Origin of the sequence: Pseudomonas fluorescens (assembly GCF_900636825.1) — a bacterium.
GTDB classification, from domain to species: Bacteria; Pseudomonadota; Gammaproteobacteria; order Pseudomonadales; family Pseudomonadaceae; genus Aquipseudomonas; species Aquipseudomonas fluorescens_BG.
In genome coordinates, this window is the sequence record NZ_LR134318.1 from 5639793 (window position 1) to 5754013 (window position 114221).

A 114221-nucleotide genomic window follows, 5' to 3' on the forward strand; every position below is an offset into this window, starting at 1 on the left:
TGACGACCTCACACTCGAAGCCGACGTGGCCATCATTGGCAGCGGCGCCGGTGGCGGGACCACGGCAGAGATCCTCAGCGCCGCCGGCTATAACGTGTTGCTGATCGAAGAAGGTCCGCTGAAAACCAGTTCCGATTTCAAAATGCTCGAAGCCCAGGCGTATAGCAGCCTCTATCAGGAAGGCATCGGGCGGATGAGCAAGGACGGCGCGATCACCATCCTCCAGGGCCGTGCGGTCGGTGGCACCACGTTGATCAACTGGACATCCAGCTTCCGCACGCCGGAACCGACGCTCGAACATTGGGCCAGAGAACACAACGTCAAGGGCCACAGCCCGGCAGACATGGCGCCGTGGTTCGAAAAAATGGAGCAGCGCCTTGGCGTCGCTCCATGGCTGGTACCGCCCAATGCCAATAACGACGTGATTCGCAAAGGCTGCGAACAACTCGGCTACAGCTGGCACGTGATCCCACGCAACGTGCGCGGTTGCTGGAACCTCGGCTACTGCGGCATGGGTTGCCCGACCAACGCCAAGCAATCGATGCTGGTCACCACCATTCCCGCGACCCTGGAGAAAGGCGGCGCGCTGCTGTATCTGGCCCGTGCGCAAAAGCTGCTGATCAACGGTGACAAGGTCACAGGCGTGCAATGCGTGGCGATGGACGAACGCTGCGTCGCGCCGACCGGGCGCACCATCACCGTCCAGGCACGGCATTACGTGCTGGCCGGCGGCGGGATCAACAGCCCGGCGCTGTTGCTGCGCTCTGACGCACCCGACCCGCATGAACGGCTGGGCAAACGGACTTTTCTACACCCGGTGAACATGTCCGCCGCGCGCTTCGATGATGTGGTCAATCCGTTTTACGGCGCGCCGCAATCCATCTATTCCGACCATTTCCAGTGGAAGGACGGCGTCACCGGGCCGATGGCGTTCAAACTCGAGGTGCCGCCGCTGCATCCGGCGTTGGCAGCCACCTTACTCGGCGGCTTTGGCCAGGAAAGCGCACAGCACATGAACGATCTGCCGCACACCCATGCGATGCTCGCGCTGCTGCGTGACGGTTTTCATCCGGACAGTGTCGGCGGCTCGGTCGAATTGCGCGGCGACGGCTCAGCCGTTCTCGATTACCAGGTTTCGCCCTACGCTTGGGAAGGCCTGCGCCGGGCGTTTCAGGTAATGGCCGAGATTCAGTTCGCCGGCGGCGCCAAATCCGTGATGCCGATGCATGCCGACGCTCACTACGTAAAAACCCTGGCTGAAGCACGCACGCTCATCGATGGCCTGAGCCTTGAGTTGTATCGCACGCGGCTCGGCAGCGCTCACGTCATGGGCGGCTGCACCATGGGCGAAGACGCGCAATACGCCGTCACCGATAGCCTCGGCCGTCATCATCAGCTGCGCAATCTGTCGATTCACGACGGCTCGCTGTTCCCCACCAGCATCGGCGCCAACCCGCAGTTATCGGTGTACGGCCTGACCGCGCAACTGGCGACCGCGCTCGCCGACCGGCTGAAAAACCCATGAAAAAACAGAATATTCCTATCGTCTATAGTGCTCTCTTACCCAACAGCCGACTTGGCCGACCGGGGCGGCTGCGATACCATCCGATTCCCCAACGGACTCCCGCCAGGACGACGCGATGAACCGAGTGTTGTACCCAGGTACCTTCGACCCTATTACCAAGGGCCATGGCGATCTGGTCGAACGCGCCTCGCGCCTGTTCGATCACGTGATCATTGCAGTCGCCGCCAGCCCGAAAAAGAACCCGCTGTTCCCGCTGGAACAACGGGTCGAACTGGCTCGCGAGGTCACCCGTCATCTGCCGAACGTGGAAGTGGTCGGCTTTTCGACGCTGCTCGCACATTTCGCCAAAGAGCAGAACGCCAATGTGTTCCTGCGTGGTTTGCGCGCGGTGTCGGACTTCGAATATGAATTCCAGCTGGCCAACATGAACCGTCAGTTGGCACCGGATGTCGAGAGCCTGTTTCTCACGCCATCGGAGCGTTATTCGTTCATTTCTTCGACGCTGGTGCGGGAAATTGCCGCGCTGGGGGGTGACATCAGCAAGTTCGTCCACCCCGCCGTGGCCGAAGCACTGACCCAGCGCTTCAAAAAGTAGGAGCTGCCCAAGGCTCGGCTGCGATCAGACGATCTGTTCGTTTCGATCGCGGTTGTCAGTGCCCTTGATCGCCGCCGCGTGCACTGCGCTCGCCAATACGGCACAATTGCGCGCATTGATTTATAGCGCCCGGGCCTGCCGCCCCGGCTGGAGTTAGCATGTCCCTGATCATCACCGACGATTGCATCAACTGCGACGTCTGCGAACCCGAGTGCCCGAACGCCGCCATCTCGCAAGGCGAAGAGATTTACGTAATCGACCCGAACCTGTGCACTCAGTGTGTCGGCCATTACGACGAACCGCAGTGCCAGCAGGTCTGCCCGGTGGATTGCATTCCGCTGGACGAAGCGCACCCGGAAACTGAAGAACAGTTGATGGAAAAGTACCGCAAGATCACTGGCAAGGCCTGAGTTCTTCAGCGTCTGTTCCGACGTCATCGCGGGCAAGCCCGCTCCCACAGGGTTCTGATTTGTGTGAACAACAAAATCCTTGTGGGAGCGGGCTTGCCCGCGATGACGATATCAGCCAGATCGCTGATGCCTGATCAGCTCACTCGCGCTGCTCGAACCCCTCCCCGATACAGCCCAGACACCGCACAAACGCGGCCCTCGCCGGATCAACCACCAGCGCCTGCCCCGCATCGCCTACCCCACCACCCAGTGCGGTGAATGGCAGCGAAACCACGAACGCCCCCGCACCGATCACTGTCGCCACGACCAGCAAGGGGCGGGCAATCAGCAAGTCGCCGAGCATGGCGTACGCTGGAGGGTTCTGGATGGTGTAACGCGGATCGCCGCTGCCGCTTTCCGAGGCCTGCACGGCCAGACTGGAACACAGCAGCAGCGTGACGAAGATGACTCGCAGGACTTGCATGGCACGATCCTTTGGGCTGAACAGTGAGACAACTCACTATAGACCGTAGGACTTTTTCAGCTTTGCCCCCTTATTTCTGGCAGCGTGGACAGAAGACGCTGGCCCGCTGACCGAGCTTCACTTCCCGCAACCCGGTGCCACACACCTTGCAGTGCTGGCCGCCACGCCCGTAGACAAACAGTTCCTGCTGAAAATACCCAGGCTGCCCATCACCGCCGATGAAGTCACGCAACGTGGTGCCGCCGCGCTCGATGGCAGCAGCCAGGATGCGCTTGATCTCGATCGCCAGCTTCAGATAACGCCCTCTGGAAATGCCGCCAGCCTCGCGACGCGGGTCAATCCCGGCGGCGAACAGCGCTTCCGTCGCGTAGATATTGCCGACACCCACCACTACGGCGTTGTCCATGATGAACGGTTTGACCGCCATCGAACGCCCGCGTGACAGCTTGAACAATCTTTCGCCATCGAACAGATCGGTCAAAGGCTCGGGCCCGAGGCGAATCAGCAGCTCATGATTGAGTGGGTCGCTGCTCCACAACATCGCACCGAAACGTCGCGGGTCGGTGTAGCGCAGGGCCAGGCCCGATTCCAGTTCGATGTCGACATGCTCATGTTTCAACGCTGGCAAACCCGCCTCAACCAGACGCAAGTTGCCTGACATGCCCAAATGGCTGATCAATGTGCCCGCTTCGGCGTTGATCAACAGGTATTTGGCACGGCGCTCGACCAGCACGATGCGCTGCCCGGAAAGGCGCACATCGAGGTCATCGGGAATCGGCCAGCGCAACCGCCGGTCACGCACAATGACCCGGCTGACGCGCTGGCCCTCCAGATGCGGCGCAATACCGCGGCGAGTGGTTTCGACTTCCGGCAATTCAGGCATGGCGTCCTCGGATCAATGCGCGCCGAGGTCGCGGATCGTTTGTTTAAGGGTTTCGAAATCGTAATCCGACAAACCGACATAATCGAGGATCAGCGGACCGATGCTGTTCCACTCGTAGTCTTCGGTCTGGTTGCCCAGCACGCGATAGGAGGCGCAGATGTGCTCGGCCATCTTCAGAATGGCGAGGAGGTTTTTCAACTGACTGTTTTTCGACGATTCGTCGCTGAAAATTGCCAGCGCGTTGTGGTGATTGGCAATCGCCGCGCTGACGTGTTCCGGCAAACGCCACGACTTGGCCGTGTAATAACCGACCACCGCATGATTGGTGTTGAACTCACGGTTCTCGGTGTCTACCACACGGCATTCCGGGCTGGCGTTGGCGTACGCCTGCTCCAGCACCGTCATGTAATTGGGGAAACGTTGCAGCATCAACGGCACGCCGCAATCGTGGAACAAGCCCAAGGCATACGCCTCGTCACCCGCTTGCGTGCCCACGCGCTTGGCCAGAGTCAGACACGTCATCGCTACATCCTGAGCGGTATCCCAGAAGCGGTTGAGCGTGACGATCGTGTCGTCGTTCATCTCGCCCTTGATCGACTGTGCGTTGATCAGGTTGATGATCGAACGACTGCCCAGCAGGTTCACCGCACGCTGAATCGAGGTGATCTTGTTGCTCAAACCGTAATAAGGCGAGTTGACGATTTTCAGCAGCGAACCGGAAAGGCCGGGATCCTGGGCGATCAATTTGGCGATCACCTCCAGGTCCGGGTCGGGCATGTACTGCTCCATTTGCAGATCCACCATGATCTGCGGTTGCGCCGGCACGCTGATGCCTTGCAGCGATTGTTGAATCTGTTCGGTGGTCAGCTCTTGGGACATAAGTACACACTCTGGGACAGGCGGCGATTCTAACCGCTGAAGCGGGACGACGACACACCGACGGGCACATCGCCGGAACTTTCATCCGCGCGCAGGCTTCGGACTCTGTAGGGCGCACTGGACCGTCACGGTCTGGTGCGAAGGCAAAATCTCCACAGACTCAGGAGCTTACCAATGGCAACTTCCCTCAATGGCAAACGCGTCGCTATTTTGGTTACAGATGGTTTCGAGCAGGTCGAACTGACCGGCCCGAAGGATGCCCTGGAACAAGCCGGGGTGCAGGTCGATATTCTTTCCGCCGAGGCCGGCACGGTCAAAGGCTGGAACCATGACAAACCGGCGGACGATTTTCCCGTCGCCAATACCTTTCAGGGCGTCAGCGTCGATCAATACGATGCCGTGGTGCTGCCGGGCGGCGTGCAGAATTCGGACACCATTCGCATTGATCAGGACGCTCAGCATCTGGTCAAAACCGCTGCCTCGGCGGGCAAGCCGATCGCCGTGATCTGCCATGGCAGCTGGTTGCTGATTTCTGCCGGACTGGTCAATGGCAAGACCATGACCAGCTATAAAACGCTCAAGGACGATCTGGTCAACGCCGGTGTGAACTGGGTCGATCAGGAAGTGGTCAAGGATGGCAACCTGATCAGCAGTCGCCAACCGGATGATGTGCCGGCGTTCAGTCAGGCCCTGATTGATGCACTGGCTGCGTAGGATCTGAAATCGCTTTCGCGAGCAGGCTCGCTCCCACATTGAAAGGCATTCCGAATGTGGGAGCGAGCCTGCTCGCGAAGGGCCATCCGCTTTTCATCGCACGCCAGACCGGAGCATGCCTCAACACGGTATACTCCCGCTCTTTTTTCCGGAGCGACGTCATGTCCCTGCCTAGCTTGCGCCTCAAAGTCAACGCCGACCGTCGCCTGCGCGCCGGCCACCTGTGGGTCTATAGCAACGAAATCGATGTCGCCACCACACCTTTGCACGGTTTCAAGGCTGGTGATCAAGCGGTTCTCGAAGCTGCCGGCGGCAAGCCGCTGGGCATCGTCGCGATGAGCCCGAACAATCTGATCTGCGCCCGTCTGGTGTCGCGCGACATCAAGCTGCCGCTGGACAAATCCCTGCTGGTGCATCGTCTGAATGTCGCGTTGTCGCTGCGCGAGCGCCTGTTCGACAAGCCGTTCTATCGTCTGGTCTACGGTGATTCCGATTTGCTGCCGGGCCTGGTGGTTGACCGTTTCGGTGACATTCTCGTAGTGCAAATCGCCTCGGCGACCATGGAAGCGCACAAAGACGACGTGATCGCCGCGCTGACCCAAGTGCTCAAGCCAAGCGGCATTCTGTTCAAGAATGACTCGGCCGCGCGCGACGCCGAAGGCCTCAATCGTTACGTCGAAACCGTATTCGGCCTGGTGCCGGAGTGGGTTGCGCTGGAAGAGAACGGCGTGAAGTTTGAAGCCCCGGTCATCCAGGGCCAGAAAACCGGCTGGTTCTACGATCACCGCATGAACCGCGCGCGCTTGGCGCCATACGCCAAGGGCAAGCGCGTGCTCGACCTCTATAGCTACATCGGTGGCTGGGGCGTGCAGGCTGCCGCATTTGGCGCCAGCGAAGTGTTCTGCGTCGATGCCTCGGCATTCGCCCTCGACGGTGTCGAGCGCAACGCCGCCCTGAACGGCTTTGCCGACAAAATGACCTGCATTGAAGGCGATGTCTTTGAAGCCCTGAAGGAATTGAAGGCCAGCGAAGAGCGTTTCGACGTAATCGTTGCCGATCCGCCAGCGTTCATCAAACGCAAGAAAGACATGAAAAACGGCGAAGGTGCCTACCGTCGTCTGAATGAGCAAGCCATGCGCCTGCTTAACAAGGACGGCATTCTGGTCAGCGCTTCGTGCTCGATGCACCTGCCGGAAGATGATCTGCAGAACATTCTGCTGACCAGCGCCCGTCACCTGGATCGCAACATCCAGCTGCTGGAGCGCGGCGGTCAGGGCCCGGATCACCCGGTGCACCCTGCGATTGCCGAGACCCGCTACATCAAGAGCATTACCTGCCGTCTGCTGCCTAACAGCTGATTGCCAATTGACGGGGAGCCCAATGGCTCCCCGTTTGTTGGGCTCACATCCAAATCGCCGCACCGCTCAACCGTTTCGCGTTTCACTTCCCACGTCTGTCTTCCTCTTGAAGTGCAGGAAAATTCCTTACGCCATTTAATTATAAAACTTCTTCCCACAAGTTAATGATCGGCTAAAGATACGTCCGACAAAATTACTGGAATATTCCTACTTAATATCCGCTTGCCAATAACTCATTACAAACTATGATTGAGTTGTCACCACGAGGTGGCACTAAATCAATGAACAAGGAGTTCACGTCATGAAAGTTATTAAAATGGAAGGCAACACCCTCGCAAACCTGGCATTCCTGGTAGCACCTAAAGCCCGCTAAGCAAGGTTAGACGCCGGATAGTGCCGGCAATCCGGCGTCTTTATGGTCTTTCAACCAGAGCGAGTGTCAAACATGCACATCAATCCTTATCTATTCATATTGCCGCGCTCGCCTGCACAAATAGTGTGGAATTACAAAGATCATGTTCAGCATGAACTTGATTCCGTGTACGCACTGCGCCTTGGCCAACTTATCACCAACCCCGAACTGTTCGACAGCGAAAATACGATAGACATTCAACTATTGAATGCGGGAATAGTAACTGCTTCAACACCAAAAGATATTCCGTGGGGCTGGGACGAACTTTCAAAGATCTATCATATCGGCACCCAGAACATTCCTTGCAAACATATTCCGCAAAACATCAACGAGTGGACCCGTGAATATCTGCATCACTGTAACGATGTTTTGACTGGCCCCTTGCCCGACGCCGGGCGCGCGCTCGACGCCTCAGTCACGCGTATTGTCCTGCCCACTCCGACAACGCCCGTTCATGACAACCTCACCTACTCCCTGACCCAGCGCAAGACCTGCCGCTCCTTTACCGGCGCAGCAATTACGCTTAACGATGTGAGTTCATTGCTGTATCTGTCATTCGGTTATCTGCGCGAGCGCGACAGTTCCTGCGACAGCATTGCCGAAGGCTTTGAGGCCCGCCGCAGCAGCCCCTCCGGAGGCGGTCTGAATGCCTGCGAATGTTTTTTGCTGGCGCAAAACATTGAAAATCTCGAAGCCGGCATCTATGCCTACCACCCCGCCGAACATGTTCTGAGCCAGGTAAATCCGCTACCGCAAACGCCGCTCGGGCAATTGCTGGGCGGGCAGCACTTCATCAACAACCTGCCGCTGGGCCTGTTCATCACTGCACGCTTCGACAAATTGTGGTGGAAGTATCAACACTCCCGCGCCTATCGCATGGCTTTCATCGAGGCGGGCCACCTGTCGCAGACCTTCCAGCTGGTTGCTACAGCGCTGGGTCTCAATACCTGGCTGACCGGTGCTTTTGCTGACGATCAGGTCGAATCGCTACTGAAGATTGACGGCAGTGCCGAACAACCATTGTTTTTCGTCGGCTGCGGCGAAAGCGACGGCCACGCGATGTGTCAGGAAATGCTTGAGTTGCTGCGTGAGGCGCAGCCATGACCGCCTCCCCTGTTGAACGGGACGAAGCTGCGGTTTCCTGGGCTCAGCGTTTCACCCTTGGCGACTGGAACCGCCGCGCCGCCGTGCGCATCAGCGCGCACGATTACCAGCTGCCCGACGACCTCCAGCAGCAACTGCTGACCCGTCACTGGTTTCCGCCCGCGTTTCTGCCGTATCTGCAACACCCGGCCATTGTCGCTGCGAGTCGTGAGACGGTCCATCGTCTGACCGCTAATCATCTGGTGCACTTTCTCGACTACACGACGCTGCTGGAACACCGCGTCGTCAATCGTGCCGTGGAAGTGATCGTCCATGGTGAGCTGCCCGCCTTCGTTCCTCCACGCATGAAAACCGCTGCGCTGCAGCTCTACACGGATGAGGGTTATCACGCGCTGTTCTCCAATCGCCTTGCCGAGCAGATCGCCGATCTTTATGGCTTTGCCAATCGGCCGGTGATGCCGCAGCGGATCAGCCGTCTCCACGCGCTGATCAACCGGACCCGTGACAGCGACCGCGCGCTGGCATGGTTTCTAGTTGGATTTGTCTCCGAAACGATCATTGCCCGTGAGCTGCTCGATGTCTGCCGCGACAGTCTGGTGTCGAGCGTCAACGACATGCTGCGCGACCATCTCACCGACGAAGCCCGGCACAGCCGCTACTTCGCCGAGGTGTTCCATTACCTGTGGCTGACCCTGAACAGCCGTCAGCGCAACTTCGCCGCCAAAACCCTGCTGAACGTCATCGAGATTTTCTTCGAGGTCGATGAGCACTGGTTGCGACAAAGCCTTCTCAGCAATGGCATCGCCGAGGCAGCCGTAGACGAAATTTTCGCCGGCCTGACCGATGTGCAAGCCAAACGCCTGCGCACTCGAAGTGGCGCCACGGCCACCCTCGCCGCGCTGAAAGCCGCCGGTTTTTTCGCATTGGCCAACAACCGCAAACTCTTTTCCAGAGCAGGACTGTTCGATGAATGAAGCAAAACCTGTGATCACGACCCAGCAGCGACGCGGGGCGGTCGGGCTGTTACTGGCGATGATCCTGCTGGGCGTGTTTCCGCTGGATGTTTTGCTTCCCTCATTTCCAGCCCTGGCCGAACACTTTCGCCGCAGCCCGGCGGATATCGCGCTATCGGTCAGCGTATTCGCCGTCGGCATCGCATTCTCTCAACTGCTGATCGGTCCGCTTTCCGATGTGATCGGCCGCAAAGGCTTGGTCCTCGCTGGAATGAGCGTGGCGATACTCGGCGCAATCGGTTGCACGATATCCAGCGATTATTCGCTGTTCCTCGCCTTTCGAGTGATGCAGGCATTGGGCTGCGGCTGCTTTGTCCTGTCTCAGGCATTGGTACAGGATCTGTTCGAAGGCGAGGAACGTGATCGCCTGCGCATCCTGATGGTCACGGCGACGGGGATCTTCATTTCGATATCGCCATTGGCCGGCACCTTCCTGCAGGCCAGCCTCGGCTGGCGCGGCAGCTTCTGGGTGTTTGCCGCACTGGCTGCGGCGGTGCTGATCAAAGCGTGGCTGTTCCTCGACAACGGACGGCCTGTCGCCGGTGACAAGCGTCTCTCATTTTTCAAGGCTTACCGATGGGTGCTGGGGGATTTCGACTTCGTTGGCCTTTGGCTGATATCAGCATTCGCGTTTGCCTGCCACTTTTCCTTCATCGTTATTTCGCCGTTGATTTTCATGGACCAATTGCAGCTGTCGGCTTACGAGTTTTCCCTGATCCTGTTGATTTATGGCGCTGCCTACATCGTCGGAGGTCTTGTCGCCTCGACGTTGAGTCGGCGCATTTTGCCCGGTCAGCAGATCGTCGCCGGACTCAGCCTGATCCTGCTGTCGGGTCTGGTCATGCTGCTCCTTTGCGCGAACTTCGAACTGTCAGCCGCCACCGTGCTGATCCCGATGTTGATCTGCACCGCCGGCACCACCATCGCGCGTCCCGCCGCCACATCCCGCGCCATGGGCCTTTTTCCTGATAACGCTGGCACCTCGGCCTCGGCGGGCAGCACGATCATCTTCATCTGCGGCGGATTGATCAGCGCATTGATCAGCCTGAGCCCGGCCAACCTTCAGACCACGCTGGGCTACTGCTTCGTCGCGCTCAGCGGCGTGGCGCTGCTGATCAACAAGTGCATCAGTCGCCGTGTCGGTACGTTTGAAGCTGCGAACACATTGCGCCACGAAGCCGATTGAAGCTGCCGGTCGTCATCCCACGCACACCGTCGGGCCTGGAACAACGCGTTGCGCCATTCCCTCCAGACGCCAGCGGTGTAGAATCGCTTCATTCATCGCCATTCATCCCCGGCGGGTTTACGAGCTCAAGCTGAGACCAGCGGCGATCCCGCAACGTCATCGGCAACTTCCGGACACACGGCCATTGCTGAGTGTTCCAGACGTCAATAGAAGCTCTCTCCCCTTTAGCACCTGATTAGTAAGTGATTAGCCGCCCGGAGTGTTCCATGCCAGATTACCGCTCGAAAACATCCACCCATGGCCGCAATATGGCCGGCGCCCGCGCACTGTGGCGCGCCACCGGGATGAAGGATGACGACTTCAAAAAGCCGATCATCGCCATTGCCAACTCGTTCACTCAGTTCGTACCGGGCCATGTACACCTGAAAGATCTGGGCCAACTGGTCGCCCGCGAAATCGAACGCGCCGGCGGTGTAGCGAAAGAATTCAACACCATCGCCGTGGATGACGGCATCGCCATGGGTCACGACGGCATGCTGTATTCGCTGCCGAGCCGCGAGATCATCGCCGACTCCGTCGAATACATGGTCAACGCCCATTGCGCCGACGCCATTGTCTGCATTTCCAACTGCGACAAGATCACCCCCGGCATGCTCATGGCCGCCCTGCGCCTGAACATTCCAGTGATCTTCGTTTCCGGCGGCCCGATGGAAGCCGGCAAGACCAAACTTGCTTCCCACGGCCTCGACCTGGTCGATGCCATGGTGATCGCCGCCGACTCCAGCGCTTCTGACGAGAAAGTCGCCGAGTACGAGCGTAGCGCCTGCCCGACGTGCGGTTCGTGCTCCGGCATGTTCACCGCCAACTCGATGAACTGCCTGACCGAAGCGCTGGGCCTGGCCTTGCCGGGCAACGGTTCGACCCTCGCCACTCATAGCGATCGCGAACAGCTGTTTCTGCAGGCCGGTCGCACCATCGTTGAACTGTGCAAGCGCTACTACACCGAGAACGACGACTCGGTGCTGCCGCGCAATATCGCCAACTTCAAGGCGTTCGAGAACGCGATGATGCTCGACATCGCCATGGGCGGGTCGACCAACACCATCCTGCACTTGCTCGCTGCCGCTCAGGAAGCCGAGATCGATTTCGACCTGCGCGACATCGACCGCCTATCGCGCAGCGTGCCGCAGCTGTGCAAAGTCGCGCCGAACATCCAGAAATACCACATGGAAGACGTGCACCGCGCCGGGGGTATTTTCAGCATCCTCGGTTCGCTGGCGCGTGGCGGTCTGCTGCACACCGACCTGCCGACCGTGCACAGTCGCAGCATGGAAGAAGCCATCGCCAAGTGGGACATCACCCAGACCACTGATGAAGCGGTGCATCACTTCTTCAAGGCGGGTCCTGCCGGTATTCCAACGCAGACCGCGTTCAGCCAATCGACACGCTGGGAAACCCTGGATGACGACCGTGAAAACGGCTGCATCCGCAGTTTCGAACATGCCTATTCGCAAGAAGGCGGCCTGGCGGTGCTGTACGGCAACATCGCGCTGGACGGCTGCGTGGTGAAAACCGCCGGTGTCGATGAGTCGATCCATGTGTTTGAAGGCAACGCGAAGATCTTCGAAAGCCAGGACAGCGCCGTACGCGGCATCCTCGCTGACGAAGTGCAGGCCGGCGACATCGTGATCATTCGTTACGAAGGCCCGAAAGGCGGCCCGGGCATGCAGGAAATGCTCTATCCGACCTCGTACCTGAAATCCAAAGGCCTGGGCAAAGCCTGCGCCTTGCTCACCGACGGCCGTTTCTCCGGCGGTACTTCGGGCCTGTCCATCGGCCACGCTTCGCCAGAGGCCGCGGCCGGTGGCGCGATCGGTCTGGTGCAGGATGGCGACAAAGTGCTGATCGACATTCCGAACCGCTCGATCAACCTGTTGGTCAGCGACGAAGAACTGGCGGCACGCCGTGCCGAGCAGGACAAGAAAGGCTGGAAACCGGTGGAGATCCGTCCACGCAAAGTCACCACCGCACTCAAGGCCTATGCCCTGCTGGCGACCAGCGCCGATAAAGGTGCCGTGCGTAACAAGGCGATGCTTGACGGTCTGTAAGCCTGAAGCATCGAACAAAAAATGCCCCGCCAAGTGCGGGGCATTTTCTATCTGAAGAATCAACACTGATCCCTGTAGGAGCTGCCGGAGGCTGCGATCTTTTGACCTTGCGCTTGAAACAAGATCAAAAGATCGCAGCCTTCGCCAGCTCCTACAGGGAATTGTGGGGTTACTGGATTTCTTCTGGCTTGACGATCACCCAGTTTTTATCCGCCGTCACCGGCAAACCTTCCTTCGCCTGCGCCGCTGCGTGCTTGGCCATCATCCCGTTGATCTGGGTCATATACTTGTCCTTGCGGTTGATCCACAGGTGGATACCGCCCTTGGCCACGTCGACATCATGGAACAGCATGTAGCCGTCGCTGGTTGGCGTATCGCCACCGACCAGCACCGGTTTTTTCCACTCGTCGATGTACGTGAGGATCGCCGCGTGCTTGCCGGCCATCCACGTCGCTGGCGTCCACAGGTACGGCGTCAATTCGAGGCCGAGGTTGGCTTTCTCGTCATATTTGCCAGCGGTGATCTGTTTGCGCGCGGTGGTCAGCTCGCCGGTCTTTTGATCCTTGAGCAACAGCGAAACGCCGATAACGTTCTGCGGTTTGACGTTGTAGCCGTACTTCGGATCCGCCGCGACCATGCGCACCAGTTCTTCCGAGGCAGCGGTCATCACGTAAACCTCGATGCCGTTCTCCATCAATTTGTTGTACAGCTCCTGCTGACCGGTGAAGATTTTCGGCGGGTTAACGTCAAGCTTCTTCACCACATCGCCTTCGTAATACGTGGCCGGCACCGGTTTGCCCGAGGCCATCATCTCATCGACGTAGCCCTTGAGTTCCTTGAGGGTGAAGCCGGAGAACACCTGCGCCACCCACGGATAGCAGACCATGTCGTCGACTTCGCAGAGGCGATAGTAGTAACTGAACAGGCTTTCCTGGTGGTCGGCGGTGTCTTTGAACGGCATCAGCTTGAGCGAAGGATCGAGTTTGTCGCGGGTGATCAGGCCCTTGTTTTCCATGAATGGCAGCAAGGATTCTTCGAGGTCGTAGCGGTAACTGGTGTTGTCCATGTCGAACACCGCGTAGTTACCCTTGTTGGCGTTGGCGGCGATCATCGCATTCAGCGCCTTGGCCTGATCGGCCGGCCAGTGCTTGAGGTCCGTGGCAAAGGCCTGACCAACGAGGCCCGCCGCCAGTGCAACAGCCAACAACGTGCGTGCAATTTTCATAGCGCTACTCCCCGATGCAAAGAGTTCGACGCTAACAAATAAGTGTGACAACCCTCGCCTGTCAGCGACCGCGTACGTCCCCTGCGCGCCAGATGCATTGCCGACAGCGACACGCGCTTATTCCAAAAGCGACGGACACCCTGCGATTTCGGTATTAATTCATTGCAAATCAAGCTGTTAGGCTTGCCGGTTCGCAGTTGCCCAAGAATGCGACTGGCACAAGTCTTATGGAGTTTTCATGAATCTGCCGCTGATCCTCAATCTGCTGGTGTTCCTCGCCCTGCTGTTCGGTCTGGCGCAAACCCGTCACACCTCATGGAGCCTGGCGAAAAAAGTCCTGCTCGCGCTGGCCTTCGGCGTGGCGTTCGGCGTCGCGTTGCATACGATTTACGGTGCCGGCAACCCGGTCCTGAAAGCCTCGATCGGCTGGTTCGATCTGGTCGGCAACGGCTATGTGCAGTTGCTGCAAATGATCGTCATCCCGCTGGTATTCGCTTCGATCCTCAGTGCGGTGGCGCGTCTGCATAACGCCTCGTCGCTGGGCAAGATCAGTTTCCTGACCATCGGCACGCTGCTGTTCACCACCGCAATCGCGGCGCTGATCGGCATCGGCCTGACCAACCTGTTCGGCCTCACCGCTGAAGGCCTGGTCGCCGGCACTCAGGAAATGGCCCGCCTGCAAACCATTCAGAACGACTACGCCGGCAAGGTCGCCGACCTGAATGTGCCGCAATTGCTGCTGTCGTTCATTCCGCAGAACCCGTTTGCCGACCTGGCCCGGGCCAAGCCGACTTCGATCATCAGCGTAGTGATTTTCGCCGCGTTCCTTGGCGTCGCTGCGCTGCAACTGCTCAAGGATGACGTGGAAAAAGGTCAGAAAGTGATCAACGCCATCGACATCCTGCAAGCCTGGGTGATGCGTCTGGTACGGCTGGTGATGAAACTGACCCCGTACGGCGTGCTGGCGCTGATGACCAAAGTGGTCGCCGGCTCTAATCTGCAGGACATCATCAAACTCGGCAGTTTCGTCGTAGTGTCATACCTGGGCCTGGGCCTGATGTTCGTCGTGCACGGCGTGCTGGTGTCGGCCGCCGGAATCAACCCGCTGCGCTTCTTCCGCAAGATCTGGCCGGTGCTGACCTTCGCGTTCACCAGCCGCTCCAGCGCGGCGACGATTCCGCTGAGCATCGAAGCGCAGACCCGTCGTTTGGGCATCCCGTCGTCGGTCGCCAGTTTCGCCGCCTCGTTCGGTGCGACCATCGGCCAGAACGGATGCGCCGGTCTGTACCCGGCGATGCTGGCGGTGATGGTCGCGCCAACGGTCGGCATCAACCCGCTCGATCCGCTGTGGATCGCGACTTTGGTGGCGATTGTCACGTTGAGTTCGGCCGGTGTGGCCGGGGTCGGCGGCGGTGCAACGTTTGCCGCGCTGATCGTGCTGCCGGCGATGGGTCTGCCGGTATCTTTGGTGGCGTTGCTGATTTCGGTCGAGCCGCTGATTGATATGGGCCGTACGGCGTTGAACGTGAGTGGTTCGATCACGGCCGGCGCGATTACCAGCCAGGTCATGCAGCAGACCGATAAAGCACTGCTGGATGCGGATGAGCATGCGCAGCTAGTCAGCTGAAGCTGCAAGCTGCAAGCCAAGAGCCAATCAGCTTTTACTTGCAGCTTGTAGCTTGAGGCTTACAGCTGCTTTTTCTCCCAGACTTCGAAGCTGTACGCCGGCTTATCTTCAACCGCCGGGTTTTCAACGTTGGAAACCAGCGTCCACTCGCTCAAATCAAACTCCGGAAACCACGCATCGCCTTCCGGGCTCAGCGCAACGCGGGTCAGGTACAAGCGATCAGCCTGCGCCAGTCCCTGCGCGTATAACTGCGCGCCGCCAATCAGCATCAGCTCATCAACGCCCTGCGCCTTCGCCCATTCCTCGGCCCGCAGCACGGCGGCTTCCAGCGAAGGATAGACCTCGGCGCCTTCGAGCTGCAGATCAGGCTGACGGCTGACCACGATGTTCAAGCGTCCCGGCAGCGGCCGACCAAGCGAATCCCAGGTTTTGCGACCCATGATGATCGGTTTGCCGAGGGTGGTCGCCTTGAAGTATTTGAAATCCGCCGGCAGGTGCCAGGGCATGCTGTTGTCGACGCCGATCACGCGGTTTTCACCGAGGGCTGCGATCAGGCTGAGGGGGAGTGATTTAGTCATGCCGGCGAGGATACCAGAGCCGTACGTACCCCGATAAGCGCCACAGCGGTTATGCTCAGCGCTCGATTAAAGCGACGGGATGGCGCGTGACAGACCTGACTCCATTGCAAAACCTCTGGCTGACCGAGACCGTGCGCCTGCGCGAAGAACATGCCGGCCCTCTGGATGATCTGGAAGCCAATCGCCTGGCCCGCACGGGCGGCGGCGATCTGCCCGGCCGGATTCAGCGCCGGGCGCTGTGGCTGGCCGAGCGTGACGGGCTGACCGCCGCACTCAGGCACTGGCTGCAGGGCGCGCGCCTGGCGCTGGCGCTGTTGATGATCTTCGCCGTGTTCAGCGGTGCCGGCCTGGCCTTCGCCGCACTCGGGCAAACACCGGTGAATGTGTTCTGGGCGCTGGGCAGTCTGCTCGGGATCAATCTGATTCTGCTGCTGAGCTGGGCGCTGGGCTTGATTTTTGCCGGCGAACACGGCGCCACGCTTGGCCGTTTGTGGCTATGGCTCAGCGAGAAACTCGCCCGCGATGCCAAAGCCGCGCAACTGGCACCGGCGCTTTTGCTGATGTTGCAACGCGACAAACTCAATCGCTGGGCGCTCGGTACGCTGGTCAATGGCTTGTGGTTAATCGCGATGCTCAGCGCATTGATCTTGCTACTGACGCTGATGGCGACGCGGCGCTACGGTTTCGTCTGGGAAACCACCCTGCTCGGCGCCGACACTTTTATTCACCTCACCCAAGCCCTCGGTTATCTGCCGTTGCTGCTCGGCTTCAACGTGCCAACCGAGGCGATGATTCGTGCCAGCGGCGATGGCGCACTCAACATCGAAAGCGCCCGTCAGGCTTGGGCGACTTGGCTGGTCGGTGTGCTGGTGGTGTATGGCGTGCTGCCGCGTTTGCTGCTGGCGCTGTTTTGCTTCTGGCGCTGGAATCGCGGCAAAGCCGCGCTGCGTCTGGACTTGAACCTGCCCGGCTACGCGCAATTGCGCGAGCGGCTGATGCCAACCAGCGAACGCCTCGGCGTCAATGACCCGGAACCGGCGCAGCTGCATCGCGTCGAGAGCGGCGTCAGCGAATTGGTCAGCGAAGGCGCGTTGCTGGTGGCGATCGAACTCGACGAGCAGCGCCCATGGCCACCCGCGTTGCCAAAAAATGTCAGCAATGCCGGCGTCCTCGACAGCCGCGAATCACGCCATAAACTTCTCGAGCAGTTAAGCCGTTTTCCCCCGGCGCGTCTGGCGATTGCCTGCGATCCGCGGCGCTCACCGGATCGCGGCAGCCTCGCCTTGATCGCCGAACTGGCGCGCAGCGCGGGCGAGACGCGGGTCTGGCTGCTGCAAGCACCGCCCGGTGAAGCACTGGACGGCGACCGCCTCAGCGACTGGCACGTCGCGTTGCAACAGTTGCAACTGCCGTTCGCCGCCTGCGCACCGATGAACTGGCTGGAGAATGGCCATGACTGATGCCCGCAAAGCGCCGCTGAAACTGGCAGTCGTCGGCCACACCAACGTCGGCAAGACCTCGCTGCTGCGTACGCTGACCCGCGATGTCGGCTTCGGCGAAGTCTCCCATCGTCCGAGCACCACACGGCATGTCGAAGGCGCGCGGCTGTCGGTAGACGGCGAGCCGTTGCTGGATTTGTACGACACACCTGGACTGGAAGACGCCATCGCCCTGCTGGATTTTCTCGAGCGCCTGGAACGCCCCGGCGAACGCCTCGACGGCCCCGCCAGACTGGCGCGGTTCCTCGATGGCAGCGAGGCGCGCCAGCGCTTTGAACAGGAAGCCAAGGTGCTGCGGCAACTGCTCGCCTCCGACGCCGGTCTGTATGTGATCGACGCCCGAGAACCGGTTCTTGCCAAGTACCGCGACGAACTGGAAGTGCTCGCCAGTTGCGGCAAACCGCTGTTACCGGTGCTGAACTTTGTCAGCAGCGCCAACCATCGCGAACCCGACTGGCGTGAAGCGCTGGCGCGGCTGGGGCTGCATGCGCTGGTGCGTTTCGACAGCGTTGCGCCGCCCGAAGATGGCGAGCGGCGCTTGTACGAAAGCCTCGCCCTGCTATTGGAAAACGCCCGCCCGCAACTGGAGCGGTTGATTGCCGATCAACAGGCGCAGCGCTTGGCGCGTCAGCAAAGTGCAGCACGGTTGATCGCCGAATTGCTGATCGATTGCGCCGCCTGCCGACGCAGCGTGGTCAGCGAGGCGGAGCAGGAACAGCAGGCGATCAGCGATTTACGCAAGGCGGTTCGTCAGCGCGAACAGAAATGCGTCGAAGCGTTGCTCAAGCTCTACGCGTTCCGCCCGCAGGATGCAGCGGCGAGTGATTTGCCGCTGCTGGACGGGCGTTGGGGCGATGACCTGTTCAACCCGGAAACCCTTAAGCAGTTGGGCGTGCGGGTTGGCGGCGGCATCGCTGCCGGCGCAGCGGCCGGGGCCGGCGTGGATTTGCTGGTCGGCGGGATTACTCTTGGTGCAGCGGCGCTGGCGGGGGCGATTGCCGGCGGCGCGCTGCAAACGGCGCGCAGTTATGGCAGTCGGTTGCTCGGCAAGATCAAAGGGCAGCGGGAACTGACGGTGGATGACGGCGTGTTGCGCTTGTTGGCGTTACGCCAGCGCCAGTTGTTGCTGGCGCTCGATCAGCGCGGGCATGCGGCGATGGACGCCGTTCAAGTGGCGACGCCTGTGGATAAAACCTGGCGCGAGGGCAAGTTGCCCGAAGCGCTGAACAAGGCGCGGGCGCATCCGCAGTGGTCGTCGCTGAATCCGCAGGCGAAATTGAATCAGGCGGAAAGGCAGGAGCAGGTTGAGGCGTTGGTTGATCGGGTGCTTGAGCTCTAGATTGCTACCCCCTCACCCCAGCCCTCTCCCCCAAGGGGGCGAGGGGGAAAGGGAGCCGATCTGCGTGGTTTTCAAACCTGAGTTCGACTGGATATCTCAGGTCGGCGCATGACCAGAGAACGACTCGGTCGGCTCCCTCTCCCTCCGGGAGAGGGCTGGGGTGAGGGCTGCAATCACTCAGCCGACAACAATTTCTCAGCCTTGCGCGTTAACACACTCAGATCCATCAGCGGCACTGCAACCTCCTTCGCCAACTCATCCCAGCGCCGCATGCGCAAACTCAGCGCACACAACGGATCAGCCTCGAACGCATCCGCCTCAGCCTCGCTCATCACCCCGCCTTGATATTCCAGCGTTCGCCGGCTCGCCTCACTCAATCGCTCGAAATACCCCGGCTCGCGCAACGTCAGATACCGCTTGGCCTGCACGTGATATTCCACCAGCCGCGCCAAGCGCTCGCTGAAACCCGCCTCACGCAAATAGTCCGCGCCGAGTCGCTCATGGCTGACCACACCGTAACCGCCCATGTTCTCTGCGCCCTCGGCACACAGGTGGCCGATGTCATGGAAGAACGCCGCCAGCACCACTTCGTCATCACAGCCTTCGGCCATCGCCAGCTCGGCGGCCTGGGACATGTGTTCGATCTGCGAAACAGGCTCGCCGATGTAATCGCAGCTGCCGAAGCGTTCGTACAAGCCAAACACCCGCGCCACAACCTGTTCGTGATTCATGCTTCCTCCCACAGCTGCGCGATGTTGCGCTCGGCCAGCGCCGGGCCGACGCTCATGCCGACGCCGCTGTGCATCAGCGCCGCACTCAAGCCCGGTGCCGGGCGCAGGAACGAAAATGGCCCCGGCCCCCGAGCACCATAGACGCCCTGCCAGCGCTCGACCACGTGCACCCGGCAACCCAGCGTCTGCTCCGCCAGCTCGAGCATCCAGTTATCAACCTGCTCGGCGTTGAACGGCGAGGCATCGCTGCCGTAGTGGTGGGAGTCGCCGATGATCAGTTCGCCATAAGGCGTCGGACTGATCAGCAAATGGATGCCATTGGCGTGCAGGTGCGGTTGCTCACGGATGATCTGCGCCTGTACCGCCGCTGCTTCCGGTAAATCGGCGAAGGCGCCGTAGTGCACACAGCTCAACCCGGTGAGCACGGCGTGTTGCAGATTCAGCTCCGATTGCGGTTTGGCGCGGAGCATTTGCAGGCGGCAGATTTGCGGCTCGAGTGCGGCAATCGGCCCGGCCAGCAAGGTCTGATAATCGTGGCCGGAGCAGACGATGATTTGCTTGGCGGTAAAACTGCCCGCGGTGCTGTGCAGATGTCCCGGCTCTACGTCGCGCACCAGCGTGGAAAAGTGGAACTCGACGCCGAGGTCGCGGTGCAAATAATCGATCAGCGCCGGAATCGCTTCACGCGAATACAGCTGTTGATCGTCAATGCCGTGGAGTGCGGCGCGGTGATGGCTGAATTGGCCGCCGTAAAGATCACGCAGCGCGGCACCGCGCAGTAGTTCGACGTTGTAGCCATGCTCGACCGCGCGACCGGTGCAGAAGGCTTCGAGCAGATGCTCTTCGGCTTCATTGCGAGCAAACAAATACGAGCCATTGCGCTTGATCTGCAGGCCGGCAAGTTGCGCCCAATCGCCCCAGATTTCCCGACTGGCCTTGGCCAGTTCGAGCATCGTGCCGGGGGGCTGGCCGGTGACCAGCGCTTGGCCAAAGTTGCGCACCGAAGCGCCCAGCGGTGTGGCGGTGCGCTCGAACACGGCGACTTTGAGACCACGTCTGGCCGCGGCATAGGCGTGGGACAGGCCGAGGATGCCGGCACCGACGATGAGCAGGTCTTTGGGTTGTGTCATGTAGAGGTGCTCTGAATGAAGGATAGCCATCGCTGGCAAGCCAGCTCCCACAGGTATCGAGGTGTCACAAAATTCGTATTCACCGCAAAACCCTGTGGGAGCTGGCTTGCCAGCGATGAGGCCCTGTCAGTCGATAAAAATCTTACTTGGCGACAACTTTCTCGGACTTGCCGTCATACCGCTTGCGCCATTCAGCCAGAATTTCGTCGCGATTCTTCGAGGCCCAGGCAAAGTCGTTCTTGATCAGGCGCTGTTCGTAATCGGCTGGCAATTCGGTCTGCGGCTTGGCGATGCCTGGTTGGGCGAGCACGGCAAAGTTCTCTTTGTACAAATCCATCGCCTCGGCGCTGGCCGAGAAATCCGCCAGTTTCTTCGCCGCTTCTTCGTGCGGCGTGCCCTTTATCACCGCTGTCGCTTCGATCTCCCAGCCCAAACCTTCCTTCGGCAAGATGATGTCCAGCGGCGCGCCCTGACGCTTCAACTGTACCGCTGGATATTCGAAGGAAATGCCGATCGGAAATTCGCCCGCCGCCGCCAGTTTGCAAGGCTTGGAACCAGAGTGGACGTACTGGCCGATATTCTGGTGCAAGCCATCCATGTATGCCCAGCCCTGCTGCTCGCCAAAGGTTTGCAGCCAGGCACTGACGTCGAGAAAACCGGTGCCGGACGACGCCGGGTTGGGCATGACGATCTTGCCTTTGTACTCAGGCTTGGTCAGATCCTGCCAGCTCACCGGCTTGCTCAGGCCCTGCTTCTCGGCCTCTACGGTGTTGAAGCAAATGGTCGCGGCCCAGACGTCCATGCCGACCCAGGCGGGCGGGTTGGCGGCGTCGCGGTAGTTCGCACCGATCTTGCCCAGATCCTTTGGCGCATAGCTTTGCAGCATGCCTTGCTGGTCGAGAATCGCCAGGCTCGACGCGGCCAAGCCCCACACCGCGTCCGCCTGCGGCCGGGCTTTTTCGGCGAGCAGTTTGGCGGTGATGATCCCGGTGGAATCGCGCACCCATTTGATCTCGACGTCCGGGTTGGCCTTTTCGAAGGCTTCCTTGTAGGATTTCAGTTGCTCGGCTTCGAGGGCGGTGTACACCGTCAACTCGGTTTTTGCCGCGAAGGCATTCAGGCTGAAAGTCGCGAGCACAGCAGCGGCCAGGGCCATAGGCTTGAACATGAGCGTTTTCCTGTAGATGAGTTGAACGGGTTGGCAATCAATGACCGGGCGCGGTTTGCCGCCAGGCCTGGGAACGGCGCAGCAAGCCGCGCGAAGCCCAGGCCAGCAGCAGCGACACGCCGGCTGAAGTGAACAGAATCAGGGTCGACATCGCTGCCGCACCGCCGACGTTGCCGGCGTCATCCATGTTCAACACCGCCACCGCCGCGAGGATGGTGTCGGGGCTGTAGAGGAAGATCGCTGCGGAAACCGTGGTCATCGCCGATACGAACAGATAGCGCACAATGTCCAGCAACGCTGGCAGGCAGATCGGTACGGTGACGCGCAGGTAGTGGCGGTACAGCGGCGCTTTGAGCGACAGCGCGGCGGCTTCGAACTCGGCGTCGAGCTGGCGCAGCGCGGTGGTCGCGGTCATTTGTGCGGTGGTCAGATAGTGCGCAATGGTGCAGACGATCAGCAGCGTCATCGTCCCGTAAAGTACGTGCAGCGGGTTGCCGGTGAGGTTGAAGAAGAAAACGTAACCCAGACCAAGCACCAGCCCCGGCACCGCCATCGGCACGAAACTGAGCATGCGTAACGCCAGGTTGAGCCCATGCTGAGTGCGGGTTTTCTCCATCAGATAAGCGCCGGTGAAAATCAGCACGCTGCCGATCAGCGCTGTCCCCAAGGCCATTTTCAAACTGTTGCTGTAAGCGAGCCAGCCACCGCCAGCGGTTTCGTTGAACTGATAATGGTTGAGCGACAGCGACAGGTTGTATGGCCAGAACTTCACCAGCGACGAGAACACCGCCATGCCGAATACCAGCAGCAACGCGGCGCAGATCAGCAAAACAATCGCTAGATAACCAGCGTCGCGCCATTTCGATGGCTGCGGCTGGAACACCTGCGCCCGTCCGCTCATCGAGTCGCCGTGGCGACGACGCAGCCAGGCATCGACGCCGAAACTGAACAGCGCCGGCAGCAACAGCACCATGCCGATCAACGCGCCGCGCCCGAATTGCTGCTGGCCGACCACAGCTTTGTAGGCCTCCAGCGCCAGCACCTGGTAGTCGCCACCGACCACCACCGGTACACCGAAATCAGTGATGGTCAAGGTGAACACCAGACAGAACGCGGCGAACACTGCCTGGCGAGTCGCCGGCCAAGTGATGCTGCGAAACGCCTTGGCCGGGCTGGCGCCCATGCTCGACGCCGCATCGAACAACCGCGCATCGGCCAGCGATAACGCCGAGAGCAGAATCATCAGCGCATGCGGAAAGGTGTAAATCACCTCACCGAGCACAATTCCCCAGAAACCGTAGATGTTGTCCGAGAGAAATCCACGCAGCATGCCTTGGTTGCCGAACAGATAGACCAGCGCAATCCCCGGCAGCATCGACGGCGCCATCAGCGGCAGCAGGGAAATCCCGCGCCAGATGCCCTTCGCCGGAATCAGCGTACGTTGCAGGGCGTAGGCAAACAGGTAAGCGAGCGGTACGACGATGGCGGCGACGCTGAGGGAAACCTTCAAACTGTTGCCGAGCAACCAGTGGAAATTAGCGCTGGTCACCAGCTCTTTCGCCGCGAGCCAGCCGCCGCCCTGCCCCGCGTCGTCGCTGAAGCCGCGCCAGAAAATCGCCAGCAATGGCAAGAACACCGCGAGGCCGAGCAACAACAGCAGAACGATTTTGCCGCCGACCACGAACAAGCGATCGCCGATCTCGGCACGGGAAGTCTGCCGTAGCTGCTTGTCCGGCAGCGGCAAGGCGATCCCGGCGCTCATCAGGCGAACACCTGCAGGCTGCGCGGCGGCAAGGCGACCATGATCTGCTGCGCGCCAAGGCGTGGCATGGCTTCCGGGGCGAGCTCGGCGAGCAGCGCATGGCCAGGCAGTTGATCGAGTTCAAAGCTCATGCGGCAGCGGTTGCCGAGAAAGGTGATTTCGCGAACCCTGGCCGGAAACAGGTTTTCTTCGTGCACCAGCGGATTGACGTTGATCGCCTCGGGACGACAGAACAGGCGACCCGACGCGCTCTGCACGCTGCCATCGGCCAGGCGCAGATTGATCCCTCCAACCTGGGCGTGGCTGTCACTGCTGCGCTGAAACGGCAGCCAGTTGCCCTGCCCGACAAACTCGGCGACAAACGGCGTCGCCGGGCGGTTGTAGATTTCCTGCGGCGTGGCGTATTGCTCGACGCGACCGTTATTCATCACCGCAATGCGATCCGCCATCAGCATGGCTTCGTCCTGATTGTGCGTAACCATCAGCGTGGTGATGCCGAGGTTGCGTTGCAGCTGACGCAGCTCGGTGCACAAATGCTCACGCACCCGAGCGTCGAGGGCTGACATCGGTTCATCCAGCAACAGCAGAGACGGGGCCGGCGCCAGAGCCCGCGCCAGTGCCACCCGCTGTTGTTGCCCGCCGGACAATTGGCCGGGGTACTTTTTCTCACTGCCAATAAGGCCGACCAGTTCCAGCATCTGACGAACACGACGGCGCACTTCGTCGCGACCACTGCCGGCGAGGCCGTAGGCAATGTTCGCTTCGACGGTCAGATTGGGGAACAGCGCGTAGGACTGGAATAAAATCCCGTAGTCGCGGGCCTGCGGCGCGAGGTGCGAGACGTCGCGATCGCCGAGGTACAACTCGCCGCTATCCTGTTTTTCCAGCCCGGCGATGCAGCGCAGCAGCGTGGTCTTGCCACAGCCCGACGGGCCGAGCAGGCAGACCAGCTCACCGGCGGCGACATCGAGGGAGACGTTATCCAGCGCAGTAAACGCACCGAAGCGTTTCTGCATGCCGCGCACTTTCATCGGCGCGCCGGGATTGGTCAGGGCAGTTGCGATGGCAGGATTCATGGAAAGACCTCATCAAACGGATGAGGCCAATCCTAGAGTTGTAATGCGTCCGTCATGTGGCAGCGAGGCAAAAACCGCTGATAGTGGTATTCGGGGATTTGGGTTCAAGATCAAAAGATCGCAGCCTTCGGCAGCTCCTACATTAGTAATGCGTTCCCACTGTAGGAGCTGCCGAAGGCTGCGATCTTTTGATCTTCAGGCGGGAGACATCTCTTGGGCCAAGCCAAGAAACGCCGCCGGCAACCGCGCGCCCTTCCTTTCCTTGAGGCAATACAGATACTCCGGAATCTGCGGTGCATTTTCGATGGTCAGTACGCGCAATTGCGGATCGTGCGGCACTTCCTGGCGCGCAATTATGCTGATGCCGATATTGCGCAGCACCGCCTCGCGAATCGACTCGCGGCTGCCGATCTCCAGCAACGGCCCGAAACTCACACCCGCGCTGGCGAGCAGTTCTTCAGTCAGCCGGCGCGTGGTCGAGCCCGACTCGCGCATCAACAAGGTGTGCCCGGCCAGCGCCGCCAACGCCACATGCTCCTGCGCTGCCAGTGGATGATTGCGATGCACCGCCAGTACCAGCGGATCCGTGCCCAGCACACGCCGAATCAAACGCGCGTCATCGAGCAACTGTGACGAAGCGGCGACATCAACGCGGTAGTCCTCCAGCGCTTCCAGCACCTGCTGCGAGTTGCCGATTTCTACTGACACTTCCACTTGCGGCAAACGCTCGCGGAAGGTCTTCACCAGATCGAGAATGTAATACGGCGCCGTCGCTGCGATGCGCAACGTGCCCTGCACCTGACCGCTGTTGCGCAGGAAAAACTCGATATCGGCTTCCTGCTGCAATAGCGTTTTGACCATCGGCAGCAACCGCGCGCCTTCATCGCTGACACTCAGACGCCGCCCGCCACGGTAGAACAACTCCACCGAATACTGGCTTTCCAGATTGCGGATCTGTGTGGTCACGGTCGGTTGGCTGAGGCCGAGTTTTTTCGCCGCCAGCGTGATGCTGCCCAAGCGGGCGACCATGTAAAACGCTTTCAGCTCGGCACTCAGCACAGCCAATCCTCAGGTTATTTGCGCAGCAGGCGCAAACCGTTGAACACCACCAGCAGGCTCACGCCCATGTCGGCAAACACCGCCATCCACATGGTGGCGAGCCCGGCGAAGGTTACCGCAAGAAAGATCGCCTTGATCACCAGCGCCAGCGCAATGTTTTGTTTCAGGATGCTCGCGGTATTGCGCGACAGACTGATGAATGCCGGGATCTTGCGCAGATCATCGTCCATCAAGGCGACATCGGCGGTTTCGATTGCCGTATCAGTGCCCGCGGCAGCCATCGCAAAGCCGATCTCGGCACGGGCCAATGCCGGCGCGTCGTTGATGCCGTCGCCGACCATACCTACCCGGTGGCCCTGCTTGTACAAATCTTCAATGGCTTGCAGCTTGTCGGTCGGCAGCAAATCGCCGCGCGCCTCGTCGATGCCGACCTGCGCCGCAATCGCCTGCGCAGTGTGAACGTTGTCGCCGGTCAGCATCAGGGTTTTCACCCCGAGTTCATGCAACTGACGAATCGCCTCGCGACTGGTCTCCTTGACCGTGTCAGCGACGGCGAACAGCGCCAGTGGGCCTGAGCTGTCGAGCAACAGCACCACGGATTTGCCCTGTTTCTCCAGGGCGAACAGCTTCTCTTCCAGTTGCGGCGAGCAAAGGCCCAATTCTTCAACCAGACGATGGTTGCCCAAGTGATAAGTCTGGCCGTTGATGTCGCCTTTGACTCCACGGCCGCTGAGCGCGGCGAAGTTATCCACACTGAACGCGGCGAAGTTTTTGTCCACAGCAGCGTTGGCGATGGCCAGCGACACCGGGTGATCAGAGCGTCCGGCCAACGCAGCGGCGATGGCCGGTGCCGTGGCATCGGCAGTCGGCTCGAGCGACAGGTAATCGGTCTGCACCGGTTTGCCGTGGGTGATCGTGCCGGTTTTATCCAGCGCCAGATAATCGAGCTTGAAACCGCCTTCCAGGTACACGCCGCCCTTGACCAGAATGCCTTTGCGCGCCGCCGCCGCGAGGCCGCTGACGATGGTCACCGGGGTGGAAATCACCAATGCACATGGGCAGGCGACCACCAGCAGCACCAGCGCGCGGTAGATCCAGTCGAACCAAGCGGCGCCCATGAACAACGGTGGAATGATCGCCACAGCCAAGGCAAAGACAAACACCACAGGCGTGTAGATTTTCGAGAATTGATCGACGAAGCGCTGGGTCGGCGCTCGTGCACCCTGGGCCTGTTCGACGGCGTGAATGATCCGCGCCAGAGTCGAGTTGTTGGCCGCTGCGGTCACCGTGTATTCCAGCGAACCAGCCTGATTGATGGTGCCGGCGAAAACCTTGTCACCAATGGTTTTTTCAATCGGCAGACTTTCGCCGGTGATCGGTGCCTGGTCGATGGTCGAGCTGCCGCTGACCACGCTGCCGTCCAGCGCAATGCGCTCGCCGGGTTTCACCCGCACGCGGGCGCCGAGTTCGACGCTTTTCACCTCTTGTTCGCGCCAGTTGCCATCGGCCTGCAACACCGTGGCCTGCTCGGGGGTCATCTGCATCAAGCCGCTGATTGCATTGCGCGCGCGATCCAGCGAGCGCGCTTCGATCAGTTCGGCGACGGTGAACAGGAACATCACCATCGCCGCTTCCGGCCACTGGCCGATGAGGACGGCACCGGTCACGGCGATGCTCATCAGCGCATTGATGTTGAGGTTGAGGTTCTTCAGGGCGATCCAGCCCTTTTTATAAGTGCTCAGGCCGCCGCTGAGGATCGACACCAGGGCAACGATTGCCACCACCCAGTCCGGCGCGGCGCTGGTGAAGTGGATGACTTCGGCGGCCAATGCAGTCAGGCCAGACAGCGCCAGCGGCCACCAGTGTTTCTTCACCGGCGGAGCATCTGGCGCTTCGGCGCCCGCCTCCAGCGGTTCGGCACGCATGCCAAGAGATTTGATCGCTGCGGTGATTGGCTCGGTGCCCGGCAGGTTATGGGTGACGCCGAGTACGCGGTTGATCAGGTTGAATTCCAGTTGCTGCACGCCGGCCATTTTGCCGAGCTTGTTCTGGATCAACGTCTGCTCGGTCGGGCAATCCATCGCCTCGATGCGGAAAGTGCTCAGTCGCGCATCGGCGCTGGTCGTTTCGCTCAACTGCACCAAGGCAGGTGCGGCGGCTTTCGACGAGCAACAGGAATCTTCGTGCGAATGAACCGGGGCCGGCGCAGCTTTCGAGGCGCAGCAGGAATCGCCGCCGTGCTCATGTTTGTGCACTGGCTGCAATTTATGACCGTGATCGTGCCCGTCGCCGGGCTTGTGGGTGTGCAGGGAATCGCTCATTGGGTGCGTCCATGAAGGTGCCTGTTGCCAAGTAAAGACCCTGTAGCCACTATAGGGTCAAGCACCCTTTTGGAGATTGCCGCGATGAAAATTGGAGAATTGGCGAAGCTCACCGACTGCGCGGTGGAAACCATCCGTTACTACGAGCGCGAAAACCTGCTACCGGAACCGGCGCGCAGCGACGGCAACTATCGCGTCTACACCCAGGCCCACGCTGAGCGCCTGACCTTCATCCGCAACTGCCGCACACTCGACATGACCCTTGAAGAAATTCGCAGCCTGCTCGCCCTGCGCGACAGTCCGCAGGATCAATGCGAGAGCGTCAATGCGCTGATCGACGAGCATATCCAGCATGTGAAGGCGCGGATTGACGGGTTGCTGGCTTTGCAGACACAACTGCTCGACCTGCGCCAACGCTGTGGCGAAGGCCCGGATGCTGAACAGTGCGGGATTTTGCAGCGGCTGGAAGTGAGTGGCGGCGTTGTTGCGACCGAAGTCGAACACTCCCATGTGGGCCGTAGCCACGGCCACTGAGCCCTGCACAAAACCAAATGTAGGAGCTGCCGAAGGCTGCGATCTTTTGATCTTGCTGTTTATAAGATCAAAAGATCGCAGCCTTCGGCAGCTCCTACAAAGGGCATTGCGTAAAGCTTTTAGACCGCCATTGGCGCGGTCATTGGCGGGTGATGCTCGTAGCCTTCCAGCGAAAAATCGCTCGGTTCGACCAGTTCCAGCCACTCCGGCTGATACACGCCAGTCTTGGCAAACTCCGGCACGCGCTCGGAGATCTTCAGTTTTGGCATGGCAAACGGCTCGCGCTTGAGCTGCTCGTTGAGCATGTCCAGGTGGTTTTCGTAGACGTGCGCATCACCGATGAAATAGGTGAACCAGCGCGGCGTGTAGCCGGTCAGGCGACCGATCAGGCTCAGCAGCGCGGCGCCTTCGGTGAGGTTGAACGGCGTGCCCAGACCCAGATCATTGGAGCGGATGTACAGGGTCAGCGAGATTTCCTTCGTCTCGACATTCGGGTGGAACTGATACAGCAGATGGCACGGCGGCAGAGCCATTTCATCGAGCTGAGCAACGTTCCAGCCGTGGAACAGGATGCGCCGGCTGCCCGGATCCTTGATGATCGTGTCGACACACTGGCGCACCTGGTCGATGGCTTTGTACAACACCACGTAGGCCTGGCCGTCTTCTTCCCCCTGCGCGATCTGCTTGTAGCCATTGCTCAAGGTCTGTTCGATGGCGGCGGTGTTGCTTAGCGGGATCTGCTTGTACGCCGGCCACTTGCGCCACTGCACGCCGTAGATCTCGCCGAGGTCATCGTCGCCCTGACGGAACGGGTTGGCCAGCCACTGCGCGTTTTCGTTGGCGTTCTGGTCCCAGACCTTGCAGCCCAGCGCGCGGAATTCAGCGGCGTTGTTCACGCCACGCAGAAAACCGCACATCTCGCCGATGGCCGATTTGAAGGCCATCTTGCGTGTGGTGATCGCCGGGAAGCCTTCCTGCAGATCGAAGCGCAGCATCGCCCCCGGAAAACTGATGGTGTTGATGCCGGTGCGGTTGGCCTGTTTGGTGCCGTTCTGAATGACGTGCGAGACCAGTTCGAGATATTGCTTCATGAGTTACCTGTGTCCTTGGAGCCCCGGCGTCGCGCGCCGGGGTTCGTAGTTTAAGCCGTCGGCGCGAGCGGCGCTGCCGGGGCGCGACGATAGGCCAGCCAGATCAGCAACAGCCCGCCGACGATCATCGGCACGCAGAGTACCTGGCCCATGGTCAGCCAGTTCCACGCCAAATAGCCGAGCTGCGCATCCGGGACGCGGACGAACTCGACGATGAAACGGAAGATGCCATAGAACAGCGCAAACATGCCGGAGACCGCCATGGTCGGGCGCGGCTTGCGCGAGAAAATCCACAGGATCAGGAACAGCGCGACGCCTTCGAGGGCGAATTGATACAGCTGCGACGGGTGACGCGGCAGTTGCGCCGGATCGCTGAACGGCGGAAACACCATCGCCCACGGCACGTCGGTGGCTTTGCCCCACAACTCGGCGTTGATGAAGTTGCCGATGCGTCCGGCGCCCAGACCGATCGGCACCATCGGCGCGACGAAGTCCATCAACTGGAAGAACGACTTGCCATTGCGCTTGCCGAACCACAAGGCCGCCAGCATGACGCCAATGAACCCGCCGTGGAACGACATGCCGCCCTTCCACACTTCGAAAATCAGCGTCGGGTTGGCCAGGTAGGCGCTCAGGTCGTAGAACAGCACGTAACCGAGCCGTCCGCCGACGATCACCCCCATCGACAGCCAGAACACCAGATCGGAGAGTTTCTCCTTGGTCCAGGTCGGGTCGAAACGGTTGAGCCGGCGCGACGCCAGCAGCCACGCACCGCCGATGCCGATCAGGTACATCAGACCGTACCAATGGATTTTCAGCGGACCGATGGCCAGGGCCACCGGGTCGATCTGCGGGTAAGGCAGCATTGCGACTCCTCGTTAGAGTTGAAACCAAAATTCCCGGGCGACGCTGCCACCTCAGGATTAAGCCAGGATTGCGACGCGGCTAAAGCAAAAAGCTCACACCCACGCACAACAGCAAAGCGGCGAACAGCCGTTTCAGCAAGCGCGGCGACAACTTGTGCGCCAGGCGCGCGCCGAGACGGGCGAACACCATGCTGGTCAGGGCGATGCCCAGCAATGCCGGCAAATAAACAAAACCGAGACTATGGGCCGGCAACAACGGATCGTGCCAGCCCAGAATCATGAAACTTGATGCGCTGGCCAGCGCAATCGGCAAGCCACACGCCGATGACGTAGCCACGGCCTGCTGCATCGGCACGCTGCGCCAGGTCAGGAACGGCACGGTCAGCGAACCGCCGCCGATGCCGAAAATCGCCGAGGCCCAGCCAATCACCGTGCCCGCAGCGGTCAGACCGAGCTTGCCCGGCACCGTTCGGCTGGCCTTGGGTTTGACGTCCAGCGCCAGTTGCACGGCGATCACCACGGCGAACACGCCGATGATTTTCTGCAGGTTCGGCCCCGAGATCGCTTCTGCGGTCAGCGCACCGAAACCGGCGCCGAGCAGAATCCCCACGGTCATCCAGCGAAAGATCGCCCAGCGCACCGCGCCGCGTTTGTGGTGCTCGCGAACAGCATTGATCGAGGTGAAAATGATCGTCGCCAGCGAGGTTCCCACCGCCAGATGCGTGAGGATCGTCTGATCGAAACCCTGCAAGGTAAAACTGAACACCAACACCGGGACGATGATAATTCCGCCGCCAACCCCGAACAGCCCGGCGAGCACGCCCGCACAGGCGCCGAGCGCCAGATAGAGCAGAAATTCCATGACTGTCTCCCAGACGCATCCCCAAACTGGAGCGGCATGGTAACGGATGCATAGCCTTCTGCTCCACTGGCGATGGATGCACGGACGCCGGATGCGTAGAGTGAGCAAAAAACACACAAGGATCACCTTATGTGCCTGATTGTTTTCGCCTGGCGCCCGGGCCATGCCCAGCCGCTGATCGTCGCGGCCAACCGTGACGAGTTCTACGCCCGGCCCAGCCTGCCGCTGGCGCCATGGCCAGAGGCGCCGCATGTACATGCCGGACGTGATCTTGAAGCCGGGGGAACCTGGCTGGGGATTGGCGCCAATGGCCGTTTCGCCGCGCTGACCAATATCCGCGACCCGCAGCAGCCGCCGGCCACCAAATCCCGCGGCGAACTGGTGGCGCGGTTTCTCACGGGCGATGTGTCGATTGATGATTATTTGAGCGATGTGGTTGGCCGTGCTGCCGAGTACGCGGGATTCAATCTGCTGCTCGGCAATACTCACGAGCTGTGGCACTTCAATGCACGGGCGTCGGAGCCGGTGATGTTGCAGCCTGGGGTCTATGGGTTATCCAACGCCGGACTCGATACGCCTTGGCCGAAACTGCTCAAGGCCAAGGCTGCATTGAACGCGGTGCTGGACGATCCGCAGCCTGAGCGGCTGATGGCGTTGTTGAGTGATGCGCAGACCGCGCCGGAAGCCGAGCTGCCGGACACCGGGGTGGGGATGGCGACTGAGGCGCTGCTGTCGAGCGTATTCATCGCCAGCATGAGTTACGGGACGCGGGCGAGTACGGCGTTGATCGTGCAGGCGGACGGAACGCGGCGAATGGTGGAGCGCAGTTTTGGGCCGTATGGCGGGCATTTGGGCGAAGTTGAGATTTGCGTTTAAAAGCCTACCCTCACCCCAGCCCTCTCCCGGAGGGAGAGGGGGCCGACCGAAGTGTCCTGAGCCATGCACCGACCTGAAAGACCGAGTTGATTATGAATTCGGACAGCACTTTCATTGCCGAGCTGATATGAAGTCGGACAACACTTCCATCGCCGAGTCGATTATGGATTCAGCAGCGCTCTTTCAGGTCGGCGTGGCTTCCGAGCAACCCCCAATCAATCCCCTCTCCCTCCGGGAGAGGGCTAGGGTGAGGGGCTTTTGATCTTTAGAGAGCCTTGGTGACCACCGGCGAATTCATCTTCGCCAGCCCGAGATTCTTCAGCGCCAATTGCAGCGAGCTGTGGATAACTTGCGGGTTATCGATCTTCATCAGTTCAGCCAGCATCTCCTGCGCCTTGCTCAGATTGACCTGACGCAACATCCATTTCACCTTCGGCAGGTTGGTGGCGTTCATCGACAGGCTGTCGAACCCCATCGCCATCAACAACACGGCTGCCGCCGGATCACCGGCCATCTCGCCGCAGATACTCACCGGTTTGCCCTCGGCATGCGCATCACGGACAACGGTTTGCAGCGCTTGCAGCACCGCCGGGTGCAGGTAATCGTAAAGGTCGGCCACACGCGGGTTGTTACGGTCGACCGCCAGTAAATACTGGGTCAAGTCGTTAGAGCCGACCGAGAGAAAGTCGACCATCCGCGCCAGTTCCTTGGTCTGGTACACCGCCGCCGGGATCTCGATCATTACCCCGATCGGCGGCATCGGCACGTCGGTGCCTTCGTCGCGCACTTCGCCCCAGGCGCGGTGAATCAGGTGCAAGGCTTCTTCGAGTTCATGGGTGCCGGAGATCATCGGCAGCAGAATCCGCAGGTTGTTCAGGCCTTCGCTGGCCTTGAGCATCGCGCGAGTCTGCACCAGGAAGATTTCCGGGTGATCGAGGGTGACGCGGATGCCGCGCCAGCCGAGGAACGGGTTGTCTTCCTTGATCGGGAAGTACGACAGCGACTTGTCGCCGCCGATGTCGAGGCTGCGCATGGTCACCGGTTGCGGGTGGAACGCGGCGAGCTGTTCGCGGTAGATCGCCAGTTGTTCCTTCTCGCTCGGGAAGCGCTGGTTGATCATGAACGGCACTTCGGTGCGGTACAGGCCAACCCCTTCGGCACCGCGCTTCTGCGCCCGCGCCACATCGGCCAGCAGGCCGGTGTTGACCCACAGCGGCATGCGGTGGCCATCGAGGGTTACGCAGGGCAGATCGCGCAGGGTGTCGAGGCCCAGCGCCAGTTGTTTCTCTTCCTCGACGATTTCAGCGAATTGCTTGCGCAGCACTTCGCTCGGGTTGGTGTAGACCTCGCCGCGTGTACCGTCGACGATCATTTCGATACCGTCGACTTTGGCGTACGGCAGGTCCACCAGGCCCATCACCGTCGGAATGCCCATGGCACGAGCAAGGATCGCGACGTGCGAGTTACCCGAGCCGAGCACCGAAACCAGACCGACCAGCGTACCTTCCGGGACCTCGCCGAGCATCGCCGGCGTCAGTTCCTCGCTGACCAGAATGGTTTTTTCCGGGTAGACCAGGTTCTGCTGACGCTCTTCCTGCAGGTAGGCGAGCAGACGACGGCCCAGATCCTTGACGTCCGACGCGCGCTCACGCAGGTAGGCGTCGTCCATCAATTCGAAGCGGTTGACGTGATCGGTGACCACCTGACGCAGCGCGCCCTGGGCCCACTGGCCGGTCTTGATCACGGTGGTGATTTCACTGCCCAGCGAGGCGTCGTCGAGCATCATCAGGTAGACGTCGAACAGCGCGCGCTCTTCCGGGCGCAACTGGGTCGCGAGCTTGGCGGACAATGCGCGCATATCGGCGCGCACGCCTTCGATGGCAGTCTTGAACAGCGCCAACTCGGCGTTGATGTCGGTGATGGTCTTGTCCGGCACCACGTCGAGATCGGCCGGCGGCAGCATGACCACGGCGGTACCGACGGCAGCACCTGGCGAACCCGGCACGCCGACGAATTTGGCTTCCTGGATGCCCTTGCCCTGACGACCCAGACCGCGGATCGATCCGGTGGCCTCGGCGTGGGCGATAACGCCGGCGAGCTGCGCGCTCATGGTCACGAGGAAGGCTTCTTCACCTTCGTCGAACTGGCGGCGTTCTTTCTGCTGGATGACCAACACGCCGACGACGCGGCGGTGGTGAATGATCGGGGCACCGAGAAACGAGGCATAACGCTCTTCACCGGTTTCGGCAAAATAGCGGTAGCGCGGGTGAACCGAGGCGTTTTCCAGGTTCAGGGGTTCTTCACGCGTGCCGACCAGACCGACCAGACCTTCGTTGGGTGCCATGCTGACCTTGCCGATCGAGCGCTTGTTCAAGCCCTCGGTGGCCATCAGGACGAAGCGGTTGGTCTCGGGATCAAGCAGGTAGACCGAGCAGACCTGGCTGCCCATGGCCTCTTTGACGCGCAACACAATAATCCCCAACGCCGCCTTGAGATCCTTGGCGGAGTTAACTTCCTGGACGATCTTGCGCAGCGTATTGAGCATGGCTCGGGGTCGAACTCCGTCGTCAGTCGCGCGCTAAAAGGCGCGGGGCAAGCTCTTTGAGAGCGCGTCGATACACCTCGCGCTTGAATGTCACCACCTGGCCCAACGGATACCAATAGCTGACCCAGCGCCAGCCATCGAACTCCGGTTTACCGGTCAAATCCATCCGCACCCGCTGCTCGTTGGAGATCAGGCGCAGGAGAAACCATTTCTGTTTCTGGCCGATGCACAGCGGTTGGCTGTGGGTGCGCACCAGACGTTGCGGCAAACGATAGCGCAACCAGCCTCGAGTGCAGGCCAGTATTTCAACATCTTCACGTTCCAGGCCAACTTCTTCGTTCAGCTCGCGGTACAAGGCGTCTTCCGGCGTCTCCTCAGGGTTGATTCCCCCTTGCGGAAACTGCCAGGCATCCTGATTGATACGGCGAGCCCATAGCACCTGGCCGGCGTCATTCGTCAGAATGATCCCGACATTGGGACGGAAACCATCGGGGTCGATCACGGCAACAACCTCGCAAACGCATGTCGCCGCATTGTTCCACAAAGCTTGATAAGGCGGCAACGAAGGTTCCTACCTTATGTGCACTCTTGTGAAAAGACCGTATTCTTGTCGCCTTTTTACTGACTTTTCAGCGGGTAACTGCAATGCGCCTGGCTCTATTCGATTTGGACAACACCCTTCTGGGCGGCGACAGCGATCACGCTTGGGGCGACTACCTGTGCGAGCGCGGCTTCCTCGACCCGATCGCCTACAAGACGCGCAACGACGAGTTCTATCAGGATTACCTGGCCGGCAAACTGGATAACGCCGCCTACCTGAATTTCTGTCTGGAAATTCTGGGTCGCACTGAAATGGCCGTGCTAGACGCCTGGCACAGCGATTACATGCGCGATTGCATCGAGCCGATCGTTCTGCCGCAAGCGCTGGAACTGCTGAAAAAACATCGCGACGCCGGCGACAAACTGGTGATCATCACTGCGACCAACCGCTTCGTGACGGCGCCGATTGCTGCGCGCCTGGGCGTGGAAACGCTGATTGCCACCGAGTGCGAAATGGTCGATGGCCGTTACAGCGGCCGCAGCACTGACATTCCGTGCTTTCGTGAAGGCAAGGTGACGCGTTTGAATCGTTGGCTGGAAGAGACCGGGTATTCGTTGGATGACAGCTATTTCTATAGCGACTCGATGAATGACTTGCCGTTGCTGGAGCAAGTGGCGAATCCGGTGGCGGTTGATCCGGATCCGAATCTGCGTGCTGAGGCCGAGAAGCGCGGCTGGCCGGTGATTTCGTTGCGCGGCTGAAGATCAAAAGATCGCAGCCTTCGGCAGCTCCTACAGGTTCGGTGTCAGACCACACTTGTAGGAGCTGCCGCAGGCTGCGATCTTTTCGCTTCACACCGGTTTGGCGCCCATCAACCCGGCAATCGCGACAAAACACACGAAACTGAACAACGCCAAGGCAAAACTGAACTTGCCGACCCCGCCCGGCGCCTTGCGCAACCGATTCAAACGCACCAGCAACCAGAACCACGCCAACGCCGCCACGGTATACAGCACGCTCGACGCCAGAATCCAAGTCTGCCCCAGCGGCCAGCCGACGAGATGAACCATCCACCAGCCGGTAAACGGCATGCTCAACAGCGCCAGGCCCATCAGCAGCCACACGAACACTCGTGGCTGCTGCAACGTGCGGCTGCCCGCCGTCGCATCACCCTTGCGTTTTGCCAGAAAAACCCAAACGCCCAGCCCCAGCGCGCTGGCCAGCAAGACCACGGTTGCGATCACATGCGCCATTTTCAGGGCCGTTAACGTTTCCATTGTCAAAATTCCTTATGGCTTGCCCATTAGCGTAGCCCCTCAGCCCAGAAACAGCTGATACGCCGGGTTCTCGCTTTCATCCCAGTATGGATAGCCGATTTCCTCGAGCGCCGCCGGGACCAGATGACGTTCGTCGTGCGGCACCTGCAGGCCCGCGACCACGCGACCATCGGCAGCGCCGTGGTTGCGGTAGTGGAACATCGAGATATTCCAGCGCCCACCGAGCTTGGTCAGGAAGTTGAACAACGCGCCCGGGCGCTCGGGGAATTCGAAGCGAAACACCACTTCATCAATGACGTGCGCCGCATGGCCGCCGACCATGTGGCGGATGTGCAGCTTGGCCAGTTCGTTGTCGGTCAGGTCGATGACCGGGAAGCCCTGCTCGATCAGACTCGCCAGCAGTGCGCTGCGCGGATCGTTTTCCGGGTGGGTCTGTACGCCAACGAAGATGTGCGCTTCGCTGCCGGTGTTGTAGCGGTAGTTGAATTCGGTGATCTGGCGTTTGCCGACCGCTTCGCAGAACGCCTTGAAGCTGCCTGCCTTCTCGGGGATGGTCACGGCGATGATCGCTTCGCGGCCCTCGCCCAGCTCGGCGCGCTCGGCGACGTGACGCAAACGGTCGAAGTTGACGTTGGCGCCGGAGTCGATGGCGACAAAGGTCTGGCCGCTGACACCGCGCTGTTCTACGTATTTCTTGATCCCGGCCACGCCCAACGCGCCGGCAGGCTCGGTGATCGAGCGGGTATCGTCGTAGATGTCCTTGATCGCCGCGCAGATTTCGTCAGTGCTGACGGTGATCACTTCATCGACGTAATCCTTGCAGATGTCAAATGTGTGCTGGCCGATCTGCGCCACTGCCACGCCGTCAGCGAAGATGCCCACGGTCGGCAGGACCACGCGCTCGCCTGCTGCCATGGCCGCTTGCAGACAATTGGAGTCGTCCGGCTCGACGCCGATGACTTTGATGTCCGGACGCAGGTATTTCACATACGCCGCGATCCCGGCGATCAGACCACCGCCACCGACCGGGACGAAAATCGCGTCCAGCGGCTGCGGGTGCTGGCGCAGAATTTCCATGGCCACGGTGCCCTGCCCGGCAATGGTGTGCGGATCGTCGTACGGGTGGATATAGACGTAGCCTTTTTCATCGACCAGTTTCAGCGAGTAGGCCAAAGCCTCCGGAAACGAATCACCGTGCAGCACTACTTTGCCGCCGCGCGAACGCACACCTTCGACTTTGATCTCGGGAGTGGTCTTGGGCATGACGATGGTGGCTTTGACGCCCAACACTTTCGCCGCCAGAGCCAGACCCTGCGCATGGTTGCCCGCCGACGCGGTGACCACGCCACGGGCGCGCTCTTCTTCGCTCAGCTGAGTCAGCTTGTTGTAGGCGCCGCGAATCTTGAACGAGAACACCGGCTGCAAGTCTTCGCGCTTGAGCCAGATGTCATTGCCCAGCCGCTCGGAGAGCTGGCGAGCGTTCTGTAGCGGGGTTTCTACGGCAACGTCATAAACGCGCGAGGTGAGGATCTTTTTGACGTACTGTTCGAGCATCGGAAGCATCACTGAGCGGGTTGGGCAGGGCCAAGGAGTCTAACCCGGCTTTTGCCCGGGCGACCACACGAATACAGAGGTTTTAGCCGCGTCGTAAAAGATCGCAGCCTTCGGCAGCTCCTACAGGATGCATGCGATTCCAGTAGGAGCTGCCGCAGGCTGCGATCCTTTGATCTGCCAATAGGACAATGACCTTCACGAACGCGGGGCCTATAATGCCGGCCTTTCGTTCCCCTCTTCGGCACTTCGGAGCCCGCATGACTCAGGATCAACTCAAACAGGCAGTGGCCCAGGCCGCCGTCGACTTCATCCTGCCGAAACTCGACGACAAGAGCATCGTCGGCGTCGGCACCGGCTCCACCGCCAACTGCTTCATCGATGCCCTGGCCCAGCACAAGGGCGCCTTCGATGGCGCGGTTGCCAGCTCCGAAGCCACCGCTGCGCGCCTCAAGGGCCACGGTATTCCGGTCTATGAACTGAACACCGTGAGCGATCTGGAGTTCTACGTCGACGGCGCCGATGAAAGCGACGCGCACCTGAACCTGATCAAGGGCGGCGGCGCAGCCCTGACCCGCGAAAAGATCGTCGCCGCCGTGGCCAAGACCTTCATCTGCATCGCCGACGCCAGCAAACTGGTGCCAGTGCTCGGCGAATTCCCGCTGCCGGTCGAAGTGATCCCGATGGCCCGCAGCCACGTCGCTCGCCAACTGGTGAAACTGGGCGGCGACCCGGTTTATCGCGAAGGCGTACTGACCGACAACGGCAACATCATCCTCGATGTGTTCAACCTGCAGATCACCAACCCAGTAGAACTGGAAGCGCAGATCAATGCGATTGTCGGCGTGGTCACCAACGGCTTGTTCGCCGCGCGTCCTGCGGATCTGTTGTTGCTGGGGACCAGCGAAGGCGTGAAAACTCTCAAGGCTGAGTAGCCAGACTGCCCACAATTATGGGCAGACGAATAAACCTGTGGGAGCGAGCCTGCTCGCGAAAGCGCCCGTTCAGCCAACATCTTCACCGGCTGACACGACGCCTTCGCGAGCAGGCTCGCTCCCACAGTGTTTTGTGGTCTGAGTTAAGGCTGTGCAGGTTTTTTGAAGACGTAGAACAGATTCGGTTCGCTCACCAGATACAGCGCGCCATCATCATCCATCGCAATCCCTTCTGCCTGCGGCACGGTCTTTTTCAAGCCTTGGCGGCCGCCACTGATAGACATCGTGCTCAACGGGCGACCGTTGACATCCAGCTCCAGAATCAACCGCGACTCATCCGACAGCGCCAGCAAATGCCCACTGCGCTCGTCGTATTGCAGGCTCGACAAATCTCGCACGAACATGCCGGCATCGCGTTTGGGGTTATTGATTACGTGTACCGCGTAGGACTTCTCCGGGTTGAAGTGTGGAAAACCATGCACTTCGTAAATCAGCATCGGGTCACGTTCTTTCGCGACAAACAGACGCTTGCCGACCGAGTCATAGGCCAAGCCTTCGAAACCCTTGTTGCCGCTCATGTGCACGCCCAGCGTCATCTGCTCTGCATCGTCGGCGTCAAGAAAAGTGGTGTCGGCTTCCAGATGAATTTTTATCAGGCGCTGCTGACTCTCATCGGTGATGACGTAGGTGTCGGCGCTGATGAACTCGACGGCCTCCGGATCGCCGAAGCCGATCAGGGCAATGCGTCGCAGGATCTTGCCCTCCAGTGACAGCTCGACCAGTTCGGCATTCTTGTTGGTTACGGTGAACAGGCTTTTGCGCACCGGATCAAAGGTCAGCGCCGAGACATCGTCGTCCAGCCCTTCGATGACTCGCGCTTCGATTTGCACTTGATACCGGTCAAGCGCAATGGATTCACTGCTCTGCGGTTGCCACAGCGTATGCAGATTGAACCAGGCCCGCTCGAACAGACGCATGTATTGGCCGATCGCAAGCAATGCGATCAAAGCGATCATCGACAGCAGGATAAACAGAGGCTTGGGACGGGCAAGTCGGCGCATGCGGGCGGGCTCGGAAATCAAAACAGGCGGATGAAATATCACGCCCGTCTGAACTGAAGCTTAATGGCCACTTGCCTCAAACTACAACATCTGCTCATGTAGGAGCTGCCGAAGGCTGCGATCTTTTGATTTTGATCTTGAAAAAACAAGATCAAAAGATCGCAGCCTGCGGCAGCTCCTACATGGGGGAATTGGTGTCCGCGTTTATTGCTGTTTTTCGAAGCGATAGAACAGGTTCGGTTCGCTGACCATGTACAGCGTGCCCGCCTCGTCCATGGTCATGCCTTCGGCACGCGGAATGGTGTTTTTCAGACCGTTGAAACCGCCGAGCAAGGTCATGAAGCTGACCTGTTCGCCTTTTTCGTCCAGTTCCAGCAACAAGTGCGAGTCGGCGGACAGCACCAGCAGATGGCCGGTGCGCGGATCCACCGCCAGCGCTGACAGGTTACGAATGTCCAGTTCGTCGCTGAGCAGTTTCTGCTTGTCGCCCTTCAGGCTCTGGCTGCCGTCGCTTTTCCAGGTGAACAGTGCGGGCGGCCGCTCTTCCCCCAGCAGCAGTTGCTGATTGCGCGGGTCCCAGGTGATGGCTTCGAATGCTTTGTTCTGATCCTTGGACGGTCCGAGGTCGTATTTCGGAAAATCGGCAATATTCAGTTCACGGGTGTCGGCGGCGACCTTGACGATCGAGAGAAGGTGTTCGCGCTCGTCGACGATCGCCAGCAGGCCGTTTTCCATGACCGTCAGGCCCTCGGGGTTGCTCCAGCCCACCAGCGGCATCTTGCGCAGCACCTCCCCTTGCAAGGTCAACTCGACCAGAAACGGATTTTTGCCCATCACCGAAAACAGCGTTTTAGTCTGCGGGTTGTAGGCCAGATCCGAAGCCTCGTCCTTTTCCATGCCCGGCAGCGGCTTCGCGTCGATTACCGCGCGGTAATCCGGCAGCCAGACGCTTTCCTTCTGCTCGGCCGGGCTCTCGAATCGCTCCAGAACCCAGAGCACGCCACGGTCATCCCAATGCATGGCGAACGCCAGGCCATAGGCAGCGGCAACCGCCAGCAGCAGCCAGGCGTACCAACGCAGAGCGAAACGTGAACGGCGGGTGGGTTTGAGCTGAGTTTGAGAGGACATCAAAGGACGCGTTCCGAAAATTCAGGCTATGGGTAATAGCACAAAGGGGCCGGCTCAGACGCCAGATTTGCGGAAATTATCCAGACAGGATGTGAAAAAAACGGTAAATGGCGGGATTGTCCTGCGCGACAGGCAAGATCAAAAGATCGCAGCCTGCGGCAGCTCCTACAGGGATCGGTATCGGAGCTGCCGCAGGCTGCGATCTTTTGCGGTTAGCGCACGCTGCTGGTGAAGCTGCTTGCGCCCGGCAGTTCGAGGACGATGTCATCGCCGACGTTCAGCGGGCCGACGCCAACCGGCGTGCCGGTGAGGATCACGTCACCGGCCTGCAGCGAGAAGCACCCGGCCATGTGCTGGATCATCGGCACGATCGGATTGAGCATGGCGCTGCTGTTGCCGTCCTGGCGGACTTCGCCGTTGATGGTCAGGCGAATGCCGATGTCGGTCAGGTCAGCGAAGGTGCTGCCGACCACGAACGGCGCGATCACCGCTGCGCCGTCGAACGACTTGGCGATTTCCCACGGCAGGCCCTTGGCTTTCAGTTCGGCCTGCTTGTCGCGCAAGGTCAGGTCCAGCGCCGGGGCGAAGCCGGAGATCGCATCCAGCACTTCTTCGCGGCTTGGTTTGGTCGACAGCGGCTTGCCGATCAACACGGCGATTTCCGCTTCGTAATGCACCGAACCGCGCTCGGTCGGAATGCTGAACCCGCCTTCCAGCGGCACCACGCAACTGCCCGGCTTGATGAACAGCAGCGGCTCGGTAGGCACCGGGTTGTCCAGTTCCTTGGCGTGTTCGGCGTAATTGCGGCCAATGCACACGACTTTCCCGATCGGGAAGTGGATGCGCGTGCCGTCGACGTACTGGTGCTGATAGCTCATTTACCGACTCCTGCCTTTATTGATTCAACAGAGATTACCGATCAAACCGCGAAAATCTTGCCCGGGTTCATGATGCCGTTCGGGTCGAACACCGCTTTCACCGCTTTCATGTATTCGATTTCGACCGGCGAACGGCTGTAGGTCAAGTAATCGCGCTTGGTCATGCCCACGCCGTGCTCGGCCGAGATCGAGCCGTTGTATTTCTCGACGGTTTCAAATACCCACTTGTTCACGGTGGCGCACTTGGCGAAGAACTCGTCCTTGCTCAGGTCATCCGGCTTGAGGATGTTCAAGTGCAGATTGCCGTCGCCGATGTGGCCGAACCAGACGATTTCGAAATCCGGGTAGTGTTCACCGACGATCGCATCGATTTCTTGCAGAAACGCCGGGACTTTCGAGACGGTGACCGAGATGTCGTTCTTGTAAGGCGTCCAGTGCGAGATGGTTTCGGAGATGTACTCGCGCAACTTCCACAGATTGTGCAACTGGGTGTCGCTCTGGCTCATCACGCCGTCCAGCACCCAGCCCTGTTCGACGCAATGCTCAAAGGTTTCCAGAGCGCTGTTGGCCACTTCTTCAGTGGTCGCTTCGAACTCCAGCAACGCATAAAACGGGCAATCGGTTTCGAACGGTGCCGGAACATCGCCACGGCCCATGACTTTAGCCAAGGCTTTATCGGAGAAGAATTCGAAGGCGGTCAGGTCGAGTTTGCCCTGGAAGGCGTGCAGCACCGGCATGATCGAATCGAAATCGGCGGTACCGAGAACCATCGCTGTGAGGTTTTTCGGCGCGCGATCCAGACGCATGGTCGCTTCGACGACGAACCCGAGGGTGCCCTCGGCGCCGATGAACAACTGGCGCAGGTCGTAACCGGTGGCGTTTTTGATCAGGTCTTTGTTCAGCTCCAGCACATCGCCCTTGCCGGTGACGACTTTCATGCCGGCCACCCAGTTGCGCGTCATGCCGTAACGAATCACCTTGATCCCGCCGGCGTTGGTGCCGATGTTGCCGCCAATCTGGCTGGAACCCGCCGAGGCGAAATCGACCGGGTAGTACAAGCCGTTCTCTTCGGCGACGTTCTGCAGCTGCTCGGTGACCACACCTGGCTGGCACACGGCAGTGCGGTCGGTGAGATTCACGTCGAGAATCTGGTTCATGTAATCGAACGAGACCACCACTTCACCGTTAGCGGCTACCGCTGCGGCGGACAGCCCGGTGCGCCCGCCGGACGGCACCAGCGCAACCTTGTGCGCATTGGCCCAACGGACAACCGCTTGCACTTGCTCGATGGTCTTGGGGAAAACGATGGCGCTGGGCGCCGGGGCGAAGTGCTTGGTCCAATCCTTGCCGTAAGCATTCAGGGAGTCGGCATCGGTAAGGACTTTGCCAGGCTCAACCAGGGTCTTCAGTTCATCAATCAGCGCAGGATTGGTCATCGACGGAACTCTCGAACAATTCATGGTCATCCTGAGAACGCTTCACGTCGCAGGAATGAGTGTTTAGCGGGGTGGCTATGCTAGCATACCGACCCCGCAGGACAGTGCCCAAGGCCAGATCCGCGGTGACGGCTTTCCTGCCGTTTGGGTCAGCTCCAGGCTGCGCCCCTCCCTGCCATTTTTCTCCGGGATACAGGTTTACGCAGATGAGCAAGACTTCTCTCGATAAGAGCAAGATCAAGTTCCTTCTTCTCGAAGGCGTCCACCAATCGGCTGTCGACGTCCTCAAGGCGGCGGGCTACACCAGCATCGAATACCTGACTGGTTCCTTGCCGGAAGCCCAGCTGAAGGAAAAGATCGCTGACGCTCACTTCATCGGCATTCGCTCGCGCACGCAACTGACCGAAGAGATCTTCGATCACGCGAAGAAGCTGGTCGCGGTCGGCTGTTTCTGCATCGGCACCAACCAGGTTGACCTGAGTGCTGCCCGTGAGCGCGGTATCGCCGTGTTCAACGCGCCGTACTCCAACACCCGCTCCGTGGCGGAGCTGGTGCTGGCCGAAGCGATCCTGCTGCTGCGCGGCATCCCTGAGAAAAACGCCTCCTGCCATCGTGGCGGCTGGATCAAATCCGCAGCCAACTCGTTCGAGATCCGTGGCAAGAAGCTGGGCATCGTCGGCTACGGCTCGATCGGCACGCAGCTGTCGGTTCTGGCTGAGGGCCTGGGCATGCAGGTGTTCTTCTATGACACCGTGACCAAACTGCCGCTGGGCAACGCCACGCAGGTCAACAACCTGCACGAGCTGCTGGGCATGTCCGACATCGTCACCCTGCACGTTCCGGAAACCGCAGCGACGCAGTGGATGATCGGCGAGAAGGAAATCCGCGCCATCAAGAAGGGCGGCATCCTGATCAACGCGGCACGCGGCACCGTGGTAGAGCTGGATCACCTGGCGGCAGCGATCAAGGACAAGCACCTGATCGGCGCGGCCATCGACGTATTCCCGGTCGAGCCGCGTTCCAATGACGAAGAGTTCGAAAGCCCGCTGCGTGGCCTCGACAACGTGATCCTGACCCCGCACATCGGCGGCTCGACCGCAGAAGCGCAAGCCAATATCGGTCTGGAAGTAGCAGAGAAACTGGTCAAGTACAGCGACAACGGTACATCGGTTTCGTCGGTGAACTTCCCGGAAGTAGCCCTGCCGGCTCACCCTGGCAAGCACCGCCTGCTGCACATCCACGAGAACATTCCGGGTGTGATGAGCGAGATCAACAAGGTCTTCGCCGAGAACGGCATCAACATCTCCGGTCAGTTCCTGCAGACCAACGAGAAGGTTGGCTACGTGGTGATCGACGTCGACGCCGAATACTCGGAACTGGCGCAAGAGAAGCTGCAACACGTCAACGGCACAATCCGTAGTCGCGTACTGTTCTAACAGCAGCTGCTAGCTACAAGCTACAAGCTACAAGCGGCAAGTGAAAAGCGCGTTTGCCTTTACTTGCCGCTTGCAGCTGGCAACTTGAAGCTGAATAAAAGAAGGGAGCCCCGAAAGGCTCCCTTTTTTTATTTCACGTTGACGGTGATTTTTTCCGAAACGATCGATGGGTCGAACGGCATGTGGCCGCTGTCGCCGAGGATCAGTTGCAAGGTGTGCTTGCCAGGGGCGAGTTTGATCGTGGCTTCGGTCTGCGCCTTGCCGAAATGCATGTGGTGGGCATCCGTCGGAATCGGCGCGCCTTCGGCCGGCAGGTCGTCGACGTCGATCAGCAGATGGTGGTGGCCGGTGTTCTTGGTGACGTCCCCGGCAGGTGCCAACGCGATGTTCTTGACGCCGAATTTGACCTTGAATTCCTGGGAAACCGTAGCCCCGTCCTCAGGAGAAACGATGAACACTTCAGCATCCTTCGGCGCCGGTGTCGCCGCACTGGCCAGTACCGAAACACCCATCAGCACACCGGCCAATGCTGCACGTGACATAAAGCTTTTCATTTTCTTCTCCAGTTTTTCCGTAAAATCCGCACGGTCATGACAACTTCATGACCATTCGTTGTCGAAGGCACTCGACAACCATAGCAAAGCGAGCCTGACTCAGAGCATCGCGTTAATGATTTCAAAGGAGTGACCATGCGCTTTCTGCCTGGCCTGATCTGCCTGCTACCCCTTTTGAGCCCTTTGGCTCACGCCGAACTGATTGATGACGTCAACGACCGTGGCGAACTGCGCATAGCCCTTGAGGCTAATACACCGCCCTTCAATTACAAGGATGGCGACACACTCACGGGGTTCGAGGTCGAGCTTGGGCAGCTCCTGGCGAACGAACTGGATGTTCGCGCCGACTTCATCGTCACCGACGAGGCCGACTTGCTCCAGGGCGTCGAAAGCGGCAAATACGATGTCGCGCTCAATCACATAGCACAGACCGCTGATCTACAGGATCGTTTCGACTTCAGCGCGCCATACGGCAAGGTCGATTCGCAGTTGCTGGCGAAGAAGGATGAGCAGCCACGGCCGATGGTGCTGGTGCAGACGCTGACCAACGCTAAACCGACAGCAAGTGCACCGGTGGAATTGGCCATACCGTTTCAGAAGGGCAACCCGGCGTTTCAGGCCAGCCTGGAGAGCGCGATGCAGCGGATCAAGGCGGACGGGCGGTTGGCGGCGTTGTCGAAGAAGTGGCTCACCGAAGCCAACTGAAGTCGGTAGGAGCTGCGGCACGCTGCGATCTTTTGACGTTGATTTACAAGATCAAAAGATCGCAGCCTCGTTTCATTCGTCAGCTCCTACAGCAAGAGTCGACCGATACCGCGCCCTGTAGGAGCTGCGGCACGCTGCGATCTTTTGACGTCGATTTACTGGATCAAAAGATCGCAGCCTCGTTTCACTCGTCAGCTCCTACAGCCTGAGTTGACCGACACCGCGCCCTGCAGGAGCTGCGGCACGCTGCGATCTTTTGACGTTGATTTACAAGATCAAAAGATCGCAGCCTCGTTTCACTCGTCAGCTCCTACAGGGGATTTGTGGGGGCTATGGGTTGAGTTGGGCCAGGGCTTTCGCGGCTTGTGGGAGTTCGAGTTCGCTGAAGACTTGCACGCCATGGCGCTTGAGCAGCGCGGCCGTTACGCCTTCGCCTGGGACTTTGACGCCACTGAACGTCCCGTCATAGGTCAGCAGGTTTCCACAGGATGGGCTGTTGGCTTTCAGCACTGCCACGCGAATCCCATGCTGTTGCACCAACGCCAACGCCTGCCGCGCACCATCCAGAAACTGCGCGCTGACATCCTCGCCCTCGGTGGTAATCACCGCAGCGACACCATCCAGCACTTCACCACCCTGCCCGCCCGGGATTTCCGCCGCTGCCCGTGGTGTCGGCAAACCGCCCGCGACTTCGGGACACAGCGGCACCACCCGCCCTTGTGCGATCCATTGCTCAAGCAAATCAAACGGCCCGCTCGCCCCGCCGTCATAACGCACGCGATGGCCCAACAGGCAGCGGCTGACCAGAATCTTGTCCATGCTCAGAACGGCTCGTTGCCACGGCGGCGAAACCAACCGGTCAGCGACAAGCGTTCACGGTTCGCCGGCAATACTTCGTGCGGCACTTCACCCGAGAGAAACACCACCAGACAACCGCCAGTCGGTTGCACGTCATGCACGCGCTCATCGTTGAGGTACATGCGCAACTGACCACCATCCTCCGGCAGCCAGGCATCGTTGAGATAGACCACCACCGAAACCATGCGCCGGTCGTCATCGCGAAAGCGGTCGACGTGCTTGCGATAGAACGCACCGGGCGGATACAGGGCGAAATGGCACTCGAAATCTTCCAGGCCGAGAAACAAGCCGCGGTTGAGCGCCTCGCGCAAGCTGTCCATCAGGCTCAGATAACGGTCGCTGGCCGCAGCCTGCCCGGGATCGATCCACTGGATATGGTCGCCTCGAATGCCCTCGCGAATCTCCGAGAACGGCCCGCGCCCCACTGCCGCCGGCGCCAGTTCACCTTCGGCCTCGCGTTTGCGGCATTCGGCCGCCAGCTCGCGGGTCAAACCGGCGGGCAGGAAAATGTTCTGCTGCGACCAGCCATGCTCGGCCAGGTCGTCGACAATGCGTAACAGCAGCGGGTGTTCAGAGGATATTTGCATGGCGCGCATAGTATGCCTGCGGCAAGAAATCCGACAGAGCCACGCGGCGGCTTGATACGAATTCTCGACAAGTCCCTGCACCGCAAGGACAATAGTCCGCTGCTGACAGGAGTCCCTATGCGCCGTTTGCTTTTTTCACTGTTGATGTTCTGCGTATTGCCCGCCTGGGCGGACGGCCACGATCAGTTGTACAAGATCGCCGGTTGGCCAGAACAACGCGCGCATTTCAACGATGCCCTGAGTGCCGCCCAGCAGCGCTATCAGAACAGCCTGCCGCCCGCAGTGTTTCAAGCTCTGGTCAACAACAGCAACCAGCGCTTCGCCGCGCAGGCGATGGATCAGCGCGCCGAAGCGCAACTGCGCAAAACCCTCGCCGATCCGAAACCGGCTTTGACCTTCTTTCAGTCACCACTGGGCAAGAAAATTGTCGCCGCTGAATTACTCGCGACCCGCCGCGATCAACTGGCGAAAAACGCCAAGGGCCTGCCGAAAATGCCGGCCAGCGACAGCCGTTTGCTGATCATCGGCCACCTCGCTCAGGCCTTGCCCGCGCGTGAAGCGGGCGCCGAGGTCAGCCTGGCGATTGCCGGGGTGGCGGCGGACAGTTTGAGTTCGATGATTCCGGGGCTGCTCGGCGGCGGTCAGGCACAGGGCATGTTGAATGGTCAGCGTCAGCGGCTGATGGATCAGATCGGCGCCGACCTGAACAACACCTTGCTCTACGTCTATCGCGACCTGTCGGATGAAGAGCTGGAAGAGTTTGCGACGTTTGCCGAGTCGACCGAGGGCAAGGCTTATTATCAGGCAGCGCTGGCAGCGATTCGGGCGGGGCTTGCAGTCGGCCAACAGTAAAAGATCGCAGCCTGCGGCAGCTCCTACATCGATCCCTGTAGGAGCTGCGGCAGGCTGCGATCTTTTGATCTGTTTCTAGAGATTCCGCCCCCTGATCCGCTTGCTCAGAAACCCGAAATATTCCTCGCGCATCTCCGCCGTTTCATTGGCCAGATGATGCCGCGCCTCGGCCAGCAAGAGAATCTGCGGCCGGTCGAACTTCCATTTCAGCACCTGCAGATTGTGCTGCCAGTCGACGGTCATATCCGCCTGCCCCTGAATGATCAGCGGCCGTCGCGGACTTTTTTTCGCGTGCTCGACGCGGATAATCCACCGCGATAGCGCCCCGACCCATTGGGTCGGCAGACGTCGCGGTTGCAGCGGATCGGCCTGGAGAAAGGGCAGGAAATCCGGATCGTTGGAGTTCTCGCTGAAGCGCCGGGCCACGCCACGGACGAAAGGCCGAAGCAGGTAATAACTCAACTGCGACCATCCCCACGCCCGCGGCCGCACCAGCGGCGCCATGAGAATCACCTGGCCCTGCGCCGGACTGTTTTCGGCATGGTTGAGCAGGTGATCGACGACGATTGCGCCACCGGTACTCTGCCCGCACAAATGCCACGGCTGCGGCAGGGAAATCGAATTCGCTTCGGCGAAGAGCGCCTGCAAGACATCCTGATACTCGGAGAAATCACGAATACTCGCCCGCGGCCCGCTCGACAGACCATGCCCCGGCAAGTCGCAGGCGATCACGGCAAAATCCTGATCCAGTGCCCATTCGATCACATGCCGGTACAGCCCGATGTGATCGTAGTAACCATGCAGGAGGAACAGCGTTGCCTTGACCTTCTCCGGCCACCAGCAATGGCTGACCAGTTCGTAGCCATCGACCTCGAAACGGCCCATGCCGCGCCAGACATCACGTTCGGGAAAGTCGGTTTGATAGAAGCGCTGGTAAGCCTTCGCTGCCTCCGATAACGGCTGCCACTCGGCCAAAGGCTTGAGGCTGGCGCGGAGTTGATCGGGGTCGAAAGTATCGGGCATGCAGACATTCCAAAGCGGTAAACGGACTTTATCGGCCTGCGATATTCATCTGTCGCGGCAAGCATGGCAAGCTAGCCAACCTTTTCAGATACCGACATCATGCGTTCGCCCTACCGCACCGCACTGTTCGCCAGCCTGCTTGCGCTGATCTGCGCCGGGGTGCTGTGGGCGGCGTATGACTGGTTTCAGGGGCGTTATCTGCGGGCGTTCAGCGAACACACGGCGGTATTTTCAGGCGATCCACTGCGCCTGCCCGACGATCTCGCCGGGCCCGGAAACATTCGCCTCGTGCATTTCTGGGACCCGGCGTGCCCATGCAACGTTGGCAATCAACAGCACCTGACCGAGATGGTCGAGCAGTTCGGCGCCAGGGGCGTGGAGTTCTTCGCCGTGCAAAAGCCCGGCAGTCACGGCCAGTTGCCCGTCACCCTCTCCGCTCTGAAAACGATCATTGTCCTGCCCGGTTCCGAACAGATCCCCGCCAGCCCGGCTGTGGCGATCTGGGACCGCAGCGGCAAACTCGCCTACTTCGGCCCTTACAGCGAAGGCCTGACGTGCAACTCCAGCAACAGCTTTATCGAGCCGATCTTGCATGCCCTGACTGATGATCGACCGGTTAATGCTACTCACACTTTGGCCGTCGGTTGCTACTGCCCGTGGCCTGTGGAGGCGCACTAAGGCATTCCGGACTTTTCAAGGACAGCGCTGCATCGGCCGCATGGTGTGTGCTAATTGTTTGCAGCCGCACGGGCGGCCATCCCGCTTGCACAAGGAGTCACCATGAAGCGTGTGTTCACCGTTGTTGCCTTGCTCATTGTTGTCCTGCTCGCCGGCGCAGGCTGGTACGTCTACAGCAAACAGCCGACGCGCCAGGGTCAGGTCGAATTGCGCAATCTGCAAGGTTCGGTGACGGTGCGCTACGATGAACGCGGTGTGCCGCATATCCGCGCCGAAAACGAGACGGACCTCTACCGCGCCCTCGGTTATGTCCACGCCCAGGACCGGCTGTTCCAGATGGAAGCCATGCGCCGCCTCGCCCGCGGCGAGCTGGCCGAAGTGCTCGGGGCGAAGCTGCTCGACACCGACAAACTGTTCCGCAGCCTGCGCATCCGCGAGCGCGCCGCCAGTTACGTGGCCAGTCTCGATAAGCAGTCACCGGCGTGGAAAGGCCTGCAAGCCTATCTGGATGGCATCAACCAATATCAGGACACCCACGCCGCGCCCATCGAGTTCGACGTGCTGGGCATCCCCAAGCGACCGTTCACGGCCGAAGACAGCATCAGCGTTGCCGGTTACATGGCGTACAGCTTTGCCGCCGCGTTTCGCACCGAGCCGTTGCTGACCTACGTGCGCGATCAATTGGGCGCCGATTATCTGAATGTCTTCGACCTCGACTGGCAGTCGAAGGGCGTGCTGGTCAACGGTCATGCCAAGCCAGCGCCAGCCCTCGCAGCCGGCGACTGGAAAGACCTCAATGCCCTCGCCCGCCTGAGCGAACGCGCGCTGATCGATAACGGTCTGCCGCAGTTTGAAGGCAGCAACGCCTGGGTGATTGCCGGCAGCCGCAGTCAGAGCGGCAAGCCACTGCTGGCGGGCGACCCGCATATTCGTTTTTCGGTACCGTCGGTGTGGTACGAAGCGCAGCTGTCGGCGCCGGGCTTTGCCCTGTACGGTCACCATCAGGCACTGGTGCCGTTTGCCTTTCTCGGGCACAACCTGGATTTCGGTTGGAGCCTGACCATGTTCCAGAACGACGATCTCGATCTGATCGCCGAGAAGGTCAATCCGGACAACGCCAATCAGGTCTGGTATCGCGGCCAGTGGACCGACATAGTCATCACCGAGCAGCAGATCAACGTGAAGGGGCAGGCGCCGGTGACGATCACCTTGCGTCAGTCCCCGCACGGGCCGATCGTCAACGATGTGCTGGGTACCGCTGCCGGAAAAACACCGATTGCGATGTGGTGGGCCTTCCTCGAAACACCCAACCCGATCCTCGAAGGCTTCTACCAACTCAACCGCGCCGATACGCTGGCCAAGGCCCGCGCTGCCGCCGCGAAAGTGCAGGCCCCGGGGCTGAATCTGGTTTACGCCAACGCCAAGGGTGACATCGCCTGGTGGGCCTCGGCATTGCTGCCCAAGCGTTCGGCCGGGGTGAGGCCGGAATTCATTCTCGATGGCAGCAGCGCGCAGGCGGACAAGGACGGTTTTTACCCGTTCAGCGCCAACCCGCAAGAGGAAAACCCGGCGCGTGGCTATATCGTCTCCGCCAACTTCCAACCCGTGTCGCCGACCGGCATGGAGATCCCCGGTTACTACAACCTCGCCGATCGCGGCCAGCAACTCGATCGTCAGCTCGGCGACAAAAGTGTGAAATGGAATAACGAGGCCAACCAGAAACTGCAATTGGGCACCGCGACCGGTTACGGCCCGCGACTGTTGGCGCCGCTGTTGCCGGTGTTGCGTGAGGTGGCGAGCGATCCGGCGCAACTCAAGCTGGTCGAGCAACTGGCGCAGTGGCCCGGCGACTATCCGCTTGATTCGGTGAGTGCCACGCTCTTCAACCAGTTCCTCTACGACCTCGCCGACGCGGCGATGCGCGATGAATTGGGCAATGACTTTTTCGAAACGCTGCTGTCGACACGGGTAATCGATTCGGCGCTGCCTCGTCTGGCGGCCGCCGCCGATTCACCGTGGTGGGATAACCGCAGCACGCCGAACAAGGAGAGCCGCGCCGACATCGTGCGCACCGCGTGGGCGGCGAGCCTGCAACATCTGAAACAGACCCTCGGCGAGGACACGGCGAAGTGGAAATGGGCAGCGGCGCATACGCTGACCCACGGACATCCGCTGGGGCAGCAGAAACCCTTGGAGCGGATTTTCAATGTCGGACCGTTCGCCGCGCCGGGCAGTCACGAAGTCCCGAACAATCTATCGGCGAAAATCGGCCCGGCGCCGTGGCCGGTGACCTATGGCCCGTCAACCCGGCGGCTGGTGGACTTCGCCGATCCGACCCATGCCCTGACCATCAACCCGGTCGGCCAGAGCGGCGTGCCGTTCGACAGCCACTATGACGATCAGGCTGAGGCGTATGTGGATGGCATCTATGTGCAGGCGCATTTCAGCGACGAAGAGGTGACCGCGAATACGCGCAATACGTTGAAGTTGTTGCCGACGCGAGCACCTTAAAAGCCCCTCACTGTAGAGACCGGTACATCCTTTACAAATTAGACCGGGGACATCGTTTACACCTTTACAGGCTTGCTACGCGTTTAGCGCCGTGTTCAAGCCTGCCTAAACAGTGGCTGCAAAGGTACAGCTCCCAAGCATCATCTGCCACTTCCTTCAACGCGATGTCCTCTCCAATCAAAGCCTCTCCGAGAAAAATCAGCTGTCCTTTCCATTTGATTTCACCATTTGACCGAACCTTGCGTACTTCAACATCAGAGCCGTATTCAAGGGCAGGCAAGTGACCGGGATAAGCACGTTCCGACGGGCTATAGACCGAAGCTGGCGGTTTCATGCCCAGCGCGGTGTGGGGTCGGTGGTGGTTGAAGTCTTGGATGAAATCCTGAAAAGCCAGCTGCTGGCGCACAAGGTTTTCCGCAGGTGGCACCGCTGCCTTTAGCGTTCGATGCATCCGTTCATGTCGACCATTTTGGTCGGGACGGCCAGGCGTAATCGTTTCGACATGGATTCCAAGCCTGATGAACCAAACTGATAACTTCGAAAGTCGCGCCAGTCCTGTCGAGGCGAAAGGAGCGCCATTGTCAGTGCGGATCACATCCGGCAGCCCATATTCTCGAAAAGCCCACTCGAAGCCTTCCCGCGTCGGCGCGCCATGCGTACTGGGCAAAGCTCGACAGACGAATAAAAAGCGGCTCATCTGATCGGTAATGGTAAGCGGGTAGCACCAGTTACCGTCCTGCATTTTGAACTGCCCTTTGTAATCAGCACACCAGGTCTGATTGGGCGCGTCGACCGGACGCAAATGCGTTGGCGCACGGGGACGTGGGGGATAAGGTCGTCGCGCCATGACCAAACCAGCTTTCTTCAACCACTCTCCGGCAGTACTCGCCGCCGGCCACTGGATATGCGGATCGGAAACGCGCAGGCGATCGATGATCTGTTTGGGCCCTCGATCGGGATGTTCGTTTTTCTTGGCAAACAACTTGGCAATGATTTCGTCGGAAGTTTGATGAGGGCAGTTCAGCGGCTTGCGCGACTGCTCTTTCAAACCATCAACGCCCAACGCTGCGTATCGGTCCAACCACTTGTCGATGGTAGGGCGGCTGACACCATACCGCCGGCTTAACTGGCTTTTGGTGTAGCTGCCGCTAAGCCAATCGCTGATTAACTTTACTCGTTGATCCATTGGGGACTCTTGTTTCCAGGGCATGGTCAGCACCTCCTGACCACGATTGATACCTGTAAACCATGTCCCCGGTCTCAAACGTAAAGGATGTATCCGGTTTTTACCCACCCTAGCCCTCTCCCAGAGGGAGAGGGGACTGATTGGGGGATGCTCAAGGCTTACAGCGACCTGATACTGCTTTACCGAATCCATAATCGCTAAGGTCTTTCAGGTCGATGTATCACGCCAGACACTGCGGTCGGCCCCCTCTCCCTCTGGGAGAGGGCTGGGGTGAGGGTCACAGCATTACCGCAAAATTCAGCCGAAACTGCTGAGGTGTCACCCCGAGCCTGCGATTGAACACACTGCGCATATGCTGCGCGTCGCGAAACCCGCATTGATACGCCACGGTCTTCAACGGGGCCGCGCTGCTTTCCAGCAACACCCGCGCCGCATCCACCCGCGCCCGTTCGACGAACTCCGCCGGCGTAACCTTGGCTTCTCGCGCAAATACCCGCGAGAAATTGCGCGCACTCATATTCGCGGCGCTGGCCAGATCGGCAATTGTCAGATCGCCGGTGAGATTGGCCAGCACATACAACTGCACCATCGCCACCGCCGACGTCGGTTCCGCATGCGGCGTCAGGAACGGGCTGAACTGCGATTGTCCGCCGGAGCGCTGGGTGAACACGACCAGGCGTTTGGCCACGCTCAGCGCCACTTCAGCGCCGTGATCGCGCGCCAGCAGATACAACGACAAATCGATCCCGGCTGTCACCCCGGCCGAGGTATAGAGGCGACCGTCCTCGACGTACAACCGATCCGCTTCGACCTGCGTCGACGGGCATAACTGCGCCAGGGCCTCGGCATCGTTCCAGTGCGTGGTCACGGTGCGCCCTTCGAGCAATCCGGCCCGCGCAAGCATGAACGCGCCATTGCAGATCGACCCGAAACGCCCGGCGCGACCACAGGCTTCGCGCAACCAGGCGTCGAACGTGGGGCCGAAATCCATGAACGGCAATTGCGGACCACCAGCCACGAGCAGCAGGTCGCAGGCGTCGCGTGCCTCGCTGAAATGCCGATGGGCGTGGAGGATCAAACCGTTGGAGCAGGCCATCGGATTTTTTTCCAGACCGATCACTTCGAGCCGATAGTGATTTTCCGGCGCGAGGAAGCGATTGGCCTCGGCGAACACATCCATGGGGCCGCTGACGTCCAGCGATTGCACGCCGGGGAACACGACGATGGCGACGGTTTTGTTCATGGCTGTGGATTCCCTTAAAGTGCAAAAGCTTGGCACGATTTGCCGGTGGATTGGCAAGGATCGCAGCCATGGATCGATTGTTCGCTTCGCGTGCCGGGAACAGACTTTCTCCATCAGCGCCACACCGGCGTTTTCGATGAGGAAACCGTTATGACCAGCACCATCGCCGGCATCCAGATCCCCGACAGCGCCCTCGCCCGCGCCACTACCGAATACATCCGCGACATCGAGTCCGACCTGCTTTATCACCACTCGCGCCGGGTGTTTCTGTTCGGCGCCCTGAGCGGTGAGCGCCAGCGATTGGCCTACGATCCCGAATTGCTCTACGTCGGCGCGATGTTCCACGACCTCGGTCTGGTCGAGGGGCATCGCAGCGATGATGAACGATTCGAGGTGGATGGCGCGAATGCGGCTGCGGCGTTTCTCAAACCCTATGGGCTGAGCGATGACGACATCGAGCAAGTCTGGCTATCGATTGCCTTGCACACGACGCCGGGCGTGCCCAGGCATCTGCGCCCGACCGTCGCGCTGGTCACCGCTGGCGTGGAAATGGATGTGCTGGGAATGGATTACGCGGCATTCAGCACTGTGCAGCGCGAGGCCGTGGTGCATGCGCATCCACGTGGGGAAGGTTTCAAGGAATGCATCATCTGCGCGTTCGCCGACGGCTTGCGCCATCGTCCGCAGACCACGTTCGGCAACGTGAAGACCGATGTGCTGGTGGATCAGGAGCCAGGCTTCAAACCGATGAACTTTGTTGAAGTCATCCGTAATTCTCCCTGGACTGCCTGACGGGCAAAACCAAAAGATCGCAGCCTGCGGCAGCTCCTACATTGGAATGCGTTTCCTGTAGGAGCTGCCGCAGGCTGCGATCTTTTGCGGTCAAGCCGATTGCGGCGCCGGTGCGCGACGCACGTCCGGTTGTTTCCACGAATCGGCAGCGCTTTCTTCGATGGCTTGCTGGATGGCTTTCTTGCGGGCTTCTTCGGCGCGGCGGCTGAAGAACCAGACCAGGAAGGTCACGATCGACACCGCCAGCAGAATCAGGCTCGCCACTGCGTTGATCTCAGGCTTCACGCCCAGACGCACCGCCGAGAACACTTCCATCGGCAACGTCGTCGAGCCTGGTCCGGAAACGAAGCTCGCCAACACCAGGTCATCCAGCGACAGGGCGAACGACATCATGCCGCCCGCCGCCAGCGATGGCGCAATCATCGGGATGGTGATCAGGAAGAACACCTTCCACGGCCGCGCGCCGAGGTCCATTGCCGCCTCTTCGATCGATAGGTCCAGCTCACGCAGACGCGCCGACACCACCACCGCCACATACGCCGCACAGAACGTGGTGTGAGCAATCCAGATGGTGACGATGCCGCGTTCCTGCGGCCAGCCGATCATCTGTGCCATGGCCACGAACAGCAGCAACAGCGACAGACCGGTGATCACTTCCGGCATGACCAACGGCGCGGTCACCAGGCCGCCGAACAGCGTGCGGCCCTTGAAGTGAGTGATGCGCGTCAGCACGAACGCCGCCAGCGTACCCAGCGCCACCGCCGCAACCGCCGTGTAACAGGCGATTTCCAGCGAGCGCAGCACCGAGCCCATCAGTTGCGTATTGTCGAGCAGGCCGACATACCACTTGATCGACCAGCCGCCCCACACTGTCACCAGTTTCGAGGCGTTGAACGAATAGATCACGAGGATCAGCATCGGCAGATAGATAAACAGCAAACCCACGACCAGCATCAGGCTGGAGAAACGGATGCGCTTCATTCTTTACCCTCCATTTCCTTGGCCTGACTGCGGTTGAAGAGAATGATCGGCACGATCAGGATCGCCAGCATCACCACCGCCAGCGCGGATGCCACCGGCCAGTCACGGTTATTGAAGAACTCTTGCCAGAGCACCTTACCGATCATCAGGGTTTCCGGGCCGCCGAGCAGTTCCGGAATCACGAACTCACCCACCACCGGGATGAACACCAGCATGCAGCCGGCAATGATCCCGTTCTTGGACAGCGGAATGGTGATTTTCCAGAAGCTGTTGAAGGTGCTCGACCCAAGATCGGAGGCCGCTTCCAACAGACTTTGATCGTGTTTCACCAGGTTGGCGTACAACGGCAGGATCATGAATGGCAGGTACGAATAAACCACGCCGATGTAGACCGCCAGGTTGGTATTGAGAATCTGCAGCGGCTCATCAATCAAACCCATGCTCATCAGGAAACCGTTGAGCAGGCCGTTGTTGCTGAGAATGCCCATCCACGCGTAGACGCGGATCAAGATCGCGGTCCAGGTCGGCATCATGATCAGCAGCACCAGCACCGTTTGCAGCTCTTTACGGGCGGTGGCGATGGCGTAGGCCATCGGGTAGCCGATCGCCAGGCAGAGCACGGTGCTGATGAACGCCATTTTCAGCGAGCCGAGATAGGCGGCGATGTACAACTCGTCGTCGCCAAGCATCGCGTAGTTGCCCAGGTTCAGCAGCAGTTGCAGCTTCTGCTCGGCAAAGGTGTAAATCTCGGTGTACGGCGGGATGGCCACGTCGGCTTCGGCGAAGCTGATCTTCAGGACGATGAAGAACGGCAACATAAAGAACAGGAACAGCCAGATGAACGGCACGCCGATGACCAGTTGCCTGCCATTGGGGATTATTCGGTTGATGCGGCGTTTGAATTTGCGCATGTTCATGAGCGAAGTACCACGCCGCTGTCATCTTCCCACCACACGTACACCTGGTCGCCCCAGGTCGGACGCGCGCCGCGACGTTCGGCGTTGGCAACGAACGACTGCACCAGTTTGCCGCTCGGCAATTCCACGTAAAACACCGAGTGACCGCCGAGGTAGGCGATGTCATGCACCTTGCCGCTCGACCAGTTGTATTCGCAGGTCGGTTGATCGGCGGTGACGAGCAGCTTCTCCGGACGGATCGCGTAGGTTACCGATTTGTCTTGCACCGAAGTGCTGATGCCGTGGCCGACATAGATTTGCCGATCAAGGTCTTTGCAAGTGATGGTCGCATGACCTTCGGCGTCGTCGATCACTTCGCCTTCGAAGATGTTGACGTTGCCGATGAATTCGCAGACCAGGCGGCTGGTCGGGGTTTCGTAGATGTCGATCGGGCTGCCGATCTGGGCGATCCAGCCCAGGTGCATGATCGCGATGCGCTCGGCCATGGTCATGGCCTCTTCCTGATCGTGGGTCACCATCACGCAGGTAACGCCGACGCGCTCGATGATCTCGACCAGCTCAAGCTGCATCTGGGAACGCAGTTTCTTGTCCAGCGCGCCCATCGGCTCATCGAGCAGCAGCAGCTTCGGCCGCTTGGCCAGCGAACGGGCCAAAGCGACGCGCTGGCGCTGACCGCCAGACAGTTGATGCGGCTTGCGCTTGGCGTACTGGGTCATCTGCACCAGCTTGAGCATTTCGGCGACGCGGGCATCGACTTCAGCGGCCGGAATCTTGTCTTGCTTGAGGCCGAAAGCGATGTTCTGCGCCACGGTCATGTGCGGGAACAAGGCGTACGACTGGAACATCATGTTGATCGGGCGTTCGTACGGCGGCATGTCGGTGATGTCGACGCCGTCGAGAAAAATGCGCCCCTCCGTGGGCCGTTCGAACCCTGCGAGCATGCGCAGCAGGGTGGATTTGCCCGATCCCGAACCGCCGAGCAGAGCGAAGATTTCACCCTTCTTGATTTCCAGGGACACATCGTCCACGGCAATCGTCTCGTCGAACTTCTTCGTGACCCGGTCGATTTTGACCAGCACCTGTTTCGGTGTCTGGTCGCCCTCGAGGGCTTTCTTGTAGGCGCCGGAGGCAACTGCCATTTACGAAACTCCCAGAAAAAAAGAGTGCAGTTCGCCCAATGCGGGCGAACCCAGGATAGTTGTGCCTTATTTGCCCGACTTGACCTTGGTCCAGCTGCGGGTCATCAAACGCTGAATATTGGGCGGCAACTCGGTCGACACGTAGGTCTTGTCGAGGACCGCTTGCGGTGGATAAACCGCTTCGTCAGTACGGATGGACTGCTCCATCAATTTGTCCGAACCCGGGTTGGGGTTGGCATAACCCACGTAATCACTGACCTGGGCAATCACCTCAGGTTTCAGCAAATAGTTGATGAAGGCGTGGGCTTCCTTGACGTTGGACGAATCCTTGGGAATCGCCAGCATGTCGAACCACAGCGCACCACCCTCTTTCGGGATCGAATAGGCGATGTTGACGCCCTTCTTGGCTTCCTCGGCACGGTTCTTCGCCTGGAAGATATCGCCGGAGAAACCGATGGCCACGCAGATGTCGCCATTGGCCAGATCGCCGATGTACTTCGAAGAGTGGAAGTAGGTCACGTAGGGACGCACGGCGAGCAGCTTGGCGGTGGCTTTTTCGTAGTCCTTGGTGTTGGTGCTGTTGGCGTTCAGGCCCAGGTAATTGAGCATCGTCGGCATCATTTCATCCGCCGAATCAAGGAACGCGACGCCGCAGCTATGCAGTTTCTTGATGTTTTCCGGCTCGAACAGCACGGCCCAGGAATCGATCTTGTCGATGCCGAGCACGGCTTTGACCTTGTCGACGTTGTAGCCGATGCCGTTGGTACCCCACAGATACGGCACGGCATAAAGGTTGCCGGGGTCGTTCTGTTGCAGGCGCTTGAGCAGCACCGGATCGAGGTTGGAATAATTTGGCAGCTGCGCCTTGTCGAGTTTTTGGAAGGCGCCAGCCTTGATCTGCTTGCCAAGGAAGTGGTTCGACGGCACGACTACGTCATAGCCGGTACGCCCGGCGAGCAATTTGCCCTCCAGGGTTTCGTTGGAATCGAAGACGTCGTAGACCGGTTTGATCCCCGTCTCTTTCTCAAAATCGGCCAGGGTCGATTCGCCGATGTAATCGGACCAGTTATAAATATGCACCGTGCCGGCGGCTTGAGCGCCGACCATGAACGTCAGGCCGGCAGCGGCCAGCAGGGCATTGCGCAAAGAAGAAAAAATAGGCAAGTGGAGGTCCTCTAAATTAGTTGGGCCCAAGTTGCCCCGCGCTGCATGACAGCCATGACTGCCCGGCAACAAAACCGGCGCGCAACTTACCCTCGAAAAACCGTTCCAGCAAAACTTTCTGTCATTTAATTAATCCGCTGGCCGCCGTCGCGAGGACGACGGCCAGCAGTTGTCGCAACAAACCGGCTTATTTGCCCGATTTGATCTTGGTCCAGCTGCGAGTGATCAGGCGCAGGGTCGCCGCGTCCAGATCGCTGATCGCATACAGTTGCTTCTTCACTTCAGCCGACGGGTAGATGCTCGGATCGCTGGTGATGTCCTTGTCGACCAGAGGCGTGGCGGCCTTGTTGCCGTTCGGGAAACGAACGGCATTGGTGATGCCGGCCATCACTTGCGGCTCGAGCAGGTAGTTCATGAATTTGTAAGCTGCTTCGACGTTTTCGGCATCCTTGGGAATGGCGACCATGTCGTAGAAAGTACCGGCGCCTTCTTTTGGAATGGTGTAGGCCAGTTTGACCTTGTCACCGGCTTCCTGAGCGCGGGTCTTGGATTGTTCCAGGTCACCCGAGTAGCCGACGGCGACGCAGATGTTGCCGTTGGCCAGATCGGAGATGTACTTGGAAGAATGGAAGTAGGCGACCGAAGGACGAATCTTCAGGAACAGGTCTTCGGCGGCTTTCAGGTCAGCCTTGTCCTTGCTGTTGGTCGGTTTGCCCAGATAGTGCAATGCCGCCGGAATCATTTCGGTCGGGGCATCGAGGAAGCTCACGCCGCAGCTTTTGAGTTTTTCGATGTTTTCAGGCTTGAACACCACATCCCACGAATCGATCTTGTCGATGCCCAGCGCAGCCTTGACCTTGGCCGGGTTGTAGCCGATGCCGATCGAACCCCACATGTACGGGAAGGCGTGTTTGTTGCCCTGGTCGCTGGCGTCGCCAACGGCCTTGAGCAGATCTTCGTCGAGGTTTTTCCAGTTCGGCAGCTTGGACTTGTCCAGCTCCTGGTAGACACCGGCCTTGATCTGCTTGGCGAGGAAATTGTTGGAAGGCACCACGATGTCGTAACCGGACTTGCCGGCCAGCAGCTTGGCTTCCAGGGTTTCGTTACTGTCGAAGACGTCGTAGACGACTTTGATCCCGGTGGCTTTCTCGAAGTTGGCCACGGTGTCCGGCGCGATATAGTCGGACCAGTTGTAGACGTGCAGTACTTTGTCGTCCGCGTGAACCGCACCCGCCATCATGCCCGCCACGGACAGCGCGAGAAGAGTCTTGCCAGCAAGCTTTTTACCTAATGCCTTCATGCGTCATGCTCCAAATTTTTCTTTTTTGAACCACTTTGTTCAGCGGCCGAACCCGGACAACTGGAACCGCGGCTAGTCTGGCAAGATCCGAGGCGGTCTTTCAAGAAAAGACCGGCCTTTATGACAGCTTTGAGCGAGTGCGCCGCAGCTCCCCCGCCCAAAGCCTAGCACCTAGGCCTGCAACACACTGAGCGTCAGGTCCAGACACTTGCGTGCTTTTGTAACCAGCTCATCGATCTCGGCTTTGCTGATGACCAGCGGCGGCGCGATGATCATGGTGTCGCCTACCGCACGCATGATCAGGCCGTTGTCGAAGCAGAACTGCCGGCAAATCATGCCGACGCCCTTGCCTTCGTAACGCTTGCGCGTGGCCTTGTCCTGCACCAGCTCGATCGCGCCCAACAGACCGACGCCGCGAACCTCACCCACCAACGGATGATCGTTCAGTTCCCGCAGACGTTTCTGCAAATACGGTGCCGTTTCGTTGTGGGCGTTCTCGATAATTTTTTCGTCGCGCAGAATGCGGATGTTTTCCAGACCCACCGCAGCAGCCACCGGGTGGCCGGAGTAGGTGAAGCCGTGGTTGAAATCGCCACCTTCGTTGAGCACTGCCACCACCGAGTCGCGGACGATCAGGCCACCCATCGGGATGTAGCCGGAGGTCAGGCCTTTGGCGATGGTCATCATGTCGGGCTTGAGGTCGTAGAAATCGCTACCGAACCACTCACCGGTACGGCCGAAACCACAGATCACTTCGTCGGCGACGAACAGAATGTCGTACTTGGCGAGGATTTCCTTGATGCGCGGCCAGTAGGTATCGGGCGGAATGATCACGCCACCGGCACCCTGGATCGGCTCGGCAATAAAGGCACCGACGTTGTCGACGCCGACTTCGAGAATTTTTTCTTCGAGCTGATTGGCCGCCCAGATGCCGAACTCGTCCGGGGTCATCTCGCCACCTTCGGCGAACCAGTACGGCTGGGCGATGTGGACGATGCCAGGAATCGGCAAGTCGCCCTGCTCATGCATATAAGTCATGCCACCGAGGCTCGCGCCGGCCACGGTCGAACCGTGATAACCGTTCTTGCGGCTGATGATGACTTTCTTGTTCGGCTGGCCCTTGATCGCCCAATAGTGGCGAACCATGCGCAGCATAGTGTCATTGCCTTCGGAGCCGGAACCGGTGAAGAACACGTGGTTCATGCCTTCCGGCGCCACGTCGGCAATCGACTTGGCCAGCTCCAGCGCTGGTGGGTGAGCGGTCTGGAAGAACAGGTTGTAATACGGCAGCTCGCGCATCTGTTTGGCGGCCGCGTCGGCCAGCTCATCGCGACCGTAACCGATGGCCACGCACCACAGACCGGCCATGCCGTCGAGGATCTTGTTGCCCTCGCTGTCCCACAGGTAAACGCCCTTGGCGTTGGTGATGATCCGCGGGCCTTTTTCTTTCAGCTGCTTGAAGTCGCTGAACGGCGCCAGATGGTGATCACTGCTGAGTGCTTGCCACTCGCGGGTTTGCGGGTTGTTGCTGGTCATGCCAATTCTCCTTGTTATCGGTGAAGGCGCGACGGCTGAGCGCCGCGCCCGGCGTATCAGACGGCGAAGAGCAGATACTCGCGCTCCCACGAACTGATCACGCGCTTGAAGTTTTCATGCTCGGCCCGCTTGACCGCGACGTAGCCCGTGATGAAAGTTTTGCCCAGGTATTTCTCGATGGTGGCGCTGTTTTCCATACGCTCCAGCGCATCTTCGATGGTCAGCGGCAGGCGCAGATTGCGGCGCTCGTAACCACGACCGACCACCGGCGCGCTCGGGTTGAGGCCCTCGACCATGCCGATGTAGCCGCAGAGCAGGCTCGCAGCAATCGCTAGATACGGGTTGGCGTCAGCGCCCGGCAGACGGTTTTCCACGCGACGGTTCTGCGGGCCGGCATCCGGCACACGCAGGCCGACAGTGCGGTTTTCTTCGCCCCATTCGACGTTCACCGGCGCCGAGGTATCCGGCAGGAAGCGGCGGAACGAATTGACGTTCGGTGCGAACAGCGGCAACAGCTCGGGGATCAGTTTCTGCAAACCACCGATGTGATGCAGGAACAACTGGCTCATGGTCCCGTCTTCATTGGAGAAAACGTTTTTGCCGGTCTCGATGTCGATAATGCTCTGGTGCAAGTGCATCGCACTGCCTGGCTCGCCGGTCATCGGTTTGGCCATGAAGGTTGCGGCCACGTCGTGCTTGAGTGCCGCTTCGCGCATGGTGCGTTTGAACACCAGAATCTGATCGGCCAGCGACAGCGCATCGCCGTGACGGAAGTTGATCTCCATCTGCGCCGTGCCGTCTTCGTGGATCAGCGTGTCGAGGTCCAGTTCCTGCAGTTCGCACCAGTCATAAACGTCTTCGAACAGCGGGTCGAATTCGTTGGCGGCTTCAATCGAGAACGACTGGCGACCGATCTCCGGACGGCCCGAGCGCCCGATTGGCGGCTGCAATGGATAGTCGGGATCGTCGCTGCGCTTGGTCAGGTAAAACTCCATTTCCGGCGCCACGATCGGCTGCCAGCCCTTGTCGGCATAGAGTTTGAGGACTTTCTTGAGAACGTTGCGCGGCGACAGCTCGATCGGGTTGCCTTGCTTGTCGTAGGTGTCGTGGATCACCTGTGCGGTCGGCTCGATGGCCCACGGCACCATGTACACGGCGTTCTGGTCGGGGCGGCAGATCATGTCGATGTCGGCCGGGTCGAGCAGTTCGTAATAGATGTCGTCTTCAACGTAGTCGCCGGTTACGGTCTGCAACAGCACACTCTCGGGCAGACGCATGCCTTTCTCGGCGATGAACTTGTTGGTCGGCGAAATCTTGCCCCGGGTGATCCCGGTCAAGTCGGCGATCATGCATTCGACTTCTGTGATCTTGTGGTCTTTCAACCAATCGGTGAGCTGGTCGAGGTTGGTGCTCATAAGTGCCTCTGGGCTGAGTCTCCTGACGCGGTGTCAGGCAAAATTTGACGCTTGCGCGTCGCGATAAAGGGCTTGCTTGTGCGCAGTGCGGGCTTACGCCGGGCACCGCGCATAGACAATGAAAGAGGAGCTTACCTGCCCTTTACGCTGGCGTTGCATTTCCTGTGCACAATGAGAGCGTGCAGAATCGTGAGCACGACCACGCAAGCGGCACGGGCTTTGAGGCTGAAAGAGATCTATATTGGAAGGGAACGCGATAAAGAGGTTGCTTCGCTGTACGTCCAGAATATCGGACGCAACCGTTTCGGTTGCCGCTGGCCAGAACGGCCGTCGCAGACTGCGCGCCATATTAGCTGCGCATTGGGCGGAATTGTCGCCACTGATGTGATGAGCATGCAGACCGGCCTGTTGCGAGCAGTCGGTGATGCCGATTAACGGCAGGCGAGACATGAAGCACCCCGGTATTATTGCTGTTATGGGTTTGATCGGAGCTTAGCCTTGTTCATTTTTTTACACAACACCCCCGTAAAAAATACAACACGGCCTGCTCAAGCCTGCGGGTGGCGAGCATCCAAAGGACTGAAAACCGCCCGAAAATGCCCCATAAATGCCCTCGAAGCGCTTTTTTAGGGCAAAAAAGCCCTTGCTTGACTTCGGCATGCCGTTCGGGTTGACTGAAACCAGAAAAGATCAATGATTGATATTTTTAACAACAAAGGTGTTGCATCATGTCGGTACCCCCGCGTGCCGTTCAGCTTAATGAAGCGAACGCGTTCCTTAAGGAACATCCTGAGGTTCTGTACGTTGACCTTCTGATTGCGGATATGAATGGTGTGGTGCGCGGCAAGCGCATCGAACGCACCAGCCTCCACAAGGTTTACGAGAAAGGCATCAACCTGCCGGCCTCTCTATTTGCTCTGGATATCAACGGTTCGACGGTGGAAAGCACCGGCCTGGGCCTGGACATCGGCGACGCCGATCGTATCTGCTATCCAATCCCCGATACCCTGTGCAACGAGCCATGGCAGAAGCGTCCAACCGCGCAACTGTTGATGACCATGCACGAACTCGAAGGCGATCCGTTCTTCGCCGATCCGCGCGAAGTGCTCCGTCAAGTTGTTGCAAAGTTTGACGAGCTTGGCTTGACCATCTGCGCGGCCTTCGAACTCGAGTTCTACCTGATCGATCAGGAAAACGTGAACGGCCGTCCACAGCCACCACGCTCGCCTATCTCGGGCAAGCGCCCGCATTCGACGCAGGTTTACCTGATTGACGACCTCGACGAATACGTCGATTGCCTCCAGGACATTCTCGAAGGCGCGAAAGAGCAAGGCATCCCGGCCGACGCCATCGTCAAGGAAAGTGCTCCGGCGCAGTTCGAAGTGAACCTGCACCATGTCGCCGACCCGATCAAGGCATGCGACTACGCGGTACTGCTCAAGCGTCTGATCAAGAACATCGCCTACGACCATGAAATGGACACCACTTTCATGGCCAAGCCGTATCCGGGCCAGGCAGGTAATGGTCTGCACGTACACATTTCGATTCTGGATAAAGAGGGCAAAAACATTTTTGCCAGCGAGGATCCCGAGCAGAACGCCGCGCTGCGTCACGCGATCGGCGGTGTGCTCGAGACCCTGCCCGCGCAGATGGCTTTCCTCTGCCCGAACGTCAACTCGTACCGTCGTTTCGGCGCACAGTTCTATGTGCCGAACTCGCCGTGCTGGGGCCTGGACAACCGCACCGTGGCGATTCGCGTACCGACCGGCTCGTCCGATGCCGTGCGTATCGAACACCGCGTGGCCGGCGCCGATGCCAACCCGTACCTGCTGATGGCTTCGGTGCTTGCCGGCGTGCATCACGGTCTGGTCAACAAGATCGAGCCGGGCGCGCCTGTCGAAGGCAACAGCTACGAGCAGAATGAACAGAGCCTGCCGAACAACTTGCGCGATGCCCTGCGTGAGCTGGACGACAGCGAGGTGATGGCCAAGTACATCGATCCGAAGTACATCGATATCTTCGTCGCCTGCAAGGAAAGCGAGCTGGAGGAGTTCGAACACTCGATCTCCGACCTTGAGTACAACTGGTATCTGCATACCGTTTAAGCGGTTGTAGCGCCAAAAAGAACGCCGTCGGCTATTACAGTCAACGGCGTTTTTTTATGGCCGCCTGCGGCGGTTCGCGAGCAGGCTCGCTCCCACAGGGGGCTGTGTGTGTGCAAATACTCAAGTTCACTGGAGATCAAATGTGGGAGCGAGCCTGCTCGCGATGGCGGCCGACAAGACAACACCGAACCCGACTCGTACAATGCCGGCTGCCCCGCAGGAGACTTCCATGACGCGTCCCGCCCCCGTCCGCAAACCCCGTGCCCGCAGTCAGGCGCGGATCGATTCGATACTCGACGCCGCGCGCACGCTGCTGGCCGCCGAGGGCGTGGCGAGTCTGTCGATTTACAGCGTCGCCGAGCGCGCCCAGATTCCGCCCTCCTCCGTGTATCACTTTTTCGCCAGCGTGCCGGCGCTGCTCGAAGCGTTGACGGCGGACGTGCACGCGGCGTTTCGCGCCTGTCTGCAAGCGCCGATTGATCACCAGGCTCTGCGTGACTGGCGCGATCTGTCGCGACTGGTCGAGCAGCGCATGCTCGAAATCTACGACGAAGACGCGGCCGCGCGGCAATTGATTCTGGCGCAACATGGTTTGACCGAAGTGACCCAGGCTGACCGTCAGCACGATCTGGAACTGGGCGACTTGATGCATAAGTTGTTCGACCAGCACTTCGAGTTGCCGAGGCTGCCGGACGATGTCGATGTGTTTGCCTTGGCGATGGAGCTGGGCGACCGGGTTTATGCACGCTCTGTGCAGCAGCACGGGCAGATCACCCCGCGCATGGCGGAGGAAGGGATGCGCGTTTTTGATGCCTACATTGGCCTGTATCTGCCGCCGTATCTGCCCAAAAGAAATCTTTAGCGCATGCGCCGGCCCTTTCGCGAGCAGGCTCGCTCCCACATTTGAAATGCGTTCCCCTGTGGGAGCGAGCCTGCTCGCGAAAGCCGCGCCGCCGAATCCTCGCGAGGCACAAAAAACCCCGAAGGGCTCACACCGTTCGGGGTTGTTTTTTGTTCACCGGCTTACAACTTGGCGATCGACACCTCGGTGGATTTCACGAAGGCGATCACCTCACTGCCGACCACCAGCTCCAGTTCTTTCACAGAACGGGTGGTAATCACCGAAGTGACGATACCCGAAGCGGTCTGCACGTCGATTTCCGACAGCACGTCGCCGAGGACGATTTCCTTGATCGAGCCTTTGAACTGGTTGCGCACGTTGATGGCTTTGATAGTCATAGCATTTCTCCTAGGATCGAAATGAGCGGCAAGCGGCAAGCTATAAGCTGCAAGTAAAAGCACCAGGCTTGTTCTTGCGGCTTGTAGCTTGAAGCTTGCAGCTGCTTCACTGCGCCCAACGCAGTTGCGTAGGCAGGGGTGACACGGGTTCCGGCTCCGGCGGTTCGCCGGGCAGGGAAAGAACACGGTTGAGCACTTCGGTTTCCAGCGCTGCCAGTCGATGCGAGCCGCGCGCCCGTGGGCGTGGCAGTTCGACATGCAGATCGAGGCCAACTTCGCCGTCCTCGATCAGAATGACCCGGTCGGCAATCGCCACCGCTTCGCTGACGTCATGAGTCACCAGCAGCACGGTGAAGCCATGTTGCTGCCAGAGCCGTTCGATCAGTTGCTGCATCTCGATGCGGGTCAGCGCGTCCAGCGCACCCAGCGGCTCGTCGAGCAGCAGCAGACGCGGCTTATGAATCAACGCCCGCGCCAGTGCGACTCGCTGCTTCTGGCCACCGGACAACGCCGCCGGCCATTCATTGGCGCGATCCGCCAAACCCACCGCTTCCAGCGCGTCGAGTGCTTGCGGGCGCCAGTTGCCTTTAAGGCCGAGGCCGACGTTGTCGATAATCTTCTTCCAAGGCAGCAGGCGCGCTTCCTGAAACATCAATCGGGTGTCCTCGCGCGCATCGCTGAGCGGCGCCGCACCTGCGAGCAAGTCGCCCCCGGTCGGCTGATCGAGCCCGGCAAGCAAGCGCAACAACGTGCTCTTGCCGCAGCCACTACGTCCGACCACCGCGACGAACTGCCCCGCCGGAATATGCAGGTCGATGTCGCGCAGCACCTGACGCGCGCCGAAGGTTTTCTGCAGGTTGCGCACTGCCAGCGGAATCCCGCGCAGCAGGCGTGGAGGTTGTTGAGCGGTCATGCCGCACCTCCTCTGGCAACCTGATACGCCGGGTGCCAACGCAGCCACACACGCTCAAGTCCACGGGCGGCGAGGTCGGCGAGTTTACCCAGCACCGCGTAAAGCAGGATCGCCAGCACCACCACATCGGTTTGCAAAAACTCGCGGGCGTTCATTGCCAGATAGCCGATGCCGGAGCTGGCCGAGATCGTTTCAGCGACGATCAGTGTCAGCCACATAAAGCCCAGGGCGAAGCGCACCCCAACCAGAATCGACGGCAGCGCACCCGGCAGAATCACCTGCCAGAACAGGCTGAAACCGCTCAAGCCATAACTGCGCGCCATCTCCACCAGCGCTGGGTCGACGTTGCGGATGCCGTGATAAGTGTTGAGGTAGATCGGGAACAACGTGCCCAACGCCACCAGAAAAATCTTCGCCGACTCGTCGATGCCGAACCACAGGATTACCAGCGGAATCAGCGCCAGATGCGGCACGTTGCGGATCATCTGCACCGAGCTGTCGAGCAAGCGCTCGCCCCATTTCGACAGCCCGGTAATAAAACCCAAGACCAGGCCAATGCTGCCGCCGATGGTAAAACCGAGTGCCGCGCGCCAGCCGCTGATCGCCAGGTGCGTCCAGATCTCGCCGCTGCGTACCAGACTGACGCCGGCTTCGATCACCGCCACCGGCGCCGGCAGAATCCGCGTCGACAGCCAACCCGCCGACACCGACAACTGCCACACCGCCAGCAGCAAAACCGGCAACGCCCAAGGCGCGAGGCTGTGGATAAATTTCTTCATGGCCGCGCCTCAGCTCTGCGACGCGGCTTTGGGCAGAATGTCGTTAGCGACCATCTCGCCGAACGGGCTGACGTAACCGGCGCTTTTCGGCAATTCCGGACGCTCGATATCGAGGTGCGGGAACAGCAACTCCGCCACGCGATACGATTCTTCGAGGTGTGGATAACCGGAGAAGATGAACGTGTCGATGCCCAGATCGGCGTATTCCTTGACCCGTGCCGCCACGGTCGGGCCATCGCCGACCAGCGCCGTACCGGCACCGCCGCGCACCAGACCAACGCCGGCCCAGAGGTTCGGGCTGACTTCCAGATTGTCCCGGCTACCGCCATGCAGTGCGGCCATGCGTTGCTGGCCGACCGAATCGAAACGCGCCAGCGAAGCCTGGGCTCGAGCGATGGTGTCGTCGTCCAGATGCGAGATCAGTCGATCTGCCGCTTGCCACGCTTCAGCGTTGGTTTCGCGGACGATCACATGCAGACGAATACCGAAGCGCACGGTGCGCCCGAGCTTGGCGGCTTTCGCCCGTACCTGCGCAATCTTCTTGGCCACTGCTGCCGGCGGCTCGCCCCAGGTCAAGACCATTTCGACTTGCTCGGCGGCCAGATCCTGCGCCGCTTCCGACGAGCCACCGAAGTACAGCGGCGGACGCGGTTGCTGGATAGGCGGATACAACAGCTTCGCGCCCTTCACGCTGATGTGCTCGCCGTCGTAATCGACGGTTTCACCTTCCAGCACGCGGCGCCAGATGCGGGTGAACTCCACCGAGGCCTGATAGCGCTCTTCGTGGCTGAGGAACAGGCCGTCGCCAGCCAATTCTTCCGGATCGCCACCGGTCACCAGATTGAACAGCGCGCGACCACCGGACAAGCGATCCAGCGTGGCGGCCTGCCGCGCGGCGACTGTCGGGGAAATGATCCCGGGGCGAAGGGCTACGAGGAATTTCAGACGCTGGGTCACCGGAATCAACGACGCTGCCACCAGCCACGAGTCTTCGCAGGAACGCCCGGTAGGAATCAGCACACCGCCAAAGCCCAGACGATCCGCCGCTTGCGCGACCTGTTGCAAGTAACCGTGATCAACGGCGCGCGCGCCTTCGGCGGTGCCAAGGTAATGGCCGTCGCCGTGGGTAGGCAGGAACCAGAAGATATTGAGGCTCATGGAGTGGTCTCCTTGTAGATTCGAATTACTGGGCTTGGGTGCTTTGGGCCACAGCGGCCGGCGGGGTCCAGATCACATCCTTGATGCTCAGCGGCTTGGGAATCAGCTTGAGCTGGAAGAACGTGTCGGCGATTTTCTGTTGCGCGGCGACCACTTCCGGAGTCAGGAACAGCGCGCCGTAACCCTGGCGTTTCACCGAGGTCAGGGTGATATCCGCCGGCAGGCCGAGCAGTGGCGCAACTTGTTGGGTCACGTCTTCAGGATTGGCTTGCGACCACTCACCAACCGCGCGCACTTCTTCGACGAGAGTCTTGATCACCTCGGGGTTTTTCTGTGCGTACGGCTTGGTCGCGAGATAGAACTGGTGGTTGTCGACGATGCCTTTGCCGTCACGCAGGGTGTGCGCTTGCAGTTGTTTCTCGGCGGCAGCCTGGTACGGATCCCAGATGACCCAAGCGTCGACGCTGCCCCGTTCGAACGCGGCGCGGGCATCGGCCGGCGGCAGGAAAACGGTTTGAATGTCGGTATATTTGAGGCCGGCATCTTCCAGCGCCCGCACCAGCAGATAGTGGACATTGGAGCCTTTGTTCAGCGCGACTTTCTTGCCCTTGAGATCGGCCACCGATTTGATTGGCGAATCTTTCGGCACGAGGATCGCTTCGCTGTTCGGCGCGGGCGGCTCGTAGGCGACGTAGAGCAGATCAGCACCGGCAGCCTGGGCAAACACCGGTGGAGTTTCGCCGGTCACGCCAAAGTCGATCGAGCCGACATTGAGCCCTTCGAGCAGTTGCGGGCCGCCGGGAAACTCGGTCCATTGCACGTCGACACCTTGCGCAGCGAGACGTTTTTCCAGAGTGCCCTTGGCTTTGAGCAGCACCAGCGTGCCGTACTTCTGATAACCGATTCGCAATGTCTCGGCTTGGGCTTGAGTGATGGCGCCGAAGGTGACAGCCGCAGCAAACAGAGCGACCAGACCACGACGCAAAAATACAGTGCGCATTGCGCTCTCCTTTTTGCTGTTGGGTTTTGGCTGCACCTGCTTGCCCGTTAGCGGGCGAGTAAGGCCAGTACTTCAAATATCGGTGAGGCTTAAATGCTCCAGCGAGCACTCAACAAACGTTCATTCAACAGGCCCGGCTCCAGCGGTTTCGGCCGGCGCGCCATGGCGCCGATGAACTGGTCGAGCGCCTCGTGCAGACGCTGCTCCAGCGCGGGCGCCAATTGCGCGGCGGCACTGCCTTCGCCGTAGGCGATCTGACTGTCTTCGGCAAAAATGCCCTGGAGCATTTCCTGAGCTTTCAACGCCGACAGCACTGGTTTGAGCGCGTAGTCGACGACCAGCATGTGCGCGATGCTCCCGCCGGTGGCCATTGGCAAGACAACTTTGTGATTCAAGGCGCGCTCGGGCAGCAGGTCGAGCAGGGTCTTCAGCGCACCGGAGAACGAAGCCTTGTACACCGGTGTTGCGATCAGCAGGCCGTCAGCGTTTTCGATCTGTTGCAGCAGGTCGAGGACCTTCGGGCTGTCGAAGCGGGCGTGGAGCAAATCTTCGGCCGGGAAGTCCCGCACCTGATAACTCACCACTTCCACCCCTTGCGCCTGCAACCAGTGTTGCGAGCGTTGCAGCAGCACCCCTGAACGGGAGCGCAGGCTGGGACTGCCACCGAGTGAGACGACCAGCATTGCAAATTCCTTTAAGCGTTACAGGCGATTCGCGGGCTGCGATCTCGCTTCAATGGAGTGACCTTACCAGCTGATTTATATATCCATAAATCATATTTATTCATTTGGTTATGCATTTAGGAGATATACCGCTTAGCAGAATTCAGGCGAAAAAAAAGGCCGTCGAAACGGCCGAAATTTCCCTGCTTTGTGGGTACCTCGAAAAGATCGCAGCCTTCGGCAGCTCCTACAGGGACCGGCATACTCCTGTAGGAGCTGCCGCAGGCTGCGATCTTTGACCCTAACGATTCGGCTGTGGCGTCAGGCGCAGGTACGGCTTCACCGCGCGATAGCCTTTGGGGAAGCGCTGCTTGATTTCGTCCTCATCCTTGAGCGACGGCACGATCACCACGTCTTCACCGTCCTGCCAGTTGGCTGGGGTGGCCACCTTGTAGTTGTCAGTGAGCTGCAGCGAATCGATCACCCGCAGAATTTCGTGGAAATTGCGCCCAGTGCTGGCCGGATAAGTGATGGTCAGACGGATTTTCTTGTTCGGATCGATCACGAACAGTGAGCGCACGGTCAGCGTGTCGTTGGCGTTCGGGTGGATCAGATCGTAGAGATCCGACACCTTGCGATCGGCATCGGCCAGGATCGGGAAGTTGACGATGGTGTTCTGAGTTTCATTGATGTCTTCGATCCACTTGTGGTGCGAGTCCACCGGGTCAACCGACAGCGCGATCGCCTTGACGCCGCGCTGCGCAAACTCGTCCTTGAGCTTGGCGGTGAAACCCAGCTCGGTGGTGCACACTGGAGTGAAATCCGCCGGATGGGAGAACAGCACGCCCCAGCTATCACCCAGCCACTCGTGAAAACGAATCTTGCCGGCGCTGGAATCCTGTTCGAAATCGGGGGCGATGTCGCCGAGTCTGAGGCTCATGGTGCTGCTCCTGCTGAGGTGATGGAGACCTCAACTGTAGCTCGGGATTTGCCATCATGAAAAAGAATAAATAATGAGATATTTAGACTCTTAGGGAATATTAAACTTCTGTTCACTGGACGCCCGCCAGCAACCCGACGAACATCGCCCGCAAGGTTCGAGAAGGCCTTGAGTTGCTGTAAAGAGGGGAATTTTTGGTGATGGCTTACGGGGGTGAGCCTGACCCGGAAATGTAAAAGCCCCGTCCGGCGCGATGCCGGACGGGGCTTTTTTACGTCAACGGTTCGAGGCGCGCTATTACAGCAGCGGGATCGAGTAGCTGACGATCAGGCGGTTTTCGTCTTGGTCGCGTTGACCAGCGATGTCGGTGCGCCACGAAGCGTTTTTCCACATGAAGCCTACGTTCTTCAACGGGCCTTCCGGGATCACGTACGCAACGGTCAAATCGCGTTCCCATTCGGAAGCGCCGTTGGAGGTTTGCACGCGACCGCTGTAGGTATCGACGTTATCGCCACGCAGGTAAACCATGCCAGCGGTCAGACCAGGCACGCCAACCTTGGCGAAGTCATACGAGTAGCGTGCTTGCCAGGTGCGCTCGCCGGCACGGCCGAACTTCTGGATTTGCATGTCGGTGATGGTGTAGTTCGACGAACCGTCGCCCTGGTTCAGCCAAGGGAAGTCGCTGCTGCCGTTGCTGACCTGATAACCACCACCAAAGGTGTGACCGGCAACGGTGTACAGGAACAGGCCGCTGTACAGGTTGTTGTCGACTTTACCGCGACCGTTGGCGAAACCGGCGTAGCTACCGCTGCTGAAGTAAGCAGGAGTGTCGCCGTTGGCGCCGTCGTCGGAGCTGTTGAAGTAACGGAAGTCAGACTTCAGCACGCCCGGACCGATAGCCCAGTTGTGCACCAGACCCAGGAAGTGTTGCTTGTAGAAATCTTCCAGATTGCCGTAGTAGTACTGGGCAGTCAGGTCTTTGGTGATTTTGTAGTCACCACCGGCGTAGATGAACTTGTTGCTGTTAACGGTGCGCGCTGCTGCGCCGCCGATGGACAGCTGTTCATTGTTGCTCGAGTTACGACCTTTAGCGTGTTCGATCTGACCGCCGATCAGGGTCAGGTCCTTGATTTCGCCAGAGGTGATCTGGCCACCCTGCCAGGTTTGTGGCAGCAAACGACCGTCGTTGGTCACAATAACCGGCAGCTTTGGCTGCAAGGTGCCCAATTTCAGTTCAGTCTGGGAGATCTTGGCTTTGGCAGTCAGGCCCAGGCTGGAGAAGTTATCAACCGCTTGGCCATTGGATTCGCTTGGGAAAACGGTGCCGCCGTAGGCGCTACCAGGGGTGCCGTTCGCGTTGACGTTGCCGTTGGTCCCGCCACCCGAATCCAGACGCACGCCCAGCAGGCCAATGGCGTCGATACCAAAACCGACGGTGCCCTGGGTGTAACCGGAAATGAAACGCAGATCGAAGCCTTGGCCCCACTCTTCGTTGCGGCTTGGTTCGTTAGTGCCGTTACGGTTGTCAGTGTTGATGTAGAAGTTACGCAGCCCCAGAGTAGCCTTGCTGTCTTCGATGAAACCGGCGGCGCCTGCCTGCTGCGCCAAAACCCCTACGGCCACAGCCAGGGCCAAGGTGGACTTGTTCATGTAATGCTCCTCTCGTTTCTAATTTTTGTGTTCCTGGTCCGGGGTCTTTTGCCCTGGATCCTAAGATGCGCGATTAGCGCCAGACCGTGACTGACAAGTCAATCGTAACCACGTATGTCTACGACCAAGGTCTAATCGCAGTGATTGGGTCCCTGCACAGTACTGATTATCCGTTAACCCCAAAAAGAATTATTTCATTCTTTTTAATGCCATTCAGGAATATGGCCCATTAATGGCCACCTGCAGCGGGGATACAGGATATCGGCTACTAAGCTCATTCCTAAATGGTATTTGTCAGGCTTTTTTTAGATCGATTAGCGTTGGCGCTTCCTAATCACGTCAAACCCTATCCCAAAGGCGACGCCATGATGGCCAAACGCGCACTATCCAGTCAATTTGTTACAGTTTGTGTGTCGGCGATTTTTTCTTTCTCGGCCCACGCGGCCAATCTCACCATCGGCTACCAAACCGGCATCGACCCGAGCAAAGTCCCCCAGGCCGATGGTGTTTATGAAAAAACCATTGGCGAAAAAATAGACTGGCGTCGGTTCAATAGCGGTCCGGAAGTTGTGACAGCCATTGCCTCTGGCGACGTGCAGATCGGCAACCTCGGCTCGAGTCCGCTGGCAGCAGCGGCCTCACGCAATCTGCCGATCGTGGCGTTCATCGTTTCGGCGCAGATCAATGCGGCTGAAGCGTTGGTCGTGCGCAATGGCAGCGGCATCGACAAGCCGCAGGATCTGATCGGCAAGACCATCGCCACGCCATTCGTTTCCACTTCCCATTACAGCCTGCTCGGCGCGCTCAAACATTGGGGCCTGGATGCTTCGAAGGTCAAAGTGGTGAACCTGCAACCGGCGGAAATCGCCGCAGCCTGGAAGCGCGGCGATATCGACGGAGCCTTCGTCTGGTCGCCAGCGCTGGGTGAGATTCGCAAAACCGGCAAGACCCTGACCGATGCGGCGCAAGTGGGCCAGTGGGGCGCGCCGACCTTCGAAGTATGGGTTGCGCGCAAGGACTTTGCTGAAAAGCACCCGGAGGTCGTGGCCAGGTTTGCCAAGGTCACCTTGGATTCATTTGCCGATTACGCGGCACACAAAGACAGCTGGACGGCTGACTCGGTGCCTGTACAAAAAATCGCCAAACTGACCGGTGCCAATGCGGCGGACGTACCGGAACTGCTGGCTGGTTCGGCATTCCCGGATGCCAAGGCGCAGCAGACCACAGCGCTGCTGGATGGCGGCACCGCGAAAGCTATCGCCGAAACCGCGAAATTCCTCAAGGAACAGGGCAAGGTAGAGACGGTGCTGCCGGACTACTCGCCGTACGTCAGCGCGAAGTTCATCGCGGAATAAACACAACCCCTGTAGGAGCCGCCGAAGGCTGCGATCTTTTGATCTTGCCTTTGAAAGATCAAAAGATCGCAGCTCCTACACAGAGCTTATCCAGCAAATTTGGCTACAAGGTTTTTTCGAAAATCTTCGAGTTGCGCTGATAGTTGTAAAGCGATGCCCGCGCCGCTGGCAGGCGTTCGACGCTGCTCGGCTCGAACCCACGTTCACGGAACCAGTGCGCAGTGCGCGTGGTGAGGACGAACAATGTCTTCAAACCTTGCGCCCGGGCACGTGTTTCGATGCGCTCAAGCAACTCATCGCCACGGCCGCCATGGCGGTACTCCGGATTCACCGCCAGACACGCCAGCTCGCCGGCATCGGAATCAGCAATCTGGTACAGCGCCGCACAGGCGATGATCATGCCTTCACGCTCGACCACGCTGAACTGCTCGATTTCGCGCTCCAGCACCTCGCGCGACCGGCGCACCAGAATCCCTTGCTCCTCCAGCGGGCTGATCAAATCAAGCAGACCACCGACGTCTTCAATCGCCGCCTCGCGCACCAACTCGAATTGCTCTTGCGCGACCAGCGTACCGCCACCGTCGCGGGTGAACAGTTCGGTCAGCAGCGCGCCGTCTTCGGCGTAACTGACGATATGACTGCGCGCGACCCCGCCACGGCAAGCCTCGGCGGCGGCATCCAGCAGTTCTGCCTGATAGTTGCTGCCCAGACGCTGCAAATGCGCCGGGACTTGTTGCGGACGCAGCTCACGCACCAGTTTGCCGTTTTCGTCGATCAGACCGAGGTCAGCGCCAAACAACAGCAATTTGTCGGCGCTCAGGTCGATGGCGGCGCGGGTGGCGACGTCTTCGCAGGCGAGGTTGAAGATTTCACCGGTCGGCGAATAGCCCAGCGGCGACAGCAGCACGATCGAACGTTCATCGAGCAGGCGATTGATACCCTTGCGGTCGACCCGCCGTACTTCACCGGTGTGGTGATAGTCGACGCCTTCGAGCACACCGATCGGCCGTGCGGTCACCAGGTTGCCGCTGGCCACACGCAAGCGCGAGCCCTGCATCGGTGAGGAAGCCATGTCCATCGACAGCCGTGCTTCGATAGCAATACGTAGCTGGCCAACCGCGTCGATCACGCATTCCAGCGTTGCCGCATCGGTGATGCGCATGCCGTGATGGTAATGCGGGGTCAGGCCACGGGCGGCGAGGCGGGTTTCGATCTGCGGGCGCGAACCGTGCACCAGCACCAGACGCACGCCGAGGCTGTGCAGCAAGACCAGGTCGTGAACGATGTTGCCGAAGTTCGGATGTTCCACGCCGTCGCCGGGCAGCATGACGACGAAGGTGCAATCGCGGTGGGCATTGATGTACGGGGACGCGTGGCGAAGCCAATTGACGTATTCGGGCATAAACCTGGGCCTGTAATAAAGAGCAGCCGGAAAAGGGGCGAAACGAAAAAACGCACAGCGGGCTGATGGTTATCGTCGGAACAGGCTTGGCGACACGCGCGCTCTCCTCATGAATACGGGTTCAATTCCCACAAATTTAACGACCACCCCTGTAGGAGCTGCCGAAGGCTGCGATCTTTTGATCTTGATCTTCAAAACAAAATCAAAAGATCGCAGCCTGCGGCAGCTCCTACATCGGATGCGTTCAGTTCTTCAGGCAGTAATATTCAATCAACTGCCGTAATAGATGCACCGTAGGCTGCAAACGTGACATTTCAAGGTACTCGCCCGGCTGATGCGCGCAAGCGATGTCGCCAGGGCCGAGCACGATGGTTTCGCAACCGAGGCGCTGAAGATAAGGCGCTTCGGTGCCGAACGCTACTGCTTCGGCGCGGTGACCGGTGAGCTTTTCGGCCACGCGCACCAGTTCCGCGTCCGCATCCTGCTCGAACGGCGGCACTTCCGGGAACAGCGGCCGGTAATCGATCTTCACCTGGTGACGTTCGGCAACCGGATTGAGCTTGCGCAGAATCTCGGCCCGCAGGATGTTCGGGTCCATGCCCGGCAGCGGACGCAAGTCGAATTCCAGGGAACATTGGCCGCAGATGGGATTGGGGTTGTCGCCGCCATGGATACAACCGAAATTCATCGTCGGTTGCGGCACGCTGAATTGCGGGTTGCTGAATTCACGTTGCCACAAAAGGCGCAAACCGCGCAGTTCACCGATAGCATCGTGCATCGCTTCGAGGGCGCTGTGCCCCAGGCGCGGATCCGACGAATGACCGCTCTGCCCGAGGATATCGATGCGTTCCATCATGATGCCTTTGTGCATGCGGATCGGCTTGAGCCCGGTCGGCTCGCCAATCACCGCCGCGCGGCCCAGCGGCTGCCCGGCCTCCGCCAGAGCGCGAGCGCCGGACATCGAGCTTTCTTCGTCGCAAGTGGCAAGGATCAACAGCGGTTGTTTGAATGGCTGATCGAGCAGTGGCTGCACGGCTTCGATGATCAGGGCGAAGAAGCCTTTCATGTCGCAACTGCCCAGCCCGACCCAGCGGCCATCGATTTCGGTGAGTTTCAGCGGGTCGGTCTGCCACAACGCGTCGTCGTAGGGCACCGTGTCGCTGTGTCCGGCCAGTACCAGGCCGCCGGGGCCGCTGCCGAAACTGGCGAGCAGGTTGAATTTGCCCGGGCTGACCTGCTGGATGTCGCAGCTGAAACCCAGATCACCCAGCCAGCCGGCGAGCAGATCGATGACCGCTCGGTTGGTTTGATCGAGGTTCGGTTGGGTACAGCTGACCGACGGCGCGGCAATCAGCGCAGCGAACTGGTCTTGCATGGACGGCAAAGGCATCGCTGACTCCAACTCCCGGTTTGAAGTCCATCATAGAACCATCCGGCGTCAGGAATAAACCGCCGCAGGGCGTAGGAAGTTTGACTCCTGTACACTGCACGGCCTTGGCAGCCACACATTCCCCCGGCTGCGCTCCCGATATCCTGGATTTTCCGGCCATGCAGAAAGAAACCGAAATCAAACTCCGCGTCAGCCGCGAAACCCTCGCCGCGCTGCGCGAGCACCCGCTCCTGAAGAAACGCAACAAAAGTGGCTGGGAACGCCGTGAGTTGATGAACCAGTACTTCGATACCCCGGAGCGCGATCTGGCCCAGGCCAAGGTTGCCCTGCGCCTGCGCAAGGATGGCGACGAGGTCATCCAGACCCTGAAGACACGCGGCCAAAGCGTCGCCGGTCTGTCCGAGCGTAACGAGTACGACTGGAAACTGCCGAAAGCTAAGCTCGATGTGAAGAAACTCGACGGCGAATGCTGGCCCGAATCACTGGCCGAGCTGGACAAGAAAACCCTCAAGCCGATCTTCACCACCGATTTCATCCGCGAGCGCGCCGAAATCGCCTGGGGCCGTGGCAAAACCAAAGTGGTCATCGAAGCCGCGCTGGACCTCGGTCACGTGGTGGTCGGCAAGCAGAAAGAAGAAATCTGCGAGCTGGAACTCGAATTGCGCGAAGGCGAGCCTGCCGCGCTGCTGGAACTGGCTGCCGAACTGGCTGAAACCCTCGCCTTGATGCCATGCGACATCAGCAAGGCTGAGCGCGGCTATCGTCTGCACGACGCTAACAGCTACTCGCTGAGCCTGCCGGCACCGGAACTGACCCCGGAAACCCAACTCGACGACGCGTTCGCCGCGCTGAGCTGGCACTTGCTCGGCAGCAGCCAGCGTCTGGCTGAACAGTATCGTTTTAACGGCCACTGGCGCCTGCTGCTCGACTGGGTCGAGAACCTCGCGGAGATGCGTGCCCTGCTCAGCAGCCTCGGCCAGGCTGCGCCACGTCAGTCGACTCACGACCTGCGCGTTGCGCTGGATGCATTGCTGGAAGACTGGCGCCCACTGGTTCAGGCCGGTATCGAAGACGAAGACGTGCGCAAAGCCGCGCCGGAGCAGTTCCTTGAAGAACTCGAAGACCCACGCTGGGGCCTGTTCTCGTTGAGCACTTCGCGTTGGTTGCTGGCCCGCACTTGGACCAACGACCGTAACGTGCGTGGCAACCGTCAGGGTGGCGCGCAACTGCACAGCTGGCTGCCGCGCACCTTGGGCGAAGAAGCGACGGCTCTGCAATTGCAGCGTTATCAGCAGCAGCCAGAAGATCTGGCAGAGCAACTGCCGCGTATCGAGCGCATTCAGGTCTGGCTGCACCACGCGCGCAACGTGCTGGAGATCCCGGAAATGGACCGCTTGTACGGCGAGCTGAACAAGCTGGCGCAACTGGCCAACGAGCCGACGATCACTGACGAACTGCTCGATGCGCGCAAGCAGCAAGCGATTGCGGTTTACCAGAATCGCGCGTGGAAAATGCTTTTGCGCATGTAATACCGCTAAAAGATCGCAGCCTTCGGCAGCTCCTACAGGGTGTACATCTTGCCCCACGATGATCGTTCCCACGCTCTGCGGGGGAACGATCACAAAGATCGCAGCCTTCGGCAGCTCCTACAGTGTGTACACCCGCTTCATGTAGGAGCTGCCGCAGGCTGCGATCTTTTGCTTTACCGCAATACAGGTAAACTCGTGGTGGACTTGATTTCCGACAGCGCCACGATCGAGTTCACTTCCTGAATCCCCGGCACCAGCGACAGCTTCTCGAAGAAGAATCGCTCATACGCCTCGATGTCTGCCGCAACGATGCGCAACAGAAAATCCACCGCCCCCATCAGCACATAACACTCCAGCACTTCCGGAAACCCGCGAATCGCTTCGGTGAATTCGGTGAAGTTCGAACGCCCATGCGCGTTGAGTTTGATCTCGGCAAAAATCTGCGTGTTCAGGCCGATCTTCTTGCGATCAAGCAAGGTCACCTGCCCGCGAATGATCCCTTCCTCCTTCATCCGCTGAATCCGCCGCCAGCACGGCGATTGCGACAGGCCAACCTGCTCGGCGATCTGCGCGCTGGACAGCGAAGCGTCCTCTTGCAGCAGGGCGAGAATCCTGCGGTCGTAGCTGTCCAGCTCGCTGTGCATAGAAAAACCTCGAATCTGGCATTTAACGAATTGAACCGATCGGTAAATCGCGAATAACGTCGATCATAGCCAAGAAATGCCCCGCCCCGAATGTAAAAATTCCTCCAGTGATTTTGGAGACTCCCCATGCCGCACCTTGAAGCCGTGACCCACGCCCCGACCCGCGCCGATGTCTGGAATGTCAGCAACGCCCAATGTCTGGCGCAGTATCAGATTCTCGCCGAGGCTGAGCCGGATCTGCTGGTGCGTGTACTCAACCTGTTCGCGCTGCAATGCCTCACGCCCGAACAGGTCAATGTGAAGAGGCTGGATGATCTGCTGTCGATCGATCTGGTCATGAGCGGCCTGAGCTGGCATCGCGCTCAAGTGATCGCGGAAAAACTTCGTAACCTGATCATCGTCTGCTCGGTGGATCTGCAAAACGCCGACAGCGCCTGGGATGCGCCGGCACAAGCGGCCGGCTGACAAATCCGGCAACGGCTTCGTCCGGTAGTGGCCCAACGGTCAGCGAAGCCGCGGCTATCCTTTTGCGCAATGTCGCTTAAAAGGAAGCCTGCATGTCCGTTCAACTCGCCACTCAGGACCGCTGGCTGGAACTCAATGATGTTTTGCGTGAACTGGTCGCCCAAGGCTTCATATGCCAGGACGCGGCGGAGCAGGCGCTCAATGCCCGCCGTCGTCATGCCGGCCATGGCCAGATGCATCCACTGGAATTCATCGCCAGCCAACAACTCGATGACCTCAGCCGTCCGGGCAAACACCTCGATCTGGAAAGCCTGACCCTGTGGCTTGCACAGCAGGCCGGTCAGCCGTACCTGCGCATCGACCCGCTGAAAATCAACGTCGCCGCGATCACCCCGCTGATGTCTTACGCTTTTGCTCAGCGACACAAGATTCTCGCGGTTGCCGTGGATCGCGATTCGGTAACAGTCGCCAGCGCCCAGCCCTACGTCACTGGCTGGGAGGCCGATCTGACCCATGTGTTGAAGCTGCCGGTCAAACGGGTGGTGGCCAACCCGGCGGACATCCAGCGCTTCAGCGTCGAATTCTTCCGCTTGGCCAAATCGGTGAGCGGCGCCAGCAATGCCGACCCGCAAAGCGCCAACCTTGGCAACTTTGAACAATTGCTCAACCTCGGCGCCAGCGATCAGGAGCCGGACGCCAACGACGCGCACATCGTCAATATCGTCGACTGGCTGTTCCAGTACGCTTTCCAGCAGCGCGCCAGTGATATCCACATCGAACCCCGGCGCGAGCAAGGCACGGTGCGGTTTCGCATCGACGGCGTGCTGCACAACGTCTACCAGTTCCCGCCGCAGGTGACCATGGCGATTGTCAGTCGCCTGAAGAGCCTGGGCCGAATGAACGTTGCCGAAAAGCGCAAACCGCAGGACGGCCGGGTCAAGACCAAGACCCCGGACGGCGGCGAGGTCGAGTTGCGCCTGTCGACATTGCCCACTGCGTTCGGCGAGAAAATGGTCATGCGGATCTTCGATCCGGAAGTGCTGCTCAAGGATTTCGATCAATTGGGATTCAGTGCCGACGACCTGCGTCGCTGGCAGGACATGACCCGTCAACCCAACGGCATCATTCTGGTCACCGGGCCGACCGGATCGGGCAAGACCACTACGCTGTACACCACGCTGAAGAAGCTGGCGACGCCGGAGGTCAACCTCTGCACCATCGAAGACCCGATCGAAATGGTCGAGCCGGCGTTCAATCAGATGCAGGTGCAGCACAACATCGAGCTCAGTTTCGCCGCTGGCGTGCGGGCGCTGATGCGACAGGATCCGGACATCATCATGATCGGCGAGATCCGTGACCTCGAGACCGCCGAGATGGCGATTCAGGCGGCACTCACCGGCCACTTGGTGCTGTCCACATTGCACACCAACGACGCACCCAGCGCGATCAGTCGATTGCTTGAACTCGGCGTGCCGCATTATCTGATCAAAGCCACGGTTCTCGGGGTCATGGCGCAACGTCTGGTGCGCACCCTGTGTCCGCATTGCAAGGCGCCGCAAGCGCTGGAGGAGCAAGACTGGCAAGCCTTGACCCGGCCGTGGCAGGCACCGCTGCCGGGTAACGCACAACGGGCCATCGGCTGCGTCGAATGCCGCGATACCGGTTATCGCGGTCGCGCCGGGGTTTACGAAATCATGCAACTGAGCGACAACCTCAAGGCATGCATTACTCCGGACACTGATCTGACGGCAATACGCCGCCAGGCATTCAAGGAAGGCATGCGCAGCCTGCGTTTGTCCGGCGCGCAAAAAGTCGCGGCCGGATTGACCACGGTCGAGGAGGTTTTGCGGGTGACGCCGCAGAGTGAACTGAAATAGCCCGTCACGGAACTGGATTGCGGAAACGGCAATCCAAGGCCGTAGTTAATCCCCAGGAGTCATCTCATCATGCGTCTCAAACTTGCTGTCGCCACCTTGGCCCTGTTGTCCCTTCCCGTTGGTTCGGCCATGGCGGACAGCTTTTGGCGTAACGTCATTTCGTCCGGTGCCACCACCGGCTCGACCTATCTGACCTTCAAGGATCACAAGCTGATCATCGCTGCACAGGACGATGCCGGCAGCTTCGTTGCGAGCGACGGCGGCATCCGCGGCCCGTATCTGGAAGCCGCCATGCAGAAAGTCCGCGCCGATAATCCGGGTTTGCAGGCGACAGACATGGAACTGGCGAATGCGATTCTGGCGAAGAACGCCGTGGCTTCCGAGTAAGCAAAACCTAAAGATCGCAGCCTGCGGCAGGCTGCGATCTTTTGATCTTCAGCGGTAATCGTCCACCGGCACACAGGCGCAATACAGATTGCGATCGCCGTAAACGTTATCCACCCGATTCACCGCCGGCCAATATTTATGCAAGCGGGTGTGCGCGTCGGGGGTGATGGCTTGTTCGAGGCTGTACGGCCGCTCCCAAATACCAGTGACATCCGCCAAGGTATGCGGCGCCCGTTTCAGCGGGTTGTCTTCCGCTGGCCAGTTACCGTTCTGCACCTGGGTGATTTCCGCACGAATGCTCAACATGGCGCCGATAAACCGGTCCAGCTCAGCTTTCGACTCACTCTCGGTCGGCTCGACCATCAACGTGCCCGGCACCGGAAATGACATGGTCGGCGCGTGAAACCCGTAATCCATCAGGCGCTTGGCAACATCCTCTTCGCTGATCCCGGTCTGCGCTTTCAATGGTCGCAAATCGAGAATGCATTCGTGCGCCACCCGCCCGTTGCGCCCGGTGTACAGCACCGGGAACGCGCCGGACAACTGCTGGGCAAGGTAATTTGCCGCCAGAATCGCCACCTCGCTGGCGTCTGCCAGCTGCGGCCCCATCATGGCGATGTACATCCAGCTGATCGGCAAGATGCTCGCACTGCCCCAAGGTGCCGCGCTCACCGCGCTGTTTTGCGCTTGCGGCCCGTCGATCGGCACCACCGGGTGATTGGCGACGAACGGCGCGAGATGCGCGCGCACGCCAATCGGCCCCATGCCCGGTCCGCCGCCGCCATGAGGAATGCAGAAAGTCTTGTGCAAATTCATGTGCGAGACATCTGCGCCAATGTCCGCCGGCCGCGCCAATCCCACTTGCGCATTGAGGTTGGCGCCATCCATGTACACCTGACCGCCGTGTTGATGCACCACTTCACAGATTTCGCTGATGCCTTCTTCGTACACGCCATGGGTCGAGGGATAAGTCGCCATCAGGCAGGACAGTTTCGCTCCGGCTTCGGCGGCTTTGAGTTTCAAATCATCCAGATCGACATTGCCCGCCTCATCGCACTCAACGATCACTACGCGCATTCCGGCCATTTGCGCCGAGGCCGGATTGGTGCCATGGGCCGAGGACGGAATCAGGCACACGTCACGCCCGCCCTGCTGGCGACTCTCGTGGTATTTGCGAATCGCCAGCAGCCCCGCGTATTCGCCCTGAGCGCCTGAGTTGGGCTGCATGCAAATCGCATCGAAACCAGTAATCGCGCACAGCCAGCGCTCGAGTTCCTCGATCATCAACGTGTAACCGACGGCTTGCTCACGCGGCACAAAAGGGTGCAGGTTGGCGAATTGCGGCCAGGTGATGGGGATCATTTCACTGGTGGCGTTGAGTTTCATCGTGCAGGAGCCCAGCGGGATCATCGACTGGTTGAGCGCCAGATCCTTGTTCTCTAGTTGTTTGAGATAGCGCAGCATCTCGGTTTCGCTGTGATGGGCGTTGAAGACCGGATGGCGCAGATACGCGGTGCTGCGCTGCAGCCCGTCAGGGATGCCAGAGGGCAGCGCCTCGGCGTCGAGTTCATCCACGATCAACCCATGATCGGCGCCGAGCAGCACATCGAACAGTTTGCCGACCGTGCCTTCGTCCGAGGTTTCATCCAGGCTCAGCCCCACACGCCCCCGTCCGAGAATCCTCAGGTTGATCTGCGCCGCTCGGGCACTCTCGATGATCGCGGTTTGCGCACCGCCGACGTCCAGCGTCAGCGTGTCGAAAAACTGCGCGTTAACCCGACTCATTCCCTTGCGCTCAAGTCCCGCCCCGAGAATGCACGTCAGCCGATGCACCCGCTGCGCAATGCGCTTCAGCCCTTCCGGACCGTGATACACCGCGTAGAAACTGGCGATATTGGCCAACAACACCTGTGCGGTGCAGATGTTCGAGTTGGCCTTTTCACGGCGGATATGTTGCTCGCGGGTTTGCAGGGCCATGCGCAATGCGACGTTGCCCCGCGCATCTTTCGATACGCCGATGATCCGTCCGGGAATCGCCCGTTTGTATTCCTCGCGACTGGCGAAAAACGCCGCATGCGGCCCGCCGTATCCCATTGGCACGCCAAAACGCTGGGATGAACCGAACACCACGTCGGCACCCAATTCGCCCGGCGGCGTCAGCAGCAACAGGCTCAACAGATCGCTGGCGACACAGGCCAGCGCTTGCTGCGCGTGCAGATGATCGATTAAGGGCCGCAGATCACGGATGTCGCCGTGGGTGTCGGGATACTGCAGCAGTGCGCCGAACAGCGAATGCTGCTTCAGGTTATCCACAGCGTCGATGATCAACTCGAAACCGAAGCCTTCGGCGCGGGTCTGCAGCACCGAAATGGTTTGTGGATGACAGTGTTCGTCGACGAAAAATACGTTGCTCTGCGACTTCGCCACGCGCTTGGCCAAGGCCATGGCTTCTGCCGCCGCCGTGGCTTCATCGAGTAACGAGGCGTTGGCCAGATCGAGGCCAGTGAGGTCGATGGTCAGTTGCTGAAAATTCAGCAACGCTTCGAGTCGGCCTTGGGCAATTTCCGGTTGATATGGCGTGTAGGCGGTGTACCAGCCAGGATTCTCCAGGACATTGCGCAAAATGACGGCGGGCGTGAGCGTGCCGTAATAGCCCATGCCGATCAGGCTGGTCCAGAGCTGATTCTGTTCGGCATAACCGCGCAGTTTCTCCAGTGCGGCCTGTTCGTCGAGTGCGGCAGGCAGATCGAGCGGGCGATTGAAGCGAATGCCCGGCGGCACGGTTTGTTCGATCAGCTCGGCCCGGCTGCCAAGGCCGAGGCTGTCGAGCATCGCCTGTTGCTCGGCCGCATCCGGGCCGAGGTGGCGACGCAGAAAGGCATCGGGGTCGCGTAACTGGCGCAGGGACGGCAACTGGGACATGACGGGCTCTCCTGGCTGGCGGTCAAACCAGCATAGCAGTGCCTTCGAAGATCAAAAGATCGCAGCCTTCGGCAGCTCCTACACGAGCCGTGCGCACCCGCGATGTTATGGGTATGCGCGCCCCAACTGTAGGAGCTGCCGAAGGCTGCGATCTTTTGATTCTCAAAAAAAACCCCGAATAATCGGGGCTTTGGATATTACAAATGACTCACTCGCCGATGGCAGCCTTGTAAGCCGCAGCATCCAGCAGCTTGTCCAGTTCAGCCTTGTCGGTTGGCTTGATCTTGAAGATCCACGCGCCGTACGGGTCGGAGTTCAGCAGTTCAGGCGAGCCGCTCAGCTCTTCGTTGATCGCGATGACTTCACCGCTGACCGGGGCGTAGATGTCGGAAGCGGCTTTCACCGACTCAACCACACCGGCCTGATCCTGGGCAGCGAAGACTTTGCCGACTTCGGTCAGTTCAACGAACACCACATCACCCAGCGCTTCCTGCGCGTGATCGCTGATACCCACGGTGACGGTGCCGTCGGCTTCCAGACGCGCCCATTCATGACTTTCGGCAAAACGCAGTTCGGCAGGGATATCGCTCATCTTCAGTGTCCTCAGGAAATGGTCAGCGGTCGACCCGCCGGAAATAGGTTAGATCAAGGTTTTGCCATGGCGTACGAAGGTCGGTTTGACCACCCGTACCGGGTACCACTTGCCACGGATTTCCACTTCAGCGCGGTCGGCGGTGGCCATCGGAACACGCGCCAAAGCAATCGATTTGCTCAGCGTAGGAGAGAAACTACCACTGGTGATCTCCCCTTCGCCAACATCGGCGATGCGCACCACCTGATGGGCGCGCAAAACCCCGCGTTCTTCCAGCACCAGGCCGACCAGTTTGTATGCCACGCCGGCAGCTTTTTCCGCCTCCAGCGCCGCGCGGCCGATGAACTGCCGCGAAGCCGGCTCCCAAGCGATGCTCCAGGCCATGTTCGAGGCAAGGGGCGAAACGTCCTGGTGAATGTCCTGACCGTAGAGGTTCATGCCGGCCTCGACCCGCAGGGTGTCGCGGGCACCGAGGCCAATCGGCGAAATGCCCGCGCCGACCAGATCGTTGAAAAACCCCGGCGCCTGATTTGCGGGCAGGCAGATTTCCAGACCGTCTTCACCGGTATAGCCAGTACGGGCGATAAACCAGTCACCGTCGCGATAGCCTTCGAAGGGTTTGAGGTGCTGGATCAGCGTGGCGCGCGACTGCGTCACCAGTTCGGCAATCCTGTGCCGGGCCTGTGGGCCCTGAATGGCGAGCATCGCCAGCTCGGAGCGTTCGTGCAGCTGCACGTCGTAATTGCCCAGCTGCGCGTTCATCCACGCCAGATCCTGATCGCGGGTGGAAGCGTTGAACACCAGACGATAGGCATCGTCGAGGCGGTAGACGATCATGTCGTCGACGATCCCGCCGCGCTCATTGAGCATGGTACTGTACAACGCCCGGCCGGGACGGTGCAGACGGTCGACATCATTGGCCAGCAAATGCTGGAGCCAGGCCTTGGCCTGGGCGCCGGTGACATCGATCACGGTCATGTGGGAAACATCGAACACCCCGCAATCGCGGCGCACCTCATGGTGTTCCTCGACCTGCGAGCCGTAATGCAGTGGCATGTCCCAACCGCCAAAATCGACCATTTTCGCGCCGAGGGCGAGATGCAGGTCATACAGAGGCGTACGCTGTCCCATGGGTTTCTCCTTCCGGGCGTGGCGAAGGTGCGGACAGCCGCTATACGGGTGAAAGCCTTTGAATACAAGGCTCTCAGCCGATCCCAGCGAACCGGTCTGTCAGACGAACCGCACCGAATGCCGCGCATTGTAGCCGCATGATTCAGGACTGACGACTAAGCGTTTCGATGAGCGGAGCGGCGGATCAGACCGATGACCGGCAACAAACCGACCAACACCAGCGTCAGCGCCGGCAACGACGCCCTCGCCCACTCGCCTTCGCTGGTCATTTCGAAGATCCGCACCGCCAGCGTGTCCCAGCCAAACGGGCGCATCAGCAGGGTCGCAGGCATTTCCTTGAGCACATCGACGAACACCAGCAATGCCGCGCTCAGCGTGCCGGGCAGCAAGAGTGGCAGATACACTTTGAAAAACAGTCGCGGCCCACTGACACCCAGGCTACGTGCTGCTTCAGGCAAAGATGGCCGTATACGCGCCAGACTGCTTTCCAGTGGCCCATACGCAACGGCAACAAAGCGCACCAGATAAGCCATCAACAATGCCGCCAGACTACCGAGCAGCAACGGTTTGCCCGCGCCACCGAACCAGGCGGAAAGCGGAATCACCAGCTCGCGATCCAGGTAACTGAACGCCAGCATGATCGACACCGCCAGCACCGAACCCGGCAAGGCGTAACCCAGGTTGGCCAGCCCAACCCCGGAATTGATCGCGCGAGTCGGGGCCAGCCGTCGGGCAAACGCCAACAGCAGCGCCACGCTGACGGTGATCAACGCTGCCATGCCGCCCAGATACAGGGTGTGGAGAATCAGCCCGGCGTAGCGCTCATCAAGATCGAAACGTCCACGCTGCCAGAACCAGACGATCAGTTGCAGCACCGGAATGACGAAGGCGCAAGCGAACACCAATCCGCACCAAGCCATTGCCGCGAACGCCTTGAGCCCACGCAGGTGATACAGCGCTTTCACCCGTGGTCGCTCGTTGCTCGCTCGATTCGCCCCGCGCGCCCGGCGTTCGCCGTAGAGCACCAGCATCACCACCAGCAGCAACAGGCTGGCCAGTTGTGCAGCGCTGGGCAGACTGAAGAAGCCGTACCAGGTTTTGTAGATGGCGGTGGTGAAGGTGTCGAAGTTGAACACCGAGACCGCGCCAAAATCGGCGAGGGTTTCCATCAACGCCAACGCCACGCCTGCGCCGATGGCTGGACGCGCCATCGGCAACGCAACTCGCCAAAACGCCTGCCACGGCGATTGCCCGAGCACCCGCGCCGCTTCCATCAAGCCTTTGCCCTGAGCCAGAAACGCTGTGCGCGCCAGCAGGTATACGTAGGGATAGAAAACCAGCACCAGCACCACTATCACCCCGCCGGTGGATCGCACGCGGGGCAGGCGCAGGCCGGAACCGAACCATTCGCGCAGCACGGTTTGCACGGGGCCGGCGAAGTCGAGCAGACCGACGAAGACAAACGCCAATACATAGGCAGGAATCGCAAACGGCAGCATCAACGCCCAGTCGAGCCAGCGTCGACCGGGGAATTCGCAGAGGCTGGTGAGCCAGGCGAGACTGACGCCCAGCAGCGTCACACCAACACCGACACCGAGCACCAAGGTCAGCGTGTTGCCGAGCAGGCGCGGCATCTGGGTTTCCCACAGGTGCGACCAGATTTGTTGATCGATGGTCTGCCAGGAGAGCAGCAAAACACTCAGGGGCAGCAGCACCAGCGCAGCGATGGTGAAGACAATGGGGTACCAGCGGCGTTGGGCGGGGTGGGCCACTTTTGGGTCTCGCGGGGGGAATCGTGGAGTGTAGGTATAAACAAGCGAAAAGATCGCAGCCTGCGGCAGCTCCTACATTTGAAACGCGTTCACTTGTAGGAGCTGCCGCAGGCTGCGATCTTTTGCTCTCAGAACCGCAGAATCAATTCCAGCCCGCCCGATCCATCATCCGGATCGCCTCAGCCTGACGCTTGCCCGCGACTTCCACCGGCAACGTGTCAGCAACAAACTTGCCCCACGCCGCCACTTCTTCCGAAGGCGCCACCGCCGGGTTCGCCGGGAATTCCTGGTTAACGTCAGCGAAAATCTTCTGCGCTTGCGGCGTGGTCATCCACTCCACCAGGGCCTTGGCGGCTTCCGGGTGCGGTGCGTGTTTGGTCAGGCCGATGCCCGACAGGTTGACGTGCACCCCGCGATCCGCCTGATTGGGCCAGAACAGTTTCACTGGCAGCTCCGGCTTCTGCTTGTGCAGGCGCCCGTAATAGTAGGTGTTGACGATGCCGACGTCGCATTGGCCGGCACTGATGGCTTCGAGCACCGCAACGTCGTCGGAGAACACGTCGGTGGACAGATTGTTCACCCAGCCCTTGAGGATTTTCTCGGTCTTCTCGGCGCCATGGACTTCGATCATGGTCGCGGTCAGCGACTGGTTGTAAACCTTCTTCGCCGTGCGCAGGCACAGGCGACCTTCCCAGTTCTTGTCGGCCAGCGCTTCATAGGTGGTCAGCTCGCCCGGTTTCACTCTTTGCGTGGAATAGGCGATGGTGCGCGCGCGCAGGCTCAGGCCAGTCCAGGCGTGGGTGGACGAGCGATATTGCTGCGGAATGTTGGTGTCGATGGTTTTCGAGGTGAACGGCTGGAGGATGCCCATTTGCTCGGCTTGCCAGAGATTGCCGGCGTCAACGGTGAGCAGCAGGTCGGCGGTGGCATTTTCACCTTGGGCCTTGATGCGCTGCATCAGCGGCGCTTCCTTGTCGGTGATGAACTTGATCATCACGCCGGTCTTGGCGGTGTAGGCATCGAATACCGGTTTGATCAGCTCATCGATTCGCGACGAGTAAACCACCACTTCATCGGCAGCCTGAGCGGTCGTGCTGCCAATCAGGGTCAGGGCCAGTGCAGTCAGAAGACGCTTGGGTGCCAACATGGGAGGTGTCTCTCGGTCGGGAAATGTGGGCCAAATGATAAGGACTCACATTTACCACCACAATCGAACACTCGGCTAAGGCGTTACCAGATGTTGCACAACCCACTGTAGGAGCTGCCGCAGGCTGCGATCTTTTGATTTTGTTTTTTCAAGAACAAGATCAAAAGATCGCAGCCTTCGGCAGCTCCTACAGGGGTCGCATTTCAAATGCGGGAGCGGGCTTGCTCGCGATGAGGCCAACAAATCCAGCAAAATTTTCAGGGCTTGGCAAGGGCAGGCAGGTCGCCGGTCAACCCCAGCGCCTCGCGCACAAACAATGCCTTGGCCTCGGGCATTTGCTCGACCAGCTTCAATCCGGCATTTCTCAACCAGCGCAGCGGCAACGGATCAGCCTGGAACAAGCGCTCAAAGCCTTCCATTGCCGCCATCAGCGCCAGGTTATGCGGCATGCGTCGACGCTCGTAACGGCTCAGCACTTTGACATCCGCCAGCCGCTCACCCCGCTCATGTGCTTGCAACAGCACTTCAGCCAATACCGCCGCATCCAGAAAGCCAAGGTTCACACCCTGCCCCGCCAACGGGTGAATGGTGTGCGCTGCGTCGCCGATCAGCGCGAGCCCTTCGGCGACGTAACGTTTGGCATGGCGCTGACGCAGCGGCACGCACAGACGCGGATCGGCACTGACGACTTCACCGAGGCGCCCTTCGAAGGCGCGCTCGAGCTCGGCGCAGAACCCGGCGTCGTCCAGCGCCATCAAGCGTTCGGCCTCTTTGGGCGTGGTCGACCAGACGATCGAGCACAAATCCTGCTGGCCATCGCGCTCCAGCGGCAGGAACGCCAATGGCCCATTATCGGTAAAGCGTTGCCACGCGGTCATCTGGTGAGGTTTGCTGCTGCGCACGCTGGTGACGATGGCGTGATGCAGGTAATCCCACTCGCGAGTCGCCACGCCGGTGAGACGGCGCACAGCAGAATTGGCGCCATCCGCGGCAATCACCAACGGTGCGCGCAACGTGCGGCCGTCGGCCAGCGTCAGCAACCAATCGTCACCCGAGCGGCGCATCTGCTCCAGCCGCGCATTGGCCAGCATGCCCAAATCGCAATCATGCAGACGTTCGAGCAAGGCGTCCTGCACCACGCGGTTTTCAACGATATGCCCAAGCACATCGGCATGCACGCTGCTCGCGGAGAAGTGAATCTGCCCGGTGCCGCTGCCGTCCCACACGTGCATGTCGGTGTACGGACTGCTGCGCCGCTGAGCGATGCCGTCCCACACGCCGAGGCGTTCGAGGATGCGCTGGCTCGCCGCCGACAATGCGCTGACTCGCGGCTCGAACGCCGCTTCGGCATCAAAAGGTTTGACACTCAGCGGGCTACCGTCGAGCAGCAACACTTCCAGGCCGCTGTCCTGCAACGCCAGCGCCAAAGCGCTGCCGACCATTCCGGCTCCGACAATCAGCAGATCTGCGCGCATTTCCATGCTTTAGGCCTGTCTCGCTTGCGGCTTGCGCCGCATGTAAAGGGTTTACCGAGCGCGCCAGTGGGCGGCGCGATCCTGAAAGTAATAATGCCGGCCAGCCATTCAAGCATCCGGACGGGTTCCCAGGCCCATCGCCTGCCGGGCAAACCAGCGTTTGGCTGGCGGCAACAGATCAAGACCAAGCAGACCGAGATTGCGCCCCAGCGACACCAGCGGCTGGGTGCTGCCGAACAGGCGCGTGACCTGATCGGAGAAGCCCACGGTCAGGTCTTGATCGAGGCGCTGACGTTCGCGATAAGCCTGCAACGTAGCCAGATCGCCCAGCGGCTTGTCGCTGGCCAGCAACGCAGCGGCAAGGGCATCGGCATCGCGCAGCGACAGGTTGAAACCCTGGCCGGCAATCGGGTGCAGGCTGTGCGCCGCATTGCCGAGCACGGCCAGATGCGAGCGCACCTGCTCTTCAGCCTCAATCAGCGTCAGCGGATACAGATGCCGTGCGCCGACCTGTTTCAGCGTACCGAGGCGATAGCCGAATACGCTTTGCAGCTCGCTGAGAAAATCAAGCTCGCTCAGCTCGGCCAGACGCTGCGCGTCCATGCCCAGACGGGTCCAGACCAACGCGCAGCGGTTGTCTGGCAGGGGCAGCAAAGCCATCGGCCCTTCGTCGGTAAAGCGCTCGAAGGCCATGCCGTTGTGCGCTTCACTCGGGGTGATGTTGGCGATCAGCGCGCTCTGGTTGTACGGACGCTGGCGCACATTGATGCCCAACTGCTCGCGCAGCCCCGAACGGCCACCATCGGCGAGCACCGCGAGGTCGCACTCCAGCGTGGTTTCATCGTTCAGGGTCAGGCGATACCCGTCGGGCAGCGGTTCCATGCGCGTGACTTCCGCCGGGCAGCGCCAGGTGATCACGTCTTTGTCGACGTGTTGCCACAGACAATGCCCGAGCCAAGCGTTCTCCACTACATAACCGAGCGCAGGCACGCCCTCTTCCATCGCTGACAAACGTGCGGTGGAGAAGCGGCCACGGTCGGAAACGTGGATCTGCTTGATCGGCTCGGCGCGACGGGAGATTTCCTGCCACACGCCCAACCGCTGATAAATCTGTCGTGAGCCGAAGGACAGCGCCGACGAACGCGCATCGTAACTGGGCTGCCAACTGTCGCCGGGGGCGAACGGTTCGATCAGCACAATCTTCCAGCCACGGGCCTTGGCCCCGGCTTGCAAAGCCAACGCCAGGCTGGCGCCGACCAGACCACCACCGATGATTGCCAGATTGACTCGACTCATGCCGCGTGTGTCCTTGCCTGTGCCATCAGTGCTTCGATTTCAGCGACGGTCTTCGGTACGCCAGTGGTGAGAATTTCACAGCCTGTTCGGGTCACGACCACGTCGTCCTCGATGCGCACGCCGATCCCGCGCCATTTCTTCGCTACGTTCTGATTGTCCGGCGCAATGTAAATGCCCGGCTCGACGGTCAGCGCCATGCCGACCTCCAGCACGCGCCATTCGCCACCGACCTTGTACTCGCCAACATCATGCACATCCATGCCCAGCCAGTGGCCGGCGCGGTGCATGTAAAAAGCTTTATAGGCTTCGCTGGCGATCAACTCGTCGACGTCGCCCTGCAACAAACCAAGCTTGACCAGCCCCGTGGTGATGACTCGCACCGTGGCTTCGTGCGCTTGATTCCAGTGCTTGTTCGGCGCGATCTCGGCGAACGCAGCCTCCTGCGAAGCCAGCACCAACTCGTAGATCGCTTTCTGTTCGGGGGAAAACTTGCCGTTGACCGGCCAGGTGCGGGTGATGTCGCTGGCGTAGCAGTCGATTTCGCATCCAGCGTCGATCAGCACCAGATCGCCGTCCTTGAGCAACGCGTCATTCTGCTGGTAATGCAGGATGCAGCTGTTGCGCCCGGCAGCGACGATCGAACCGTAGGCGGGCATTTTCGCCCCGCCCTTGCGAAATTCGTAATCCAGTTCGGCTTCGAGGCTGTACTCGTACAGCCCGGGACGGCTGGCTTGCATCGCACGGATATGCGCCTGGGCCGAAATTCGCGCTGCCTCGCGCATCACCTTCACTTCTGCCGCCGATTTATACAGGCGCATGTCATGCAGCAGATGATCCAGGGCAACGAATTCGTTCGGCGGTTGCGCGCCGAGATGCGCCTTGGAGCGGATCACGTTGATCCAGTCCATCAGGTGGCGATCGAACTCCGGGTTGCTGCCCATCGCCGAATACACCCGGTCGCGGCCTTCGATCAGGCCGGGAAGAATGTCGTCGATGTCAGTAATCGGGAACGCGTCGTCGGCGCCAAAATCGCGGATGGCGCCTTCCTGCCCTGCGCGCAAGCCGTCCCACAATTCGCGTTCGGCATTGCGCTCACGGCAAAACAGCACGTACTCGCCATGTGCGCGACCAGGCATCAGGACCAGCACCGCCTGCGGTTCGGGAAACCCGCTGAGGTACTGGAAGTCGCTGTCCTGACGGTAGACATGCTCGACGTCACGGTTGCGAATGGCGACTGCGGCGGCGGGCAGGATCGCGATGCTGTTGGGTTCCATCTGCGCCATCAGGGCCTTGCGGCGACGGCTGTATTCCGCTTTCGGGATATGAGTCATGGGCAGATGGCTTTCCCTGGCACGCGATTAATGCAGCGACGGCTTGGCGGCTGGCGGCACATCGGCTTTCTTGGTTTCCGAGAACAGCAGCAGCGGCGCGACGCGCAGGTATTCCATGACTTCCATATAGTCGGTCTCGCCGTCCTCGGACTCTTCAAGGGCGTCTTGCACCTGGGAAATGGCCGCCAGATCCTGCAACACTTCGGTGGCTTCGGTGCTGAGCATGCTGCTGTCGCGGCAGTTCAGGCCGAAACCGCTGAGGAAGCCCTGGCACCATTCGCCCAGTGCCGCGGCGCGGTCGGCCAGTGGCGCGTCATCGGTCGGCAGCAGCAGAACGACGGTGACGTCGTCGCCGGTCAGTTCGCCTTTGACCATTTCCTGCAAGCCGATCAGGGCATTGCGGACGTTGTCCTGGATGTCGCCTTCGAGCAGTTCGGCGGCGTCGATCAACCAGCCTTCGTTATCGAAGCCGGCGCCGGCGCAACTGCGCCCGAGCAGCACGCCGTGCAGTTCGGCAGGCGAGACGTTGTGGCCGCTGGAGGTCAGCAGGGTGGCAAAGGCTTGGTACGGGGAATTCGCAATGGTCATGGGCAGCTAGGCGCCAGACGGCGCTATGTCTAGAATGAAGGCCTTGTATCCTACATCGACAGACTCGCCAAGACTATTAAAGGCTGTCCGCCAGCTATCCCATCAGACAGACTTCAACCCAGTGGACACAATGGAAGACACCGACCTGCAAGCGCTGATGGCCAGACTCGAACTGCTGATTGGCCGAGTCGAGCAACTAAAGAGTCAAAACGCACTCTTACTAGCTCAGGAAAAAACCTGGCGCGAGGAACGCGCGCACCTCATTGAAAAAAACGAAATCGCCCGGCGTAAGGTCGAATCGATGATTTCGCGCCTCAAGGCCCTGGAGCAAGACTCATGAGTTCAAGCAATAGCGTCACCGTGCAGATCCTCGACAAAGAGTATTCGATCATCTGCCCGCAGGAAGAACGCAGCAATCTGGTCAGCGCCGCGCGCTACCTGGACGGCAAGATGCGCGAGATCCGCAGCAGCGGCAAAGTCATCGGCGCCGACCGCATTGCCGTGATGGCCGCGCTGAACATCACCCATGACCTGTTGCACAAAGAAGAGCGCCCGGATATCCAGGCCAGCGGTTCGACCCGCGAACAGGTGCGCGACTTGCTCGATCGTGTCGATCTGGTGCTGGCCGACGATCAGAGCACTACCAAGGGCTGATTCGAATGACGGCTTGAGGTATACTCGCGGCACTCCCTGGGGTGCTTGCCAGTTGACGATGTCCCGGAGCCGATTCGCACTACCCTGGAAGTTGCACGTTGGGCTGGTGTGCATGTCCGCTAGACGGAAAGCCTTAAAGTCTACTGCTTCTTCCACCTTGAACTTTCGGGTTCAAGGGCTGAGTTGACAGCGGTTCATCCGGGGAGCCTGATTCGAATCCGATGGCAGTGAAAACTGCCATCGGATTTTTTATGCGTACGTTTTTGCATCCACCTGCCGAAGCCGAACCATGACCGAACCCGCGCTGCTGCCCCGCCCGCAACTCCGCCGCCTGCTGCGCAAGGCGCGTCGTTCATTGAGCAAAAACGAACAGCGCCAGGCCGCCAAAGGCCTGTATCGGCAGTTGGCGCAAGAGCCGCACTTTCGCCGCGCCAGGCATATTTCTCTTTATCTACCCACCGACGGTGAGATCGATCCGCGCTTGCTGCTGCGTGAAGCGCAGCGTCGGGGCAAGGCGACCTACTTGCCGGTGCTGAGTGCCTGGCCACGGACCAAAATGGTCTTCCAGCGGATTCGCCCCGGCGAAAAGCTCAAACCCAATCGTTTCCGCATTCTCGAGCCGCGCGCCAATCTGGCGCGGCAACGCAAGGTGTGGGCGCTGGATCTGGTGTTATTGCCGCTGGTGGGTTTTGATGATGTCGGCGGGCGCCTGGGCATGGGCGGCGGCTTTTACGATCGCAGCCTGGCGTATCTTGCCCGGCGCAAGAGCTGGCGCAAACCGACATTGCTCGGTCTGGCGCACGAATGTCAGAAGGTCGAACGTTTGGCACAGGCGAGCTGGGATGTCCCGTTGCAAGGCACGGTCAGCGACAAGGCATGGTATTTCGCAGAGTAGACGCCGCAAAGAATAGCGGCGTCGAAGAGACAGGTTCAGCGTTTGAAAGCGGTCGACTGTTGCACTTGCTGTGCGATTTCACTCGGCGCGTCGGCCTTGTTGGTCCACAGGCTTTGCGCGTAACCGGTGGTCACCACGCCCAAGCCAAACAAAATTACCAAAGTCCATAGTAAATCCGGTTTGCGTTTCATCGATTGCCCCCCTCAAGGCACATCATCACGATGACAGCAGCGGTTTCCATTCGTAGGCCGTGCAGCAGCGTCAAGCTTTAAAGGCCGGCATTTTGCGACAACGTGAACCTGTGCGCAAACGCTGACGTCAACCGACCGTCGGTTTGTCATAAAATTGCCCGACAACCTGCCCAATGACCGCTTCAGGAGCAAACGACATGGCCTACTGGCTGATGAAATCAGAGCCCGACGAACTGTCGATCGAAGGCTTGGCGAAGCTCGGCAAGGCGCGCTGGGACGGGGTGCGCAACTACCAGGCGCGGAATTTCCTGCGGGCGATGGCGGTGGGCGATCAGTTCTTTTTCTACCATTCGAGCTGCCCGGAACCGGGAATCGCCGGAATTGGCAAAATAATCGAAGCGGCCTACCCGGACCCGACGGCGCTGGAGCCGGAGAGTCATTACTTCGATCCCAAGGCTACCCCGGAGAAAAATGCCTGGAGTGCGATTGATGTCGAGCATGTCGAGACATTCAACCGGGTATTGAAACTGGACTACCTGAAGCAGCAGACAGCGTTGGCGGAGATGCCTTTGGTGCAGAAGGGCTCGCGGTTGTCGGTGATGCCGGTGACGGCGGAGCAGTGGGCTGCGGTGCTTGCGTTGCGTTGACACGCAAAAAGATCGCAGCCTTCGGCAGCTCCTACAGGGAAACGCATTCCAAGGTAGGAGCTGCCGAAGGCTGCGATCTTTTGATTTTATGGCTTACTGAATGATCAGGTTGTTGAACAACAGATCTTCAACAACAGGCTTGCCCGTCTCGTCATTCATCACTTGCTGAGTTTGCTTCAGCGCTTCCTGACGCAGCTTTTCCTTGCCTTCGATACTGCCCATCGCCTCGGTGCTCTGCTGGGTAAACAGCGCCACGAGCTGGTTGCGGATCAGCGGCTCATTGGCCTTCACCAGTTTCGCCGACTCTTCACCAGTCACACGCAATGCCACGTCGGCCTTGTACACCTTGAGCTTCGGCGTACCGTCCAGCCCGTAGTTGCCTACGAACGGCGGGCTCAGGGTGATGTAGTTGACCTTGGGCGCCTCGCCCTCTTTGGCTTCTTCGGCCAGCGCTGCCACAGGCAGAGACAGGGCCAGCAACAACATGATCCACGCTTTCACAATTCGCTCCTTATCCGGTTTGCGGCCTAGCATAGCGACCCGCCGCGCAAGCACAAGCTTATGGCTGACTATCAGGGTCGGGCATGCTCGTTGACCCGTTGATTCACACACCTACACTTATCGGCCATCACTCCCAAAGGAATAGCCCTGATGAAAGCCGTGCTGTGCAAAGCCTTCGGCCCTGCCGAATCGCTGGTGCTGGAAGACGTCGCCAGTCCTGTCGCCAAGAAGAACGAAATCCTCCTGGACGTGCACGCAGCCGGGGTCAATTTCCCCGACACGCTGATCATCGAGGGCAAATATCAATTCAAACCGCCGTTCCCGTTTTCGCCCGGTGGCGAGGCGGCAGGCGTGGTTCGCGAAGTGGGCGAAAAGGTCGGCCACCTGAAAGTCGGTGATCGGGTCATGGCGCTGACTGGCTGGGGCAGTTTTGCCGAGCAGGTCGCGGTGCCGGGCTATAACGTCCTGCCGATTCCGCCGTCGATGGACTTCAATACCGCTGCTGCATTCAGCATGACTTACGGTACGTCGATGCACGCGCTCAAGCAGCGCGCCAATCTGCAACCGGGCGAAACCCTGCTGGTGCTCGGCGCCTCTGGCGGCGTCGGCCTCGCGGCGGTGGAAATCGGCAAAGCCATGGGCGCCCGTGTCATCGCCGCGGCCAGCAGCGCCGAGAAACTCGCGGTCGCCAAGTCTGCCGGCGCCGACGAGCTGATCAATTACAGTGAAGCCAACCTCAAGGACGAGATCAAACGCCTGACCGACGGCCAAGGTGCAGATGTGATCTACGATCCGGTCGGCGGCGATCTGTTCGATCAAGCCATCCGCGCCATCGCCTGGAACGGCCGCCTGCTGGTGGTCGGCTTCGCCAGCGGACGCATCCCCGAACTGCCAGTCAACCTCGCCTTGCTCAAGGGCGCCGCGGTACTCGGCGTGTTCTGGGGCTCCTTCGCTCAGCGCCAACCGCAGGACAACGCGGCGAACTTCCAGCAACTGTTCGGCTGGTTTGCCGAGGGCAAATTGAAACCGCTTGTGTCGCAGGTCTACCCGCTGAGCAATGCGGCGCAGGCGATCAATGATCTGGGGCAGCGCAAGGCTGTCGGCAAGGTCGTCGTCCAGGTTCGTTAAGCGCGCAGAGCGATCCGGCCCACGCCCGGATCGCTTTATGCCGAAACTGTCGAACCACAGAAACCCACCCCATCCACTATTCCCATAACGCCCTCTCCTTATATCTGAGCGACATGTTCATAAAGGAACGCTCGACAGCCCAAATTTCCCCTTTTTTGCCGACGTGAAGCGGTGCTATTTTCGGTAACGAAACTGTAACATTCGCATCCGCAGTCAAAACAAGAAAACTGGAGCTCTTGAATGTTTGCTTTCTTTCGTCCCGCCGCACATCAGGCTCCATTGCCTGAAGAAAAAATAGACAGCACCTACCGACGCCTGCGTTGGCAGATCTTCGCCGGTATCTTCATCGGCTACGCCGGTTACTACCTGCTGCGCAAAAACTTCTCCCTGGCCATGCCCTACCTTATCGACGAAGGCTACAGCCGTGGTGATCTGGGTCTGGCGATGTCGGCGATTGCCATCGCTTACGGCTTGTCGAAGTTCCTCATGGGCCTGGTGTCCGACCGTTCCAATCCGCGCTTCTTCCTGCCGTTCGGCCTGCTGGTCTCGGCCGGGGTGATGTTCGTTTTCGGTTTCGCGCCGTGGGCAACGTCCAGCGTGACGATGATGTTCATCCTGTTGTTCATCAACGGCTGGGCTCAGGGCATGGGTTGGCCGCCAAGCGGGCGGACGATGGTGCACTGGTGGTCGCAGAAGGAACGTGGCGGCGTGGTCTCGGTGTGGAACGTGGCGCATAACGTCGGGGGTGGCCTGATCGGCCCGCTGTTCCTGATCGGCATGGGCCTGTTCAACGACTGGCACGCAGCTTTCTACGTACCGGCCGCCGTGGCGCTGGGCGTGGCGGTGTTCGCGTTCATCACCATGCGCGACACTCCGCAATCGGTGGGCCTGCCGCCGATCGAGAAGTACAAGAACGATTATCCGGAAGGCTACGACGCCAGCCACGAAGACGAATTCAGCGCCAAGGAAATCTTCGTCAAATACGTGCTGCGCAACAAAATGCTCTGGTACATCGCCATGGCCAACGTCTTCGTCTACCTGCTGCGCTACGGCGTGCTGGACTGGGCGCCGACTTATCTGAAGGAAGCCAAGGGCTTCACGGTGGACAAAACCTCGTGGGCCTATTTCTTCTACGAGTGGGCGGGGATTCCGGGCACGCTGCTGTGCGGCTGGATGTCGGACAAGATCTTCCGCGGCAACCGTGGCCTGACCGGCATGGTGTTCATGGCCCTGGTGACTGTGGCGACTCTGGTGTACTGGCTGAATCCGGCCGGCAACCCGATGGTCGATATGATCGCCCTGTTGTCGATCGGCTTCCTGATCTACGGCCCGGTGATGCTGATCGGCCTGCAGGCGCTGGAACTGGCACCGAAGAAAGCTGCCGGCACCGCAGCGGGTTTCACCGGTCTGTTCGGTTATCTGGGTGGCTCGGTCGCCGCAAGTGCTGCGATGGGCTACACCGTTGACCACTTCGGCTGGGACGGCGGCTTCGTCTTGCTGGTCGGTGCTTGCCTGCTGGCGATGGCCTTCCTTGCGCCAACACTGTGGCACAAGCAGGTCGCCAGTCAGAGCCGTGAAGCGGTCGCCTGATCGCTGTGTGATTGACAGCGCTTGAGCCGCGCCTCCAGATTCCGGTCTGGCATGGCGTGGCTGCGCAGGGCGTGCACGGTCTGTTCGACATAATCGCGAGTCGTACCGTACCGCCCGCTGGCGCTTTCGAATACCTGGCTCAGCACGTGATCCGGCAAGTTGCCGGCATAGCTGGGCAGGTGTCGCTCCAATACAAATCCCAATGCCTGAACCTGACTGCCATCTGCGAGACGGCAGTTAAGCCAGTGTGGTCGATAGGATGGCACCGGCATCTCGCGTTTCCACAGGGCGTACAGCGCCGCATCAAGATTGTCTTCCGGCAACCGGTAGGCAAAGCCACTGCACGAACCGCCGCGATCCAGACCGAACACCAGACCCGGCATTTCCGGCGTACCACGGTGTTCGTGCGACCACAGGTACAACCCGCGATGGTAACCATGCACGCGACCCCGCATGCGTTCCACCGCCGTGCATTCCGGCCGCCAGATCAGCGAGCCGTAGGCGAACAGCCACACCGGCCCGCCCTTGTGGCGCGCCATGGTCGATTGCATGGAAGCGAGAAGTTGTTCGTGCGTCAGCTGCGGCCCAAGATCGAGCCGCGGAGGGTAAGCGAGATTCAGAATTGCGTTTTCAATAGCGCTCATGGCGAATAGCGTTCAGCTCCCCGCGGGTGAAGAATTACTTAATAGAACGCACCGCTGTAACAATAAGGCACATATGTTTTAAGGCAAATTAAGTGCCACTGTTTAATTGCCTGAATACATATAACCTAGCGATATTTACTATTTAAAGTAAATACCGATCGGCTATATACCAAGTTATAAGGATCAGGATCGCGGTGCATAGGCGAAGACGTCGGCGCGCATCTGATGCGCATCCATGCCCGCCTCGACCAGCGCGTCCAGCGTGCCGTAAACCATCGCCGGCGAACCGCTGGCGTAAACGTGCAGCGGTTTCAAATCGGGAAAGTCTTCGCACACCGCTTCATGTAGCATCCCGCAGCGCCCTTCCCAGCCGCATTGATCGCTAACAACTTTGTGCAGGAACAGGTTGGGCAACCTTAGCCATTCGTCCCAGTGCTCGATCTCATAGAAATCTTCCGGGCGGCGCACGCCCCAGTACAGATGCACGGGGTGTTTGAAGCCGTTGGCGCGGCAGTGTTCGATCAGCGCGTGAATCTGGCCCATGCCGGTGCCAGCGGCGATCAACACCAGCGGCCCGTCAGGCAACTCGGCCAGATGCGTGTCGCCGAATGGCAGCTCGACACGCACCATTACGTTGCGCTGCAACTGCTCGATCAGGCTCAGCGCACTGGCTTCGCGCGCCAGCACGTGGATTTCCAGATCTCGCCCGCCGTGGGGTGCCGAAGCCATGGAAAAAGCCGATTTTTCACCGCTCTCGCGCTCGATCATCAAGTATTGCCCGGCGTGATAGCGCGGTGGCTTGCCGGCCGGCGCACGCAGGCGTACGCGCCAAGTGTCGCCGCCGACTTCGCGGCATTCGATGACCTGACATGACAGACTGCGCACAGGCAGTTCGCCTAGTGCAAGTACGCCATCCCACAACAGAACGCAGTCTTCCAGCGGCTCGGCGATGCAGGTGTAGAACTCGCCGTGATCACGCACCGTGCCATCCTGCGCGACGCGGCCTTCGACCAGCAGCGCCGCGCACACGTGACAATTGCCATTGCGGCAGCTTTGCGGGCATTCATAGCCCAGGCGCCGCGCACCATCGAGAATCCGCTCACCGGGCTGAATCTCAAGTATCGCTCCGGAAGGCTGCAGGGTTACACGCATCAATCTATTCCTAACTGATTCCAGATGGCATCGATCCGTTGGGTGACGGCGTCGTCCTTGACGATCACGCGGCCCCACTCGCGAGTGGTTTCGCCCGGCCATTTGTGAGTGGCATCGAGACCCATTTTCGAACCCAGGCCGGAAATCGGCGAGGCGAAGTCGAGGTAGTCGATCGGCGTGTTATCGATCATCACCGTGTCGCGCTTGGGGTCCATGCGCGTGGTGATGGCCCAGATCACGTCGTTCCAGTCGCGGGCGTTGATATCGTCGTCGGTGACGATAACGAACTTGGTGTACATGAACTGTCGCAAAAACGACCAGACACCGAGCATCACGCGCTTGGCATGCCCCGGATACGATTTTTTCATGGTCACGATGGCCATGCGGTACGAGCAGCCTTCCGGTGGCAGATAGAAATCGGTGATCTCCGGAAACTGCTTCTGCAGGATCGGCACGAACACTTCGTTCAACGCCACACCGAGGATCGCCGGCTCATCCGGCGGACGGCCAGTGTAGGTGCTGTGATAGATCGGTTTGATCCGATGGGTGATGCGCTCGACGGTAAACACCGGGAAGCTGTCGACTTCGTTGTAATAACCGGTGTGGTCGCCGTACGGGCCTTCATCGGCCATTTCGCCCGGATGGATCACCCCCTCAAGGATGATCTCGGCGGTGGCTGGCACTTGCAGATCGTTGCCACGGCACTTGACCAGTTCAGTGCGGTTACCGCGCAACAGACCGGCGAAGGCGTATTCGGAAAGGCTGTCCGGCACTGGCGTAACCGCGCCAAGAATAGTCGCAGGATCAGCACCCAGCGCCACAGACACCGGGAACGGCTGCCCCGGATGTTTTTCGCACCACTCGCGAAAATCGAGAGCGCCGCCGCGGTGGCTGAGCCAGCGCATGATCACCTTGTTGCGGCCAATCACTTGCTGACGGTAGATACCAAGGTTCTGGCGTTCCTTGTTCGGGCCTTTAGTGACGGTCAGGCCCCAGGTGATCAGCGGGCCGACATCGCCGGGCCAGCAGGTCTGCACCGGCAGCATTGCCAGATCAACGTCATCGCCTTCGATGACCACTTCCTGGCACACCGCGTCTTTGACGACTTTCGGCGCCATCGAGATGATCTTGCGGAAGATCGGCAGCTTCGACCACGCGTCTTTCAAGCCCTTCGGCGGCTCCGGCTCCTTGAGAAAGGCCAGCAGCTTGCCGATCTCACGCAGTTCGCTGACCGATTCGGCGCCCATGCCCATGGCGACCCGCTCGGGGGTGCCGAACAGGTTACCAAGCACCGGAATGTCGTAGCCGGTAGGGTTTTCGAACAGCAGCGCCGGGCCCTTGGCCCGCAGCGTGCGATCGCACACTTCAGTCATTTCCAGCACCGGCGAGACGGGAATCTGGATGCGTTTCAACTCTCCGCGCTGCTCAAGCTGCTGCACGAAATCCCGAAGATCCTTGAATTTCATTGACGATGGCACCCTCAAAATAGGCGTACATCCTACCTGCTCTGGCGGGCAAACAGCACCCGTCAGTGCCCGGCATTGCTCAATTTTGGCTCGTGCCCAGCAACACCGGCCTGAACAGTGGGCTCAAGCGCGCGCTGCCCAGATCCGACAAGTGATCTTCATCCTTGTACTGCGAATGGCCGTTGACCTCGATGCTGCACACGCCACCGGCACACATCAGCGGTGTCGGGTCGATGACGTGCACGCCCGGATCGGCGGCGCTCATTGATTCGAACAGATCGCTGAGGAAACGCTGTCGCGCCAGATGTTCATCCAGCGGACGCCCCAGCCCGTCTGCCGAACGGCCGATCCGGGCGAGGCTGGTCAGGCGGCTGATGATGCCTTTGCGCTGCAGCGGTACTTCCTTGAACAACCAGACTTGCGCCCCGGCCTCGCGGAGCGCCGCGACGCGGGCCTTGATGGCTGCCGCCATGCGCTGCTCGGCCTGGGCGGTATTGTCGTGAGCATTGAGCAGCACTTTTTTGTCGCCGTCTTCACGGCCATACACGTAAAGGCTCCAGTTCGACGCCAGAACCACATCCTTGATCCCGAGGCTGCGCACGCGCGCCATGGTCTGTTCGTTGAAATCGCGGCAACGCTGGCGCGGTTCATCGCTGAGTATCGGCGGGCAGGCACTCATGCTGTACAACCACGCCGGGCGCCCTTCATGGCGGGCATTGTTTTCAATCGCTGGCAGTAATGCAGCGGCGTGGCTGTCGCCCCAGAACATGCGAGTGGCCGGGACACCTTCGCGGGCGCCTACCAGGCAGGCCTTGTCGAGGGACTTGTCCTGGGTCACCAGCATGCATTTCATCTGGCCGGCCCGCCATTCACGCGACTGCGCGTACTCCAGCGCTTTGCCGGTCAGGCGCCCGGGAATACCATCGGCCGAACGAATGGCCGAGCCGGTCAGCGCCAGCACGACGATGGCTGCAAGGCCGCCGGTTAAAATCGCCCTGCGCCCGGCCAACAGACGCTTTTCACGAAACGGCAACTCGACGTAGCGCAGGCTCAACCAGGCCAGCGCCAGCGCCAGAGCAATCCAGGCGAGCGCTTCCAGCGGCTGAATGCCATCAATGGAAATCGCGTTGGCATAGACATACACCGGCCAGTGCCACAGGTAGAGCGAGTAGGACAGCAGCCCGACCCACACCAGCACGCGCAGGCTTAACAGTTGCGCGCTCCAGCTCTGGCCTTGGGCGCCCGACCAGATCAACGCTGTGGTCCCCAGCACCGGCAACAAGGCGGCCCATCCGGGAAACACGGTGCTCTTGTCAAAAGTGAACACCGCCAGCAGCACCGCCGCCAGACCTGCCAGGCCCACCGTTTGATAGAGCCACGGCCGCACCGCCTGTTTTGGCGCCGGCATCACCGCCAGCATCGCACCGCACAGCAGCTCCCAGGCACGGGTTGGCAGCGAAAAGAAGGCGAAGTCCGGCTTGCGCTCGATATACCCGATGTTCAAGCCAAACGACACCAGCAACAGAGCGAACAGCATCCAGCGCCAATGCCGGATGTAGCGCATCAGCACCACCATCAGCAGCGGAAAGAAGATGTAGTACTGCTCCTCCACCGCCAGCGACCAGGTGTGCAGCAATGGTTTCAGTTCGGAAGATGGCTGAAAGTAACCGTCTTCGCGCATGAACAGAATGTTCGAGATGAACAGCGACTGATAGCGGACCGTGCGGCCCAACTCGGAAAAGTCCTTGGCCGTCAGCAACAGCCAGCCCAGCAGCAACGTCGCGATCAGCACCACCGTCAGGGCTGGAATGATGCGCCGGGCACGGCGCGCCCAGAAATCGACAAAGCTGAAACGCTGCGCGCTGATTTCCCGGAAGAGAATGCTGGTGATGAGGAATCCTGAGATCACGAAAAATACGTCAACGCCGACGAAACCGCCGCTGAATGTATTGAATCCGAAATGGAACAGGACTACCGGGATAACCGCCAGAGCCCGTAATCCATCGATATCCCGGCGATTGCCAAACGTGTGCATGAAAAACCTTTTTTGTTCTGGATACATAGCTGGAGAGCGCGAAAGTTATCAGTCGCACCCATTTCAATCCAGATACAAATAATTTGGAGCAAAAAAAAGCGCCCTTACGGACGCTTTTTTTCAAACAACGGCGTGTTACTTGCGCTTCATCGACAAGAAGAACTCGTCGTTGGTCTTGGTCGTTTTCAGCTTGTCGACCAGGAACTCGATCGCCGCGACTTCGTCCATCGGGTGCAGCAGCTTGCGCAGAATCCACATGCGCTGCAGCTCGTCGTCGGCGGTCAGCAACTCTTCGCGGCGGGTGCCGGAACGGTTGATGTTAATCGCAGGGAACACGCGCTTCTCGGCGATCTTGCGATCCAGAGGCAGTTCCATGTTGCCGGTACCCTTGAACTCTTCGTAGATCACTTCGTCCATCTTCGAGCCGGTTTCAACCAGCGCGGTGGCGATAATGGTCAGCGAGCCGCCTTCTTCGATGTTCCGCGCCGCACCGAAGAAACGCTTTGGCTTCTCGAGGGCATGGGCATCGACACCACCGGTCAAGACCTTGCCGGAGCTCGGGATCACGGTGTTGTAGGCACGGGCCAGACGGGTGATGGAGTCGAGCAGGATCACCACGTCTTTCTTGTGTTCGACCAGGCGCTTGGCTTTCTCGATCACCATTTCAGCCACTTGTACGTGACGGGTCGGCGGCTCGTCGAAGGTCGAGGCAACCACTTCGCCGCGCACGGTGCGCTGCATTTCGGTTACTTCTTCCGGACGCTCGTCGATCAGCAGCACGATCAGGTGAACTTCAGGGTTGTTACGGGCGATGTTCGCTGCGATGTTTTGCAGCATGATCGTTTTACCAGCTTTCGGCGGAGCAACGATCAGACCACGCTGGCCTTTGCCGATCGGTGCGCACAGGTCGATCACACGACCGGTCAAGTCTTCAGTGGAACCGTTGCCGGCTTCCATCTTCATGCGCACGGTCGGGAACAGCGGGGTCAGGTTCTCGAAGAGAATCTTGTTTTTCGCGTTCTCCGGACGATCGAAGTTGATCGTGTCGACCTTGAGCAGTGCGAAATACCGCTCGCCTTCCTTCGGAGGGCGGATCTTGCCAACGATGGTGTCACCGGTGCGCAAGTTGAAGCGGCGGATCTGGCTCGGCGAGACGTAGATATCGTCTGGGCCGGCGAGGTAGGAAGCGTCTGCGGAGCGCAGGAAGCCGAAGCCGTCCTGGAGAATCTCCAGCACGCCATCACCGGAGATTTCCTCGCCGCTTTTAGCGTGCTTTTTCAGCAGGGAGAAAATCACGTCCTGCTTGCGCGAACGGGCCATATTTTCTATGCCCATCTGTTCGGCCAATTCGAGCAGTTCGGTAATCGGCTTTTGCTTGAGTTCAGTCAGATTCATATAGGAATGACGTAATCATTTATGGAGGGGGGGAAATTAAGCTTTTGGCTTAATGAGGCCGCGCCGCGGAGAAGGCGACAGGATCGCGAACTAATTCGAAAAGGAGTGCGTCGGCGACGGCTAGCAGGGGGCAGTGGAGAAACCAGTGCGGGGCCGAATGTACCACCTGAGTTTCGGAGCGTCTAGCCCTGAATATGCAAAAAGCCCCGCTAATTGCGGGGCTTTTTTTGGCAGTTTACAGCGACGCTTAGATGTTGGCGTCGAGGAAGGCAGCCAGTTGCGACTTCGACAGCGCGCCGACTTTGGTCGCTTCAACGTTGCCGTTCTTGAACAGCATCAGGGTCGGAATACCACGTACGCCGTGCTTGGCCGGGGTTTCCTGGTTTTCATCGATGTTCAGTTTGGCGACGGTCAGCTTGCCTTTGTAAGTCTCGGCAATTTCGTCCAGAACCGGTGCGATCATTTTGCAAGGGCCGCACCATTCAGCCCAGTAGTCGACCAGGACAGCGCCTTCGGCCTTGAGTACGTCGGCTTCGAAGCTAGCGTCGCTAACGTGTTTGATCAGATCGCTGCTCATGGAATTCTCCAGGTTGTAAGCAAAAAAACGTGGCCCATCATAGCTGCCCTTCCCCTGTTCAGGAAGCCGCAGTTGATTGAGTCTTGCTATGGCACTCGATGAGTTTGGGTATAGCTCAAGTCACGCCGTGGCGGGAGCGATGAAGGCAATTCCAGTGCGCAGGGCCGCGTTGCGCACGTGCTCTTGCATGGCTTTCTGCGCAGCACCGCAGGCCCGGCGAGCAAGGGCGCGGAGGATCTTGCGGTGCTCATGCCAGGTTTCCATGGCGCGTTCGGGGCGGATGAACGGTAGCTTCTGGCTTTCCAGGAAGATCTCGGCGCTGGCGGTGAGGATGCTCAGCATCGCCAGATTACCGCTGGCCAAAAGAATGCGCCGGTGGAATTCGAAGTCGAGTTTCGCTGCGGCTTCAAACTCGCCGGCCTTCAATTGCTCGCGCATCGCCGCGACGTTGTCTTCCAGTGCATCGAGGTCGAAGGTGCTCAACGTCACCGCTGCGAGCCCTGCAGCGAAACCCTCCAGCGCATAGCGCAACTGGAAAATGTCCAGCGGCGACGCCTGCGCCGCGAACGACCAGCCCGGCGCGTTCTCGCTGCGCGGTAGTTCGACCGGGGCCTGCACGAACACGCCTTTGCCCGGCTGGATACTGACCACGCCCAACGCGCTCAGGGATGACAATGCCTCGCGCAACGAGGCCCGGCTCACGCCCAGTTGCAGTGCCAGATCGCGCTGCGACGGCAACGCATCGCCAGCGCCGAAACCCTGTTCGGTAATCAATTTGCGGATCGCTTGCAGCGCCACTTCGGGGACCGCACGGGAAATCGAATTCATGGTTTTCGGACGCGTCAGGGTCATGAAGCGGCTAGTTGTAAAGCTATTCGCCGAGTCCGGCAAGTCGTGCCCCAGCGGGGTTCGGTGCGCTGGACCGGTGCGCCATCGCAGTGCGAAAACCATCCTGACTGTTCAGACCAGTAAGACCGAACGAAGCCGCTGAAACTGTGGCTTGGCGCTGCGAACGCTATGGCTTGGCACGGCGCATGCTCTGTCTGATCGCAGAAATCACTTCCCGCCGATCCGGAGTTTTGCCATGACCCTGCGTTACCGCGCCCTCCTCGCCGCCCTGTTCTCCAGCCTGTTGTTCAGCCAGATGCCCGCTCACGCCGACGGTCTCGACGACGTGGTCAAACGCGGCACGCTGAAAGTCGCCGTGCCGCAAGATTTCCCGCCGTTCGGCTCGGTCGGTCCGGACATGAAACCCCGCGGCCTGGACATCGACACGGCAAAACTGCTGGCTGACCAGCTCAAGGTCAAACTCGAACTGACCCCGGTCAACAGCACCAACCGCATCCCTTTTCTGACCACCGGCAAAGTCGATCTGGTTATTTCCAGCCTCGGCAAGAACGCCGAGCGTGAGAAAGTCATCGACTTTTCCCGCGCCTATGCACCGTTCTACCTCGCCGTATTCGGTCCGCCAGATGTCGCTATCACCAGCCTCGACGATCTCAAGGGCAAGACCATCAGCGTCACCCGCGGCGCCATCGAAGACATCGAGCTGAGCAAAGTCGCCCCCGAAGGCGTGACCATCAAGCGCTTCGAAGACAACAACTCGACCATCGCCGCCTACCTCGCCGGGCAAGTCGACCTGATCGCCAGCGGCAACGTGGTGATGGTCGCGATCAGCGAAAAGAACCCGAAACGCGTGCCAGCGCTGAAAGTGAAGCTCAAGGACTCGCCGGTCTACGTCGGCGTGAACAAGAACGAAGCGGCGCTGCTGGCCAAGGTCAATGACATCCTGAGCACGGCCAAGGCTGACGGCGCGCTGGAAAAGAATTCGCAGACCTGGCTGAAAGAGCCGCTGCCGGCCGATCTCTGATCGACTGCGCGGGAGACCTTCATGGCTTATCAGTTCGATTTCATGCCGGTGGTGCAAAACACTGACCTGCTGTTGCGCGGGGCGCTGTTTACCCTCGAGCTGACAGCCATCGGCGCGTTGCTTGGGGTCGGCGTGGGCATTGTCGGCGCGCTGGTGCGGGCATGGAACATCCGCCCGTTCTCGGCGATCTTCGGCATCTACGTCGAGTTGATCCGCAATACGCCGTTTTTGGTGCAGTTGTTCTTCATCTTTTTTGGCCTGCCGTCCCTCGGCGTGCAGATTTCAGAATGGCAGGCGGCGGTGCTGGCGATGGTGATCAACCTTGGCGCCTATTCAACGGAGATCATCCGCGCAGGCATTCAGGCGATCCCGCGCGGGCAACTGGAAGCAGCGGCCGCCTTGGCGATGACGCGGTTCGAAGCGTTTCGCCATGTGGTTTTACTTCCGGCGCTGGGCAAGGTCTGGCCAGCACTGAGCAGCCAGATCATCATCGTCATGCTCGGCTCGGCGGTGTGTTCGCAGATCGCCACGGAGGAGCTGAGCTTCGCCGCCAACTTTATTCAATCGCGCAACTTCCGCGCCTTTGAAACCTACGCCCTGACCACGCTGATCTACCTGTGCATGGCGCTGCTGATCCGCCAACTGCTCAACTGGTTTGGTCGTCGCTACATTTCGCGGAGCAGCCAATGAGTGATTTCACCTTCTGGGACATCCTGCGCAACCTGCTCACTGGCCTGCAATGGACACTGGCGCTGTCGCTGGTCGCGTTCATTGGCGGTGGCCTCGTCGGCCTGCTGATTCTCGTGATGCGCATTTCGAAAAACACCCTGCCGAGCAGCATCGCCCGCACCTGGATCGAGCTGTTCCAAGGCACGCCGCTGCTGATGCAACTGTTTCTGGTGTTCTTCGGCGTGGCGCTGGCCGGCCTTGAGATTTCGCCTTGGATGGCGGCGGCGATTGCGCTGACCTTGTTCACCAGCGCCTATCTGGCGGAGATCTGGCGTGGCTGCGTCGAGTCGATCCCCCATGGTCAGTGGGAGGCCTCGGCGAGCCTGGCGCTCAATCCGCTGGAGCAACTGCGCTACGTGATCCTGCCGCAAGCGTTACGCATCGCGGTGGCGCCAACCGTGGGCTTCTCGGTGCAAGTGGTCAAAGGCACAGCGGTGACCTCGATCATCGGTTTCACCGAACTGACCAAGACTGGCGGCATGCTCGCCAACGCCACGTTCGAACCGTTCATGGTCTACGGCCTCGTCGCCCTCGGCTATTTCCTCCTCTGCTACCCCTTGTCCCTCAGTGCGCGCTACCTGGAAAGGAGACTGCATGCCTCTGCTTAGAATTTCCGCCCTGCATAAATACTACGGCTATCACCACGTACTCAAAGGCATTGACCTCAGCGTCGAGGAAGGCCAGGTGGTGGCGATCATCGGCCGCAGCGGCTCGGGCAAGTCCACCCTGCTGCGCACGCTCAATGGTCTGGAATCGATCAACGACGGCGTGATCGAAGTCGACGGCGAGTATCTCGACGCCGCCCGCGCCGATCTGCGCAGCTTGCGGCAGAAGGTCGGCATGGTCTTTCAGCAATTCAACCTGTTCCCGCACCTGACCGTGGGCGAGAACGTCATGCTCGCGCCGCAAGTGGTGCAGAAAGTTCCGAAAGCCAAGGCAGCGGAACTGGCGCGCGAGATGCTGGCGCGGGTCGGGCTCGGGGAAAAATTCGATGCTTTCCCGGATCGATTGTCCGGTGGCCAGCAACAGCGCGTGGCGATTGCCCGGGCATTGGCGATGTCACCGAAGGTTTTGCTGTGCGACGAGATCACTTCAGCGCTTGACCCGGAACTGGTCAACGAAGTGCTCAGCGTGGTGCGCCAACTGGCCAAAGAAGGCATGACGCTGATCATGGTCACCCACGAGATGCGCTTTGCCCGCGAGGTCGGCGACAAACTGGTGTTCATGCACCATGGCAAGGTGCATGAGGTCGGGGACCCGAAGGTGCTGTTTGCCAATCCGCAGACGGCGGAGCTGGCGAACTTTATTGGCACGGTGGAAGCGATAGCCTGAAAGATGTGTGGTGCCTTTAAGGGCCTCATCGCGGGCAAGCCCGCTCCCACAGGGTTCGATGCAGGAAGAGGATCGTGCGTTCAGCGCTTAAACCTGTGGGAGCGGGCTTGCCCGCGATTGACCGCGCAGCGGTCACCGGCTTTCATCGGTGAATCAAGGCTTTGCGCCATGCGCGTTGGCGCCAGCGTTTGATCGTGGCACGATGTCGGGGTTATCGACCGAGACCCCCTGACCATGCCGCAATCCCAAGCCAAGAATCTGTCCCTGATCGCCGCAATCGACCTGGGCTCCAACAGCTTTCACATGGTCGTGGCCAAGGCCCAGAACGGCGAAATCCGCATCCTCGAGCGCCTCGGCGAAAAGGTGCAACTGGCCGCCGGCATCGACGATGCTCGCCAGCTCAACGAAGAATCGATGCAACGTGGCCTCGATTGCCTCAAGCGTTTTGCCCAACTGATCAACGGTATGCCGCTCGGCGCCGTGCGTATCGTCGGCACCAACGCCTTGCGTGAAGCGCGCAACCGCCTCGAATTCATTCACCGTGCAGAGGAAATCCTCGGTCATCCGGTAGAAGTCATCTCCGGCCGTGAAGAGGCGCGCCTGATTTATCTGGGCGTGTCGCACACCCTCGCCGACACCCCGGGCAAACGTTTGGTCGCCGATATCGGCGGCGGCAGCACCGAGTTCATCATTGGCCAGCGCTTTGAGCCGTTGCTGCGCGAAAGCCTGCAGATGGGCTGCGTCAGTTTCACCCAGCGCTACTTCAAGGACAGCAAGATCACCCCGGCCCGCTACGCCCAGGCGTACACGGCGGCACGGCTGGAGATCATGAGCATCGAACACGCCCTGCATCGCCTGACCTGGGATGAAGCCATCGGCTCCTCAGGCACCATCCGCGCCATCGGCCTGGCCCTCAAGGCTGGCGGCCACGGCACCGGCGAAGTCAACGCCGAAGGCCTGGCGTGGCTCAAGCGTCGGCTATTCAAGCTGGGCGACTCCGACAAGATCGATTTCGAGGGCATCAAACCGGACCGCCGGGCGAT

Annotated in this window: 106 protein-coding genes and 1 other RNA gene (2 of these 107 cut by a window edge); 42 read left to right on the forward strand and 65 right to left on the reverse strand. The window is 59.9% G+C overall.

The window, feature by feature from the left end; all coding sequences use genetic code 11:
* From EL257_RS25855 to EL257_RS25865, 3 genes are all read left to right on the forward strand, one after another.
* A protein-coding gene (locus tag EL257_RS25855) for a GMC family oxidoreductase (protein WP_126367363.1) crosses the window boundary here: on the forward strand, positions 1-1525 show its 3' portion. The gene continues 71 nt to the left of window position 1, outside the view; only the last 1525 of its 1596 coding nucleotides appear in the window; its start codon lies off the left edge, out of view; its stop codon occupies positions 1523-1525.
* 115 nt (positions 1526-1640) lie between these two features.
* On the forward strand, positions 1641-2120 hold the full coding sequence (gene coaD, locus EL257_RS25860; protein WP_126367365.1) for a pantetheine-phosphate adenylyltransferase: 480 nt from the start codon (positions 1641-1643) through the stop codon (positions 2118-2120).
* Between the two features lie 158 nt (positions 2121-2278).
* Positions 2279-2530: a YfhL family 4Fe-4S dicluster ferredoxin gene (locus EL257_RS25865; RefSeq protein WP_003195146.1), complete on the forward strand. Its 252-nt coding sequence runs from the start codon at positions 2279-2281 to the stop codon at positions 2528-2530.
* A gap of 139 nt (positions 2531-2669) precedes the next feature.
* On the opposite strand, the gene EL257_RS25870 is transcribed toward EL257_RS25865, so the two are convergent.
* From EL257_RS25870 to EL257_RS25880, 3 genes are all read right to left on the reverse strand, one after another.
* Positions 2670-2993, reverse strand: coding sequence for a multidrug transporter (locus tag EL257_RS25870; RefSeq protein ID WP_126367367.1), 324 nt, complete (start codon positions 2991-2993; stop codon positions 2670-2672).
* A 70-nt stretch (positions 2994-3063) separates the two neighbouring features.
* Positions 3064-3876 carry a bifunctional DNA-formamidopyrimidine glycosylase/DNA-(apurinic or apyrimidinic site) lyase gene (gene mutM / locus EL257_RS25875; protein WP_126367369.1) on the reverse strand — a complete coding sequence of 271 codons (813 nt, stop codon included), beginning with the start codon at positions 3874-3876 and terminating at the stop codon, positions 3064-3066.
* Positions 3877-3888: 12 nt separating this feature from the next.
* Entirely contained in the window at positions 3889-4701 is an 813-nt protein-coding gene (locus EL257_RS25880) for an HDOD domain-containing protein (protein WP_172604585.1), read from the reverse strand.
* 228 nt (positions 4702-4929) lie between these two features.
* Here EL257_RS25880 and EL257_RS25885 point away from each other — a divergent pair, with 228 nt between their 5' ends.
* The 6 genes from EL257_RS25885 to ilvD all read left to right on the forward strand — a co-directional run bounded on the left by EL257_RS25885 (position 4930) and on the right by ilvD (position 12650).
* The gene (locus EL257_RS25885; RefSeq protein WP_126367373.1) at positions 4930-5469 is read left to right on the forward strand and encodes a type 1 glutamine amidotransferase domain-containing protein; all 540 of its coding nucleotides are present in this window, start codon (positions 4930-4932) and stop codon (positions 5467-5469) included.
* 161 nt (positions 5470-5630) lie between these two features.
* Entirely contained in the window at positions 5631-6827 is a 1197-nt protein-coding gene (locus EL257_RS25890; protein WP_126367375.1) for a class I SAM-dependent rRNA methyltransferase, read from the forward strand.
* Between the two features lie 445 nt (positions 6828-7272).
* Entirely contained in the window at positions 7273-8343 is a 1071-nt protein-coding gene (locus EL257_RS25895) for a SagB family peptide dehydrogenase (RefSeq protein ID WP_126367377.1), read from the forward strand.
* Entirely contained in the window at positions 8340-9317 is a 978-nt protein-coding gene (locus tag EL257_RS25900) for a diiron oxygenase (protein ID WP_126367379.1), read from the forward strand. The genes EL257_RS25895 and EL257_RS25900 overlap by 4 nt, the downstream gene beginning before the upstream one ends.
* Complete coding sequence (locus EL257_RS25905) at positions 9310-10542, forward strand: MFS transporter (protein WP_126367380.1); 1233 nt, start codon at positions 9310-9312, stop codon at positions 10540-10542. The genes EL257_RS25900 and EL257_RS25905 overlap by 8 nt, the downstream gene beginning before the upstream one ends.
* Positions 10543-10808: 266 nt before the next feature.
* Positions 10809-12650 (forward strand): dihydroxy-acid dehydratase, encoded by a 1842-nt coding sequence (ilvD, locus tag EL257_RS25910; protein WP_126367382.1) that lies wholly within the window; start codon positions 10809-10811, stop codon positions 12648-12650.
* A 169-nt stretch (positions 12651-12819) separates the two neighbouring features.
* Here the strand turns inward: ilvD and EL257_RS25915 are convergent, their stop codons facing one another.
* On the reverse strand, positions 12820-13875 hold the full coding sequence (locus tag EL257_RS25915) for a haloacid dehalogenase-like hydrolase (protein ID WP_126367384.1): 1056 nt from the start codon (positions 13873-13875) through the stop codon (positions 12820-12822).
* Positions 13876-14113: 238 nt separating this feature from the next.
* Here EL257_RS25915 and EL257_RS25920 point away from each other — a divergent pair, with 238 nt between their 5' ends.
* Positions 14114-15502: an L-cystine transporter gene (locus tag EL257_RS25920; protein WP_126367386.1), complete on the forward strand. Its 1389-nt coding sequence runs from the start codon at positions 14114-14116 to the stop codon at positions 15500-15502.
* A 59-nt stretch (positions 15503-15561) separates the two neighbouring features.
* On the opposite strand, the gene EL257_RS25925 is transcribed toward EL257_RS25920, so the two are convergent.
* Positions 15562-16080, reverse strand: coding sequence for a dihydrofolate reductase (locus tag EL257_RS25925; protein WP_126367388.1), 519 nt, complete (start codon positions 16078-16080; stop codon positions 15562-15564).
* An 86-nt stretch (positions 16081-16166) separates the two neighbouring features.
* Between EL257_RS25925 and EL257_RS25930 the strand changes: the two genes are divergently transcribed.
* Positions 16167-17540, forward strand: coding sequence for a DUF2868 domain-containing protein (locus EL257_RS25930; RefSeq protein ID WP_126367390.1), 1374 nt, complete (start codon positions 16167-16169; stop codon positions 17538-17540).
* A complete protein-coding gene (locus EL257_RS25935; RefSeq protein ID WP_126367392.1) occupies positions 17533-18918 on the forward strand; it encodes a GTPase/DUF3482 domain-containing protein in 1386 nt (461 codons plus the stop codon). Before EL257_RS25930 ends, EL257_RS25935 begins: the two co-directional genes overlap by 8 nt.
* A 173-nt stretch (positions 18919-19091) precedes the next feature.
* Here EL257_RS25935 and EL257_RS25940 read toward each other — a convergent pair whose 3' ends face one another.
* The 7 genes from EL257_RS25940 to EL257_RS25970 all read right to left on the reverse strand — a co-directional run bounded on the left by EL257_RS25940 (position 19092) and on the right by EL257_RS25970 (position 28165).
* A complete protein-coding gene (locus EL257_RS25940; RefSeq protein WP_126367394.1) occupies positions 19092-19649 on the reverse strand; it encodes a phosphonate degradation HD-domain oxygenase in 558 nt (185 codons plus the stop codon).
* Positions 19646-20779 (reverse strand): TIGR03364 family FAD-dependent oxidoreductase, encoded by a 1134-nt coding sequence (locus tag EL257_RS25945; protein ID WP_126367396.1) that lies wholly within the window; start codon positions 20777-20779, stop codon positions 19646-19648. The genes EL257_RS25940 and EL257_RS25945 overlap by 4 nt, the downstream gene beginning before the upstream one ends.
* A gap of 142 nt (positions 20780-20921) precedes the next feature.
* Positions 20922-21947 carry a putative 2-aminoethylphosphonate ABC transporter substrate-binding protein gene (locus EL257_RS25950; protein WP_126367398.1) on the reverse strand — a complete coding sequence of 342 codons (1026 nt, stop codon included), beginning with the start codon at positions 21945-21947 and terminating at the stop codon, positions 20922-20924.
* Between the two features lie 37 nt (positions 21948-21984).
* On the reverse strand, positions 21985-23709 hold the full coding sequence (locus EL257_RS25955; protein WP_126367400.1) for a putative 2-aminoethylphosphonate ABC transporter permease subunit: 1725 nt from the start codon (positions 23707-23709) through the stop codon (positions 21985-21987).
* Positions 23709-24785, reverse strand: a complete 1077-nt coding sequence (locus EL257_RS25960) for a putative 2-aminoethylphosphonate ABC transporter ATP-binding protein (RefSeq protein WP_126367402.1) — start codon at positions 24783-24785, stop codon at positions 23709-23711. Before EL257_RS25960 ends, EL257_RS25955 begins: the two co-directional genes overlap by 1 nt.
* A gap of 195 nt (positions 24786-24980) precedes the next feature.
* Positions 24981-25844 (reverse strand): LysR family transcriptional regulator, encoded by an 864-nt coding sequence (locus EL257_RS25965; RefSeq protein WP_126367404.1) that lies wholly within the window; start codon positions 25842-25844, stop codon positions 24981-24983.
* A 14-nt stretch (positions 25845-25858) separates the two neighbouring features.
* Positions 25859-28165, reverse strand: a complete 2307-nt coding sequence (locus EL257_RS25970) for a heavy metal translocating P-type ATPase (RefSeq protein ID WP_126367406.1) — start codon at positions 28163-28165, stop codon at positions 25859-25861.
* An 84-nt stretch (positions 28166-28249) separates the two neighbouring features.
* On the opposite strand from EL257_RS25970, the gene cadR reads away from it, so the two are divergent.
* On the forward strand, positions 28250-28699 hold the full coding sequence (gene cadR / locus EL257_RS25975) for a Cd(II)/Pb(II)-responsive transcriptional regulator (RefSeq protein ID WP_126367408.1): 450 nt from the start codon (positions 28250-28252) through the stop codon (positions 28697-28699).
* Between the two features lie 119 nt (positions 28700-28818).
* On the opposite strand, the gene EL257_RS25980 is transcribed toward cadR, so the two are convergent.
* From EL257_RS25980 to EL257_RS25990, 3 genes are all read right to left on the reverse strand, one after another.
* Positions 28819-29790, reverse strand: a complete 972-nt coding sequence (locus EL257_RS25980) for a thymidylate synthase (RefSeq protein ID WP_126367410.1) — start codon at positions 29788-29790, stop codon at positions 28819-28821.
* 50 nt (positions 29791-29840) lie between these two features.
* On the reverse strand, positions 29841-30656 hold the full coding sequence (lgt, locus tag EL257_RS25985; protein WP_016772683.1) for a prolipoprotein diacylglyceryl transferase: 816 nt from the start codon (positions 30654-30656) through the stop codon (positions 29841-29843).
* Between the two features lie 79 nt (positions 30657-30735).
* A complete protein-coding gene (locus tag EL257_RS25990; protein ID WP_126367412.1) occupies positions 30736-31518 on the reverse strand; it encodes a sulfite exporter TauE/SafE family protein in 783 nt (260 codons plus the stop codon).
* A 129-nt stretch (positions 31519-31647) separates the two neighbouring features.
* On the opposite strand from EL257_RS25990, the gene EL257_RS25995 reads away from it, so the two are divergent.
* Complete coding sequence (locus tag EL257_RS25995; protein WP_126367414.1) at positions 31648-32394, forward strand: NRDE family protein; 747 nt, start codon at positions 31648-31650, stop codon at positions 32392-32394.
* A 265-nt stretch (positions 32395-32659) separates the two neighbouring features.
* Here the strand turns inward: EL257_RS25995 and ptsP are convergent, their stop codons facing one another.
* Together ptsP and EL257_RS26005 are read right to left on the reverse strand one after the other, a co-directional pair.
* Positions 32660-34939 (reverse strand): phosphoenolpyruvate--protein phosphotransferase, encoded by a 2280-nt coding sequence (ptsP, locus tag EL257_RS26000; protein ID WP_126367416.1) that lies wholly within the window; start codon positions 34937-34939, stop codon positions 32660-32662.
* A gap of 22 nt (positions 34940-34961) precedes the next feature.
* Positions 34962-35441: an RNA pyrophosphohydrolase gene (locus EL257_RS26005; protein WP_003229203.1), complete on the reverse strand. Its 480-nt coding sequence runs from the start codon at positions 35439-35441 to the stop codon at positions 34962-34964.
* A gap of 143 nt (positions 35442-35584) precedes the next feature.
* Here EL257_RS26005 and EL257_RS26010 point away from each other — a divergent pair, with 143 nt between their 5' ends.
* Entirely contained in the window at positions 35585-36241 is a 657-nt protein-coding gene (locus tag EL257_RS26010; protein ID WP_126367418.1) for an HAD family hydrolase, read from the forward strand.
* A 90-nt stretch (positions 36242-36331) separates the two neighbouring features.
* Here EL257_RS26010 and EL257_RS26015 read toward each other — a convergent pair whose 3' ends face one another.
* The gene (locus EL257_RS26015; protein ID WP_126367420.1) at positions 36332-36757 is read right to left on the reverse strand and encodes a DUF2269 domain-containing protein; all 426 of its coding nucleotides are present in this window, start codon (positions 36755-36757) and stop codon (positions 36332-36334) included.
* Between the two features lie 39 nt (positions 36758-36796).
* Positions 36797-38311, reverse strand: coding sequence for a threonine ammonia-lyase, biosynthetic (ilvA, locus tag EL257_RS26020; RefSeq protein WP_126367422.1), 1515 nt, complete (start codon positions 38309-38311; stop codon positions 36797-36799).
* A 257-nt stretch (positions 38312-38568) separates the two neighbouring features.
* Between ilvA and rpiA the strand changes: the two genes are divergently transcribed.
* Positions 38569-39243, forward strand: coding sequence for a ribose-5-phosphate isomerase RpiA (gene rpiA, locus EL257_RS26025; RefSeq protein ID WP_007913886.1), 675 nt, complete (start codon positions 38569-38571; stop codon positions 39241-39243).
* 143 nt (positions 39244-39386) lie between these two features.
* On the opposite strand, the gene EL257_RS26030 is transcribed toward rpiA, so the two are convergent.
* From EL257_RS26030 to EL257_RS26045, 4 genes are all read right to left on the reverse strand, one after another.
* Positions 39387-40304 (reverse strand): SdiA-regulated domain-containing protein, encoded by a 918-nt coding sequence (locus EL257_RS26030; protein ID WP_126367424.1) that lies wholly within the window; start codon positions 40302-40304, stop codon positions 39387-39389.
* A gap of 204 nt (positions 40305-40508) precedes the next feature.
* Complete coding sequence (locus EL257_RS26035) at positions 40509-41432, reverse strand: SdiA-regulated domain-containing protein (RefSeq protein WP_126367426.1); 924 nt, start codon at positions 41430-41432, stop codon at positions 40509-40511.
* Between the two features lie 212 nt (positions 41433-41644).
* Complete coding sequence (locus EL257_RS26040) at positions 41645-42310, reverse strand: fumarylacetoacetate hydrolase family protein (protein ID WP_126367428.1); 666 nt, start codon at positions 42308-42310, stop codon at positions 41645-41647.
* A 41-nt stretch (positions 42311-42351) separates the two neighbouring features.
* Positions 42352-43746 carry an FAD-binding oxidoreductase gene (locus EL257_RS26045; RefSeq protein WP_126367430.1) on the reverse strand — a complete coding sequence of 465 codons (1395 nt, stop codon included), beginning with the start codon at positions 43744-43746 and terminating at the stop codon, positions 42352-42354.
* A 206-nt stretch (positions 43747-43952) separates the two neighbouring features.
* Here EL257_RS26045 and serA point away from each other — a divergent pair, with 206 nt between their 5' ends.
* Entirely contained in the window at positions 43953-45182 is a 1230-nt protein-coding gene (gene serA / locus EL257_RS26055) for a phosphoglycerate dehydrogenase (RefSeq protein WP_126367432.1), read from the forward strand.
* Between the two features lie 128 nt (positions 45183-45310).
* On the opposite strand, the gene EL257_RS26060 is transcribed toward serA, so the two are convergent.
* The gene (locus tag EL257_RS26060) at positions 45311-45736 is read right to left on the reverse strand and encodes a DUF4399 domain-containing protein (RefSeq protein WP_093097349.1); all 426 of its coding nucleotides are present in this window, start codon (positions 45734-45736) and stop codon (positions 45311-45313) included.
* A gap of 135 nt (positions 45737-45871) precedes the next feature.
* On the opposite strand from EL257_RS26060, the gene EL257_RS26065 reads away from it, so the two are divergent.
* The gene (locus EL257_RS26065) at positions 45872-46441 is read left to right on the forward strand and encodes a transporter substrate-binding domain-containing protein (protein WP_126367434.1); all 570 of its coding nucleotides are present in this window, start codon (positions 45872-45874) and stop codon (positions 46439-46441) included.
* Between the two features lie 330 nt (positions 46442-46771).
* Here EL257_RS26065 and EL257_RS26070 read toward each other — a convergent pair whose 3' ends face one another.
* Complete coding sequence (locus EL257_RS26070; protein ID WP_126367436.1) at positions 46772-47260, reverse strand: DUF523 domain-containing protein; 489 nt, start codon at positions 47258-47260, stop codon at positions 46772-46774.
* Positions 47261-47262: 2 nt separating this feature from the next.
* The gene (locus EL257_RS26075) at positions 47263-47895 is read right to left on the reverse strand and encodes a 2OG-Fe(II) oxygenase (protein ID WP_126367438.1); all 633 of its coding nucleotides are present in this window, start codon (positions 47893-47895) and stop codon (positions 47263-47265) included.
* Positions 47896-48003: 108 nt separating this feature from the next.
* Here EL257_RS26075 and EL257_RS26080 point away from each other — a divergent pair, with 108 nt between their 5' ends.
* Positions 48004-48738: a DUF2059 domain-containing protein gene (locus EL257_RS26080; protein ID WP_126367440.1), complete on the forward strand. Its 735-nt coding sequence runs from the start codon at positions 48004-48006 to the stop codon at positions 48736-48738.
* Between the two features lie 75 nt (positions 48739-48813).
* On the opposite strand, the gene EL257_RS26085 is transcribed toward EL257_RS26080, so the two are convergent.
* Entirely contained in the window at positions 48814-49761 is a 948-nt protein-coding gene (locus EL257_RS26085; protein ID WP_126367442.1) for an alpha/beta hydrolase, read from the reverse strand.
* A gap of 99 nt (positions 49762-49860) precedes the next feature.
* Here EL257_RS26085 and EL257_RS26090 point away from each other — a divergent pair, with 99 nt between their 5' ends.
* A complete protein-coding gene (locus EL257_RS26090) occupies positions 49861-50439 on the forward strand; it encodes a DUF6436 domain-containing protein (protein WP_126367444.1) in 579 nt (192 codons plus the stop codon).
* A gap of 102 nt (positions 50440-50541) precedes the next feature.
* Positions 50542-52950 carry a penicillin acylase family protein gene (locus EL257_RS26095; protein ID WP_126367446.1) on the forward strand — a complete coding sequence of 803 codons (2409 nt, stop codon included), beginning with the start codon at positions 50542-50544 and terminating at the stop codon, positions 52948-52950.
* Positions 52951-53014: 64 nt separating this feature from the next.
* Here EL257_RS26095 and EL257_RS26100 read toward each other — a convergent pair whose 3' ends face one another.
* Both EL257_RS26100 and EL257_RS26105 read right to left on the reverse strand, forming a co-directional pair.
* Positions 53015-54160, reverse strand: a complete 1146-nt coding sequence (locus tag EL257_RS26100; RefSeq protein WP_126361162.1) for an integrase core domain-containing protein — start codon at positions 54158-54160, stop codon at positions 53015-53017.
* Positions 54161-54413: 253 nt separating this feature from the next.
* A complete protein-coding gene (locus EL257_RS26105; protein ID WP_126367448.1) occupies positions 54414-55379 on the reverse strand; it encodes a GlxA family transcriptional regulator in 966 nt (321 codons plus the stop codon).
* Positions 55380-55529: 150 nt separating this feature from the next.
* On the opposite strand from EL257_RS26105, the gene EL257_RS26110 reads away from it, so the two are divergent.
* Positions 55530-56171, forward strand: coding sequence for an HD domain-containing protein (locus tag EL257_RS26110; protein WP_126367450.1), 642 nt, complete (start codon positions 55530-55532; stop codon positions 56169-56171).
* Between the two features lie 90 nt (positions 56172-56261).
* On the opposite strand, the gene EL257_RS26115 is transcribed toward EL257_RS26110, so the two are convergent.
* From EL257_RS26115 to EL257_RS26145, 7 genes are all read right to left on the reverse strand, one after another.
* The gene (locus EL257_RS26115) at positions 56262-57152 is read right to left on the reverse strand and encodes an ABC transporter permease subunit (protein ID WP_126367452.1); all 891 of its coding nucleotides are present in this window, start codon (positions 57150-57152) and stop codon (positions 56262-56264) included.
* Entirely contained in the window at positions 57149-58030 is an 882-nt protein-coding gene (locus EL257_RS26120; protein ID WP_172604586.1) for an ABC transporter permease subunit, read from the reverse strand. Before EL257_RS26120 ends, EL257_RS26115 begins: the two co-directional genes overlap by 4 nt.
* 35 nt (positions 58031-58065) lie before the next feature.
* Complete coding sequence (locus EL257_RS26125; RefSeq protein ID WP_126367456.1) at positions 58066-59208, reverse strand: ABC transporter ATP-binding protein; 1143 nt, start codon at positions 59206-59208, stop codon at positions 58066-58068.
* A 66-nt stretch (positions 59209-59274) separates the two neighbouring features.
* Positions 59275-60372: a polyamine ABC transporter substrate-binding protein gene (locus EL257_RS26130; protein ID WP_126367458.1), complete on the reverse strand. Its 1098-nt coding sequence runs from the start codon at positions 60370-60372 to the stop codon at positions 59275-59277.
* Between the two features lie 187 nt (positions 60373-60559).
* Positions 60560-61672 carry a polyamine ABC transporter substrate-binding protein gene (locus EL257_RS26135; protein ID WP_090287291.1) on the reverse strand — a complete coding sequence of 371 codons (1113 nt, stop codon included), beginning with the start codon at positions 61670-61672 and terminating at the stop codon, positions 60560-60562.
* 171 nt (positions 61673-61843) lie between these two features.
* A complete protein-coding gene (locus EL257_RS26140; protein WP_126367460.1) occupies positions 61844-63208 on the reverse strand; it encodes an aspartate aminotransferase family protein in 1365 nt (454 codons plus the stop codon).
* 56 nt (positions 63209-63264) lie between these two features.
* Entirely contained in the window at positions 63265-64623 is a 1359-nt protein-coding gene (locus EL257_RS26145) for a glutamine synthetase family protein (RefSeq protein ID WP_126367462.1), read from the reverse strand.
* A 189-nt stretch (positions 64624-64812) separates the two neighbouring features.
* On the opposite strand from EL257_RS26145, the gene EL257_RS28545 reads away from it, so the two are divergent.
* From EL257_RS28545 to EL257_RS26160, 3 genes are all read left to right on the forward strand, one after another.
* Positions 64813-65058, forward strand: a complete 246-nt coding sequence (locus EL257_RS28545; protein ID WP_172604521.1) for a hypothetical protein — start codon at positions 64813-64815, stop codon at positions 65056-65058.
* A gap of 293 nt (positions 65059-65351) precedes the next feature.
* A complete protein-coding gene (locus EL257_RS26155; protein ID WP_126367464.1) occupies positions 65352-66728 on the forward strand; it encodes a glutamine synthetase family protein in 1377 nt (458 codons plus the stop codon).
* A gap of 229 nt (positions 66729-66957) precedes the next feature.
* Positions 66958-67590 carry a TetR/AcrR family transcriptional regulator gene (locus EL257_RS26160; RefSeq protein WP_126367466.1) on the forward strand — a complete coding sequence of 211 codons (633 nt, stop codon included), beginning with the start codon at positions 66958-66960 and terminating at the stop codon, positions 67588-67590.
* A 161-nt stretch (positions 67591-67751) separates the two neighbouring features.
* Here the strand turns inward: EL257_RS26160 and EL257_RS26165 are convergent, their stop codons facing one another.
* From EL257_RS26165 to EL257_RS26200, 8 genes are all read right to left on the reverse strand, one after another.
* Positions 67752-67967, reverse strand: a complete 216-nt coding sequence (locus EL257_RS26165; protein ID WP_003229256.1) for a TOBE domain-containing protein — start codon at positions 67965-67967, stop codon at positions 67752-67754.
* A gap of 106 nt (positions 67968-68073) precedes the next feature.
* Positions 68074-68880, reverse strand: coding sequence for an aliphatic sulfonates ABC transporter ATP-binding protein (gene ssuB / locus EL257_RS26170; protein WP_126367468.1), 807 nt, complete (start codon positions 68878-68880; stop codon positions 68074-68076).
* On the reverse strand, positions 68877-69659 hold the full coding sequence (ssuC, locus tag EL257_RS26175; protein ID WP_007967985.1) for an aliphatic sulfonate ABC transporter permease SsuC: 783 nt from the start codon (positions 69657-69659) through the stop codon (positions 68877-68879). Before ssuC ends, ssuB begins: the two co-directional genes overlap by 4 nt.
* A 9-nt stretch (positions 69660-69668) precedes the next feature.
* On the reverse strand, positions 69669-70817 hold the full coding sequence (gene ssuD, locus EL257_RS26180; protein WP_126367470.1) for an FMNH2-dependent alkanesulfonate monooxygenase: 1149 nt from the start codon (positions 70815-70817) through the stop codon (positions 69669-69671).
* A 25-nt stretch (positions 70818-70842) separates the two neighbouring features.
* Positions 70843-71817, reverse strand: a complete 975-nt coding sequence (locus tag EL257_RS26185) for a sulfonate ABC transporter substrate-binding protein (RefSeq protein ID WP_126367472.1) — start codon at positions 71815-71817, stop codon at positions 70843-70845.
* Between the two features lie 89 nt (positions 71818-71906).
* Complete coding sequence (gene ssuE / locus EL257_RS26190; RefSeq protein WP_126367474.1) at positions 71907-72500, reverse strand: NADPH-dependent FMN reductase; 594 nt, start codon at positions 72498-72500, stop codon at positions 71907-71909.
* A gap of 280 nt (positions 72501-72780) precedes the next feature.
* Positions 72781-73419 carry a peroxiredoxin gene (locus tag EL257_RS26195; RefSeq protein ID WP_126367476.1) on the reverse strand — a complete coding sequence of 213 codons (639 nt, stop codon included), beginning with the start codon at positions 73417-73419 and terminating at the stop codon, positions 72781-72783.
* A gap of 297 nt (positions 73420-73716) precedes the next feature.
* Positions 73717-75069, reverse strand: coding sequence for an OprD family porin (locus EL257_RS26200; protein WP_126367478.1), 1353 nt, complete (start codon positions 75067-75069; stop codon positions 73717-73719).
* A 365-nt stretch (positions 75070-75434) separates the two neighbouring features.
* Between EL257_RS26200 and tauA the strand changes: the two genes are divergently transcribed.
* A complete protein-coding gene (gene tauA, locus EL257_RS26205) occupies positions 75435-76424 on the forward strand; it encodes a taurine ABC transporter substrate-binding protein (RefSeq protein ID WP_126367480.1) in 990 nt (329 codons plus the stop codon).
* 103 nt (positions 76425-76527) lie between these two features.
* Here the strand turns inward: tauA and argA are convergent, their stop codons facing one another.
* Both argA and argE read right to left on the reverse strand, forming a co-directional pair.
* The gene (gene argA / locus EL257_RS26210) at positions 76528-77826 is read right to left on the reverse strand and encodes an amino-acid N-acetyltransferase (protein ID WP_126367482.1); all 1299 of its coding nucleotides are present in this window, start codon (positions 77824-77826) and stop codon (positions 76528-76530) included.
* 244 nt (positions 77827-78070) lie between these two features.
* The gene (argE, locus tag EL257_RS26215; RefSeq protein WP_126367484.1) at positions 78071-79216 is read right to left on the reverse strand and encodes an acetylornithine deacetylase; all 1146 of its coding nucleotides are present in this window, start codon (positions 79214-79216) and stop codon (positions 78071-78073) included.
* A gap of 158 nt (positions 79217-79374) precedes the next feature.
* Between argE and EL257_RS26220 the strand changes: the two genes are divergently transcribed.
* Positions 79375-80745, forward strand: a complete 1371-nt coding sequence (locus EL257_RS26220) for an inorganic triphosphatase (protein WP_126367486.1) — start codon at positions 79375-79377, stop codon at positions 80743-80745.
* A gap of 173 nt (positions 80746-80918) precedes the next feature.
* On the opposite strand, the gene EL257_RS26225 is transcribed toward EL257_RS26220, so the two are convergent.
* Complete coding sequence (locus tag EL257_RS26225) at positions 80919-81389, reverse strand: Lrp/AsnC family transcriptional regulator (protein WP_007951785.1); 471 nt, start codon at positions 81387-81389, stop codon at positions 80919-80921.
* 126 nt (positions 81390-81515) lie between these two features.
* On the opposite strand from EL257_RS26225, the gene EL257_RS26230 reads away from it, so the two are divergent.
* The 3 genes from EL257_RS26230 to EL257_RS26240 all read left to right on the forward strand — a co-directional run bounded on the left by EL257_RS26230 (position 81516) and on the right by EL257_RS26240 (position 84118).
* Positions 81516-81854, forward strand: coding sequence for a hypothetical protein (locus EL257_RS26230; protein ID WP_126367488.1), 339 nt, complete (start codon positions 81516-81518; stop codon positions 81852-81854).
* A 92-nt stretch (positions 81855-81946) separates the two neighbouring features.
* On the forward strand, positions 81947-83731 hold the full coding sequence (locus EL257_RS26235; RefSeq protein WP_126367490.1) for a GspE/PulE family protein: 1785 nt from the start codon (positions 81947-81949) through the stop codon (positions 83729-83731).
* Between the two features lie 66 nt (positions 83732-83797).
* Positions 83798-84118, forward strand: a complete 321-nt coding sequence (locus EL257_RS26240) for a DUF2388 domain-containing protein (protein ID WP_171057234.1) — start codon at positions 83798-83800, stop codon at positions 84116-84118.
* 48 nt (positions 84119-84166) lie between these two features.
* Here the strand turns inward: EL257_RS26240 and gcvP are convergent, their stop codons facing one another.
* The 9 genes from gcvP to EL257_RS26285 form a co-directional block, all read right to left on the reverse strand.
* Positions 84167-87040 (reverse strand): aminomethyl-transferring glycine dehydrogenase, encoded by a 2874-nt coding sequence (gene gcvP, locus EL257_RS26245; protein WP_126367492.1) that lies wholly within the window; start codon positions 87038-87040, stop codon positions 84167-84169.
* Positions 87041-87248: 208 nt separating this feature from the next.
* Positions 87249-87632 carry a glycine cleavage system protein GcvH gene (gcvH, locus tag EL257_RS26250; RefSeq protein WP_126367494.1) on the reverse strand — a complete coding sequence of 128 codons (384 nt, stop codon included), beginning with the start codon at positions 87630-87632 and terminating at the stop codon, positions 87249-87251.
* Between the two features lie 48 nt (positions 87633-87680).
* The gene (gene gcvT / locus EL257_RS26255; protein WP_126367496.1) at positions 87681-88763 is read right to left on the reverse strand and encodes a glycine cleavage system aminomethyltransferase GcvT; all 1083 of its coding nucleotides are present in this window, start codon (positions 88761-88763) and stop codon (positions 87681-87683) included.
* 155 nt (positions 88764-88918) lie between these two features.
* Positions 88919-90535, reverse strand: a complete 1617-nt coding sequence (locus EL257_RS26260) for an ABC transporter permease (RefSeq protein ID WP_126367498.1) — start codon at positions 90533-90535, stop codon at positions 88919-88921.
* A gap of 142 nt (positions 90536-90677) precedes the next feature.
* Positions 90678-91682: an extracellular solute-binding protein gene (locus EL257_RS26265; RefSeq protein ID WP_126367500.1), complete on the reverse strand. Its 1005-nt coding sequence runs from the start codon at positions 91680-91682 to the stop codon at positions 90678-90680.
* Positions 91683-91939: 257 nt separating this feature from the next.
* Positions 91940-93157, reverse strand: a complete 1218-nt coding sequence (locus EL257_RS26270; protein ID WP_172604587.1) for a 2-octaprenyl-3-methyl-6-methoxy-1,4-benzoquinol hydroxylase — start codon at positions 93155-93157, stop codon at positions 91940-91942.
* 108 nt (positions 93158-93265) lie between these two features.
* On the reverse strand, positions 93266-94453 hold the full coding sequence (ubiH, locus tag EL257_RS26275) for a 2-octaprenyl-6-methoxyphenyl hydroxylase (protein ID WP_126367504.1): 1188 nt from the start codon (positions 94451-94453) through the stop codon (positions 93266-93268).
* Complete coding sequence (gene pepP, locus EL257_RS26280) at positions 94450-95784, reverse strand: Xaa-Pro aminopeptidase (protein ID WP_126367506.1); 1335 nt, start codon at positions 95782-95784, stop codon at positions 94450-94452. Before pepP ends, ubiH begins: the two co-directional genes overlap by 4 nt.
* Before the next feature lie 27 nt (positions 95785-95811).
* Positions 95812-96372, reverse strand: a complete 561-nt coding sequence (locus tag EL257_RS26285; protein WP_007911199.1) for a YecA family protein — start codon at positions 96370-96372, stop codon at positions 95812-95814.
* 130 nt (positions 96373-96502) lie between these two features.
* On the opposite strand from EL257_RS26285, the gene EL257_RS26290 reads away from it, so the two are divergent.
* The 4 genes from EL257_RS26290 (at position 96503) to EL257_RS26305 (ending at position 97921) form a co-directional block, all read left to right on the forward strand.
* Entirely contained in the window at positions 96503-96712 is a 210-nt protein-coding gene (locus EL257_RS26290) for a TIGR02449 family protein (protein ID WP_007911197.1), read from the forward strand.
* Positions 96709-97026 (forward strand): cell division protein ZapA, encoded by a 318-nt coding sequence (locus EL257_RS26295; RefSeq protein WP_126367508.1) that lies wholly within the window; start codon positions 96709-96711, stop codon positions 97024-97026. Before EL257_RS26290 ends, EL257_RS26295 begins: the two co-directional genes overlap by 4 nt.
* A gap of 30 nt (positions 97027-97056) precedes the next feature.
* A non-coding RNA gene (gene ssrS / locus EL257_RS26300) (6S RNA) lies at positions 97057-97235 on the forward strand.
* Positions 97236-97315: 80 nt separating this feature from the next.
* Positions 97316-97921 (forward strand): 5-formyltetrahydrofolate cyclo-ligase, encoded by a 606-nt coding sequence (locus EL257_RS26305; RefSeq protein WP_126367510.1) that lies wholly within the window; start codon positions 97316-97318, stop codon positions 97919-97921.
* Between the two features lie 35 nt (positions 97922-97956).
* Here EL257_RS26305 and EL257_RS27820 read toward each other — a convergent pair whose 3' ends face one another.
* Complete coding sequence (locus EL257_RS27820; protein WP_172604522.1) at positions 97957-98112, reverse strand: hypothetical protein; 156 nt, start codon at positions 98110-98112, stop codon at positions 97957-97959.
* Positions 98113-98309: 197 nt separating this feature from the next.
* Here EL257_RS27820 and EL257_RS26310 point away from each other — a divergent pair, with 197 nt between their 5' ends.
* Positions 98310-98759 (forward strand): EVE domain-containing protein, encoded by a 450-nt coding sequence (locus EL257_RS26310; RefSeq protein WP_126367512.1) that lies wholly within the window; start codon positions 98310-98312, stop codon positions 98757-98759.
* 93 nt (positions 98760-98852) lie between these two features.
* On the opposite strand, the gene EL257_RS26315 is transcribed toward EL257_RS26310, so the two are convergent.
* On the reverse strand, positions 98853-99260 hold the full coding sequence (locus tag EL257_RS26315) for a flagellar basal body-associated protein FliL (protein ID WP_172604523.1): 408 nt from the start codon (positions 99258-99260) through the stop codon (positions 98853-98855).
* Positions 99261-99410: 150 nt separating this feature from the next.
* Here EL257_RS26315 and EL257_RS26320 point away from each other — a divergent pair, with 150 nt between their 5' ends.
* Positions 99411-100388: an NADPH:quinone oxidoreductase family protein gene (locus tag EL257_RS26320; RefSeq protein WP_126367516.1), complete on the forward strand. Its 978-nt coding sequence runs from the start codon at positions 99411-99413 to the stop codon at positions 100386-100388.
* Between the two features lie 240 nt (positions 100389-100628).
* On the forward strand, positions 100629-101978 hold the full coding sequence (gene glpT / locus EL257_RS26325; protein WP_126367518.1) for a glycerol-3-phosphate transporter: 1350 nt from the start codon (positions 100629-100631) through the stop codon (positions 101976-101978).
* On the opposite strand, the gene EL257_RS26330 is transcribed toward glpT, so the two are convergent.
* The 7 genes from EL257_RS26330 to EL257_RS26360 all read right to left on the reverse strand — a co-directional run bounded on the left by EL257_RS26330 (position 101954) and on the right by EL257_RS26360 (position 110075).
* The gene (locus EL257_RS26330) at positions 101954-102622 is read right to left on the reverse strand and encodes a gamma-glutamylcyclotransferase (protein ID WP_126367520.1); all 669 of its coding nucleotides are present in this window, start codon (positions 102620-102622) and stop codon (positions 101954-101956) included. The two genes, glpT and EL257_RS26330, sit on opposite strands and share 25 nt — an antisense overlap.
* Before the next feature lie 183 nt (positions 102623-102805).
* Complete coding sequence (locus EL257_RS26335) at positions 102806-103774, reverse strand: CDP-6-deoxy-delta-3,4-glucoseen reductase (RefSeq protein ID WP_126367522.1); 969 nt, start codon at positions 103772-103774, stop codon at positions 102806-102808.
* Positions 103774-105240 carry a 4-hydroxy-3-polyprenylbenzoate decarboxylase gene (gene ubiD, locus EL257_RS26340; RefSeq protein WP_126367524.1) on the reverse strand — a complete coding sequence of 489 codons (1467 nt, stop codon included), beginning with the start codon at positions 105238-105240 and terminating at the stop codon, positions 103774-103776. The genes EL257_RS26335 and ubiD overlap by 1 nt, the downstream gene beginning before the upstream one ends.
* A 79-nt stretch (positions 105241-105319) precedes the next feature.
* Positions 105320-107275, reverse strand: coding sequence for an acyltransferase family protein (locus EL257_RS26345; RefSeq protein ID WP_126367526.1), 1956 nt, complete (start codon positions 107273-107275; stop codon positions 105320-105322).
* A 135-nt stretch (positions 107276-107410) separates the two neighbouring features.
* The gene (rho, locus tag EL257_RS26350) at positions 107411-108670 is read right to left on the reverse strand and encodes a transcription termination factor Rho (RefSeq protein ID WP_003229334.1); all 1260 of its coding nucleotides are present in this window, start codon (positions 108668-108670) and stop codon (positions 107411-107413) included.
* Positions 108671-108917: 247 nt separating this feature from the next.
* On the reverse strand, positions 108918-109247 hold the full coding sequence (trxA, locus tag EL257_RS26355; RefSeq protein ID WP_003206727.1) for a thioredoxin TrxA: 330 nt from the start codon (positions 109245-109247) through the stop codon (positions 108918-108920).
* Between the two features lie 120 nt (positions 109248-109367).
* Positions 109368-110075, reverse strand: a complete 708-nt coding sequence (locus EL257_RS26360) for a FadR/GntR family transcriptional regulator (RefSeq protein ID WP_126368271.1) — start codon at positions 110073-110075, stop codon at positions 109368-109370.
* A 256-nt stretch (positions 110076-110331) separates the two neighbouring features.
* On the opposite strand from EL257_RS26360, the gene EL257_RS26365 reads away from it, so the two are divergent.
* From EL257_RS26365 to ppx, 5 genes are all read left to right on the forward strand, one after another.
* Positions 110332-111117, forward strand: coding sequence for a transporter substrate-binding domain-containing protein (locus EL257_RS26365; RefSeq protein ID WP_126367528.1), 786 nt, complete (start codon positions 110332-110334; stop codon positions 111115-111117).
* A 21-nt stretch (positions 111118-111138) separates the two neighbouring features.
* Positions 111139-111807, forward strand: a complete 669-nt coding sequence (locus EL257_RS26370) for an amino acid ABC transporter permease (protein ID WP_126367530.1) — start codon at positions 111139-111141, stop codon at positions 111805-111807.
* Positions 111804-112454, forward strand: coding sequence for an amino acid ABC transporter permease (locus tag EL257_RS26375; protein WP_126367532.1), 651 nt, complete (start codon positions 111804-111806; stop codon positions 112452-112454). The genes EL257_RS26370 and EL257_RS26375 overlap by 4 nt, the downstream gene beginning before the upstream one ends.
* Entirely contained in the window at positions 112441-113178 is a 738-nt protein-coding gene (locus EL257_RS26380; RefSeq protein ID WP_126367534.1) for an amino acid ABC transporter ATP-binding protein, read from the forward strand. Before EL257_RS26375 ends, EL257_RS26380 begins: the two co-directional genes overlap by 14 nt.
* Positions 113179-113412: 234 nt before the next feature.
* Positions 113413-114221 carry the 5' portion of an exopolyphosphatase gene (gene ppx, locus EL257_RS26385; protein WP_126367536.1) on the forward strand. It continues 694 nt past the right edge of the window, so only the first 809 of its 1503 coding nucleotides appear in the window; it begins with the start codon at positions 113413-113415; the stop codon falls past the right edge of the window.

Bases quoted from the DNA above. Each gene is read 5' to 3' on its own strand.
- EL257_RS26230 (WP_126367488.1), top strand. From the start codon at position 81,516: ATGCCGCACCTTGAAGCCGTGACCCACGCCCCGACCCGCGCCGATGTC.
- EL257_RS25990 (WP_126367412.1), bottom strand. From the start codon at position 31,518: ATGGAATTTCTGCTCTATCTGGCGCTCGGCGCCTGTGCGGGCGTGCTC.
- EL257_RS25960 (WP_126367402.1), bottom strand. From the start codon at position 24,785: ATGAATCCTGCCATCGCAACTGCCCTGACCAATCCCGGCGCGCCGATG.
- EL257_RS25950 (WP_126367398.1), bottom strand. From the start codon at position 21,947: ATGTTCAAGCCTATGGCCCTGGCCGCTGCTGTGCTCGCGACTTTCAGC.
- EL257_RS26265 (WP_126367500.1), bottom strand. From the start codon at position 91,682: ATGTTGGCACCCAAGCGTCTTCTGACTGCACTGGCCCTGACCCTGATT.
- ssuC (WP_007967985.1), bottom strand. From the start codon at position 69,659: ATGAAGAAATTTATCCACAGCCTCGCGCCTTGGGCGTTGCCGGTTTTG.
- EL257_RS26365 (WP_126367528.1), top strand. From the start codon at position 110,332: ATGACCCTGCGTTACCGCGCCCTCCTCGCCGCCCTGTTCTCCAGCCTG.
- EL257_RS26285 (WP_007911199.1), bottom strand. From the start codon at position 96,372: ATGACCATTGCGAATTCCCCGTACCAAGCCTTTGCCACCCTGCTGACC.
- EL257_RS25995 (WP_126367414.1), top strand. From the start codon at position 31,648: ATGTGCCTGATTGTTTTCGCCTGGCGCCCGGGCCATGCCCAGCCGCTG.
- EL257_RS27820 (WP_172604522.1), bottom strand. From the start codon at position 98,112: ATGAAACGCAAACCGGATTTACTATGGACTTTGGTAATTTTGTTTGGC.
- ssuE (WP_126367474.1), bottom strand. From the start codon at position 72,500: ATGCTGGTCGTCTCACTCGGTGGCAGTCCCAGCCTGCGCTCCCGTTCA.
- argA (WP_126367482.1), bottom strand. From the start codon at position 77,826: ATGCCCGAATACGTCAATTGGCTTCGCCACGCGTCCCCGTACATCAAT.
- ssuD (WP_126367470.1), bottom strand. From the start codon at position 70,817: ATGAGCCTCAATATCTTCTGGTTCCTGCCTACCCACGGCGACGGCCAT.
- EL257_RS26310 (WP_126367512.1), top strand. From the start codon at position 98,310: ATGGCCTACTGGCTGATGAAATCAGAGCCCGACGAACTGTCGATCGAA.
- EL257_RS26160 (WP_126367466.1), top strand. From the start codon at position 66,958: ATGACGCGTCCCGCCCCCGTCCGCAAACCCCGTGCCCGCAGTCAGGCG.
- ilvD (WP_126367382.1), top strand. From the start codon at position 10,809: ATGCCAGATTACCGCTCGAAAACATCCACCCATGGCCGCAATATGGCC.
- coaD (WP_126367365.1), top strand. From the start codon at position 1,641: ATGAACCGAGTGTTGTACCCAGGTACCTTCGACCCTATTACCAAGGGC.
- argE (WP_126367484.1), bottom strand. From the start codon at position 79,216: ATGCCTTTGCCGTCCATGCAAGACCAGTTCGCTGCGCTGATTGCCGCG.
- tauA (WP_126367480.1), top strand. From the start codon at position 75,435: ATGATGGCCAAACGCGCACTATCCAGTCAATTTGTTACAGTTTGTGTG.
- EL257_RS25940 (WP_126367394.1), bottom strand. From the start codon at position 19,649: ATGAATCACGAACAGGTTGTGGCGCGGGTGTTTGGCTTGTACGAACGC.
- EL257_RS25895 (WP_126367377.1), top strand. From the start codon at position 7,273: ATGCACATCAATCCTTATCTATTCATATTGCCGCGCTCGCCTGCACAA.
- serA (WP_126367432.1), top strand. From the start codon at position 43,953: ATGAGCAAGACTTCTCTCGATAAGAGCAAGATCAAGTTCCTTCTTCTC.
- EL257_RS25865 (WP_003195146.1), top strand. From the start codon at position 2,279: ATGTCCCTGATCATCACCGACGATTGCATCAACTGCGACGTCTGCGAA.
- ubiH (WP_126367504.1), bottom strand. From the start codon at position 94,453: ATGAGTCGAGTCAATCTGGCAATCATCGGTGGTGGTCTGGTCGGCGCC.
- EL257_RS26335 (WP_126367522.1), bottom strand. From the start codon at position 103,774: ATGCGTGTAACCCTGCAGCCTTCCGGAGCGATACTTGAGATTCAGCCC.
- trxA (WP_003206727.1), bottom strand. From the start codon at position 109,247: ATGAGCAGCGATCTGATCAAACACGTTAGCGACGCTAGCTTCGAAGCC.
- EL257_RS26330 (WP_126367520.1), bottom strand. From the start codon at position 102,622: ATGAGCGCTATTGAAAACGCAATTCTGAATCTCGCTTACCCTCCGCGG.
- rpiA (WP_007913886.1), top strand. From the start codon at position 38,569: ATGACTCAGGATCAACTCAAACAGGCAGTGGCCCAGGCCGCCGTCGAC.
- EL257_RS26155 (WP_126367464.1), top strand. From the start codon at position 65,352: ATGTCGGTACCCCCGCGTGCCGTTCAGCTTAATGAAGCGAACGCGTTC.
- EL257_RS25925 (WP_126367388.1), bottom strand. From the start codon at position 16,080: ATGACTAAATCACTCCCCCTCAGCCTGATCGCAGCCCTCGGTGAAAAC.
- EL257_RS26380 (WP_126367534.1), top strand. From the start codon at position 112,441: ATGCCTCTGCTTAGAATTTCCGCCCTGCATAAATACTACGGCTATCAC.
- EL257_RS26045 (WP_126367430.1), bottom strand. From the start codon at position 43,746: ATGACCAATCCTGCGCTGATTGATGAACTGAAGACCCTGGTTGAGCCT.
- EL257_RS26140 (WP_126367460.1), bottom strand. From the start codon at position 63,208: ATGACCAGCAACAACCCGCAAACCCGCGAGTGGCAAGCACTCAGCAGT.
- EL257_RS26185 (WP_126367472.1), bottom strand. From the start codon at position 71,817: ATGCGCACTGTATTTTTGCGTCGTGGTCTGGTCGCTCTGTTTGCTGCG.
- EL257_RS26090 (WP_126367444.1), top strand. From the start codon at position 49,861: ATGCGTTCGCCCTACCGCACCGCACTGTTCGCCAGCCTGCTTGCGCTG.
- EL257_RS26015 (WP_126367420.1), bottom strand. From the start codon at position 36,757: ATGGAAACGTTAACGGCCCTGAAAATGGCGCATGTGATCGCAACCGTG.
- EL257_RS26125 (WP_126367456.1), bottom strand. From the start codon at position 59,208: ATGGCAGTTGCCTCCGGCGCCTACAAGAAAGCCCTCGAGGGCGACCAG.
- EL257_RS26235 (WP_126367490.1), top strand. From the start codon at position 81,947: ATGTCCGTTCAACTCGCCACTCAGGACCGCTGGCTGGAACTCAATGAT.
- EL257_RS26075 (WP_126367438.1), bottom strand. From the start codon at position 47,895: ATGCGCGCCATGCAAATATCCTCTGAACACCCGCTGCTGTTACGCATT.
- lgt (WP_016772683.1), bottom strand. From the start codon at position 30,656: ATGCTGCCTTACCCGCAGATCGACCCGGTGGCCCTGGCCATCGGTCCG.
- EL257_RS26080 (WP_126367440.1), top strand. From the start codon at position 48,004: ATGCGCCGTTTGCTTTTTTCACTGTTGATGTTCTGCGTATTGCCCGCC.
- EL257_RS26200 (WP_126367478.1), bottom strand. From the start codon at position 75,069: ATGAACAAGTCCACCTTGGCCCTGGCTGTGGCCGTAGGGGTTTTGGCG.
- ptsP (WP_126367416.1), bottom strand. From the start codon at position 34,939: ATGCTCAATACGCTGCGCAAGATCGTCCAGGAAGTTAACTCCGCCAAG.
- EL257_RS26060 (WP_093097349.1), bottom strand. From the start codon at position 45,736: ATGAAAAGCTTTATGTCACGTGCAGCATTGGCCGGTGTGCTGATGGGT.
- EL257_RS26345 (WP_126367526.1), bottom strand. From the start codon at position 107,275: ATGCACACGTTTGGCAATCGCCGGGATATCGATGGATTACGGGCTCTG.
- EL257_RS26100 (WP_126361162.1), bottom strand. From the start codon at position 54,160: ATGCCCTGGAAACAAGAGTCCCCAATGGATCAACGAGTAAAGTTAATC.
- EL257_RS26095 (WP_126367446.1), top strand. From the start codon at position 50,542: ATGAAGCGTGTGTTCACCGTTGTTGCCTTGCTCATTGTTGTCCTGCTC.
- EL257_RS25955 (WP_126367400.1), bottom strand. From the start codon at position 23,709: ATGAGCGCCGGGATCGCCTTGCCGCTGCCGGACAAGCAGCTACGGCAG.
- gcvT (WP_126367496.1), bottom strand. From the start codon at position 88,763: ATGGGACAGCGTACGCCTCTGTATGACCTGCATCTCGCCCTCGGCGCG.
- EL257_RS26070 (WP_126367436.1), bottom strand. From the start codon at position 47,260: ATGGACAAGATTCTGGTCAGCCGCTGCCTGTTGGGCCATCGCGTGCGT.
- rho (WP_003229334.1), bottom strand. From the start codon at position 108,670: ATGAATCTGACTGAACTCAAGCAAAAGCCGATTACCGAACTGCTCGAA.
- ilvA (WP_126367422.1), bottom strand. From the start codon at position 38,311: ATGCTCGAACAGTACGTCAAAAAGATCCTCACCTCGCGCGTTTATGAC.
- cadR (WP_126367408.1), top strand. From the start codon at position 28,250: ATGAAAATTGGAGAATTGGCGAAGCTCACCGACTGCGCGGTGGAAACC.
- EL257_RS26225 (WP_007951785.1), bottom strand. From the start codon at position 81,389: ATGCACAGCGAGCTGGACAGCTACGACCGCAGGATTCTCGCCCTGCTG.
- EL257_RS26010 (WP_126367418.1), top strand. From the start codon at position 35,585: ATGCGCCTGGCTCTATTCGATTTGGACAACACCCTTCTGGGCGGCGAC.
- EL257_RS26305 (WP_126367510.1), top strand. From the start codon at position 97,316: ATGACCGAACCCGCGCTGCTGCCCCGCCCGCAACTCCGCCGCCTGCTG.
- EL257_RS26065 (WP_126367434.1), top strand. From the start codon at position 45,872: ATGCGCTTTCTGCCTGGCCTGATCTGCCTGCTACCCCTTTTGAGCCCT.
- EL257_RS26220 (WP_126367486.1), top strand. From the start codon at position 79,375: ATGCAGAAAGAAACCGAAATCAAACTCCGCGTCAGCCGCGAAACCCTC.
- EL257_RS26115 (WP_126367452.1), bottom strand. From the start codon at position 57,152: ATGAAGCGCATCCGTTTCTCCAGCCTGATGCTGGTCGTGGGTTTGCTG.
- EL257_RS26320 (WP_126367516.1), top strand. From the start codon at position 99,411: ATGAAAGCCGTGCTGTGCAAAGCCTTCGGCCCTGCCGAATCGCTGGTG.
- EL257_RS25945 (WP_126367396.1), bottom strand. From the start codon at position 20,779: ATGACACAACCCAAAGACCTGCTCATCGTCGGTGCCGGCATCCTCGGC.
- EL257_RS25980 (WP_126367410.1), bottom strand. From the start codon at position 29,790: ATGAAGCAATATCTCGAACTGGTCTCGCACGTCATTCAGAACGGCACC.
- EL257_RS25905 (WP_126367380.1), top strand. From the start codon at position 9,310: ATGAATGAAGCAAAACCTGTGATCACGACCCAGCAGCGACGCGGGGCG.
- EL257_RS26295 (WP_126367508.1), top strand. From the start codon at position 96,709: ATGAGTTCAAGCAATAGCGTCACCGTGCAGATCCTCGACAAAGAGTAT.
- EL257_RS25890 (WP_126367375.1), top strand. From the start codon at position 5,631: ATGTCCCTGCCTAGCTTGCGCCTCAAAGTCAACGCCGACCGTCGCCTG.
- EL257_RS26030 (WP_126367424.1), bottom strand. From the start codon at position 40,304: ATGCGCCGACTTGCCCGTCCCAAGCCTCTGTTTATCCTGCTGTCGATG.
- EL257_RS25915 (WP_126367384.1), bottom strand. From the start codon at position 13,875: ATGAAAATTGCACGCACGTTGTTGGCTGTTGCACTGGCGGCGGGCCTC.
- EL257_RS26165 (WP_003229256.1), bottom strand. From the start codon at position 67,967: ATGACTATCAAAGCCATCAACGTGCGCAACCAGTTCAAAGGCTCGATC.
- EL257_RS26290 (WP_007911197.1), top strand. From the start codon at position 96,503: ATGGAAGACACCGACCTGCAAGCGCTGATGGCCAGACTCGAACTGCTG.
- ssuB (WP_126367468.1), bottom strand. From the start codon at position 68,880: ATGACCGCTCAACAACCTCCACGCCTGCTGCGCGGGATTCCGCTGGCA.
- EL257_RS26195 (WP_126367476.1), bottom strand. From the start codon at position 73,419: ATGAGCCTCAGACTCGGCGACATCGCCCCCGATTTCGAACAGGATTCC.
- EL257_RS26085 (WP_126367442.1), bottom strand. From the start codon at position 49,761: ATGCCCGATACTTTCGACCCCGATCAACTCCGCGCCAGCCTCAAGCCT.
- gcvH (WP_126367494.1), bottom strand. From the start codon at position 87,632: ATGAGCGATATCCCTGCCGAACTGCGTTTTGCCGAAAGTCATGAATGG.
- EL257_RS25920 (WP_126367386.1), top strand. From the start codon at position 14,114: ATGAATCTGCCGCTGATCCTCAATCTGCTGGTGTTCCTCGCCCTGCTG.
- EL257_RS26105 (WP_126367448.1), bottom strand. From the start codon at position 55,379: ATGAACAAAACCGTCGCCATCGTCGTGTTCCCCGGCGTGCAATCGCTG.
- EL257_RS25900 (WP_126367379.1), top strand. From the start codon at position 8,340: ATGACCGCCTCCCCTGTTGAACGGGACGAAGCTGCGGTTTCCTGGGCT.
- EL257_RS26375 (WP_126367532.1), top strand. From the start codon at position 111,804: ATGAGTGATTTCACCTTCTGGGACATCCTGCGCAACCTGCTCACTGGC.
- EL257_RS26035 (WP_126367426.1), bottom strand. From the start codon at position 41,432: ATGTCCTCTCAAACTCAGCTCAAACCCACCCGCCGTTCACGTTTCGCT.
- EL257_RS26360 (WP_126368271.1), bottom strand. From the start codon at position 110,075: ATGAATTCGATTTCCCGTGCGGTCCCCGAAGTGGCGCTGCAAGCGATC.
- EL257_RS25870 (WP_126367367.1), bottom strand. From the start codon at position 2,993: ATGCAAGTCCTGCGAGTCATCTTCGTCACGCTGCTGCTGTGTTCCAGT.
- EL257_RS26270 (WP_172604587.1), bottom strand. From the start codon at position 93,157: ATGCGCGCAGATCTGCTGATTGTCGGAGCCGGAATGGTCGGCAGCGCT.
- gcvP (WP_126367492.1), bottom strand. From the start codon at position 87,040: ATGTCCCAGTTGCCGTCCCTGCGCCAGTTACGCGACCCCGATGCCTTT.
- mutM (WP_126367369.1), bottom strand. From the start codon at position 3,876: ATGCCTGAATTGCCGGAAGTCGAAACCACTCGCCGCGGTATTGCGCCG.
- glpT (WP_126367518.1), top strand. From the start codon at position 100,629: ATGTTTGCTTTCTTTCGTCCCGCCGCACATCAGGCTCCATTGCCTGAA.
- EL257_RS26110 (WP_126367450.1), top strand. From the start codon at position 55,530: ATGACCAGCACCATCGCCGGCATCCAGATCCCCGACAGCGCCCTCGCC.
- ubiD (WP_126367524.1), bottom strand. From the start codon at position 105,240: ATGAAATTCAAGGATCTTCGGGATTTCGTGCAGCAGCTTGAGCAGCGC.
- EL257_RS25885 (WP_126367373.1), top strand. From the start codon at position 4,930: ATGGCAACTTCCCTCAATGGCAAACGCGTCGCTATTTTGGTTACAGAT.
- EL257_RS26370 (WP_126367530.1), top strand. From the start codon at position 111,139: ATGGCTTATCAGTTCGATTTCATGCCGGTGGTGCAAAACACTGACCTG.
- EL257_RS25935 (WP_126367392.1), top strand. From the start codon at position 17,533: ATGACTGATGCCCGCAAAGCGCCGCTGAAACTGGCAGTCGTCGGCCAC.
- pepP (WP_126367506.1), bottom strand. From the start codon at position 95,784: ATGACTCATATCCCGAAAGCGGAATACAGCCGTCGCCGCAAGGCCCTG.
- EL257_RS26040 (WP_126367428.1), bottom strand. From the start codon at position 42,310: ATGAGCTATCAGCACCAGTACGTCGACGGCACGCGCATCCACTTCCCG.
- EL257_RS26135 (WP_090287291.1), bottom strand. From the start codon at position 61,672: ATGAAGGCATTAGGTAAAAAGCTTGCTGGCAAGACTCTTCTCGCGCTG.
- EL257_RS25970 (WP_126367406.1), bottom strand. From the start codon at position 28,165: ATGAGCGATTCCCTGCACACCCACAAGCCCGGCGACGGGCACGATCAC.
- EL257_RS26145 (WP_126367462.1), bottom strand. From the start codon at position 64,623: ATGAGCACCAACCTCGACCAGCTCACCGATTGGTTGAAAGACCACAAG.